The organism is Vibrio sp. 10N.247.311.47, from assembly GCF_041467535.1.
GTDB classification, from domain to species: domain Bacteria; phylum Pseudomonadota; class Gammaproteobacteria; order Enterobacterales; family Vibrionaceae; genus Vibrio; species Vibrio crassostreae_C.
In genome coordinates this window covers 1-115,343 of the sequence record NZ_JBFSUR010000002.1, presented here as the reverse complement: position 1 = coordinate 115,343, position 115,343 = coordinate 1, and the positions used below count along the sequence as shown (strand labels likewise).

The window sequence follows — 115,343 nt, the reverse complement described above, 5'->3', positions numbered from 1 at the left end:
ACTGAGATTCATCGTTCTTCATCCTGCCCCTGTCTTTTATCACGATAGCGCTCCATTGCCATCATTATTTTTCTAGTTTCAACTATACGCTCAACGCTTGTTTATACTCGAAACACGTTAATGCACCAAAATTCGTCAATGGTTCGAGCGATGCCATTATTGCAATAATCGTATCAAGGCATAGAAACACACCAACCCTTTCAGGTGCTGAATTAGATCAACATTGCTGTATATGACAAACGTATTAATCTTGTTTAACGCCACCAAATATCCATACAATAATTGTGCAATTTTGAGAGTTCCAGTCACAGTTACGACGAAAAAAGCAAAAACTTGACCTAAAACAATAGCGGAACTGGATAACTTATTTTATAATGCGAATTAATGTTTCAGAACACTATAAAATTTTATTTCTAGGGGCAAAATCAATGAGACTTATTCCATTAAGCAACAAAGCTAAAGTAGGTAAATGGGCTGCTCGTCATATCGCAGATTCAATCAACAAGTTCGCTCCAACGGCTGAGCGTCCATTTGTACTAGGTCTTCCTACTGGTAGCACACCTCTAACTACTTACGCTGAGCTAATTGAACTTTACAAAGCTGGCGAAGTTAGCTTCAAGCACGTTGTAACATTCAACATGGATGAGTACGTTGGCATCGACCCTAACCACCCAGAGTCTTACCGCACATTCATGCACGAGAACTTCTTCAACCACGTTGATATCCAAGCAGAAAACATCAACCTGCTAGACGGCAAAGCTGAAGATATCGATGCTCACTGTGCAGCATACGAAGAGAAAATCCGTTCATACGGCAAAATCAGCCTGTTCATGGGCGGCGTAGGCATCGACGGTCACATCGCATTCAACGAACCAGGTTCTTCTCTATCTTCACGCACTCGTATCAAAACGTTGACTGAAGACACTCGTATCGCGAACTCTCGTTTCTTCGATGGCGACATCAACCAAGTTCCTAAATACGCACTAACTATCGGTGTTGCGACTCTTCTAGATGCAGAAGAAGTGATGATCCTTTCTCTAGGCCACAACAAAGCTCAAGCGCTTCAAATGGCTATCGAAGGTTCTGTAAACCACATGTGGACTGTTACAGCTCTACAGATGCACCGTAAAGCTATCATCGTTGCTGATGAGCCAGCTCAACAAGAGCTAAAAGTTAAGACTCTACGCTACTTCCAAGAGCTAGAAGCTGAGAACATCCAAGACCTATAATTCCTATAGTCTTGAATAGCAGGGCGTTTTTATAAAGAGAGCGTCTTGAATAGAAAAAGCCACTGAATGTGGCTTTTTTTGTGCCTGCTGCTTTTGTATTTAATGGGAAGATATTTCGGATATTTTTTAGAAGCACAAAAACAAAAAAGCGATTTCTCAAACAAGAGAAACCGCAATGACGGTATATTCTAAGATGGATAAAACGAATTAAAGCTAGATAAGCTAAATAAACACTTTAGGTGTAAGCTCAAGCGAAAGCTTCAAGCTATGAACTCAATAGCAAAAACTAAGAACTCAGCGCGTTATCTCGGCACAAGGTGTTAATGATGTCTGTAATAGCCAAAACGATCGTGGATTTCACTTTCTGGTTATGTCGACCCAAGAACATTTCTAACATTGGACCAGACATGGTTTTCACCATCTCAGGGTCGTATTCAATAGGCATAATACGCTGAATAGCATGTACTTTGTTTAGCTCAAAGATGATATCCACTTCAGTAAAACTGGTGTCATCACCCTGTATTTTCGCCCATTCTTTTAAGGTCACGAAAATCTCTAAGTCGTCATAAAGCTCTTTACTGATCACGCCAAGCCCCAGAAGCAACTTTCCGCGTATCATTATTTCCCCTAGCGGCCCGCCACTATTGAGAAGAGGTTCTACAACGAACTTAATCGCAGTATCGTCTTTCTTGAAAATATTTTTTAAAACCGAATCTACCGTATCATCCAATGCATCATAAGCGGCCATCAGGCAAGCGCCAGCACTCTCAGCCTCGGAAAGTGCTTCGAGTAATTCTGTTTCATGATTAGTTTGTATTGGCATAACGGCTCGGCAATAAGAAAGTGCCACAGGAGTGGCACTTTGGTGGTTTATCATTTCAATGCTAGATAAGCTTGTTCCGCTAGTTTAACAACTTCTGAGTCACTATTCAGCTCAGAATAATATGCTAATGTCTCTGCAAAGCCTTTTTCTGCAAACATTGCTTGAAGTTCAACCGCTTGTGGGTCGTCTTCGTTCTTGTAATGGAACGCAGCAGCGATTGCTTTTACTAGGTGAGCATTCGGTAGGCCGTACTCTAATGTACCGTTTAGAGGCTTAACTAGGCGGTCTTGCGGGCTCAGTTTACGAATTGGCTGACGACCAACGCGGTCTACTTCATCACGTAAGAACGGGTTAGCAAAACGACCTAGAATCTTTTGGATGTAGGCAGCGTGTGCTTCTGGATCAAAGCCGTAACGCTTAATCAGAACCGCACCACTCTCTTCCATCGTCGCTGTTACTTCAGCGCGGATTACGTCATCTTCGATAGAGTCTTTAATAGTCTCATGACCTGCAAGCACACCAAGGTATGCCGTTACCAAGTGACCTGTGTTTAGCGTGAACAGTTTACGCTCAACGAAAGCCATTAGGTTATCAGTGCATTCCATTCCTGGGATGTTTGGAATCTCACCTTTGAATTGTGTTTGATCTACGATCCACTCGCTGAACGTTTCAACCGTTACCGCTAGAGGATCTGTTTCGCCCGCTTCTGCCGGTGGAACAATACGGTCAACCGCAGAATCAACAAAGCCAATGTGCTCTTCAGTGAACGCTTTCATTTCATCAGAAAGGTGCTCTAACACGGCTGCTTTTAATTGGCTAGTACCGCGAACCATGTTCTCTGCCGCGATGATGTTCATTGGTGCAGTGTTGTTTGCTGCTGCACGCTTTTCAATGCCTTGAGCGATAGACTTAGAGATGATTTTAAGAACCGTAGGGCCCACTGCAGTCGTCACAAGATCAGACTCAGCAATGCAATCTACTACTGCGCTTGTCGCTGAGTTTACTGCTGTCACGTTCTTAACAACTTCGACAACACACTCTTCGCCAACAATCTTAACTGGGTATTCTTGGCGTTCAATTAACGCATTTACAACCGTTTCATTTACGTCAGCAAACGTAACCTTCATACCAGCATCAGAAAGAAGCTTACCAATGAAACCACGACCGATATTACCTGCACCAAAATGTAACGCTTTCATAATTTTGACCTTATAAATATTTGAATCTAGATAGCTAACTGCTCAACAACATGCCTTGACGATGTGCCCTAGGCATTAAGCAGTAAGCTATTCAGACTGAATCTTGTTAGAAAGATTAAGACCGAAAATGAGGCCAGTAGGGGGATACCGGCCTCCTTCACTCAGGAGCTTGACTAGAGCTTTTTAGTTTCCGTTGAGAATACGTAGAACATCAGCAGGGTTTGTTGTGTTCTGTAGGCATTCCACAGCTTCTTCATCATCGAGTGAATTGGTAATCGCCATCAGCACCATGTTGTGCTCATCGCCTTGTGCGGCAATACCGATAACCATCTTCGCGATATCATCTTCATCTTCGCCCCACTGAATACCTTCAGGGTACTGACAGAAAACGATGCCGGTTTTTTGTACGTACTGTTTCGCTTCGATTGTGCCGTGTGGTACTGCGATAGACTCACCTAGGTAAGTAGACACAAGCTCTTCACGAGCAAACATGCCATCTACGTATTCTGGTGATACGTTGCCAAGTTTTACTAATTGTTCGCCAGCAAACTTGATTGCGTCTTCTTTTTGAGTCGCTTTAAGGCCAAGGAAGATGCTGTCGTCAGTGAGTGCAAGCTTGTTGCCTTCTTGCGCTGGAGCTGCTGCAGGAGCCGGAGCTTCTACTTTCGCTTCACCACTTTGAGCATCGACAAGCTCGGCAACTAGTTGGTCGTATACGCCGCCGTCTAGGAAGTTGCTTAGAGACATATGCATCGCACCTGGCACAGTGCTACGAGCACGGTCTGTTAGGTCTTTATGCGTAATAACGATTTGCGAATCAGCCGGTAGGTTGTTGATTGCGTAATTGGTTACTTCAATGTCTAGGCCAGCTGTTGCTACTTTCTTACGTAGTAGACCTGCACCCATTGCACTTGAACCCATACCCGCATCACACGCTACATAAACTGCTTTTACATCCGCTAGGTTTACGTTTGCTTCTGCTGCTGCACCTTTAGAAGACGCTTTCATGTCTTTCATTTGTGCAGAAGCTTTCTCTAGTGAATCTTCCTCATCATCTTGCGCTGATGTTTTAAGAAGGATTGACGCTACAACAAACGATACTGCCGTTGCTGCGATAACAGATAGAATCACGCCGATGTAAGAGCCTTTTGGCGTCATCAGTAAGACTGCGAAGATAGAACCTGGAGATGCTGGAGAGATAAGGCCAGAATCGAACATTACGTTAGTGAATACACCCGCCATACCACCTGCGATTACCGCAAGAATTAGACGTGGGTTCATTAGAACGTAAGGGAAGTAAATTTCGTGGATACCCCCTAGGAAGTGGATGATAGATGCACCAGCAGCAGATTGCTTCGCGCTACCTTTACCAAACACCATGTAAGCAAGTAGAAGACCAAAACCAGGACCTGGGTTTGCTTCGATTAGGAAGAAGATAGAGCGACCCATCTCTTCAGATTGCTGGATACCTAGTGGAGAGAAGATACCGTGGTTGATTGCGTTATTTAGGAATAGGATTTTCGCAGGTTCAACAAAGATAGATGCTAGAGGTAGTGCACCCGCTTCTACCATTGCGTTTACGCCAGCCGCAAGTCCGCCAGACAGAATCTTAACCGCAGGACCAATCACGATGAACGCGATGATCGCACAGATCATGCCGATGATACCCGCAGAGAAGTTGTTCACTAGCATTTCGAAACCACTCTTCACTTTACCGTGAACAGCTTCATCGAATTTCTTAATTGCGATACCACCTAGTGGACCCACAATCATTGCACCCATGAACATTGGGATATCAGTACCAACGATAACACCCATGGTCGTGATGGCACCCACTACCGCACCGCGGTCACCACCAACCATTTTACCACCGGTGTAACCAATCAATAGTGGCAGTAGGTATGTAATCATAGGGCCAACCATTGATGCTAACGTTTCGTTAGGCCACCAACCGGTTGGGATGAATAGTGCAGTAATGAAACCCCACGCAATAAATGCGCCGATGTTTGGCATTACCATATTGGATAAGAAACGACCAAAGTTTTGAACCTTAATCTTTGCTTCTGGTGATAACATAGGTAGAACCCCGTAATGTATTGGTTGGTCAAATGACCGAAAGTGTGTACTCAAAAGTCGATTAAAATGTATCACAACATTTCCAAAATGCACCTTAGCCCAACTTTCGTGATAGCCATCACACACGAAAAACACTTTCGGGTTAACAAGCACACCTTAGATCACAAAAACACCATGAATTTAAATTACAAAGCCAAATTAATGAGAATAGATATCATCAACACACGATCTAGATCACATTTTATTTTGTAATACTTAAAAATAAAATGTGATTAAAGTCACATTTAATAAAATATAGCATCTAAGATCTATATAAACCGTACAAAAGAACATCGTGTCACGTATATAAAATATGCACCCAGATGAGCAAAATCGCGATGCCTGTAATTTAATTACAGGTTGAGCTACATTTTGCTAAACATACAAAACGAGACCTAACGCTCTACTAAAAACATAGACCACTGAACTGCAGTTAGCATTGATAGATGTGATATGGTATTTACCAACGCTATCGCATCATATATATCTCCAACACCCATCAGCTGATCACTCCGCTATTTGAGAAAAGACTATGTCAGACAAAATTTCCACATCCGCACTCGCTAAACAAAAAGGCATAGAAGCTAAAGCTTTATTTAGCGATCTAAAAACAGCGGGCTATATAGTGCGTTCACAAGAGCGTTGGATTCTCACAGAACGGGGAGAAAGCTTTGGTGGGGAATATGTCGAACACAAGAAGTTTGGTGTCTTTATTGTCTGGCCAGAGAAACTGCTTATCGATTTGGACTCATTCTCAGGAAAAACACTCACCGCCACCCAGCTTGGCAGTGCCTTTCAACTCAGCGCAAAGAAAATCAACTTACTGCTCAACGAGCTTGGTTGGATAACAAAAGAAGAAGACGGTTGGCATGTCACCTCTACAGGCTTAAAAGCCGGAGGTGAACAAAGAGAAGACAAAGCGACTCAAAACTTATTCGTGGTATGGCACGACTCATTGGTTCGCAATAAACGTTTAAAGCAGTCTGTTGTTGAATTCCTAGGGCATGATGCTGAAAGCCACTCGACCGATGTGTCATTCTCCAGTTTTCGTCAGAAATTTGAGGCGAAGCACCGAAGCTTAGACGGGCATTATGTTCGATCAAAGGGAGAGCTGATCATTGATAACTGGCTTTATATGGCAGGAGTGGTCCATGCGTACGAGCGTCCGCTTCCGATATCAAAAGAAGTGATCAGCGATTTTTATCTACCAAGTGGCAAAGTATACATCCAGTTCTGGGGAACTGATTCTGCGCCAATCGCCGAAAATAAACGTGAAGCTACGAGAAAAATCTATGAAGAGCATGGTTTTGGTTTAATCGAAATCACGCCAGAAGATATCCCCAACCTAGACAGCGTACTTCCGCCATTATTGCGCCAATATGGTATCAAAGCGTACTAAGCTACTGAATCTAGAGATTCCACCTCCATTAAGATCACACTTATTGAATCATTATGGACATTATTAACCATAGTGATTTGATATGTTCGCTATTTTTCCCGAGTCATTCTTCTATTATCTTACACCCATCGACTTGAGCTACCGCAGATACTCGATTTATTGGGGCATGTTCGATAACTATTTAGACGTTCAATCTATTGAGATTCGTTTAAATTGGTTATCCGTTTATTGTTGACGTAACTGAACATAAAACCCTACAACATTTATTATTGATAGATATTAGGATTCAACATGACTCATCCAATCATTACTGATCTAAACACTCGTTACACAGCTAAAAAATACGATGCAGAAAAGCGCATCTCTGCGGAAGACATGGAAGTAATCAAAGAAGCACTTCGCTTGTCAGCTTCTTCTATCAACTCTCAGCCTTGGAAATTCATCATCATTGAGAGTGACGCAGCAAAACAACGCTTCCACAATACTTTCGAAAACATGTTCCAGTTTAACCAACCACATGCGAAAGAAGCGTCACACACGATCCTGTTTGCTCACGATCCTAAGTACACTAAAGAGAAATTCGCGAAGCGTGCTGATACAGAAGTAAGCTCTGGTCACTTACCAGCTGAAATGTACGAGCAATTCTTAGGTGCTTACGCATTCGCAGAAATGAACACAGACGAAACAGGTTTCAACGGTAACTGGACTAAGTCTCAAGTTTACATCGCACTAGGTAACACACTGCACACACTAGCTCGTCTAGGTATCGCTTCAACACCTATGGAAGGTGTAGATGCAGCTATGATCAGCGAAGAGTTTGCTGACGAACTAGAAGGTCACGTTGTTGATGTAGCTCTAGCTATCGGCTACCACAAAGACGGCGAAGACTACAACTACGGCAAACCAAAAGCGCGCCTAGCTCTTGATGAAGTCGTTACAACACTTTAGGGCGTGTTGACCTTTCGTGGTTAAATTTCGTTCGGATGGGGACGCCTAGTCAAAAGCGTTTTAATCGCGGTGAGGGAGAAGTAGCCTAGTCATTCTAAGCAAACCTCCCTCAACAAAGAGTAAAACGCTTTTTGCGGGGGCGCCCAGCTCGAACCCTTCGGGCAGCGTTTGCTGGTCATTTCTACTGCGTTATCGGCTTCTCATGTAGGCTAGCTACACATCGATGCCTCTGCCTTGTATAAATACCCAGCAACTCACTGCAAAAATCAGCTCGAAAGATCAACACGCCCTAGTTATTGATGTGACAGAGCCCTAACCGCAGGGGTATCAGGCAAGAAAACCTCGATAAACAAGAACAAAAAAAGCCAGTCAACAGACTGGCTTTCTTGTATTCATCTTAGTGCGATAAGCACATTGCGTTTAAGTAAAGGCGAACATTAACCGATAAACGAGATGTAACCCTGAAGGATAATCAGGTTAACGATATCGATAAAGAAGGCACCAACAATTGGCACCACCATGAACGCCTGTGGTGAAGGACCAAAACGGTTCACCAAAGAGCCCATGTTCATTACCGCTGTTGGTGTTGCACCTAGGCCGAAACCACAGTGACCACCTGCCATAACCGCTGCGTCGTAGTTAGAACCCATTACTTTGAACGTCACAAAGTAAGAGAAGATACCTAACACAACCGCCTGAACCGCCAGGATAACCAAGAACGGAATCGCAAGGTCAAATATGTTCCAAAGCTTAAGGCTCATTAGCGCCATTGCTAGGAACAGTGACAATGACACCGTACCAAGAATATCGACCGTTTCGCTGTCAGTCTTATGCAGCTTAGTCACTTCAAACACGTTAGTGATGAACACACCGATAAACAACGCGTAAACGAAGTCAGGAATCATCAACCAAGAAATTTCAAAAGTCGCCACCCACTGCTCTAGGTACTTCGCACCCGTGATACAGATAAGAAGGATGAACAACACTTCAATCACCTTCTTCGCCGTCACTTTGTCTTCTTCATACTCGTTGTAAGTAACAAGTTCAGGGAAGCGTTCATGTGTTTGCGTGCCAGTGCCGTACTCAGATTCAAGCTGGTTTTTATCAATCAGCTTTTGCGCCACTGGGCTACCGATAATACCACCGATGATCAAACCAAAGGTCGCTGAAGCCATCGCGATTTCTAGCGTATTTGCAATGCCAAACGTGTCTGCAAAAGTTTGAGACCAAGCCGCGCCTGTGCCGTGACCGCCCGAAAGGGTGATAGAGCCAGCAATCAAACCCATCAAGGGTTCAAGGCCTAGTGCCGTAGCTAAGGTTACGCCTACACCGTTTTGGATAATGATGTAAACCGACGCTACCCCTAAGAATAGGAATACCTTAGCACCACCTTTTATCAGCTGCGTGTAGTTCGCCGCAAGACCGACCGTTGCAAAGAACATCAACATAAACGTGTTCTGCAGGGGCAAGGAAAACTCAAGATCAAGGCCGTTAAAGTGCAGGGCTGTAATAGCAAAAGCGACAATCAAGCCGCCGACAATGGGCTCTGGAATGTTGTACTTTTTGAGAATCGGAAGCTTTGCATTGACGAAATGACCTAGAAACAAAACACTAATCGCGATTAGGAAGGATTCTAGTGGTCCAATTGAAATTAATTGATTCATATAACCTCTATTTTTTTACGTTCTCATCTTCCCTAATGAGTCTAGTTTTATCTGTAATTATTTGTGCTGCTCTACCTATATTTATACAAACTGGAGAGAAAGTGTGGATTCGAAAAGCGAACACATTACTGCGATCGCTTAGTACCATGTTAGTAGCACGTTAACTTTTATAGGAGATAAAAGGATTTGTGACAACAATCACCTCCTAAAAGTTGAAAACGGCGTGAGTATCTATGCCGCTGACTCTGCTTTCTTAATACCTAAAAAAGCAAAAAGGAGCTATTTCTAGCTCCTCTTTCATCACCATCGCTGGTAATTAGAATTTTTTCGGTGCGTAACCAGTCATAACCTCAATGCGAAGTTCTTTACCGATCTTCGTCATTGGGTGAACAATTACGAGTCCTTTAACAGACTTTTTAAGTTTACCCATATCCGCTTGCTCAGCCTTAGTGATCTCACGGCTAAATGGCATATCAACCAGAGACTTACGCTCTTGGTTCACATCATAGCTTTCTTTGTGTTTAAGCTGGGCAATTTTCTTAGTTAGCTTCTTAATCTCTTCCTCGAACTGACGAACAACAGGACGATCATTACGAGTTTTAGCAGCATCTAACTTGTGGCGACACTTGTCTAGACGGTTGTTAATTTGTTGAAGTTCGTTTTTAACACTCATAATAATTTCCTAAGATTAAACAAGCCAATTCGGATTGGGGCGCGGAGTATAGCACAAGGGTTGTGTTGAACCGAAATTTATCTGTTAATTACCAATAGAAACGAATCACATCGACACCGCTCATTCAGCTTACTTATTCTTTGTGGCGAATCTCTAAGCGGATTATTCATTGATAGGATAGCGCCTACTTCAAAAATTGCAGTCCTCGATGCATCAAAATTCCGTCTAAACTTATACTCTAACGCAATAACTAAATCAGGGTACACAGCTTGGAGTTGTTACCCCCAGCACGACTCTGAATCGCAACGTAATCACAAGGATAGCCGATGACATTATTGAAACGAACATTGACCTGCAGCCTAGCCCTGAGTGCAATGTTTGCCACAACTTATGCATCTAGTGAACAAGCCACCCAAAGTAACCTAATCGTCGAGTACTCTACACCGCAAAATACCGAAGAAGAGCAGCTCAAACGAGAGATTCAAAGCAGTGGCGTTAATGACACCGTGGTCGACCTATCAAACCAACTCTTCATGTTTGAGAAGCCATTAACCATTCAATATGGCGGGGAAGAAGGACCACTCTACGATCCACAAACCCATCAAGTACTGATCCCTTACAGTTTTTACGCTGAGTCACTCAATTACTTTGAGAAGAACCAATACGAAAAAGAGTATGGGAAATCTGCGCAAACCGGCGCTATTGATACCTTGCTGCACACCCTGCTACACGAGACTGGGCATGCGTATATCGAAGATCAGAACATTGCCATATTGGGTAAAGAAGAAGATGCGGTTGATAACCTAGCAACCATGCTACTGCTTAACTACGTAGAGCATGGGGCCGACGCTGCTATCAGCGCTGCAGACATGTTCGCTTTCGAGTCAGAAGACCGCCCAGAGTATTACGACTTGGGGGAATACATCGACGAGCACAGTTTCGACCTGCAGCGTTACTTCTCCACGTTATGCTTGGTGTATGGCAGCGATCCCGATGCCTATAAGAACTTGCTCGATGAAGTGGAAAACGACTATTTGAAAGACAGAAAAGAGTTCTGCGTTGAGCACTTTGACGTGATCAATGAAAATTGGCATCAGTATTTAAAAAAGAGTGACGATGCTTAGATGCTTAAAGGTTAGTGTCGAGAACTAGGAAAACGGCTTTGGCATCAAATTCCAAAGCCGTCACTCGATAGATTGGCTTAAGTCTTACGTGTTAAGAGTTAAGAGTTAAGAGTTAAGAGTTAAGAGTTAAGAGCTTAAACCCTAGACGTTCACTTTGTACTTCAGATCTTGTGCTTCATCGCCCGTCATCCCTCGAAAACCCCAACAATGTGAAGGCTGCTCTTTAATGGTGATTTCAATATCAATCGGAGAGATAGCTAACTGCTTCTCTATCTCAGAAAATATCTTCTTAATTAAGCGCTTTTTGGTGTTTACCGCTCGACCTTCCATCATATTTATCTCAATGACGGTATAGGCTTCTGTTCTTCCTTCCGGGTAAAAGAAGTCATCTCGTTCCAATGGCACAAACCGATGTGCTCGCTTGTCATCGGGTAAACCCATTTCACTGTTCAAGCACTGCTGCAACACATTAGAGAGCTGCAACTTAATTGGATTTAAGCACTCTTTGATACCATAAATAACAATCATGACCATTCCTTTGATGCGATGTTAGGTATAGAAGAACGTCAGATAGAAGCATCGTCTGGCAACTACCCATTCGCTTACTATTTGTTCATATATTACCTAATGACGCGTATGAGAAAAGGTAAAAACAATGAATTTATGAACAGGTGCAACAAAATATCTATCCCTTTGCGAACATAAGCCGAAGCGAATTGATCGAACACCACCCTCCCCGCGTATATCTTCTCAAATCACATTTGAACTAAGGAGTACTATGTGCCGAATTCACCTAGGAAGACCACGCGGACAGACGCCGAACCAGAAACACCCGTAGAGTCTTCTCTGGAGCTCGCTGTGTTTCCCCTCCCCATCTTCCTTTTACCGGGAGGCAGACAAAGACTGCGCATTTTTGAGCCAAAGTATCTCGCGATGGTCGCTCACGCAGCGCAGGGCGATGGTTTCATTATCGCCACTCAAGACAAATCTAACTCTGATCATCTCAGCTCTTGGGGAACAAAGGTGACCATCGTCGACTTCAATATGTCGGACGACCAGATATTAGAAATTGATGTCGAAGGCGAAAAGTTGGTGCAATTGCATGGGTCGTTTCGAGACGATGATGACCTGATTAAAAGTAAGTTCAGCTTGTTGCCTCACTGGCCTACCGATGAATATAAAGTGCCTAACGTGTTTACCGCTTTTTTGGTTCAGTTGTTTCGCGACCACGATTCGATAAGAACACTCTATCCCACTCCTGATTTTGAGAGCCCACAATGGATCTGTGCGCGATTGCTCGAAATGATGCCTATCCCACTGGAAAAGAAAACAGAATTTACTGAGCCAGCCAGTTTTCCGTCTCTAGTTCCTTTTTTGAATCAAATCATTACGGGGCAATAAGCACTTTTCTTCACTATAATTTTGTATAGTAGAAATTAATTTAAATTAAAGTGATCCCGACTTTCTCCTTTCACGTAGTGCCCATCAAATTCGCATGATGGTTAGTTACTATGCAAGTGGAAAGCAGAAGTTCAGGGAACGGCAAGGAGCATGTCATTATTCCCGATAACAAAGTACCTACAGACAACAAAGTACCGACAGAGCTCTCGAGCTGGCTGGTGTTGGTTGGTACAGACCGAGACAAGCAGGCGTTCACCAGTTTGTTCAAGTTCTTCGCTCCTAAGATCAAGCGTTTTGGTATCAGTAAGTTGGGTGGCGAAGCTGCTGCAAACGAGCTAGTTCAAGACACGATGACTAATGTTTGGAAGAAAGCACATCTCTACAATGTAGATAAAGGCGCTGCGACCACTTGGGTCTACACGGTAATGCGTAATGCAGCATTCGACATGTTGCGCAAAGTGAAAGCGAAAGCCGAACAAACGATAGCCGACGATATCTGGCCAATCGATGCGATGGTAGCCGAGTCTCAAAGCGAAGATTTGCCATTCGGTGACCATTTGATGAGCCGACACGTAATGACTCAAATAGAAAAGTTGCCTCTCGCTCAGAAAACCATCGTCAAAGGCGTTTACTTTCAAGAGCTCTCTCAAGAGCAACTCGCTCAGCAACTTGGCGTCCCACTTGGAACAGTGAAATCACGTCTGAGACTCGCTTTAGCCAAATTAAAAGTTCACATGGGGGAACAAGACCATGATTAAACATCACCCAAACGCGGCAATCTTGAAAGACTTCGTCGATGGCACGTTGGCTGATTCAGTTTCTTTGATTGTTTCTAGCCATGTAGAGCTGTGTGAACACTGCCAACAACAAGTCAAGCAGCTTACAGCTGTAGCAGCGAATAATGCTTTTGACGCAGAGCCAGTATTCTCAAATGAAGATCTAGACAGCTTCTCAATGGACGACATGGACTTTGATTTTGACGCGATAGAGCAAATCACAGCTGATACTTCTCAGTCTGTTGAAGTGACTCCAGAGGTTCAGAAAGTAACTGTTGCTGACACGACATTCACAATCCCTCGCGCTCTAAACTCAGTAGCGAGAAAGGACTGGATGAACCTAGGCAAAATTTCACGAGCAAGACTCGATTTTGCTGACGAAGCACACCACACCAGCTTGTTGCACATCGACAAAGATGGACAAGTGCCTTGCCACACCCACAAAGGCTTCGAGATCACGCTTCTTCTAGAGGGCAGTTTCGAAGACGAAATGGGCGTTTACAACAAAGGTGACTTCATCAGGTTGGATGGCAATCACACTCATCAACCGGCAACAAAAGAAGGTTGTGTCTGTTTAACCGTTTCAAGTGATGCGCTTTACTTCACAAAAGGTGTGAGCCAACTATTCAATCCACTTGGAAAATATATCTATTAACCCAGTTGCAGGCTATAAATATACAGGATGGCATAAAGCTATCCTGTATATCGTCAATACATCTGAATAAAAACAACTACGGTGTCAAAGTAAAAACACACCCAGCTCTGTAAATACGATTAGCAATGTTGAACTATAAGAAAAAGCTCAGAGCAAGAGCAAAGGAGTTGACCAATGGAAAAGAAAATCAAAATCGGTATCAGTGCATGTGTTGCTGGACACAAAGTACGTTTCGACACAGGTCATAAACGCTCTCGTTTTTGTACAGACGACCTAGCAGACTACGTGGAATTGGAACCTGTTTGCCCAGAGATGGCTGTTGGTCTTCCAACCCCTCGTCCAACCATTCGTCAAACAAGAATGCTAGATGACATCATCCATGTTTCTCGCCCTGATGGCTCAGGTGATGTGACCAACGAACTGATCGAGTTCGGTCAAAACTACTCAAAGAAAAACCAACACATTGCTGGCTTTATTGTGTGTCAAAAAAGCCCAACCTGCGGCATGGAGCGCGTGAAGGTGTACCACCACCATGGTCGCGGCTCTGAATCGACAGGCATAGGCATGTTCACCCAACAAATTATGGACGGCAACCCGTTACTTCCCGTTGAAGAAAACGGCCGCCTTAACGATCCCATTTTGCGTGAAAACTTCATGACTCGAGTGTTCACTTACCAAAAATGGCTCGATCTTGTGGATGAAGGTGTGACCAAGCACAAACTGATTCAGTTCCACAGCGCCCACAAATATCTAGTCATGTGTCACCACGTTGAGGGTTACAAAAGCTTAGGCAAACTGCTAGCGGGTAATGATTTAGATATCGACGAACTAGCGGCTCAATACATCGAAGGCTTGATGACGGCGTTGTCTCATCACGCGAATCGAGGCAGTCACGCCAATACGCTGCATCATTTGCAGGGTTACTTTAAAAAACAACTGAGTAGCGCTCACAAGCAAGAGCTGACCAACCAGATCGCATCATTCAGAGAGGGCGTTGTTCCACTGCTAGTGCCACTGACACTGATCAATCACTACCTGATGGAATACCCGAACGAATACCTAGAATCACAGGTTTACCTAAACCCGCACCCTCAAGAACTTAAACTGAGATACGGATATTGAGCGACATACTATGGATACGACGAGACCTGCGGATTCACGATAACCCAGCGCTCGTCGCGGCAGTTGAAAACGGCGTAACGACCGCCGTTTTCATTTCAACGCCTCAAACGTGGCGGCAACACCACCTTGCGCCGATCAAAGCTGATTTCATCTATCGTCATCTAAAACAACTCGATTCCCAGCTCGCTGAATTCGGGATCGATCTTCTGCACCTCAAAGCCACAGACTTTAACGATCAAGCCACTCAACTCATCAACTTGTGCAAACAGGTCAATGCGACATGTGTCTATGCCAATTCAGAGCCGGAAGTAGACGAGCAGTTACGTGACAAACGCTTAATCGCTAGCGGTATAAAACTGAAGATAACCGACTGCGATACGATTCTGCCATTAGGTAGCGTGCTGAATAAACAAGGCGAGATGTTCAAGGTTTTCACACCTTTCAAAAACGCATGGTTAAAAGAAGTGCAAGCGAAAGGCATCATTTGCAGCCACGCTCCAGTGCATTCAACAGGATCAGCGCAAGCAGGTTCATCTGAAACGGATTCGCTTCCGAATCCATCACAACTGAAACAATCGTTAAGTGGTTTTTCTGGCGAGTACGATTTCGACTTTCCGCGTGTTGATTCAAGCCGTTGGCCACTAAGCCAAGACGTCCTTGAGAGCGTGATCCCCAATTTCTTAGCCAATAAAGTTAACGATTATTCTCGCCTTAGAGACATTCCCTCGATAAAAGGCACGTCTGGACTATCCCCTTATTTGGCGATTGGCGCTGTGAGCCCACGTTGGTTAGCGATTCAGTTGATTCAGCAACAGCCGGACTTGTTATTTGATACTCAGTTACCAGCCTTTTCTTGGCTTAATGAATTGATTTGGCGAGATTTTTATAAGCATTTGATGTTCCATCATCCTAAACTGGTTAAAGGTGCGAACTTTCAGCAGAAATACAACGGCTTAGATTGGTATCACGACAACCCTAGCTTCAAGGCGTGGTGCGAAGGAAAAACAGGATATCCATTGGTTGATGCCGCAATGCGTCAACTGGTTGAAACGGGCTGGATGCACAACAGACTAAGAATGGTGGTGGCAAGCTTCCTAACCAAGCACCTGCTTATTGACTGGCGTTGGGGCGAGCGTTTCTTTATGTCGCACCTTATCGACGGAGACTTTAGCGCCAACAATGGTGGCTGGCAGTGGGCTTCAAGTACTGGCTGTGATGCTCAACCTTACTTCCGAATTTTCAATCCAATCACTCAGAGTGAAAAGTTTGATCCAAAAGGAATTTTTATTCGTAAGTACATACCAGAGCTGCAAAATATCCCAGATAAGCATGTACATTTCCCACATGACTTTATCGCTAAAAACGGAATAGACAGCGAATACTGGCAACCCATCGTTGAGCATAAAGAAGCACGATTGAGAGCCTTAGCCTTCTTCAAATAATTAGAGTGAATATTATGGATAACTCTCTATGGCTTGATAACTTTCTCAACATGTATCGAGAACTCGGAACCGACAATTTCGACGTGCTTAAGACGGTTTATCACCCTGATATTGAATTCCAAGATCCGCTGCATCATGTCAGCGGTATTTCGGCGCTTACGCACTACTTCGAGAACCTCTACACCCAAGTAACCAGCTGTTACTTTCATATCGAACACACTTTCGAAGCGAACGACGAAGCTTCCGTTTACTGGACGATGCAGTTTGCTCACAAGCAATTAAATGGGCAAAAGCCAATCGAAGTACAAGGGCACAGCCACCTTAAGATGCTCGACGGTCAAGTGGTCTACCACAGAGACTACCTCGACGTCGGCTCTATGTTGTACGAACACATTCCAGTACTGGGCTGCGCGATCAAATCCATCAAAAAGAGGGCGAGCCGATAATGCGTATTATGATTACAGGCGCGACCTCTGGTATCGGCCAATCCCTAGCTAAAGATTACGCTCAGCAAGGGCATCAGGTGATTGCTTGTGGCCGCAACTCAGACAAGCTGCAAGCCTTAGTTGACTCGCACGAGACAGACGTCGCGCATTCATCAATTTCACCGCTCTGTTTCGACTTGACTGATTACCACAACTTCCCAGAACTCGACCAAGACAAGCCGCTCGATCTGCTGATTTTAAATGCGGGTGATTGTGAGTACATCGACGACCCAGTGAATTTTGATGCCGAGCTTTTTGAGCGCGTCATCAACATAAACCTAATTTCAATTGGCTACGCCCTTAAAGCTTGGTTAAAAAACATCAAGCCCGGCGGCCGTTTGGTTTTAGTCAGCTCCAGCGCCAGCTTTTTACCTTTGCCAAGAGCCGAGGCTTATGGCGCTTCAAAGGCAGCCCTCACCTACTTAGGCAGAACACTTTCGGTTGATCTGGCAACGCACAACATTCATGTCTCAATTGTGCACCCTGGCTTTGTTGAAACGCCATTAACCGAGCGAAATACGTTCTCTATGCCTATGATTATTAGTAGTGAGGCCGCAACTCAGCGAATCGTAAATGGTATCGCTCAAGGAAAGAGTGAAATCGATTTCCCAAGACGATTCATCATGTTGATGAAGCTACTAAGAATGCTCCCAACTCCAGTTTGGCAAAAACTCGCTTCAAGGATGGTATAACAATGAAGAAAATCGCCATTATTGGTTCAGGTATCTCTGGACTCACTTGCGCGCATATATTAGATAAGCACCACGACGTAACAGTATTCGAAAAGAATGATTACGTTGGGGGGCACACCGCGACCGTTGATATTGAACATCAAGGCTCGGCGTTTTCGATAGATACAGGTTTCATCGTATTCAACGATCGAACCTACCCGAATTTCAATCAGCTTCTAGAACAACTCGATGTCGAAAGGCAACCGACTGAGATGAGCTTCAGCGTCCACAACACGACGACCAAGTTTGAATACAACGGCCACAGCATTAATTCGTTATTCGCGCAGAGGAGCAACATCTTCAAACCTCAGTTCTGGTCTTTAGTGTCTGACATTCTCAAGTTCAACAAACTGTGTAAGGCTCAGTTTGAAAGCAATGAATTCACACCAGACGTTACCCTCGGCAGCTTCCTACGCGATAATCAATTTTCCGACTTTTTCAGCCAGCACTATATCCTACCGATGGGCGCGGCGATTTGGTCGACAAGCTTGGAAGAGATGGAAGAGTTTGAGCTCAAGTTCTTCATCCAGTTTTTCTACAACCACGGATTGCTCGATATCGCGAACCGTCCTCAGTGGTATGTGATTCCAAAGGGATCGCGTTCTTATGTTGAAATCATCCTTTCACGCTTAAACAAACCCGTTGCACTCAATACATCGATTAAACAAGTGACTCGCAATGAAACAGGCGTCACGATTGAGTTTGAAGATAGCAGCACACAAGACTTCGACGAAGTAATCTTTGCTTGTCACTCAGACCAAGCCTTACGTCTGCTTGGTGATGCAACAGAACAAGAGCAACAGGTACTGGGCGAAATCCCATACAGCCGCAATGAAGTGGTTCTGCACACCGATACTCGCTTGTTACCAGACAGAAAACTGGCTTGGGCAAGCTGGAACTACATGTTGGATGGCGACAGTAAACGACCTGCTTGTGTCACGTACAACATGAACATTCTGCAAGGCATCGAAAGCCAAGACACCTTCTGTGTCACCTTGAATCAAAGCGAAGCCATCGACCCAGAAAAAATTATTCGCAGCTTTGTTTATCATCACCCGGTACTTAATTCGAACACGGTCGAAGCTCAGCACAAGCGTGAGCAAATCTGTGGCAAAAACCAGACGCACTTTGCTGGCGCTTATTGGTATAACGGCTTCCATGAAGACGGTGTCCACAGTGCACTCGATGTGACCAAACGCTTCGGTTTAGATTTGAGTACGAGTTCCGCGCTATGAACAGTCAAACCCTGACACCCGAGATGGGGATCGCATCCGAAAAGAGTGAAGAGCTCAGCGGTATCTATTGGGGTAACGTCAGACATCGCCGCTTTGGCGACATCACTCATGAGTTCAGCTATCAGCTGTATATGATGGGGTTAGATCTTGATGAGCTGCCCCAAACCACAGCGCGCAGTGCGCTGTTCGGAACTCGTTGGTACAACCCGATTCGCTTTGTCGAATCGGATTATCTCGCTGAAAAAAAAGAAAATGTCACCACGGATGAACCAAAATCACTTAAGCAACGTATAGCTTCCAAAGTGCAACAACTTGGTGGGGTTTGGTCTGATTCAAACCGTGTGACGATGCTGGCTCAGTGCCGCTGTTTAGGCATCTACTTCAGCCCAATCAACTGTTTCTTCTGTTATGACGAGACTGGAGATTGTAAGTACATGTTGGCTGAGGTGAGTAACACGCCTTGGCGAGAAAGACACTACTATCTCATCGACATGCACCAAGAATTGAAGGTAAAAAAAGAGTTTCACGTTTCGCCGTTCATGGATTTGAACATGACTTATTTTTGGAAGATTAAGCCACCAGCGAAACGCACGTTAGTTCACATCGAAAGCCGCCGAGACGACAAGCTTTTCGATGCGACACTAGCCCTGACGAAGCAGTCAGTAACCAAGACAAACATTAGACGAACGGTATTCAAGATTCCGGCGATGACGATAAAAGTCGTGATGGGAATTTATTATCAGGCTCTCAAATTATTCCTGAAAAAAGTACCGTTTGTGGCGCATCCAGACTCAACATCTTAAGCGCTTAAAACAGAAATCATTTCTAGCTTGGGTCGCTCCAATCAAGGAGCTGAACTCAGCTTAGTTGGCACAAAATATTAGAATGAGTTATCAGCGAGGTTTACATGGAACAGCTTGCCAAACAAAACAACAATATTGAACAACAAGCTAAAGCCGTTGCTGTTTCAAGCAACTGTAAATATCGAGCTTTAATCTTCAAGGTGTTAGAAAGCCTGCAATTCGCAACGCTTGAGATCATTGAGCGCGACCAGCATTCAGTATTTGGTGATCGAGAAGCTAAATTGAAAGGTCGAATCGTGATTCATGATGCGACCTTTTTTAGAGATGTGGTCATCAACGGCAGTATCGGCGCATCTGAAGCCTATATCGATGGTAAATGGACCAGCCCAAACCTCACGCGTGTGATTCAAATCATGGCTCGTAACCAAGCCCAATTGGATGAGCTTGATGACAAGACACAATGGATTTCTCGCATCAAAAACCTATTGCTGCGCCGTAAGAATGCCAACACCGAGCAAGGCTCTAAGCGAAATATTCTCGCCCACTACGACATTGGCAACGAACTGTATGAGCGCTTCTTAGATAGCTCGATGCAGTACTCTTCCGCAATCTACAGCGAAGACGCAGAAACCTTGTCGAAGGCTCAACAAAACAAAATGAAAACCATCTGTGAGCGACTAGAACTGTCTGAGAAAGATAGCGTGGTCGAGATAGGCACAGGGTGGGGCGGCTTAGCCATCTTCATGGCGCAACACTACGGTTGCCACGTCACCACTACCACGATCTCAGATGCCCAACATGCACTTGCTGAACAGAGAGTAAAAGCGCTTGGTTTAACCGACAAAATCACCCTGCTCAAAGAGGATTATCGCAATCTCACTGGTGAGTATGACAAGTTGGTTTCGATCGAGATGATAGAGGCGGTCGGACATGAGTATCTACAAACCTTCTTTGAAAAATGTTCCTCGCTACTTAAGCCCTCAGGCAAGATGCTGATTCAAGCAATTACTATTGCTGACAGCCGTTACGACAAATACCGCAAAGGTGTCGACTTTATTCAGAAGTACATCTTCCCCGGCGGTTGCCTACCTTCTGTTTCAGTGATGACCCAACACCTTGCGACCAGCACCGACCTTGTGGTTCAAGAAATTGATGACATTGGCCTGCACTACGCTCGAACGCTGAATGATTGGAACATCGCCTTTGAAAATAGTTGGGAAGAGCTAGAGTCTCTCGGCTATTCAGAAGAGTTTAAACGCTTATGGACCTTCTACTTCTGCTACTGTGAAGGCGCATTCAAAGAGCGCGTGATCAGCACTCACCATGTAGTCGCAAGAAAACCTCGTTACTTTGGAGAAAAAGATGAAGCGGTTTTGGATTATTAATCTCGTACTGTTTCAAGCGACCTGGGTTTGCAGTGCTTTCTTTACCGCGCAAGCCCCGTTCGTCACACCACTGATTGTAGTGGTTCACTTCCTTCTATCACCGACTCGCAGTAGAGATTTGAAGATACTCATTTTATTACCATTGGGGCTATTGCTTGATAGCCTCTTACTCCACTTCGGCGCGTTTGCCGTCGACTCTGAAATTGCGAATCAATCGTGGTTCCCGGTGTGGCTTGTCTGCCTGTGGATCATGTTCTTAATCAGTTTTAACCACAGCCTAAATTGGCTTTTAAAATGCTCGAAAGTGATCTTGTTTGTTATAGGGTTCGTAGCAGGTACTAGTAGTTATTGGGGAGGGATCAAAGCAGGTGCTCTTCTTACTACTTGGCCAGATGCATCGGTAGTTGCTGCCCTTGCAATAAGTTGGGGGATTTTGTTGCCCTTACTGGTGGCCGCCTACTCCAACTTAATACAACCTAAAATGGCAATAACGAGGTGACTTATGGCTTATCCACGCAACCCGACACAAACGTTCAAACCTGAGCGAGGTATTGTTCGCGCTCATCAGCAAGCAAAAAACACACTTCTAAGCTTTATTACTCTCCCGTTAATCTTTGCTGCGCTGTTATTTGCCGGACACGCTAGAGCCTCTGCTGTCGATGATCTGAACAAACGTGGTGAGGGTGAAATGAGTTACCTGTTTTGGACTCTCTACTCCGCAGAATTCTACGCGACTCCAACCAACTCCGAACGAGCTTTGAAGCTTGAGTATTACCGCTCTATCGATAGCAAAGACCTCGTAGACGCTACCGAAGATCAGTGGAACAAGCTTGGCTACTCTGACAGCAACATTCAACGATGGTTGAAACCCTTGTACGCGATGTGGCCGAACGTGGAAGAAGGAAGCACACTCACGATTCGTGTCGCTGAAGATAACGTGAGTCGCTTTTATTTCGATGAACAACCGATCGGCACCATCCAAGACAAGCAATTTGGTGAAGCCTTTCTAGCGATTTGGTTGTCTGAAAACACCTCTGAACCCGGTCTTCGTAAACAACTTTTAGGTTTGAACAAATGAATCCAAAAACAACAATAATAAAATTCGCTCTGGCATTTTTTTCACTCACTTGGCTAGTGGGCTGTGGCTCTGCAAGTTTAGAAGACCATGTCGACACTACGCCAGAGCTCAAGCTTGAAACCTTTTTTAATGGCGAATTAATGGCCTACGGCATGGTGCTCGACCGCTCTGGTAACCTACTGCGCCGCTTTGATGCCAAGCTTATCGCAACTTGGGACGGTGACAATGGAGAAATAAAAGAGTGGTTCTCTTTTGCTGATGGCGAGCGCTCAACTCGCGTTTGGAATCTCATAAAAACCGGCGAAAACACCTATTCTGGGACTGCCAACGATGTCGTCGGAACCGCTTATGGTGAGACCCAAGGTTCAGCGCTGTATTGGAAATATGATCTAGAAATTGAAGTAGACGGCAGCACCTATGAAGTGGTGCTCGATGATTGGATGTTCTTGATGGACGACAAGCGCTTATTCAACAAGACTGAGATGTCCAAGTTTGGCTTTAAAGTCGGAGAGGTCATCTTATACATCGAGAAGATTTGATGTAACTGCCGTTTCTGATTCTTAGTTTTAAAACGATGACTACATCTACAGTACGTAACAAAACAGCCCACAACGAAAATTGTGGGCTGTTTTGTTTGATCCCTCGAATAGCATACCTGCATGCTCAAGCCATTGTGCTAAGATGCGCCACCAGCATACAAATGGACTAGACTGACACTAAGCAGTCCCCATTTGTTTCGCTAAGCGTAGATTCCCTACCATGAATAATTGAAAAGGCTTTAAAGCATGAGCAAGTTGACCTCAGCGGAGCGTAAAGCTCGCGACAATGAACGTTTCTCACAACGCGTAAACGACCGCAGAGAAAAAGGTGAAGACGTAGTTGCTTACGCACTGACCAACAAAAAAGCTGTAAAATTCCTGACTAAGTCAGAGAAAAAACGTTTCAACGAAACGAGAGCGACTCTGCAAGAAGAGAAGCGAGTGAAAGAACAAGAAGAGCTTAACCGAATCGAAGACGCGTTCACGATCAAACAGTTCGACGACGAATAATCACTTATGATTACTCAAAAGCGCTGGCTCTATGCCGGCGCTTTTACTTGTTAGTTCGTTGTTTTTTAACGCTGTTATTTCTTGCTAAACCCGTCGATTCTTAACGGCTTTCCCCCACTTTCTTAGCTCAGCCTTACCGCTCGACCGATCACCCAAGCTATCAACCTATCAACCTATCAACCTATCAACCAGGCTATCGATCAACTTTAGCCATAGATCTCAGAAAATCTTAGCCTAGCCCCTTACTATCTCGAATCAACTCTACAAATTGAAGACAGTATGATTTTAATTACCGGATCAAGCAGCGGTTTAGGCGCAGCTCTCGCGAAACAATATGCTAACGCCGACGCTCAGCGCGTAGCCATTACAGGTCGCAATGCACAACGTTTAGCAGAAGTGGCGCAAGGCCTACCTGCGAATACCATTAGCCAAGCGTGTGATCTCTGTGACCCGCACTCAGTGAGCGAGTTATTGGATGCGTTACCTGAAATGCCGAAGCTGGTGATCCACAGCGCTGGCAGTGGGTACTTCGGTAAGATAGAACAGCAAGATCCAACCATCATCAGCGACATGCTGAAGAACAATATTGAGTCTTCGATCTTTTTGATTCGCGAGCTTGTACAGCGCTACAAAGATCAATCGGTCACCATCGCTGTGGTGATGTCGACGGCGGCACAAGGTGCTAAAGCGGAAGAGTCCACCTACTGCGCGGCAAAATGGGCCGTGAAAGGCTTTATCGAATCGGTAAGGTTAGAGCTAAAAGGTCACCCGATGAAAATCGTGGCGGTTTACCCTGGAGGAATGGCGACCGAGTTTTGGAATACAAGCGGTAAAGGCATGGATACCTCGAGCTTTATGACCGCGCAAGAAGCCGCTCAGATGCTACAACAGGCGTTGACCAGCACAGAGCATGGATTCGTGTCAGATATCACGATAAACCGCGGCTAGCAGGTAAACAGCTCGCTTAATCGGTAAATAGAGCGACACATTACCAAAGAAATGATTAGAGTAATTATTTGTGAGGGTGAGCATGAAAGTGTGCGACAATGCTCGGCGTAAATTCATATTCAAGGTTTATTATGAAACTTCTAGTTCGTAACCTATCGCGCTCTACCTCTGAGCAAGACATCCGTGTGCTATTTTCTGAGTTTGGCTCAGTAAAAGAGTGCAGCCTAGTTTTAGACCAAGAAACTGGCGACTCAAAAGGCTTCGCTTTTGTTGAAATGCCAGAGCAAGAAGAAGCTAAAGCGGCACTAAACAAGCTGAACTTGTCAAAGCTTGGCAAAAACACGATTCGTGTAAAAGTAGCGAACTCTTAATCGATTCAATGCATCATCAGCCGCATGGCTTAGCTTAACAGCAGCACAGATGATAAAGCCCGTAACGATATGACGTTTTCCAGCGCAATATCGTTACGGGCTTTTTGCTGCTCGCAATTCTCTTTTCACACGATTTGAATACGCCTACAGACCTTCATGTTCATCAATAGCACGTCTTGCTTCGGCCATTGAACATCCAGATTCCATCACCAGCTGAGCCACAGTCATTGAAGGTGTAGCGGCCAACAGAGATGCCAAACACACCACGGGTTTAGGCAGCACTTTGTCGATTGCAATTGCTATCCAACCGTCTTTTTCATGGGTTAACATCGTTTTAAATTCAACGAGTTGATACTCTTGAGCGACCAACAGCCAATTACGCGAACGACGAACTCGTTTCAACTGACATCCACATTCCGCAGCATTCACCATCACTTGGCTTTTATCACTCACACGATGTACAAAACTATTCAATGGGACGCTAAACATAACTCTCTGCTAATCAATCTATTCCTACCATTCAAGAGCTCTCTACCTATCTCTCAAAACTTTCTAACTGTCACTCAATTAAAACCGTACGTAGGATTACACAGACACAAAAAAACCGCCAGTGATGCACTAAGCAACCTCGCGGTTTTTGGATGTTAACGTGTGTGGTTTACGCTTTAGTTTCTACCACAATGTCCGTTTTTACCGAGTTCGCGATAAAGCAGTTTTTGTGCGCCAAGTGGTGCAGTTTGTCGAGCTGCTTGGCGGTGGGCTTTTTGGTACCTAAAAACACAATTTTAGGGCGCAGAGTCACCTTAGTGACCGATGAGCGGCCAGATTCATCTTCTTCCAGCACACCAATCGCATCATCGACATAGGAGTCGATCACGTACTTCTGCTTTGCGGCAATGCCCAAAAACGTCAGCATATGGCAGCTAGAAAGTGCCGCGATAAACGCTTCTTCTGGATCAACATTCGCTTCCACCGAAAACGGCAGTGGCACAACATGTGGAGAGGACGAAGCAGGCACAGTGACACCACCATCGAACTCCCACGTATGACCTCGACTGTATTGATTGTCGCTAAAGACTTCATCTTCCGCTTTTTGCCAGCGAATGACCGCTCCATATTCAGACATAAACCCTTCCTCTATCCATTAGTTATCAAATAATTGGTTCTCAAACGACGAGTTATTTAGCGATCAGCTGGGTGATTGACACCATCATTAGTCACCACATCGCCAATATCAAAAGGGTTCACCCCTTCCAAACAGCCGATGTTAAAACCGTATTCATTTGGACTTGAGCGGCGTTGGTGATGGGTATAGATACCGCAGTTTGAGCAGAAGTAATGCTTCGCGGTGTTGGTATTGAATTGATAAAGCTTGAGATGCTCAGCACCTTTGAGGATCTTGATGCCATCTAGCGCAACAGAGCCCACAATCGCTCCCCTGCGACGACAGATAGAACAATCACAGCGGCGTGGTTTTTCTATCCCGTTAGGTAAGCTAAGCTCTAATTCAACCGCACCGCAATGGCAGGTTGCCTTATGAAAAGGTTTGATAACCGTGTTACCGACAACTTTCATTTCTCTCTCCAATCACGTCCTTATGTTGCTCGTATCATAACCAGTTAAATGTTCTCTGTCCGTAGCCGGGTGCTGAGTTCGAGAGATCTGTCATGTGCGGCCGATTCGCCAATCTAACTAGACTTTTCAACCAAATCGCCAAACCGCTCAAACAGAAAATCCAAAAACAGTCGGATACGCTTCGGCTGATATTTCTTGCTGATGTACACCACATTCAAGTCGGCGCTCGACACCGACATCGCGGTATTGAAGTTTTTCATGTAGCCATTAAGCAGAGTCACAAGGCGTTGGTTATTGATGTCATCTTGCACATCCAACACCGATTTAAGCGCAATGCCCTCACCTTTTAATGCCCAGTAGCGAATCACTTCGCCATCGTCTGAAAATCGCTTCGGCACAACCGTCACCGACTTCTTCATATCATTGTCTTGGAAGTGCCATGTCTTGAGCTCTTCATTGCTACGCAGCATGGCTAAACAGTCGTGTTCGACCAAATCTTGTGGTGTTAACGGTGTTCCATGTTTAGCAAGATATTCAGGAGAAGCGCACAACACGCGTCGACTTGGCGATAAGCGTCTGGATATCAAACTGCTGTCGACCAATTCACCATAACGGACCACGATATCCATACCAGATTCAGCAATGTTCGAGAGGTTATCGTTCAAGTACAGGTAAGGAATAACGTCCGGATACTGCTGGCAAAACTCCGAAAGAATAGGAAGAATGTACTGCTTTCCGATGTCTTTTGGCGCGGCGATTTTTAGCGAGCCTTTGACTTCTTTTACGCCATTTTGAATCAGGTTTTCGGCCTCACTGACGTTGTCTAAAATCTCCAAACATGCCTTGTGATACAACTCCCCAGAGTCGGTCAAAGACACATGACGCGTGCTTCGATTCAACAACTTCACACCATATCGTTCTTCAAGCGCCTGCAGCCTTGCTGTCATAGTCGCAGGAGAAAGCCCTAACTCTCGCCCAGCCGCAGCTAACCCGTGATGCTTAACAATGCTCACGAACATCGCCATATCTGAAAACTTATCCATACGATTCTCGCTTCCACCTCTTCGTCTTACTTCTCGATCTTAATGCTCGATTTGAATACTCAGCCACACTATTCAGTTTAACCGAATAATGAATTTATATTTTAACCAATTATCAAATTTAGTCGAATAAATATAATGGCAAACATCAACAGAACAACGCAGGAATTCAGAGCATGACTAACGAATCGACTAATCAAGAGCAACGCACTTTCGTCATCATTGGTGGCACATCAGGTATCGGCAAAGCACTAGCGATGCAACTAAGAAACGAGAACAACACGGTACATATTGCCAGCCGACACACCGGCGTTGATGTCACGGATGAAAAGTCGATTTGTGAATACTTCGAATCGATTGGCGTGTTTGACCACTTAATCGTAACGGCTGGCTCATCCGCTCCCGCAGGAAAAGTAACAGACGTAGCAACCGCAGACGCTAAGACAGCTTTTGACACTAAGTTTTGGGGCAGCTTAAACGTAGCCAAACATGCCGCTCGTTACATGACACCAAACGGGTCTATCACGTTCACAACTGGCATGTTGTCACGCAAGGTTGTGGCAGGCACTTACGTAAAAACCGCCATCAACGCCGCACTAGAAAGCGTAACCAAAATACTAGCGAAAGAGCTATCCCCCATTCGAGTCAATGCCGTTAGCCCGGGTTTAACCATGACGGAAGCCTACAAAAACATGGACGATTCCGCTCGTACAAGCATGTACGACAACGCCAAAAACAACCTACCCGCAGGCAAGGTTGGCGAGCCTTCAGAGATAGCCATGGGTTACCTGTTCGCAATTAATAACCCATACGTCACAGGGTCAATCATCGACATCGATGGCGGCGCTCTACTCAGCTAACACTCCGCAAAGAAGCAAAGAAGCAAAGAAGCAAAGACATAAAGAACAATCGTTAGGGCGTGTATCTCACGTCCTAACAAACAAGAATTAACACAGGTACTTCACTATGAAATCAGAAGCGATCCATAAAGAAAAGATCCCATTCCAAGTTTGGATACTGACACTCGCAGCTTTTGCCATCGGCACCGCTGAGTTTGTTATTGCAGGCATCCTTCCACAAATTGCCACATCCCTTTCGATCACCGAAGGTCAAGCCGGATACCTAATCAGTGCTTACGCATTGGCTATCGTTATTGGTGGCCCGATCTTAACCATCTACCTCGCACGTTTTAACAAGAAGATGGTACTGATTGGCTTAATGGCACTGTTCATCATCGGTAATGTCTTATCAGCCCTTGCTCCTAGCTACCCACTTCTACTTGCCAGCCGTGTTATCGCAGGCTTAGTGCAAGGCCCTTTTTATGGTATCGGTGCGGTTGTTACAACCAACTTAGTGTCTGAAAAAATGGCAGGTCGTGCCGTTGGCCAAATGTTCGCAGGCTTAACACTCGCTAACGTTCTTGGCGTTCCAGCTGGTACATGGGTCAGCTTGCAATTCGGCTGGCACACTACTTTCTTTACCGTGGCAGCACTTGGCACTATCGCGATGCTTGCCATTTTGATATCGATTAAATCGACAGGCCACAGTGAAGCGAAAGACATCAAAACTCAGCTTCTAGCGTTCAAAAACCCAATGCTGCTGATCAGCTTGGCAATCACTGCTTTTGCTTGGTCTGGCTTCATGACGCTATACGGATACCTTGCGCCAATCGCTATGCACATCACCGGCTACGGTCAAGAGTCTGTTACTTGGATCTTAGTGATTGTGGGTGTCGGCTTAATCATCGGTAACACCTTGGGCGGACGCTCTTCAGATAAAAACCTAGGCAAAGCTTCAATGTTTTGGGCCGTTGCAATGATCGTGTCATTGGTTGTAGTTGGCCTTGTGGTAGACAACAAAATCCTCTTCGTTGCAGCTGCATTTGTCTTTGGTATTGCATCATTTGCGAACGTCCCTGCCATGCAACTTCGAGTAATGAACCACGGTGGCGAAGGCCAAGAGCTAGCAGCAACTGCGAATATCTCAGCGTTTAACTTAGCCAATGCCTTTGGTGGATTCCTTGGCGGCATGGTACTCGACAGCCAACTAGGCGCAGGCATGATTCCATTCGCAGCCGTTGTTGTCCCAGTGATTGGTTTGCTGCTTATCGCCAAAGCCAACCGAGCGGGCAAGCCACAAAGCAACTCTATTTTCAGCCCAGCAGAAAGCAAATAACGCGACTTCTCGCCCCAATACAAAACGAAAGATCACAGCATTAAAACAAGGTAGAAACCATGAACAAATTATTTGAAAAATCAGAACTGAAAGGCCTAGAACTGCAAAATCGCGTGGTTATGGCACCCATGACACGCGCTCGCACTAGCCAACCTGGAAACGTGCCCAACGACATGATGGCGACTTATTACCAACAACGAGCAAGTGCAGGACTTATCATCACTGAAGCCACACAAATTTCAGATGACTCTCAAGGTTACTCATTCACACCCGGCGTTTATACCGATGCGCAAATCGAAGGTTGGAAATCAGTCACCACAGCAGCAAAAGAGCAAGGTGCCGCGATCTTCTGCCAACTATGGCACGTAGGCCGAGTATCACACCCTACCTTTCAAAAAGGCGAGTTGCCGATTGCACCTTCAGCACTGGCACCCATAGAAACGCAGGTTTGGATCTCTGATGAGAATGGTAACGGCAACATGGTGGATTGCATCCAACCAAGAGAGATGACCCAAGCAGACATCGATCGTGTTGTTCAAGATTTTGCTAACTCAGCGAAAAAAGCAGTCGAGGCAGGGTTCAACGGAGTGGAAATACACGGTGGCAATGGCTACCTGATTGATCAGTTCCTAAGAACCAACTCAAACAAACGCACCGACAACTACGGCGGTAGCCGCGAGAACCGACTTCGCTTCCTAATCGAAGTGGTTGATGCTGTGATTGAAGAGATAGGTGCCGATAAAGTAGGTGTGCGCTTGGCGCCGTTCATCACCTTCAAAGACATGAACTGCCCAGATATCGTACCAACGATTTTAGAGGCATCGAAGGCACTTCAAGATCGAGACATCGCTTACCTGCACCTATCAGAAGCCGACTGGGATGATGCTCCAGTTATCCCTGAAAGCTTCCGTGTCGAACTAAGAGCCTTGTTCTCTAACACCATCATCGTTGCCGGCAGCTACACACCACAACGCGCCGAAGAAGTACTAAGCAAAGGCTACGCCGATCTCGTCGCATTTGGTCGCCCATTCGTTGCTAACCCAGATCTAGTTTCACGCCTACAAAACGGCAGCGAACTATCAGAACTTGATGGCGCCACTCTGTTCGGCGGCAACGAAAAAGGCTACATCGATTATCCAGTGTTGTAGTGAATCTTAAATTGATAGAACTGCCTTAGATTTTCCTTCAGGCAAAAGAAAGGCTCGCATGACTAGTGCGAGCCTAATGCAGTTTAGGGGGTAAACCACAATCTGATATTAATCTGGGACTAATTATTTAACTTATGAGCCATTATGCACTTGTGCGCATTGATATTCTATTTTTAAATGATTCACTGCAATTAATCAATCGATAAAAGTTAGCGTTTGGTCAATTTAAACCACATAGATAACAGTGGTTTAGTGAGTGATGTCTAGAAAACCATCATAAAACCCATAAAAATCAGATCTATAAGCTTCTCATTTGCCAGTAGCCTTCACCATTAGTGGCGAGTTGGCTGTGTAAATAATCGAGCGTATCTGCGACCGTTCCCGCAATGCCTTGTGGTGGATTGAACAACAGTAAACCACTACCGATCAGGCGATCATCACCCTTAGGATCTCGAAGGCGAAGCTCCGACTTAATCGGACTTGGCAGCAAACCATCTTTCACTGCGGTCACACAATGGTTCAAAATCAGTGAGCTCTTGTCATCCGTGTAGAGCGGGTACCAAATTAGTGCAGATACCTTCTCAGATTGCTGATACGCCTTAACCAAGGCATCAACCACCGCGAGATATTCTGAATCGGTTTCGTAAGGTGGGTCAATCACGATCAGGTGATGATTATCGTGTTTTGCTATGTCGTCAGGCAGTGCTTTCAAGCCATCGCCAGCGGTAATGGTGAGCTTACTTGAAACATCAAGATCGCGTTGCAGCTTCTCAATGTTGGTTTGTAATAAGTCGGCTTCATCTTGCTGAATGTCTGAAAAATAGAAGCTATCTTGGCTGCGGCCTTGTTGGTAGGTGATGGCTGCAGAACCCGGATAGAGAGAGATAAGTTGGTTCGGATTGTAGTATTCCAGCACCGACATAAAAGAAGCGAATGCCGGAGGAAGATAAGCCTTGTTTCGCCACAAGTACCCAACCCCTTCAGCAAACTCACCAGCATGATTACTTGGTGCAGTGTTGAGGTCATAACACCCTGTACCAGAGTGCGTGTCGATAACATTGAGGCGTGAATGTTGCTGCATTAATGACCGAACAAGTGCACTCAATACTGGATGCTTTAGCGCATCACCATGGTCGCCTACATGACATTGATGTCGATATTCCATTCCCTTGCCTCATTTCTACGAACGTCATCTAAACATACTTCATATCATGAGGGCTTGCCTGCTCAATCCATCGTTTTTTGAAATAGGCTCTCTTTTCTGTAACTGTTTGACTCTTATAAAAAATAAAGCCCCTCGTTTTACTATAAACGAAGGGCTTTGTTGACGTTACTGACTAAGTTGTACTGTTAACCAATAGATAACCTAAGGGTACTCACCCTCAACTTCTACCGGCGCTTTCACTTGGTAGTGACAAGGCTGTAGACCAAGTAACTTAGGCAGTGTGATACCTACTGAAACTGAAGACCACGTACCGCTGACAATACCTACAACCAGTGCAATCGCGAAACCTTGCAGCGCAGCGCCACCAAGTAGCCAAAGTGCAGATACGGTGATTAGCGTTGTACCTGAGGTCACCATGGTGCGTGAGAAGGTCGCTTTAACCGATTCGTTAAGCAGGTTGTCAGTGTCACCATTTGGATTACCACGCAGCATCTCACGGACACGGTCGGCAATGATGATCGAGTCATTCAATGAATAACCCAAAATCGCCAACACAGCCGCTAACACAGTCAGGTTGAACTCGAACTGAGTAAAAGCGAACAGACCCAAGATAAGCGTCACGTCATAGATGATTGCGGCTAGGGCGCCGAGTGCTAAACGCCATTCAAAACGTACACTCAGGTACAGCATGATCATTAGGAAACACACCAATACCGCTAAGCCACCTTGGTCAACCATGTCTTGACCGACTTGAGGGCCAACCACGCTGCTGTTAAGCACTTTTACTTGGTCGCTGACAGAAGACAAAGCATCCACTAAGTTTGGCTGTGGAGCATCTGTCAGTTGGCTGTAACGAATCGTCCAGCGATCTTGCTCTGCCATACCAACCACTTGAACGTCTTGTTGGAAAGCCGTATCAAGTTTGGTTTTTAACGCATCTTTGGTTACTTGATCAGAGAGCTGAACTTCAGCAACCACACCGCCAGTAAAGTCCAAGCCCCAGTTAAAACCTTTCACTGCCACCAGCATCACAGAGCTCATGAACAGCACAATAGAAATCACAGACATCACCTTACGAAGGCGAGTCATGCTGCTGTCTGAAATAGTCATTTTTGAAATACTCATGCTTAAATCCTTACATCGTGGCGTTGGTCACGCCCCCAAACCAAATTGATGATCGCTCGTGAAGCAAATATGCCCGTGAACATACTGGTTAGAAGACCTAAGCCCAGTGTCAGAGCGAAGCCCTGAATCGGTCCATTACCAATGGTATATAGAGCCACAGCAACGATCATGGTGGTGACGTTAGCATCGAAAATAGAAGAGAATGCGCTATCGAAACCACGGTCGATAGAGCTAGCAAAGCTGCGCCCTTCTTTCATCTTGTCTCGAATACGCTCGAAGATAAGCACGTTGGTGTCCACCGCCATACCAACGGTCAGTACTAGACCCGCAATACCCGGCAGAGTTAACACCGCACCCGGTAGCAGCGCAATCAAACCAAATAATGTGGTCATGTTAACCACCAATGCACAGTTCGCGACCCAACCAAGGCGGCGGTACCATAGCGCCATAAACGTTAGAGTAAGACCAAGGCCAAGAGCCAAAGCAGCAAAGCCATTCGTTACGTTTTCAGCCCCCAGAGATGGGCCAATGGTACGCTCTTCAATGATGGTAACAGGCGCTGTTAATGAACCTGCACGTAACAGTAGAGCAAGCTCTTGTGCTTCTGCCATGCTGCCTGCACCTGTGATTCTGAAACGGCTACCCAGTTGAGATTGGATGTTCGCCACACTGATCACTTCACTGGTTTTTTCGCTGTTACCGGCTCTATCACGGCTGTATTCGCTGTAAACGGTCGCCATTGGCTTGCCGATGTTATGGCGAGAAAACTCAGACATTTTCTTACCACCAGAAGAATCCAGCGTAATGTTTACTTCTGCACTGCCCATCTCACCAATGCCACTGCGTGCATCGATAATGTGTTCACCGCTTAATACCGCTTTGCGAGCAACCACGACACGATTACCATCTGAATCTTTCAGAGTTTGAGTATTGCGCGTTGCGTTGTCGTACACAGAGTAGAACGCAAGCGAAGCCGTAGCACCAATCACGTCTTTCGCAGCTGCAGGGTCTTGCACACCCGGAAGTTCGATACGGATACGGCTTTCACCTTGGCGTTGAATCGATGCCTCAGTGATGCCTAGCTCTTCAATACGGCTGCGCATGATTTGCAGGTTTTGTTGAACCGTTAGATTACGTAGCGTTCTTTGCTCTTCTTCAGACTGAGTTAACGTTAGCGATTTATCTGAACGGTCACGTTGCCATTGTGGGAACTCCTCGCGAATCAGTTTCTGTGCTTTCTCGAAATCGGCATCAGTACGGAAGTTAAACTCAACTTGGTTGTTCACCACTTTACCGCGTGCATAACGTACTTGGCTGGTGATCTCATCGACCACAGATTGCGCTTGTGCGTGGTAAACCGGTTCCATGTCCACTTCTAGCAGGAACTGCACACCACCACGTAAATCAAGGCCTAGCTGAATCGGCGCGAAGCCCATGTCAGTCAACCATTTTGGTGCTGCTGGCTCCATCGCTAGCGCAACGGTCGCGTTATCCAATAGACGCTCATTCAGCACCTCTTTGGCTTTCGCTTGTTGTTCAGCGTCTTCTAAGATCACGACTAAACGTTTGTCTTTTTGAAATGCAGATTTGGCTTGGATGCCTTCGCTCGCAAGGTATTGAGTAATTTGAGTCGCATCGATTGTCTGCTCAGAGCGATTGCTGATTTGAACCGATGCATTCTCGCCATACCAAGACGGTAAAGCACTCAGAACCATGATGATAATGGTGGCGATAAGCACCGCGTATTTCCACTTTGAATAGTGGTTAATTTGTTTTCTTGGAATGCGTTTTTTCACAGTCAAGATCTCTTCTTTTTACCAATCACCGTAAATACGTGCTCAAAAATAGCACCGAAAAAAAACAGTGAACGAGCGTTTTAACCAGCTAGGTTGACCAGTTATTTACTACGATTGGTATAACTAATGTTTTGCGAACACGATCGATAGCTGAAACCAGAACAAGCTGATTGAACGGTAGTGATGCTAAAGCTGATGTCGCTATGTTTGTCTTGGTTAATTGGCGAGCTCAATGGGCACAAGTGACCACCGATACGACCAATTTAGGGTCAAACGATTAGCTAAGAAGTTCTCGGAAATGCGAGTATTGGATGTTGCCCTCTTTCCACCCCGAAAGCCGGGAAGACGGAGAACTCACAATACTGGTCCAATGCTGCTTAGAGTCCAACAACGGTGTGTTGAAAAGCAGAGAAGCCAGTATTGAAGGGGGAGAGAAGTCAATCAGTAGATGATAAGCAGGCTCAAGATCGGCCACGCTTTCTTGCTCGTTACTGAGCATACGTCTGAAGTTTGCTGCTTGAAGGCTTGATTCGGTGTCGTGATAGTTAGAACTGTCACCAGAAGGCACGGTGCCAAACTGAGCCTTATCGCACTCTAAGTAGCTCGACGGATTATCCGTATCAGCTTGTTTACAAAGATCATTTTGTGAAGATTGCTCTTGAGCCGAGTATATTTGAAATGGCTTAGAAGGAAACGAATAGCCGTTAGAATTCACTAAGCCAAAGCTCAGTAAAAACAACATTAAGACTAATCGGGTACCCAGTTTAAGCAATCTAATATCCAAACAACATTCTCGTAGATCGTCAATCTACAATACAAATGAAACGCTGTCTTGATTTAAAACATTTTTTTAGAAAATGATACGATGCAACCGATTAAGCGATCTCAAAATTTAGATTTACATAGATCTAAAACGGCTTAACAACAGGTGAGGCATAGACGTTATGAATGGTGGGAAAACAAGAAAGCCAAGCGGTGCTCGCTTGGCTTTGAGTTGTCTCTTTCTGTTGGTTTCAAGCTTTAGGCTTTAGGCTTTAGGCTTTAGGACGCATGATGTTCTTAACCTTACGGCTATCTTCACCAAAGATGCGTTGGACAAGTTGATTCATGTCTTCCGCAGTAATCGACCTCGCCACTCGCTCAACTTGAGACAAAGCTTCGATATCGTAACCATGAAGTAAATAACGAGACAGGTACCATGCTTGGTCAATAGAGCTCATCTCGAGAGGCGTGAAGTCCGCTTCAAACTGTTTCACGACTGCGTGCATTTCCTTTTCAGAGACGCCTTGTAAAAGGTCTGCAATCACTTTATCGATCGCCACTTCAACTTGGTCAACGTTCTCCGGCGCTACCATCGCCCCGATAACCCACTCACCACTCAGCTCACTATCTGCGGATGCTGAATACGCATATGGCGAGTAATCTAAGCTCAACTCTTCACGAATATAGGTATCTAAACGAGTCGCCAGCAAGCGCTGCAGCAAGTCTTCCATGAAAACATCTTTTGCCGACATTTTAACTTCAACGCTAGGCTCAGAGATAACTCGTAGGATGTACTCTGCACTATTCACATTGTTGATCGCTAAATCAATGCGTGATTCAGATGGCTGCTTGTAAGCCACCTTAAATTCAGGAACCTCAGCTTTTTCTAATGGAATCGAAGCCAAGTATTGCTCAACCAAAGGCTTTAATTCACTTGGGTCGATGTCACCCACGATCACCAATTGGTTATGCCTCATTTGACCAAACAATTGCTGATGAAGATTAGCGACGTCTTCCACAGAAACCGCTTCAACACGTTCTTTATCAACAAAGAGGTGGCCACTGTCTTGACGATAGATATTCTGGTTTCTTGCGCGCTCAAACTGACCGACAGGGCTGCTCAAGAAAGATTCTTGACCTTGTACAAACTCCTGTTTCACTGCCTCTAACTGCTCGGGAACAATTTTAGGCGCAGTTATGAAGGTATAAAGCGCAGCAAACGTATCTTTAAGTCCGTCTTTATTGATATTAAATTCAATACCATGACGAGTATTACCAATGAAAGAATCGGCGCTAATATTTTCACGATCAAAGTACGCTAAAAGCTCAGAGCCCGTAAACTCACCGACACCACTTCGAGCGAAGGTAGGTAACGCAACCTCAACAGCTGGGTACAAGCTCGGATCCAAAGCGGCTTTTCCGCCGAGGCTCATGTACATCACCCCAACATCATCACCTGCCTCATAATCACGCAGGTACCACATGTCGATGCCATTGCTTAACGTCCACTTTTGGATGTATGGGTCAATAGACATTTGTTCAGCAAGTACAACCTCGCCTTGCGAGCTAGGTACAGCAAAAGCGCTGGCTGTTCCAATCGCAAGCGGCGCAACTCCCGCCTCGCTATACGTGGCTTTTAAACTATCGAGAGAGTTGATGATCGCGGTTCTGTCTTCGGAGTCATCCATCCCAATAACAATAAAGTAATCATCAGAAAGTAGATTCTTGATGTTGTCGTTAATCACTTCAAGGCTCAAGTTAGCGATGAAAGCTTCCAAGCTTGCTTGATAATCTTTCTGTGATTGGACTATTCGATCATTGACTAACGCACTCACTTTGTAATTCGCGTGTTCAACACTGTCCATTTTATCCCAGTTATGCTCGATGTTATCCAGCAAGTCTTGGTAGTAGTACAGTTCGCCAGCAATATCCGTTTCCGAAACACCAAAATCACGCAATGATGCCAATGTAGAAAGCAGATCTTGTTGGATAACTTCACGGTCTCCAGCCGGAAACCCAACACTTATTGACGAATAGTAAAAAGCGCCCATTCGATAACTATCAGATGCAATCCATTGAGTCGGGAACGCGGCATCATTGAACACCGCTTCTAATCGTCGTTGAATCAATTGCTGAGCGGTTTCATCTAACCTGCGTTGATTCTGCTGAGCATGATTTTCAACTATATTTGAACCGCGGTTAAACGTCAGAGTGATGCTTGGCGCTTCTCTTCCTGCGTACTCAACATAATCATCTTCATTGAATGAGGTCGTTTTCTGTTTCTCTGGTCTCGGCGTATCGCCACGCTCCCAGCTAGAAAACTTTTCTTCAATAAGTGGAATCACAGTTTTGATGTCCACATCACCAGAAACGACCAGCTCAACTATTTGAGGTTGATACCAAGTCTGATAAAAGTTGGTGATGCCTTGAGGAGTAGCATTCACGATCGACGATTTAGTCCCTAATGCATCTTGCGATTCGTACGGGCCGCCTTCAACGAAGTAATCATAATATATATCTCCGAATGACTTATCATCGAGGCGAGCCATACGGAACTCACCAAGAACCACGCCTTTTTCTTTTTCGACTTCTGAACTTGATAGATCCAGGCCATCACCAATGTCACGCATCCACGTCAAAGCAGACTGCAATTGGATGCTATCTGGCAAATCTAACTGGTAGACCGTCTCTTCATAAGAAGTGTAGGCATTAATATCAGCACCAAAGCTAGCGCCTGCGTCTTCGAATAGACGAATCACATCGTTCTGAGAGAAGTTTTTACTGCCATTGAATGCCATGTGTTCCAAGAAGTGCGCGTAGCCTTCTTGTTGAGAAGTCTCTTGAATCGAACCGGCGTGCACGACTAAACGAACAGATACGGATTCTTCATGATCTGGATAAACATGATAAGTAAGGCCATTTTCTAGTTGGCCTGAAGTCCATGCCGGATCCGGCTGGATTGGCGTTTCGGTAGTTTTTGATGTTGAGCTACAGCCAACTAAGGTGAGGCATAGAGCCGTCGCTAAATAATATGTTTTCATAACAACCTCTTAATGTCATTCATCAACAATATACAGATTGAGCTAACGATTATTATTTAATATTGAACCTGATGAGTATCTTTGTGATCTAGATCTTTATTTTATAAATCACCAATCGTTATGTAAGATCGCTGTGCTCATTTAAAGTGGTGTTTTGATAAGAGCCTAATACATCGATTTTAGACTCGCTTGTCAGTGCAATAAAAAAAAGCCAAATGCTTGAACATTTGGCTTGTAAGTGAATCCACATATAAAAAGTAGAAGCGGCTTTCAAGAAAACCACTCACCTAACTAGACCTAACCTTGTGGGCTTAACAAATTCTTCAGCTGATAGCTGTTATCACCAAAAATTTCTTTCGCATACTCTGTCATGTCTTGACTAGAAATTGAGTCTGCCGTCCCCTGCAGGTCGAACAACACCTCAAAACCATAGTCATGAATCAAATAACGAGAAATAAACCAAGCTTGTTCGGTAGGCTTATATTTAAGTGGAGTAAGGTCCGCTACAAGCTGCTTAGCGGCCGTCCGAGTCTCATCTTCAGAAATCCCTTTTGCCGCTTCAGCAATGACCTTATCAATCGCCTGTTCAATTTTATCTGAGTTTTCTGGAGCCGTTAAAGAGCCGATTAACCAGTCATAACTCGGCTCACTGTCTTGTGCAACCGAGTACACATAAGGCGCATAATCCAAACCTAACTCTTCACGAACATAAGCCGTTAAACGGCTCGACAACACGCGCTGAAGCATATCGTCCATAAACACATCTTTTGCGGTTTGATCCCGAGCTTGCTGGGAAATCACACGCAATAAATACTGACTGCTGTCTTCATTATTGACGGATATATCCATTCGTTCTTTCGAATCAGGACTATAAGCCACCTGATAATCAGGAGACACAGCGGCTTCTAATGGCAACGATGCAACGTATTGACGCACAAGAGGCTTAATTTCAGCGGGGTTAATATCAGCAACAATAACCAATGTATTGTCTCTTAATTTTTGAAAGAGTTGATGCTGTACGTCTAGTATATCTTGCGACGTGACAGCTTTAATATCGTCACTTTCAAGCATCATGTGACGGCTGCTTGTTTGATAGCTATTGCGATTAACCATCTGAATAAACTGACCAACTGGTGTTTCTAAATATGCTGTACGATCTTGAGCAAATTCAGACTTCACAGCCTCAAGCTGGGCACTGTCTATTTTAGGTTCGGTTACAATGGTATGGAGCGCAGCTAAACCCTCTGCAAGCGTCTTTTTCTTGGCGCTTATTTCTAAACCATGATGAGTAAAGTTGATAAAGGGGTAGATTTCAATGTCTTCGCGTCTCAAGTGAGCGGTGAACTCCGAACCACTAAATTTACCAACACCACTACGAATCGAAGCTGGCAGAGCAATCTCTACAGCAGGAAACAGCGAAGGACTCAGCGCCGCTTTTCCCCCCTCACTTGCATAGTAAACCCCAACACTATTACCAGCCTCAGAGTTACGGAGATACAAAACTTCAATGCCGTTGCTTAGTGTCCATTGCTTCAAATTAGGATCGTCACTCACCTGAACTTGTTTTACAATTTCACCTTGAGACGCTGGTACACTAAACGCCGAGCTTGCAGTAACGAGCAATGGTCTGTTACCTGTCTTTTTATAGGCTTTTCTGACATCTTTTAGCTCGTTATTCATTGCCTGCAAGTCTTCTTTAGACGATAAACCTAATCCCAAAATATATGGACTAGAAAGTAAATCATCTAAATTATCATTTACGGCTTCTAGATCCGTACTCGAAAGAAACTCTTTCAAGCTCGACTTATAATCAAGCTGTGATTGAACCGTTTGGTTAATCACCAGCGCCGTCGACTTACCGTCAGCATGAGCTACTGCGTCCATTCTCTCCCAGTTAGCTTGAATGTCATCAAGGTTAGCTTGGTATTGCTGTATCACACTCGTGAATTCATATTCGCTCACACCATAATCACGCAATGAGGCGAGAGTAGAAATAAACTGCTGCTGGCTTTGCTCTCGACTATCGATAGGAAAGCCAACCGTAGTAATGGAATACCTTTGGTACTCTAAGAAATAGGGAGTCGAAGCAACCCATTGCACTGGCAATGCAGCGTCAACAAAATCTGAATTCAACCTTTGTTGGATGAGTTGTTGAGCAATATCATCTAGCCAAAGCTGATGTTGTTGCTCATGGCTCTGTGTCACTCTTTGCCCACGCTCAATCACTATCCCGATGCTCGGTGGCTCGCTCCCAGCTCCATACGCCACAAAATCTTGAGTATTGTAATCCGCTGACGTGTTCTTCACGGGAACCGGTGTTGTGCCTCTTTGCCAATCAGAGAAAGTTTCTTCAATCAAAGGGATCACTTCTGCCAGAGTGATATCACCAGAGACAATCACCTCGGCTAACTGAGGTTGATACCAGGTTTGGTAATAGTTATTTAACTCTTGAACATTCGCATTAGAAACGGATTCTTTATTGCCAATGGGATCGTTGGTTTGGTAATTCGTGCCTTCAACCATATGATCGTAGAATTTAAATGAGAGAGGCTTATTTTCAACTCGTGTGTGTCGAAATTCTCCTAATATCACCCCTTTCTCTTTTTCGATTTCAGCGCCGGACAGCAGTAAACCATCGCCAATATCTCTAAACCATGCCAACGCTTTATCTAGATTCTTGTTGTCGGGTAGATCTAACTTATAGAGGGTTTCTTGATAAGAGGTATAAGCATTTAAGTCAGCGCCAAAGCTAGCACCAGATTGCTCAAATAACTCTACTACATCATTCCCTGAAAAATTGTTGCTGCCATTAAACGCCATGTGCTCAACAAAATGGGCATAACCTTTTTGTTGATCGCTCTCTTGAAAAGAGCCGGCATGCACAAGTAAGCGTACCGATACTGGTTGTTCTCGGTCAGGGTAAACGTGGTAGGTTAAACCGTTATCTAATTCACCTGTGACCCAATATGGATCGGATTTCAATAACGTTTGTTGATGAGGAGTAGAACTGCAACCTAGCAATGTGGAGCTCAATACGACGACTAAATAGTATGCTTTCATAACGATCTCTTTGAAGGGCTTTGCTTCAATATATCCGATCGCCAAAGTGTAATAATTCGCCATTAAATCAAACGACTAAAATTTTAGAGTCACTCGATATAAATATGAAAGTGTTTAATTTATAAATTACATGAATCAATTATAAAGGTGATATGTCGCGCCTTTTGCTCGTACGCTACATACCCTTAAACAACGCTTGCGAGGCACGGCTGATCGGTAGCTTTTCCCCTGACACATACGCCGACATCTGACCTGAGAGCCCTTTCTTCACCTTATCAATGGCGGAAACTTTCACTACCACTGAACGGTGGATTTGCCAAAACTCATCAGGATTGAGTTGCGCTATCAACTCTTTTAGTGACACGCGAAGAATATACTCCTCTAGCGATCCCCCTTGACCCTTCTTAAATATAGACACGTACTTGTCTTCTGCTTTGAAGTAAGCGACATCATCGACGGCGATTAGGTGAATGTCTTCCCCTACACTGGCTTTGAGCCATGTGAGATACTTTTTCTCCGATAGATAAGGAGGCTGCGTTTGCTGTGACGTCGACTGGGATAGTTGTTGAAGCTGAGCCATTAACGCCGTGATATCGGGCTGTTCTGGCGTGGTACCTGTTTGTGTTTGATTGCTCGACAGACGCGCTTGCACTTTCTGACATGTGGCCAGTAAACGCTCTTCATTGATTGGCTTAAGCAGGTAGTCCATCGCATTGTGATCAAAAGCTTTGACCGCGTATTCGTCATAAGCCGTGATAAACACAATCAATGGCGGTGAATCTAACTTGTTGAGTTGTTTCGCCAGAGAGATACCATCCAGTTCCGGCATACGAATATCGAGAAAAGCCACGTCGGGCTTAAGCTGCTGAATACTCTCCATCGCCTCCAAACCGTTTTGTGCTTTACTGACGATTTCTAACTCCGGCCAAACCTCAGCAAGGCTCTTGTCTAAGTGGTGCCTTAACAGTGCTTCATCGTCTGCGATTATCGCCGTTACGCTCGGCTGTACTGTTGGGTTGTTCATGGTTAGTCCTTTAAATTCACACTGTAAATCGTCTATTTTGCGTCACTGTTCGGTTTTTTCTGATCTGTAATTCTAGGCGGCTGCCTCAGTCAACGGTAACAAGATCGTCGAGACTACCCCGCCTTCAGCGTGTTCAGTAATCGTTAGGCTCGCCTTATCACCATACAGGGTTTCGATTCTTTGACGAATATTGCTTAACCCAACACCGTGACCCGTATTCGCAGAAGGCGTTTTCAACCCAGCGCCATTATCAGCCACTTCAATTTTTAGCTGCTGTGCTTGTTGAGTAATACGAATATTCACTTGGCCACCAGCGGCTTTGGGCTCGATGCCGTGCGTGAGTGCATTCTCGACCAAAGGTTGAATCAAGAACGGTGGAATCACCTGCAAATCGCTAATCTCGTGTATTTCAATCGAGAACGTTAAGCGCTCACCCAAGCGTATCTTTTGGATATTAAGATAAGCGTCTAACAAGTCGACCTCTTGTGCGATGGTCGATTGCTCGGTGCGGCTGTTTTTCAGAGTTACACGTAATAAGTCAGTCAGTTTTTCGAGCATCAACTTGGCTTTCGCGCTGTCACTCTCAATCAATACATTGATGGTCGCAAGCGTGTTGAACAGGAAATGCGGCTCAATTTGGCTTTGCAGCTGTTTTAACTGGCTAAGTACAACGACCTTTTCTTGATCAGATTGGCGACGCTTCGCCACTTCCAATTCGTTATCGGCACGTAACTGCTGCTCCCGAGTATAGAAATAGTAATAGCAAACCGAACAGAAGATCACACCGAGCAAGACTACAGATTTAAGGTCCGAGATATTAGCCCCGAAATACCCGTTCAACCAATAGTGTGCGTTCAAGGTACCAAAGGTCATCGCGATCACCATTGAGATACCCACCTCAAGCGTTCGAGATGTCCTCTTAAACAACTTCACCAAGATGAAAGAAGAACCCACGGCGCTGTAGCCAAAGCCAAAACTGATTGCCAGGTTAACCGTTAATCCGCCGCCCCAAATCGTATGGGTTGTAATCGCAATAAGAACACAAAATAGCGTGGTGAACGCGAAACTCTTAATCCATGAAAATCGACTGTTTGAAGAAGTGTCCATTAAAATCGTCCTTTGATATTTAAGAGAATCATATGACTATCGGGTAAGTTGGCGTAAGCAGAATCACTTTTACCACCTAGAAAGCGTGCAGCAAGTTCCAAATCCAACGATGAATTGCCATTATCTAAAGCCTGATAATTGAGCCACTGAGTCGCAATAAAACCGCCATCTTGAGGAGACAACATGACATCGAATGTTGGCGTGATATCTTCAAGCCAGCCATGTGTCGAATCCAGAGACCAATGAAACATGAGGTTGTGTTGAACCAAATTGGCGTGTTGATAGCCTTGAGCGTAAGAGCCCGCCAACGATATTGTCATGGGATTAAGAGACAAAGATTCCGCATTCTCTAAAGCGCTTTGCCACTCAGAATGACTCCAAGCACGGCTATCAAACCAGTATTCCAGCACCACATTATGGCCCGTGTCATTGGCCCATGTTAATCCTGCTAACGCTTGATAAGCCTCGCCCTGCTCTTCAAGATAAACCGGTTTAAGCAGTGAGTTAGGCTGGCTGTAACCCAAACTTTGTCGCTGATAAACCATCGAACCGTGAAACTCCCACGCGAGATTCAACACCGACACTAAACTCGCCCCAAGTAAGCCATGGCGTACATCGTCGTAATAAGCGACCCACTGATATTCGTGGTCGCCAACCAGATTGTAACGACGTATCCCAAAGCCTTGTTGCTGATTCTGCTTTTCGAATTCATTTACGTCTTGGGAAGTCCATGACGAATCGCTGTAAAGCAGTGTCCATTCGCCCGTCATATCGAACAGTGACGCTGAAGCCACACCGGCGCCCTCTTCTGCGACAATGCCAACAGGGTTTTGTCGGTAAGGCTTGATAATGTCTAACGGTCGGTAGCCATAACCAACACCCCAATCTAGGCGAACCTTACCGAGTGTCACATCAAGGTAGTGATCACCGAACGCTGAATTAGACAGTTCAACACCACCTTGCCAAAACAGCTCGCGCGCAATGAATTCCGATTCAAAGCTCGCGTCTTGGTCTTGAGGAGTATTAGTCAAAATATCATTGGCTTTCACGGCAAACAGGCCAAGCCAATTGCCATATCCAACTTCAAGATCCAACAAACCATTGAGTGACTGACGATTATCAGATGCAAAAGGGCTAAATGGCGACTCTCTCGATTCAACGGCTTCTGCACTCAGTTGCCAGTCCCACGCCAAGCTCAGGTCATCCGCTTGAATCGTGTTACTCACACAAGACAAGGCAAGTAAAGTAGCGATTGAAGACTTGATGTGGAATCGGCAATTGGAAGCTTTCATGACGCTCACCTACAGACCAGACACGCTGTTACGCGATAGGTAAGCAGGGTTGTAATATTTATCCGCCAAGCTTTGTTCACTCACTTCGCGGTACTCAATCACGGTTTTCTTTCTTGGTTGAATCTTATCGAGCAGGGTCATCGACATCACTGTTGGCAGTCCATCACGCACGCCTTCAGCAAACCACGCTTGTTTCGCCAGCTTTCCTGAACGCAGATACAGATCCGCTTTAATTGGAAACGCTCGGTCTGCCGTTAACCACAGATCTATCGATTGATAGCTGGCACCCTTGGTTTTCGCCGCGAGCTTTAGGTGATGGGTATCGAGTGTCTCGCCAGTCGGCATCTCAACCTGTTGCTCGGCAACCCATTCACCTTGGTAATCTTCGCTCCACGTCAGCGTTGAGATGTCCCCTACCGAAGCTTCACCCAAGAGTTTCTGCATTGGTGTGATTCGGATAGGTCGGCGCGATTTCGGCATCAGTAACCAATAGTTGTCCTCTATCATCAGCATCTTTTGACCCGCCTCGACCGCCGACTTGAACACGACCAGCGACTCTCGGTTTGGTCTTGTGTAGACGTTGTATTCGCGGGTTTTGTCTAGTTGCTCGTCTTGATATAGCGCGACCAGAGAAACCACTTTTGATGCCTGTTCGCTGTTCAAACGGTAGCTGTCTGCCTTAGCAATCATCTCGGTAACTTGCTGTGAATCGATAGCCCAGCTTGGTGCCGATGCTAGAGCCAACGCAGAACCTAAAATAGTGAGTGAACGAGTAAATTTATACATAAACCAGCGCCTCCGTGATTGGCTTATTTACGCCTTTGCGAGCAGAGAAATAAGCGGCTAGCAAACAGATCGTCAGTACACCCAAGGTGGCGTAACCAACCAATTCCAATGAGAAGTAAATATTGAGTGGGTAACCCTCGGTTCTGCCGGGAGGTGGTGGCATTTGGATATCAACCACTAGCAATAACACCGACACTAAGCCACTCACTAAAGCGCCAATCGCGCTGCCAATCACAGCCAACAATCCCGCCTCTTTTAAGAAGCCTGCCACGATTTCAGAGGGGTAACTGCCGAGTGCTGACAAGGTGCCAATTTCTCGAGTGCGTTCCGTCACCGACATGGTCATAGTATTAAACAGCGACACGAACACCACTAATGCCATAACTGCGCCCATGATGCCGAAGATCCGGTCGTAAAGATCTTTAACCTTGGTGTAGAAAAACGCGCGATCTTGCCACGGGGTGATCTCGATCTCTGTGCCTTGATCGCTTTGGCTCGCACTATTTCGATCTAAAGCTGTTTGGATACGCTGTTGAACGGTCGAGGTCTTGCTTGTCTCAAATAAGAACACCGACAAGGTACTGACTTTGTCTGAAGCCAAAAGCTCTTGAGCGGTGGTGATATGAACGTAAAGCTGACGCTTATCCAGCTCAGGCACTCCTGTCGAGTAAATACCCTGCACCTTAAAATCAAAAGCGTTCAATGCGCCGTCACTGGTAGTCGCGAGCAGTGTCACCCAATCACCAACCGCAACTTTGAGGTTGCGAGCAAGGTCAGTTCCCAGCATCACTTGTGGCTCTTGGCTGTCGTATCTGGGAGATTTCACATCTGAGAGAGTTTGACCGCTGCGCACGTCAAGGAAAGGTCCTTTCATGTCGAACTCGCGCTCATTAACGCCTGTTCCCATAAAGATGCTCGACTTGCTTCCGTTAGACACCAAACCACTAAAATAGACTCGCGGCTGCACCCCACGCACATTGCTGTCGCCAATAATGCTCTTGGTTAGGGCTTGAACATTGTCTAGACCATTGCTCAGCGGCATGTCTTCATCTTGCTCAAAATATCCCGGCGTACTCAAAGTAAGATGACCAGTATCGCGCGCGGTCGATTCACGCAGAGATTCATAGGTATAAAGCCCATAACCTCCAGCCGAGGTCAGCGCAAATACGGCAATTGCGATGATCAATACCGAAAGCAGACTACGGCGACCGTTTCTCAATAAATTAAGCCACGCCAAACGCACCGAGGTAGGAAGCAAAAAAGTGCTCATTCTTTGTGTTAACTTGCCCATGAGATTGCCTCCATTGCTGTGGCTTGTAGTGCCAGTTGACCATCGATAAGTTCAATGACTCGGTCACAACGCTGCGCCATTCTTGGGTCATGCGTTGCGACAATAAAGGTGGTGCCCATTTCATGGCCGAGCTCTTTCATAATGTCGATCACAAGGTTGGCGGTGTGACTGTCTAAGCTAGCGGTCGGCTCATCGGCAATGACTAAGCTTGGGTTGTGGATTAGCGCTCTGGCTATCGCGACACGTTGCTGCTGGCCGCCTGAAAGATTGTCTGGGCGATGATGTACATATTCGCCTAGCCCAACACGCTCCAACATCTCTTGTGCTCTGGTCTGCTGTTCTTGTTTCGAACACTGGTTCAACATCAATGGGTAGGCCACGTTCTCAAGTGCCGTCATCACTGGAACCAGATTGAAGCGCTGAAATACAAAACCCAACGACTGACGGCGAAAGCGTGCAGCGGCGATTTGCTCTGTCGGATACGGTTGGCCATCAATATTGATCTGTCCTCGATAGCTCATATCCAACAAACCAAGAATATTCAAAAGTGTGCTTTTTCCAGAACCCGACGGGCCACACAACGCCACCATTTCACCGCGCTGGATATGGCCATCGACCCCGTTTAATGCATCAACACGTTGACCGCCTGTGACATATGCTTTGCCGATATCTTTAAATTCAATCATCCCGTTTTCCTCTGATTACTAACCAACTGTTTAGCTTCCATGCCCTTTATTTCGCTTTCGCTATTAGGGCCTTCGCAGTCATCGTTTCGATGTTGTCGGCATCGGCCGTTTCCATTTGCTCTAGCCACGCTTGTGCTTGCGTTAGGTCTTCAGCACGAATCGATGCCTCAATCGCATAACGGTAAATCCACGATGTCACAGCGAAATGCTGTTGCTGGAAAGCATCTTCAGCCAATAGCGAGAGGAACAGGTCATAACCACGATCGAAATGATTAAACATGTCTGGTAGCGAGGTGTAAGTCACCGCGGCCATTGCGCGAGTTAAGTAAGAATCTGGCAGCCCTTGAACACGGGGTTGTTCATGAATTGGTTGGTCTTCGTCTTTCAGCAGCACCAGTGATTTATCAATGGTTGATAAGCCTCTCTCCACATACTTCATCTTGTTCCAAGGTAAGAACGCATCACGCCCCATCAGGGTTTCTGTGCTTCCTAAATAAACTAAAGTCAGTGGCGTAGCGCCGTCTTGTTGCAGCGTGTCATTAAGGCGTTCATAAGCCACCTCAACCAAGTCTTCATTGCCTTGCGCCGCTTGGTTGTAGATATCGAGCACGTCTGAACTCGGGTTCGCTAAAGCTAACGACGGTGCAAACGAAACAAGAGCAATCAGCAATGAACGCTTAAGCACAGAAGTTGTAGAGCCTGAATTAAATGAGTGTGAAGTAGTCATGATTTCTAATCCCTTTCAAATGTTGACGTTGAAAGGTTAACTAGAATTTGTCGTGCAGTTTTACCAATGCGACGAATGGTAATTATAAGGAGTGAATGGTTGAGAGGCGGTGTGAGTGGGGTCTCAACCTTATAGGAACTAGACGAACACTATTCGCATAATTAGCCATAGTTACCTCCCCCTCTAACTCCCCCTCAATCTGGGTTCATCAATATCTCTAGATCTTTAGCAGAGGGGGAGAACTTTCTTTAGCACTGAACATATATCGACACTTTTAACGATCGATGTTCTATTCCTCCCCTCTCCACGATCAGCAAGGGATCTACATATGAATCAAGGGGAGGCTAGGAGGGGATTTATTTTGGATTAACGCACTCGGCAGAGCTCAAACCAAAAAAATAGCCGCTAATCCGCGGCTATTTTTAGTTATCTAAACGAAGTTCCTATTACTTCGATCTTTCTACTTCTTTGTCTCTTCAACCACGGCTTTCATCAATACTGATGTATCCATGCGGCCTTGTCCTTCGGCAGACAGTGCCTTGTAGGCGTTGTTGGTCTTTTCAGTCAGTGGAAGCTGGATGCCTTGGCGCTCAGCTTCATCTAGACAGAAACCTAAGTCTTTGATCATCCAATCAATTGCAAAGCCAAAATCGAACTTGTCTTGTGCCATTGTGGTAGCACGGTTTTCCATCTGCCATGAGCCAGCAGCGCCGTTTTTAAGGCAATCAACCAGAGTTGGGATATCCAAACCTGATTTTTCAGCAAGCACTAAGCCTTCAGATAAGCCATTCAACACTCCTGCAATGCAGATCTGGTTAACCATTTTCGCGCGTTGGCCTTGGCCGACTTTACCCATAAGAACTGACGACTTACCGTAAGCTTCGAACACAGGTTGAAGGTCGTTGAAAAGCGCTTGTTCGCCACCACACATGATGGTTAGCACGCCATTTTCTGCGCCCGCTTGGCCACCAGATACAGGTGCATCCATAAAGCGAATACCGGCTTGCTTCGCTGCCACTTCAAGCTCTTCAGACAGAACTGCAGACGTTGTAGTGTGATCGACAAGAATCGCGTTTGGCTTCATCGCTGCCAATGCGCCTGTTTCGCTGGTTGTCATGCTGCGTACGTCGTCATCGTTGCCCACACAAACCAATACCACGTCAGCTTCCGCTACACATTCAGCCACAGATTCTGCCGCTTTACCTTGGTGTTTATCAGCCCAGTCTAGCGCTTTACTGTGAGTGCGGTTAAATACCGTTACTTCAAAACCGGCTTTGACTAGATGGCCTGCCATTGGGAAACCCATAACGCCTAGCCCGATAAAACTTACTTTCATTTCTTTCTCCTTTTATTTGACCAAACCATCGCTATGAAAAGATCGAACACTCTCAATCAGTGCATCAATAAGCAGGGTCAAAGCCTTTGGCTGATATTTTCTTTCTTTGTACACTAAATACGCTTGGCGATCACCCCGATGATACTCAGGGAGTACTTAAATCAGATTCATGTCGGGATAAGACGAACAATATAATGAAGTTCAGCGATAAATCGCGACCAGAGAACGCTTTGTCAGCCGTACATTATGGAACGATGATCAAGGAAAATCAGGTATAACGTTCATAAAAAAACCGAGCACTAGGCTCGGTTTTTTGTATTCTACATTTACTCACAAGAGCAAAGCTATCAATTATAGATTGATATTACAGCTCAGCGTTGTGGTAAACCTGCTGAACGTCATCACAGTCGTCAAGCATGTCTAAGAACTTCTGGAATTTCTCAGAATCTTCTTCAGCTACTGGCGTAGTTGTTTGAGGAACGAAAGTGATTTCCTCAACGTCTAGCGTTAGCTCTGGGAACGCAGTGTTTAGTGCAGTCTTCGTTTTGAAGAACTCAGTCGTTGGAGCGAATACAGTGATAACACCGTCTTCTAGCTCAACGTCAGTCACGTCTACGTCTTCCATCATAAGCGTTTCTAGGATGATCTCGTCATCTTCGCCTTTGAACTGGAATACAGCTTGGTGAGCGAACATGTGAGACACAGTACCTTCAACACCGATTTTCGCGCCAGTCTTAACGAAACATTGACGAACGTCTTGGAAAGTACGGTTGCCGTTATCAGTTAGACAGTCAACGATTACACTTGTGCCACCTGGGCCAAAACCTTCGTAACGAGCTGGTTGGAAGTCTTCACCGCCGCCGCCATTCGCTTTATCGATCGCTTTTTCGATAACGTGTGCTGGTACTTGGTCTTTCTTCGCTTTAGCAATCAGGTGCTTAAGAGGTAGGTTCATGTCTGGGTCAGAGCTGCCGTTCTTAGCCAGTACGTAAATCTCTTTACCGTATTTAGAATAAACTTTAATTTTTGCGCCTGCAGTTTTCGCCATTGAGGCCTTGCGCACTTCAAAACTTCTTCCCATCGGGATCTTCTCTCTGATTCAATTAACGGTGCAAATTCTAGCAAATTACTGTGTCATTTCAATTCTACAGCACTGCTGGGCAAGGTTTGTCTGCGTTTATGCGACACCCATTACCCGTTTGTATTTTTCTACAGACTGTTCAAACCACACCTTTTCATCTGGGTCACCTAGCTTCATTGCTTCTTCAACAATGGCTTCAGGGCCACATTTCGCTTGCTTCAGTTTCCATACAAGAAACGATGCTTGCTTATCCAGTTCGATTTTATTTTTCTCGCTGGGTGGAAGGAGTGAAAGGTTGATAGACATTGCTAGCCTTCGTCTGTAATACACTTGGCCGAGAAATATATCATAGAGCAGCCTCATAAAACCAATACTATGAGTAACAGAAAGGGTTTATGAGACAAGAAACCAAGCAAGTGCTGATGTAGGTCAAGCTAGTTTGGGAAAGTGCGTTTGGTGAAGAGCAACTAAAAAGTGAAAAGCAGAGTTTTGAAAGTTAGCTTACTAAACAACAAAAAGGCGTTAAGGATCGATCGATAATGATTGATAGAATAAAATTGGACCCTTAGATATCTTCTGATTTAGTTCAATAGCTCTTTTTATATCTAACCGCTTTCCATAAGCTAGCACTTCTCTTGTAGCCTCAACATACCCTTCTAATAACTCTAACGATGCTTCCATTCCGAGAATATGGAGATTCATTCTAGCCTTACGCAAAGTTAGATTACTATTGAATGAATTTAGGTAAGCTGTTTTCAAAGAGCCGTCATCGACTTGATCTCTTAGATAATTCGCTAATGTAGTCGTATAAATCGCCATTAAATGCTCAAATTCTGCTACATCATTTGCAGTTTTCATTAACAGATCATTCCGCAGCTTTTGAGCGTCTTTCTTTTCGTCATTGTCGTTATTCAACTTTGTTAAAAGATAAGTTGATGCTGCACCAACTAAACCACCACATAATGTCCCTAATACAGGAAACCCAGACTTAACTATATCGTTATATAATTGTATTTGCACATTTTAATAGTAGTAGAAAGAAGGAGCGAGATTTAACCTATAAGTTGGCTCGTTTAACAACCTTCTGTGGCTAAAGAACTGCCAACATTCTCAGCACCTTTAAGTATATAAATTGAAGTGAACCCTACTCAGGCAACAGATAGCGCGTGCTTCGACCGCCAGAACCAGATTTAACTAAGCAGCCATTCTCAGTCAAAGCGCTCAAATGACGTGTTGCTGTAGCACTACTCACATTCGCTACTTTTTTATATTGACTAGCATTGATACCTTCTGAAAAATCTCCATCGAGCATCCTATTCAGCACTTTAACTTGCTCTACAGTAAGCTTGGTTTGGTCGATGCTTCGCCAATAGTTGGTCTTATAAACGGTTTGATCGACCTCAGCGAAACCCCCTGTAAACGTCTCGTCTAACGTATCTAAGAACCACATCAACCATTCGCTAATATCGAGTCCCCCTTTCTGGGTTCGCTCCAATATCTCGTAGTAATGCTTGCGGTTAGCGAGAATTCCCACCGACATCGCATAGAAGCGTACCGACTGCTGCTCGGCCTGTGCTAACGCCAAGTCGGTCAACAATCGAGTAATACGACCATTACCATCATCTAACGGGTGTAAGGTGATAAACCAAAGGTGAGTGATTGCGGCTCGCAATAGAGGATCGAGTGTGGCGTCGGTAAGTGAATCATTAAACCATGTGATAAACGCATCTAGCTCAGCATCAAGAATGTCTCGGCTAGGCGCTTCAAAATGTACGGTCGGACGGTCAATTCTTCCCGATACCACTTGCATGGGAGTGTCGCCTCTTAGCTGACCTCCGACTACAGGGTTAAACATGGTGTAACCTTGAGGAAACAGTCTATCGTGCCAATGTAAAATCCGATCAAGCGCTAGTGGCTCTGTTAGGTTCTGCACCGCATCCAACATAATTTCAGCCAGGCCATCGGTTTGTTCTGTCGTAGGAAAAGGTCGCTCTTCACTGACACCGAGTTTGTTGGCTAAAGAAGATCGGACCGAGAAAGCATTAAGCTTTTCTCCCTCAATCGCACTGGAATGGACAATGTTCGCTAATAAAGTGTCGAGCATGGTTTGGGTTTGGTCTGTGGATTGAGAGGTTATCTTGCCCAATAGGATGCCTTGATTAAGACGTACCTCTCTTAACCTCACGCCTATTTTCTGATTATCCCAAACAAAGTTTGGCCAATTATCTTGCTGCCAAATCCACATATTACGCCCCATGAGGTGAAAGTATCACTTATTCAACTCATACTATGAGCCGTTTAAGGCAATTATTCAACTCACATTATGAGCCGAATAATGAGTTAATCGCATCACAGAGGTTGCAAGAGTAACTCCTAACCTACAAAACTATTCACTCACCGCGAACACATCGCAGCGTGAGGCGCAGATGAAGTCATTTTTGTGCAGGCCTTTGATTGAGTGGCTCCACCAAGTGACGGTGACTTTGCCCCACTCCAATAAGATCGAAGGATGGTGGAACTCTTCTTCTGCCAGTTCTGACACTATGTTGCTGAATGCCCATGCTTGCTTGTAGTTCTTAAACTTGAACACCTTCTCAAGCTGCGGGATGCCGTCTCTTTCGATGATCTGCCAGTCTGACAACTCCAACAGTAAAGATTGTTGTTCATCTTCACTTAGGGCAATCGCGTCGATACTGCAGGCTTCGCATTTTTGTTCATTCAACATGTGTTGGTTCCTTGGGTTCAAAAAGTGGTGGTAGTAACCCCGCATCGATGGCGAGATCAGCTTGCTGTAATAGGTTTTCCTGACTGATTTTAAAGAGCTCAGATAGCTCGTCGATCACGTAATATTTCGGCTGCATGATGTCGATACGATAAGGCGTTCTTAAAACCGTTTGCAGATCGAACCGCTCGCGAACGGCCAAATCCCCTCCCAACGCATACATAGTTTCCGCTGGAGACGAAAGAATGCCACCGCCATAGATTTTCAGTTGTTGGCCTTCTTTTACTAAACCGAACTCAACCGTAAACCAATACAAACGGGCAAGATAAGCGCGCTGTTTAGATGTGGCGGCTTGGCCTAGTTTTCCATAATGCTCAGTGAAAGCCGCGAAATCGGCATTAGTGAGCATGGCACAATGGCCGAAAATTTCATGAAAGAAATCAGGTTCTTGTAAGTAATCGAACTCGTCTCGCGTTCTCAGAAATGTCGCAACTGGGAATTTCTTATTGGCGAGCAAATCAAAGAATCGGTCGAAATCGATCAATGCAGGCACAGGCTGAACTTGCCAACCGGTTGTTTCCATTAGCACTTTATTTATCTCTGGCAGCTGGGGAACTCTGTCTAATGGTAGATCCAGCAAGGTCAAACCGTGCAAATAAGCATCGCATGCGCGGTCACTAATGACGTCCAGTTGCCTTTTCACCAAGTCGTGCCAAATGGCATCTTCTTCGAGGCTCCACTCAACCCATCCCTCTTGGCTCACGGGCTTAGAATGATATTGAGTCATTACACACCTCCTTTCGAATGTCTCACTTTAAGCCTATCTCCACTCCTTATAAGCGCCAATTTGCGCGATTTTTCGAAACAAGCGATCGTGTAACATTTTATTTACACAATTCCGCCAGACACTTATTTTGCTGAACTTTTGACTTTGTAAAACCTAAATACCAGACTGAAAACGTTAACTTTTTGTTAAAGGTAAAGGAATGCACGAAAGCAATAAGCCCATTTGGCAGCCAAGCGAGCAGCGTATCGCCAATGCCAACTTAACCCGATTCATCGATAGCCTTGAACAGTCTTGGTTAAACCTAGATAGGGACGTAAAAAACTATGCCGAACTCCACCAATGGTCTGTAGTTCAGCCGGAATCGTTTTGGCAAAACGTGTGGCAGTTTTGTGGAGTAGTCGGCTCACAAGACTCTATTAACAAGGCAGAAAGCGAGACCATCAAAGCTCAAGGTGGGAGCCGCTGGCAGCAGCCTAAATCGAACCGTGATGCGGTTTGGTTTCCCAATGCACAAGTAAACTACGCCGAGAACTTGCTGCGTTTGGCACACACCATGCCTGATGAGCTTGCGATTTGGTTTGAGAATGAACGTGGCGAACAACAGAGTTATACATGGGAAACCCTGTGTGAAGCTGTCTCTAGTGTTCAGCAATGGCTTGTCGATAGCGGAGTGAAACAAGGTGATATAGTTGCTGCGTATACTCCCTATCTGCCACAAACCGTGATAGCCATGCTAGCCGCCACCAGCTTAGGCGCGATTTGGACATCGACCTCGCCTGATTTTGGAGTAGAGAGTGTGATTGAGCGATTCGGACAGGTGAAACCTAAGGTGCTGTTCACCTGTGACGGTTACACCTTCAATGGCAAAACGTTCGATATGGCGGGCAAGAACCGTGAAATCATCGAACACTTAAACGAATTAAAACAGGTGTGTGAGATCGGTTATTTGAAACCGAGTAATGACTTAGAGAAGAGCGATTTAGAGAAGAAAAAAGTTGAACATGATGTGTCGATTCTAAGCTGGCACAGCATCATTAATCACTATCAGACAAAACCTCTTCGATTTACTCGTGTCGGCTTCAATGAACCGTTGTTTGTACTCTACTCTTCCGGCACCACAGGCAAACCCAAATGTATAGTGCATTCTGTCGGTGGCACTACCATCAACCACCTAAAAGAGCATCAGCTTCATTGCGATATTAAACCAAGAGATCGCGTGTTCTACTACACCACTTGTGGTTGGATGATGTGGAACTGGCACGTATCTGCGCTCGCCAGCGGTGCTTGTTTGGTTATCTTTGATGGTAGCCCGGTTTACCCGCAACCTAACGTTCTATGGGATTTAGCGCAGCGTGCTGACGTATCGACATTTGGCACCTCAGCCAAGTACATAGAAGCGATTGAGAAAGCCGAACTCTCACCAATCGACAGCCACTCTCTGCCTCAATTAAGAACACTGTGCTCGACGGGTTCTGTGCTTTACCCAGAGCAGTTCGATTACGTCTACAAGCACATCAAGCAAGACCTGCATTTAGCGTCGATTTCTGGCGGCACGGATATTTGTGGCTGCTTTGTTTTGGGTAACCCAATCTCGCCTGTGTATCGCGGTGAGTGCCAACAGGCCGGGCTCGGCGTCGACATCAAGGTGTTCAATTCGTCTGGTCAAAAGGTCAATCATGAACGTGGCGAATTAGTATGCACCAACTCCCTACCCAACTTCCCCGCTGGCTTTTGGAATGACACCGGAGAGCGCTATCACAGCACCTATTGGGATAGGTTCGATAATGTGTGGCATCACGGTGATGAAGTCGCACAGAGCGTGCATGGTGGCTACCTGTTCTACGGTCGAGGCGACACCACCCTCAACCCCGGTGGGGTAAGAATTGGGACTGCCGAGATCTACCAGCAAGTGAACACCATTGACGGCATCATCGATTCGATAGCAGTCGGTAAAAACATCGACCGCAATGAACAGGTATGGCTGTTTGTTCAGCTGCAGCAAGGTGTGAGTTTAGATGAAAAGTTACTGACAGCCATCAAAAGCAAACTCAAATCCTCTTGTTCGCCAAGACACGTGCCAAGCCAGATATTTGCGATCAGCGACGTGCCAAAAACACGCTCTGGCAAACTGGTGGAGTTGGCTGTGAAACAGGTGATCAATGGCAAAAATGTAGAAAACCTCGGGGCTATCGCTAACGCCGAGGTTTTGGAAGAGATAAAGAGTGTTGTTTCGCTTTAGTGTTCCTATCTCAAAAAATCCAAGCTAGAAGAAAGTAAAGTAACCAGTTATCTATGCGAAACCTGACGAATATCTGAGTTGATGTCATCAATAAGCTGTCTTGCTGATTCATCTCTTTGCTTCACTAATGCAATGAACAGCAAATCAGTAATAATGTTTTGAGCTGTTCGGGATGCTATCGATGAACTTCGGTATTGGCTTTCATCAGCAATCGTATCAAAGGATAAATCCGCGATGCTTCGAAGTTTACTTTTACGAGCGGAGGTAAGAGCGATGACCTTAACACCTTGCTCCTTTGCTGTTTCTGCGGCGATTAACACATCTTTTCTTTCCCCTGAAAACGAAATAACAACTTGGACATCTTGCGGGGTAAGCGTACGGGCTATCGCTATCTGAACGTGACTGTCTTGTTCTGCTAAAGCGGTAATGCCTAATTTCAGCAATTTAAAGCTAAACTCTTTTGCCGTGAGTGCTGAGCCTCCAATACCCACGACTTGCACTCTATTGGCACCATCTAACAGTCGAATAGCTTCCGTGCAGGTATCAAGTGACAGCGCATTGGTTGTCTGGATCATCGCATCGGTTTTTTCTTGCACAAGCTTTTGAGAAATAACGCTGAATGGGTCATCGGCCAGAATATTACTGTGCAGTGGGGTGGTTTGAATGGCGTGCTTTCGACCTATATCCTCCGTCAGCGCTAACTTGAATTCACTGTAGCCTTTAAAACCAATTCGCTGCGTAAATTTCACGATACTTGATTGACTCACGTTGGTCGCTTGCGCCAGTTCTTGGCTTGTCAATGAGGCTGCCTGTTCCACATTTGATGTTATCCAATCCGCAATTTTTCTCGCATTGGCAGAGAGCTGAGTACGACGGCTGACAATTTTATTCACGACTGACACATTTCACCTCGATTATTTTAGAATAAAATATTCCTAATGAAGAATAATGAATATTCAGTTCAAACCGCCACTTAAGTCGGAATGCCTGGGATTTAGTATAAATTTATCACAATTATTCCACCTAAATCACCACTTCAGAATAACTCTAACTGTGATATTTATCACTCAAACGGAATATTTTATTCTTTAGTATCGCCCTCAGTTTGTATTGGGTAAGAGAACAAGTAATGAAGATCGATTTGAACCGTTTGGTTACAGAGAGCCGCAATCCTGCAAGCGCAGACATTGATAAGCTATCAACAATTGACATGCTAGCCGTCATCAACAAAGAAGACCAACGTGTTGCGTTAGCCGTAGAAGAAGTCCTTCCTCACATTGCAAAAGCCGTTGACGCGATCACAAGTGCTTTTGCAAAAGGTGGCCGATTAATCTACATCGGCGCTGGCACTTCTGGGCGCTTAGGCATTTTAGATGCAAGCGAATGCCCACCGACTTATGGCACGAGCCCTGAACAAGTCATTGGCGTTATTGCTGGCGGGCACCAAGCCATCTTAAAAGCTGTAGAGAACGCGGAAGATGATCCTGCGCTCGCACAAGCAGATTTAAAATCGTTGGCGCTAACAGAGTCAGACGTAGTCGTCGGAATAGCGGCGAGCGGTCGAACTCCATATGTGTTGGGTGGCCTCACCTATGCTCGATTCATCGGAGCGACCACTGTGTCAATTTCATGTAACCCCGGATCTCCAATGGCAAATTCCGAAGACATTGCGATTACTCCAGTTGTCGGCCCTGAAGTGGTGACTGGGTCATCAAGAATGAAGGCCGGTACCGCTCAGAAATTGGTTCTCAATATGTTGACCAGCGGCGCCATGATCCGCAGTGGGAAAGTGTTTGGAAATTTGATGGTTGATGTAGAGGCGACCAACGCCAAACTCGTCCAACGTCAAATCAACATTGTTATTGAAGCAACCGGAGTTGACAGCAAACACGCTGAATATGCGCTTAACGCTTGTAATAACAACTGCAAAACCGCAATTCTCATGATTTTGGCTGGCATCAGCGCCGAAGAAGCCTGTGCACGACTCAATAAAAGCGGTGGTTTCATCCGAACTGCACTCGCCGACGAATAATTAAATTCAGTTATAAAAGGTAATTCAAATGGCAAAAATAACGCCTACCATGATTGAAGCTTTACTGTTGGCCGTTGGCGGCAGTGGCAACATTCGTAAATGTGGGAACTGCATGACCCGCTTACGTTTAGCCCTCGTAGACATCAATCAAGCGTCTCTGGATACCATCAAGAAAACCCCAGGCGTTCTGGGTGTGGTAGAGAGTGACGAACAACTTCAGATCATTCTTGGGCCAGGTAAAGCGCAACAAGCTTCTGAGCTGATGAACAGCTTGATGCTTGAGCAGCCTGAAGCGACCGTAAAACAAACTAATGCAGAGGAAGATTTGTCTACGGTTGCGGCTGAACAAAAAAAGCAAATGAAGAGCAAGCAAACCAGTGGAGTACAGCGATTTCTTAGTAAGTTCGCTACCATCTTTACCCCCTTAATCCCTGGCTTTATCGCGGCGGGTCTGTTGCTTGGTTTTGCAACCTTACTTGAGCAGACCTACATTATCGATCAAGAACCAAGCAAGTCGCTGTTAGACCTTGTTGCCTACATGAAAGTATTTGGTACCGGCCTTTTTGCCTTTTTGAGCATTCTGATTGGCTATAACGCCCAGCAAGCCTTTGGCGGCTCTGGCGTTAACGGGGCGATTCTGGCTTCACTGTTCGTCTTGGGATATGACCCAACCGCCACGTCCGGCGTCTACTCAGGGATGAATGAGTTTTTCGGATTCTCTATCGACCCGCGTGGCAACATCATTGGGGTATTACTCGCGGCAATCACCGGTGCTTACGTAGAGAAACTGGTTCGAAAATACATGCCCGATGACCTCGATATGATCCTAACGTCTGTCGTCACGCTTCTCATTATGGGCGCGGTCACCTACTTGTTGATCATGCCGATTGGTGGCGAGTTGTTCAAAGGCATGTCTTGGTTATTCCTTAACTTAAACGACAACCCATTTGGTGCCGCTTTACTGGCTGGCCTATTTCTTATCTCTGTCGTGTTTGGTATTCACCAAGGGTTTGTTCCTGTCTATTTTGCACTTATGGAAGCGCAAGGCTTTAACTCTCTGTTCCCAATCTTGGCGATGGCGGGTGGCGGTCAGGTCGGCGCGTCAATGGCGTTGTACTTCAAAGCCCAAAAAGACTCTCTTCTTCGCACTCAAGTCAAAGGGGCTATTGTGCCTGGTTTGTTGGGTATAGGTGAGCCGCTGATTTACGGCGTCACACTTCCACGAGTAAAACCGTTTGTTACCGCTTGTATTGGCGGTGCAGCAGGCGGGTTCTTTATTGGATTGGTCTCTTACTTAGGGATGCCAGTCGGTTTAAATACAGTGTTTGGCCCATCGGGTATCGTCGCTGTGCCATTAATGACTTCTAACAGCGGTATTTTTGCAGGGATGGCGGTGTTTGTTATTGGTCTTCTTATTTCGTATGTCGTGGGTTTCTTTGCTACGTACATGTTTGGTTCCAAAAACGTTGATTTAACTTAGGTAAAAGCAGTGATGAAATTGAATAAGATCATTTTGAGTACAGCAGTATTGTCTGTTGTGGGTTGTTCGAGTGGCATGAATAAATTCAGTAATCAAGACCTAGAGCAGTACCAGCAACAACCAGAAAAATACGCTGAAAGCGTCGTAAGTACGATGAATAACAGAGAGTTAATCGGTCAAACATTGATGATGGATTTTCGCTCGTGGGGCAAAGACCCATACACCGATGAAGAGATCCCTGTAACTCGAATTAACCATGACATAAGCTCGATGATCACCGACTACCATATCGGCGGTGTAATTCTATTTCGCCAAAATCTAGTGAATTCGAATCAAATCGTCGAGTTCACTGATGCCTTGCAAGAGGCGAGCAGTAACCTACCTCTTCTCATCGCGACTGACCAAGAAGGCGGTTACGTCACTCGATTGCAGAATGGCACAGAGATGCCAGGAAACATGGCGCTAGCTGCCTCTGGTGACGCGAACAATGCTTACGTTGCTGGCAAGATTCACGGCTCAGAGCTGTCCGCTTTAGGCATTAACTACAACTTCGGCCCTGTGGTTGATGTCAATGTGAACCAGAACAACCCGATCATTGGTGTGCGCTCGTACAGCAGCAATGTTGATGTGATCAATGAAATGTCTACCGCCTACATGGATGGTATTCATGAAGCTGGCGTGATCAGTGCACTGAAGCACTTTCCTGGGCATGGCAACGTGAGCGTCGATTCACACTACGATTTACCAGAAGTCAGCTACTCACGAGAAGAGTGGGAAGCGATCGACCTCGCTCCATTTAAGTACGCGATTGAGCACGGTACCGATTCCATAATGTCAGCGCACGTGACGCTACCAAGCGTGGATGACACTATGATCCAAGCGACCTTAAGTGACAAAGAAATGCTAATCCCTGCAACGTTCTCCAAACCTATTTTGACTGGGGTTTTACGTGACAAAATTGGCTTTGATGGGCTAATTGTGACCGATGCGCTCGATATGGGGGCCATCGCTGACAACTTTGGTCGCAACTACGCAGTTCACGCTTCACTTTACGCCGGTGCTGATATTGCTTTGATGCCGCTTCAAATTACCAACCGAGATGAAATCAAACAGTTGGAAAGCCTATTTGTCTACCTAGAAGACAAAATGGAAACCAATCCAGAGTTCCTTGAGCGTATGAAAGAAGCCGCAACTCGCGTTATAAAGAAAAAGCTTCAAATGGGTCTGGTTTACCAAACCACAGACAAACAGTTTGCCATCGACTCAGTAGGCTCTGAAGCGAACAAACTTGAAGAGAAAAAGGTCGCTGATGCATCAATCACGCTTATTGAAAACCAAAATAATGTATTGCCTGTCGATCCAAGTGAAGCCAGCAATATCCTAGTTATTTCTGATGAAGATAGCCGCAATGCACTTGTAACCAAGTACCTGAACGTTGTGAAACAAGAGACAGGTAATCACCCAATGTTCATTAGCGAGCAGAAAGCGGCATTAATGGAAGATAACTTAAATGAAAATGAGCTTCGTAGCACCATTGTAAAATCCGATCTGATTATCATGTCGACATACAACCTAATGGGCCACGCGGCAAATGCTCAGAAAATCGTAGATATCGCGAACGCTGAAGGCAAAAAACTGGTGATGATTTCAACGCGTAATCCTTACGACATTGCCCATGTAGACGGTGTACAAGCGAACATCGCTATTTACGGTATCACAGGGTTCGACGTGACCAACAATGACCGCAATTCACTTGAAGCAAACATTAGCTCTGGTATTCGCACCTTGTTTTTAAACCCTCAAACGGGACTGCCTCTGAACGCACCAACAGGAACTCTTCCAGTAGATATAAAAAATGACAACGGTGACGTTATTTACCCATTCGGCCATTCAGTGAACTACCAATAATTCGTCCTAGGAATAATAAAAATGATAAATAAAAAGTCTGGAGCTACCCTACTAGCACTGCTTCTACCTAGTCTCGCGCTTGCGACTGAAGACAACGCCGTAAAAGTTGAAACGGAAGAGCTAACCCAAAACTTTACCTCTGAGTGGAACGTTGCGTCGAACATTTACATGGAAATGGAAAAGTTTGAAGGGCACAGAGACCCTGATGGCAATGCAGTGATAGACAAACTCACCCCAGTCGCACAGCTATTCATTAATAGCCCTAACTCCAAATGGAGCTATTTTCTTGAACATAAAGTGGCGCGCCGTTCGATCACTGAGGATCTAAATAACACAGATAACTCGTTTCAACGAAACCGTACTCAGATTGGTGCGACTCGTAACTTAGTTCGCAACGATGATGTGGTCTTTAATCTGAACGCTACATACCGAAAAGAATCTAACGACTCTGCACCGGGAACAGATGCTCGTGGCAGCAACAACCTGTACTGGATAATGCCTAGTGGTGAGTTTAAGATCACCGATAAACTCTCATTCTCTTACTGGGATGCGTTTTACTACTATGATCGCTTCGTAGGAGAGAACGATTACGAGTGGGAAGCGGAGCATGGTTTTGCGTATAAACACAGTGATAGTTTCACAGCAAAAGTCTACCTATACACCGATTGGACTTGGGATAACGACCAAAACAAGAACTGGGAACAAAACCAGATTCGTGGGTACTTCCCAACTAAAATTAATGACAAATGGAGCGTGATGCCTTATTTCCGCTACTTCATCAACGAGAAAATCTATGATGCGTCAAACAACTACAACGTCGTCAATGAGACAGACGACGGGCTGCGTTTAGGTTTGAATATCGACTATAAACTGAGCCCTAAATCAACGTTGTGGGTAGGTATGGCTTACGAAGAAACCAAGTGGGATGAGTCTAAGTCTGCGGGCCTAACCAGTGGTTCAGACAACAGCCAGAAATTCTATCTAGCTCAAGCGGGTTGGAAGTATAAGTGGTAACAGCTTGATTATATTTTCGATGTAACAACATACCAACCGGAGGCGCGTTCTCCGGTTGGTATACTAATGATCATGACTTCTCCCGTTTCATTGATACTAATCTGCACCAATAAAACTGCACACTCAATCAAGCGACTTTCCAATACGTGAAGATATTCGTATATTGCTAAATGAGCAATCAGGCTAGAACAGAATAGTCCAAAAACGGTTTTGGTAGCGTAAGGGAAAAGTATTTGCGTTTACATCAGTGAATCTACATGGAATCATTCGCATCCGCTTGATTCTCTGGCATCGCCTCAATAAAAGCAGGTAACTGATTGGACGCTTCGACAATTGAGTTAATCAGCGGATAAGGCGACATATCAACGCCAAAGCGCAGCGCATTATACACCTGTGGCACCAAGCAAATATCGACAATGCATGGTGAATCGGTGAGGCTATAAACTGAATCAGCGTATGTTTGACGATGCTTAGAAAGCTTCTCTTCTAATGCCGAAAAACCTTGGCTCATCCAATAGTGAAGCCAGTCTATTTTCGCCTCTTGCTCACACGACAACTCTCGCTCCAAATACTGCAACACACGCAGGTTATTCAGAGGGTGAATTTCTATCGCAATATCCTGAGCCATTGCCAACGCTTGATAGCGCAATGGTGTTTGCTCTGGAATCAACAAGGAGTCTGGGCTGCTCTCACACAAATAGTTTTCGTCCAAATATTGCAGAATCGTCAGCGACTGATTGAGTTGAACGTCACCATCCACCAGCACTGGCACTAATTCACTGGCATTGAGCTCGCGATATTGTGGATCATGCTGCTCGCCGCCATTACGCACCAAATGCACCGATTTCGACTCATAGCTAAGTTGCTTTAGGTTCAAGCCAATACGCACCCGATAGGCTGCCGAAGAGCGCCAATAACCATAGAGTGTGATCTTCTTGTTCATAAAGAGCCCTCGTTCATAACGTTCCTCTCTGTCGCTTTACTCTTGTCGCTATCCCTAGCGTGGTCGATATTGACTCACTTTCTGGTCAATCGCGCCAAAGATCGAGTCACCAGCCTCATCAAACATCTCTAGGCGAATCGAGTCGCCAAACGACATGAATTGAGTCGAAGGTTTGCCATCGCGAATCGTCTCAATCATGCGCACCTCGGCAATGCATGAATAGCCCACGCCGCCCTCGGCAATTGAGGTGCCGTGGTCAGTGCCTTGCTTATTCGATACCGTGCCTGAACCGATAATAGCCCCCGCCGACAGTGGACGAGTCTTCGCAGCATGGACTACTAGTTCAGCAAAGTTGAAAGTCATATCGACGCCCGCATTCGGGCAACCAAAAGGCTGGTCGTTGTAGGTCGATATCAGCGGTAAATGCACCTTGCTGCCTTTCCACTGTTCACCAAGCTCGTCAGGTGTAACTGCGACCGGAGAGAACGCCGAAGAAGGCTTAGATTGGAAGAAGCCAAAGCCCTTGGCGAGCTCTGCCGGAATTAAGCCGCGCAGCGACACATCATTCACTAACATCAGCAGACGAATCGAATCATGCGCCTGCTTAGCACTAGCGCCCATAGGCACATCACCGGTGACAATCGCAACCTCACCTTCGAAATCGATGCCCCACTCGTCGCTGGCAAATTCGATATTGTCACGAGGGCCGATAAACGCATCTGAGCCTCCTTGATACATTAATGGATCAACCCAGAAGCTTTCTGGCATTTCAGCACCACGCGCCTTACGCACCAGTTCAACATGGTTTACATAAGCACTGCCATCAGCCCATTGATATGCGCGTGGCAGAGGTGATTCACAATACTGAGATGCAAACACTTCACTGCCAGTCACATGCCCGTTGTTTAACGAGGTGTATAACTCTTCTAACTGAGAAGCCACGCTGTCCCAGTTATCCAATGCTACCTGCATGGTTGGCGCTAGATGCATCGCATGGAAAATTTCGGTGGCAGCTACACATTGTTTAAGATCTTTACTTACGACCATCAATAGACCGTCGCGAGTGCCATTTTTCTTGGTTGCTAATTTCATCCTTGTCCCTTACTTCTTATCGTCAGCCATGGTTTGAGAACCTGTCTCTTGCAAACCCGTGTCTTGCCAACTGTAGACATATTCTTTGTTCTCAACGCTATCGAGTTCATCAGAGAACTGCAGTGCATGGCGAGTATCGATCATCACCGCGACTTCATCGGTAAACTTCTTCTTGTGCGCCTGACCCGCTTTGAAAGCCTTTGGATGAGGCCCATGCGTGAAACCCGCAGGGTGGAAAGTCACCATGCCCGCTTCAATATTGTCGCGACTGAAGAAGTCACCAGCGTGATAGAACAGCACTTCGTCGTAGTCGTCATTGTTATGGTAAAACGGCACTTTCAATGCGCCAGGATCGCTCTCAATTGGGCGCGGCACAAAAGTACACACCACAAAGCCTGCGCCAACAAACGTCGTATGCGCAGAAGGCGGCAAATGGTAGCGATGTGACATCAGCGGTCTGATATCGCGCCAATTCACTTTCACCACAGCCAAGTCGCCATGCCAACCAATTGCATCCAATGGATTGAACGGATAGGTGATCACGCTGACTTTGTCGTGACTTTTTACCTGAACCTGAGTCTGGTTTTCTGAATACTGAGCGCGAAATTGATCATTGATTGAAGGGATGTCGAGCACCGCCGGATCAAACACCGCGTGATTACCGACCATGCCTTTCTCTGGCAGGGAGTAAGCCGCGTCTGTGTTCTCAATCATTAAGATGAACATTGGCTCGCTTGGCTCCAAGCGCCAGTTGGTTGAGCGCGGGATCATCACGTAATCCCCTTCACTCACTTCTAAATGACCATAGTCGCAATAGAGATTTGCACTGCCTTGGTGAATAAACAACAGCTCATCACCATCGGAATTACGCACCAAGAAATCCATCTTCTCGTCCATGCGCCACACTCGGATTTTGCAGTCAGCGTTGTGCAAAAGATGAGGCACCGCCCAAGGGGTTATCTGGCTGGCTTTTTCCACCAGCGTAAAATCAAAAGCGCGAGGGCGCAGATCGCCCTCCCACTCCGACCAACCTGTTGGGGCATGTTGGTGATGAAAATGAGCGGCAGGGCCGAAGAATCCACTTCGGCCCGCCTCTCGCTCATAAATTGCCTCTTCGGGGAAGTCGGCATGCGCTTGTTTAGAGCACACCCCCTCCCGATGAGGAAACGAGATCCATTTATGCATCGTCTAATACTCCTCGACGAATCTGGTCCTCTTCAATCGATTCAAACAGCGCCTTGAAGTTGCCTTCGCCAAAGCCTTCGTTGCCTTTACGCTGAATGATTTCAAAGAACACAGGCCCGATTACTGTCTGCGTGAAAATTTGCAGCAAGATGCCGTCTTTGGTCGGCGCGCCATCAATCAGAACGCGTAGGTCGCGCAGCAGATCGGTATCTTCACCGTGGCCTTTCACACGATCATCAACTTTCTCATAGTAGGTATCTGGGGTTGGCATAAAGTCCATGCCGCGATCACGCAGGGTTTTCACCGTTTTGTAGATGTCATCCGTAGCAAGCGCGATGTGTTGGATACCTTCGCCGTTGTATTCACGAATGAACTCTTCAATTTGTGATTTGTCATCTGAAGACTCATTGATTGGAATACGGATCTTGCCACATGGTGAGGTCATGGCACGGCTCACAAGGCCTGTCAGCTTACCTTCAATGTCGAAGTAGCGAATCTCACGAAAGTTACCGATACGCTCATAAAAACTAGACCACAGATCCATATTGCCTTGTTTCACGTTGTGCGTGAGGTGATCGATCTCATAAAGGCCTACGTCGGCTTTCGCCATGCGCTCTTGCGCGTCATCATAGAATCGGAAATCAACGTCGTAGATGCTCTGCTTGCCGTAACGGTCTACGAAATAAAGCAAACTTTCACCAATACCGTAAATAGCAGGAATGCTCAGCTCCATTGGCCCGATTTCTGTCTTGTACTCTTCACCACCACCGCTAGACGCCTGCGTCATTGCCGTGGTTGCATCGTTAACACGAAACGCCATGCCACACACCGATGGGCCGTGAACTTTAGCGAACGCTTCCGCTTGGCTGTGTGGTTGTTCATTGACGATAAAATTGATATCACCTTGTCGATACAGCCAAGCTTCTTTTGAGCGGTGCTTGGCTATCTCAGCAAAACCAAGTGACACAAACAGCGCTTTAAGTTGCTCTATTCCCTTGTGGTCAACGGCCGTGTATTCAACAAACTCGAATCCATCCGTGCCAAGCGGGTTGTATGTATCCACCATGAACTTTCTCCTTGTACCTATTGGTTTTGTATTACGTGTTTTTTGTCCTTAATTAAATTTGGCCCACAAGCGGAAAGATTGGAATGCATCGAAGGAAATGGGCAATAACGCTAAAAACCCGTCAAATTGTAAAATATTTGTTACACACAAAACCTCACAACAACAAAGTGAGTGCTATCAAGGGATTGAAAGAGGGTGGTTTGATTTACAGCAGAGCAAGAGATGTTATTGAATTGTTACATGTGATTTTTTTGGCTAAAGCAGAAAGAGATAAGTGTATGTTGAACGTAAAAAGAGCATCACAAAACAGGTGATGCTCTTTTAAAAAGCTTCATATCCCAGCGGTATTCTTATGGGACGAAGTATCAAACCTAACCCATTACTTTAATGGTTGACGGTCAAATAGAGGTTGTTTCTCTCGTGAGCACGTCATCAATTTAGGCAATCACAGAACGAGATTTTTTCAAGCGAACTGAAAGCACGGACATCAAACTGATAAGCACCAATAACCCGGTACCGGCACCACTACGTTCAACATCTTCAGCGCTATCATCACTTCTTTCAGCAATGTCTTCACTTGTTGCTCCAGATATCGGGATAAGTTTCACAGCCACCACCCTCTCGTCACCTACTCCATCATTACAATATGCAAAGTGCGCGGTTGAATCATAAGCCATAGAAGAGGAGCTACTTTCACTCGCAAAACATTGTATTGCCGTCCCTGAGATAACACCCGCGTCATTAATGTCGGTTGCGTCCAATATTCTAAAGTGGTTGTTGGCATCACTGTCGTCACCACCGTTAGTTAGGTCGTCTAACCACCAAGCTTGATCATTATATCTTGCACGTCTATCAGCATCGGTACCAGTGTCGTTATAAGGGAAAATGAAGCCGCGATGCCTTCTTTCATGTCCGTCTACTTCAGCGTGAGTTTCGGCGTCAACATAGCCAACGATTTCATTGTAGCTGTTGATCTCACTTGCTTTTCCCTCTGCACTGTCAAAGAAAATGTCTTCACCTAAACTTGCGAAGAATGTGGCTGTTGGCGTTGTGTCATTCGCATCAGCGACGAACATACGATTATCAGACACACGATCCGACGGATAATCACCATCTCTTTTTGCATAACCAATAACCATCATGTTTTCATTAATGTCTGTTGCGACAGAATTACTGTGAATGTATGAATCACTCACTTCTACCGTCGCATTAGCGATAAATGTAGTCGTCCAAGCATTTTCCGAAACGCTGAAATTTGACGTACTGCTTGGCCTAAACACAGCAGCCTGCATAAGAAAGTTATCAGAATCATCTAGCTCTGTATTGTAACCAACTAAAACAGGATAAGAGCTATATGTCCCTCTAGACGAAATCGTTGCAGCCCTCACACTCGCCTGTGCTGAAGCTTCATCATCGTTGTAAGAGTAATAGGTCGAACTGGTTTCCCAATCAGATACTGAGAAACGGTTTCCATCATCATTGGGGCCATTCGCATCGGTTATATTCCAGACAAAAGCTCGATTAGCAAAAGCAAAGTTCTGACACTCTGGATATAAAGCAGGCTCAATATCTTCATCGATACAATTATCTAGATCCTCAGCATCACTGTCGGATGTGTACGGAGAGTCATAATCTTTGTATCCATCACTGTAATAAAAAGTCGCAACGGACGCGCTTCCGACCACATAGCTTTCCCCTCCATAACTGAAAGAGTCAAAAGCCATCGTTCTTCCCATTTGGGAGATTATATTCGCTTCGCCGTCAGCATCGCTGATCGTAATGCTGGTATCGGCTTCAGGTTGGAGAACCGTAAATTCAGTGCCTGTATCGTAGTAACCACGCTGCCTATACAACTGAATATATTGGTTGTTATAACTGTAGTAACCACTGCTGGTGTTACCAAGAACAAAACCATTCTCGTCAACTTTAGTGATGACCTTCTCCTCTGTTCCATCAACAAAGGAATAACTATAACTGCTCACATCAGGTGGGTTGCTGCCAACATCTGGGATCTCGCTTAGCGAAGAAGAATCATAAAAAGCCGTGGAATTGGTCTGATAGCTCAGCCCGTAATACGCATCACGCTCATTTTTCAAGCCTCCAATGCCCGCATCATCATCGCCATACCACAATAAAGAACTCCAAGCTTCACAAGTCGCGTAGCCAAGTTCGCTCGTGCAGTAGCTATAGATATCGTCATAATCCAAATAGTAGAACGTGTTATCGATACCAAAGGGGACCTCCTCTTTAAAGGAAAAACCTGGTTCTGCATTTTGAGCTTCCCCTGCGAATGCGTAGTCGGTGTCACCACAACTGGTACTAAAGCAATCCGTTGTACCAAGCTCTGGTTCAACTGCGACCCCATACACCGATTCAGTTTCTACTGGTGATTCCTCCAAAACCACCCTATAAAGCGCAGCGTTACTATAAGAAGCAACCAACAACGTAGAAGAGACAACGACTGATTTTTTTACCATTGCCTTCATTCTACGGCTCCTAAAAAATAATCCATTTCAATACCAACGATAGCTTTCTGCCTTTATTGCTAAAGGCATTAAATTCATGAGTTCAATAGTGGACTAGGATAAAAATAGAAAATGTGGAAACTATGTAGAAACAATGGAGGTTTAAACAACCTGACTTGATGGGCTGATGATCTGATGCCCTATTAAAGTTAAACGCTAACTTTCATCTCCTAGATTTATCCATTTTCTCTGCTAATTTGATCGCTAACCTATTTGCGTCAAAGAAATACACTTATATTTGGTTACGAATAGGAATTAAATGATGAACAAAATCACGACAGCATTACTTTTACTGACATCGACATTCGCGCTTCAAGCGTGTGCTGAAAGCCGTGAAGGCCCAAGAGAAATGCCAAGCTTTGAAGAAATGGATGCAAACGGTGATGGCGAATTACAATTAGAAGAGCTCAGAGGTCCACTCGCCGATGACTTTGATAAACTAGACGCAGATGGAAGCGGTGGTCTATCGGAAGAGGAAGTTCCGCCGCCACCACCAAGACGTCAATAATTGTTAGAGGGTTATCCTAAAATAGTGATAATTCAATGCGAGCTGATGGGATATAGCACCCTGTCAGCTCGCTATTCGTTTCTAACAAAAGAGTGCTTATACATGGCCTAAGATGAATAAAGAAATCAATGTCCATATTTCCCACACGATCGAGGGCTAATATTGGTTTATCTCATTTTATTGTCTTAACTCACTCTATCGTCTTAATTCACTTTAATTTCTGGAGAGAACGTGCGCATATCAATTTTCACCAAACTGTTTGTTTCAATACTAATGGTGTGCGTGACCATGCTCTTTGTACTGACCTATTTTATTAACTCCAGTTTTCAAAGAGGGCTCCAAGATTTCACAAATAATAATGAGATTGCCCTAGCTCAAGAACTCGCCAATAACTTAAAGCAATATTACTCACCTTCCGAAAAGTGGAGGCGGCTAGAGCGTGAACCACATTTAATCGCCAGTAGCATTAGCGGCCCCTCACGACCACATCCTCGTGACAGACACCCATCGCCACCACCATTAAGAGAGCCGGAAGCGCCAGGCCTTCAACCTATTTGGCAACGACTCAACATTTTAGATCAAGACGGGCGAGCCATAATTGGACCGCCTGAAAACCTACATCACCTTGAAGATGGTCAGCATCAAGCACTAGTCGAAATAACACGGGATGATCAAGTTATTGGGTATATCTCCATCGTCCAGATGGATGAAATATCAGGGCCTTTAGCAGAAAGCTTTTTCAAACAACAAACGACGCATGTAAGCACTATCGCATCGATTACCGTGTTGCTTTCATTCCTTATCTCTTTGTTTCTTGTTAGGCGATTTTTGAAACCATTGCGTGCTTTGTCGAAAGGTGCCAAATCTATCGAAAATGGCGATCTCGATTTCTACATTAAAAAAAGCGGCAATGATGAATTGTCCGATCTCATCGGAATATTCAACGGTGTTGTCGAGACACTAAGAAAACAGAAAACACTTAGAGAACAGTGGTTATCAGATATTTCACATGAACTTAGAACGCCTATCACCGTGCTTAGAAGTGAACTAGAAGCGCTACAAGACGGTATCCGATCTCCTGAACCAAAATACATCGACTCGTTACATCAACAAATCATCACACTAGGTCAACTCGTTGAGGATCTTCACCAACTCTCCCTGTATGACATCGGATTTAACCTCAATGTTAAAAACAACGTTGATATACATAAACTGATTGATTCTGTGATCGTTCAAAACTCGATCCGTTTAGAACAAAAAAACATCACATTAACAAAGCACTATGACCATTCGGCGCCACTGTTTACCTCGTGTGATGAGAGATTACTGACACAACTGTTTGTGAATCTGTTAGAAAATAGCGCGCGATACACTGGCGATAATGGGTATGTATCGATAGATGTTACCGACATTAGTGATAGTATTATTATCAACGTTGAAGACAGTGATCCAGGTGTACCTGATGCATCACTTCCGCGTTTGTTTGAGAGGCTTTACCGCGTTGATAAATCGCGCAGTCGATCAAGTGGCGGTTCTGGGCTTGGCTTATCTATCTGTAAAAATATCGTTGAAGCGCACCAAGGACACATTACTGCCGACCACTCAGAATTGGGTGGACTACGAATCATCATAGCGTTACCAAAGGAAATAAAATCGTGATTTTAGTCGTCGAAGATGAGCCTGCATTAGCAAGTGTACTGTGTGAGTACTTAGAGCACTCTGGCCTTGAAAGTCATCATATTATCGATGGTAACCTTGTCATTGACTGGGTAAAGCAAGCATCGCCTAAACTCATTATTCTCGACCTCATGCTACCCAATCGAGACGGGTTGGATATTTATCGAGAGCTGAGAACGTTCAGTGACATCCCAGTGGTTATGGCGACAGCCAAGGTCGAAGAGATTGATCGACTCGTTGGGCTTGAACTGGGTGCAGATGATTATATATGTAAGCCGTACAGCCCGAGAGAAGTGGTTGTGAGGGTGAAAAATATTTTGCGCCGTTCCAACAAGCCCCAAGCCACGTCACCAACGAACGCCATTGATATTGATGAATTGAGTATGACCGCTGTCCTATGTGGTATTAAGCTAAGTTTAACGCCAGCTGAGTTTCGGCTTTTGCACCTTCTCTATCAAAATGTTGGCCGCATTTATAGTCGCGATCAATTGATTGATAAAATCTACGACGATAGAAGAGTGGTCAGTGATCGCACTATCGATAGCCATATCAAAAACTTACGCAAAAAAATGGTCTCGATAAATGAAAAATGTGACTACATCAAATCCATTTACGGGATAGGTTACAAACTAGAAATAGAATAATACGAATCAAAAAGCCGCTTTCATCAGCGGCTTTTTTCGTTCTAAAGGGAACATAATTCAAAGATGGGATCAGCGTTAATCCCAGTTGAGAATCGACCAATTCGGTTGATCTGCTAACGCTTTCAAACGCGGACACGGGTTCACCAAATAAGCAAAATCAGCGTGTTCACACAAAGGTAAGTCGTTGATTGAATCCGTATAAAAGTGGATATCTGAGTAGTTGGTTTCTTGATTGTCTAACCACTCTTTTAAACGCGTTACTTTACCTTCACGGTAGCTTGGTACACCTGAGATCTGAGACGTGAAGCGGCCTTGGCTTTCAATCAAATCAATACCGAGTGCATTCTCGATACCAATCTTACGGCCGACCGCTTCTACTAAGAAAGTGACGCTGGCTGAGATGATCAACATGTCGATATCGTCACGCTCTAACTGCTCAATCAAAGGTTTCGACTGCTTGAACTGTTTAGGTAAAATATGCTGTTCAACACACTCTTCCACCAAGGCAGTCACTTGCTCTGTTGGCATATCGGCTAACGGCTGCATGGAAAACGTTAGGTAATCTTCCATGTTCAGTTTGCCTTCCGAATACAGTCCCATTAAGCGTTTATCTTCTTCAATAAAGTTGGGCGCAGTGGCAATGCCCTTTTCAACCAAGAACTCATTCCAAAGCATTGCTGCATCAGCATTGATCAGCGTTTCGTCCATATCAAATACATACAAAGGTTTGAACATATTAGGCTCTCACAGGTTGAATTTCGTTTAGGTTAAACAGGAGTTCAAGTTGGCTGCCATTTGCCAATAGTCGTTCAGAAGAACGGTTAAGTAGGTCGACCGTTAATTCACACTCATCAACGTCCACTTGGTAGCGAATCACGTTGCCCAAAAGCTGGTGGTTACGAATCGTGCCCGTTTTCGGCGCAGAGATATGTTCGCCATATTGTCGACCTTGCTCTTTCACGTAGATAGACTCAGGTCGAATCGCCACTTTCCACTCTGTTTCAATATTGAAAAGTTGCTTGGCTTTGTTCGCTTGCACCAGATTGTAGTGACCCATGAACCCAGCCACAAATTCATTGGATGGTTGAGTGTAGATCTCTTCGGGTGTACCTGCTTGTACGATCTCGCCTTTGTTCATCAAGAAGATACGGTCAGACATGATCATCGCTTCCTCCTGATCATGAGTCACGAAGATCGTGGTCAGATTCATCTCTTTTTGAATATCTCGGATCTGTTGGCGCAAGTGCTTTCGGATCTTCGCATCCAACGCCGAAAGCGGCTCATCCAACAACAAAATACGCGGCTTGACCACCAAAGCTCTTGCCAAGGCCACACGCTGGCGTTGACCGCCCGATAACTGATGCGGGTAGAACTTCTCTTTGCCCGTTAAATCCACCAGCCCAATCACTTTCGCGACTTCGTGCTTAATCTCGTCAGCAGCAAGCTTTTTCATCTTGAGGCCAAACGCAATGTTGCCTTCAACCGTCATGTTCGGGAACAGCGCATAAGATTGAAACACCATGCCGATGCCACGCTGTTGTAGCACTTGATGGGTGATCTCTTCGCCGTTGACCCAGATCTCGCCACCATCGACAGGGTTTAAGCCAGCCAAGCTGCGCAGCAGAGTCGATTTACCACAGCCACTTGGGCCAAGCAGAGTAATGAATTCACCCTTCTCAATTGAAAATTGAATGTCTTCAAACACTGTATTGTCACCAAAGCTCTTGGTGAGGTTTTTCGCATTTACATAACTCATTATTTTGTTCCCTGGCTGAAACGACTTGCCAACCAAGTCAGTAAGAAAATAAACAGGAAGTACGTCATCACTAGGGCTGACGTGAAGTGGCCGCTGGTTTGACGCATATTGTATAGGTAGATTTGCAGTGTCTCGTAGCGTGTTCCTACCAAGATGTTGGCGAACACGAACTCGCCCAATAGGAACGAGAACGACAAGAACAGTGACGCCATTAAGCCTTTCTTAAGGTTTGGCAAAATAATCAGCAAGAATGCCTTGGTGGTGCTTGCGCCGAGCAGGTGAGCCGCGTCCATCAAGTCGTGCAGGTTGATCGCTTCAAAGCTGTTGGCAATCGCGCGATACATAAATGGCAGCGCGATGGTGAAGTAAGTACCAATCAGAATCCATGGTGTGCCTATCAGTGAGATTTCGCTATCGGCATACAGCTGAAGCAAACCCACCGACGACACCACGGGTGGCACAGCGAATGGCAATAAGATCAGGATATTCATCACCTTGTCGAGTTTCGGGAAATAGTAAAACACCACGAAAATCGCAGGCAAGACCAACACCACACTCAATGACAGTGCTGCCACACAGATAAACAGTGAACGACCAAAAGCTTGTAAGAAGCGAGGATCGGTCAGCAGGTTGATATACCAATCTAACGTGAAGCCATCCGGCAGGATCGTTGCGCCCCAACGAGAAGAGATCGAGTAAATAAAGGTCGCTAAGATCGGGATCATCATGATGCCGACAATCGAATAGACAACCGTTTTATGAAAACGAGTATTGACGGTGTTCATTACTTTCTCTTCCCTGCGTAGCTTTTGCTGATCAGCCATTGGTTAATCACGGTGATGAAGGCCAGCATCGCCATCAGAATCACTGAAATTGCCGCAGCTAGGTTTGGTTCTAAGAACAAGTCGCCCGATACCAAGCTCGCGATACGAATCGTAATCACGTTGTAGTTGCCCGAGGTCAACGCATACACACTCGCATAGGCGCCAATCGCATTAGCAATCAAGATGATGAAGGTGCCGAACAAGGCAGGCGACAACACAGGCAGTGCTATTTTGGTCCAGTATTGCCAAGTTTTCGCGCCAAGCAGTGCCGAAGCGGCTTGCCAGTCGTCACTCAGAGCATCAAACGCTGGATAGAGCAACAACACCGCCAATGGGATCTGGAAGTAGATGTAAATCGCCAGCAAGCCCCACTTGCCGTAAAGGTCGAAATCACCCAGCAATCCATACTGCTTGAGCAACAAGGTAATCGCACCGTTGGTCCCAAGGATGATGATGAAAGCGAAAGACAACGGAACGCCAGAAAAATTACTGCTCATGTTGGTGAAAGCAATCACCGCATCGCGGATTTTAGAATCAACGCGGCGCAGTGAAGAAACGAGCAGAGTCGCAATCGCTAAGCCAACAATGCTCGACCAAATCGACAACCATAAACTGTTGCCAAAAGCCTGCATCATGAAGGCAGAATCGAAGACTTCAGAATAGTTTTCTAGAGAGAGCTCATCGTCATAGAAGAAGCTGTTGATCAGCACCCAAACCATAGGTGCCAGTTGGAACAGGTAGAAGAACAGCGCGAAAGGCGCAAGCCACAAAGCGGGCTTGAAGCGTTGAAACAAAGATTTGGTTTTGGGTTTAAGCGCAGAGCCATCGCTCTGCGTGATTACAGAACTGCTCATAGGGCCAACAATTCCTGAGTGTAAGATTTATCGTGTTCAAGGTTGAGTAACTGACAGACGCTGCCGCAGATATCGGTCTGTTTCACTGAACATTCTTGGTGTGTAAACTTATCGCCAATCACAAAGAAAGGCACTTCACGCTCTTCAGGCAGAATGCCACCATGAGACAAGTCATTGTTCATACCGTGGTCACTGGTGATGATCACCTGATAACCATCGTCTACCCATTTCTCAAGATAGTTTGATAGGTAGATATCCGCGCCACGTGCACTATTGCGGTATTGGCGAGAATCTAGCCCATGCTTGTGTCCCATATCGTCAATGTTCATTGGGTGAATCAATAAGAAATCAGGTTGATGAGTGACGCGCAGATGCTCTGCATCCAAGAACAAGGCTTCGTCTGGGTAGTGATCCCAGTGGTAGAAACAACCGTGTTGAATATTCATGGTTTCGTCGTTGGTAAAACGGTCACGCACAGCGTCAAACGGTGCTCGGTTATATAACTCGCTCACCCAATGGTAAGCCGCAGCTGCCGTCACTTTGTTCTGCGACTTCGCCAAGCTAAATACCGACTCGTGATTCGATAAACGCACGATTTGGTTGTTGACGATGCCACTCTCGACAGGGCGAACACCGGTCAGGATGCACTCATACAGTGGACGTGACATAGACGGCAGCTCACACTGCACAGGGTAAAGCGTGGCACGCAGCTTGTTTTTTTGCGTGTTTTGCGAAGTGCCCTGTTTACTGTACGAATCGCCCTGTTTTGTCTGCAAATCGCCCTGTTTCTCATACATATCACTTTGCTCTAGAAGACCGTTCAGGTAACCCATGCAATCACGGGCTACCTGATAATTCAGTCCATCTAGAACAACAAGGATAACCTTATTGCTCATGGTCTATTCTCTGTTGCTTGTTTCTATAAGCCACCCGTTACAGGTGGTGTGTTAAGCGGGATTACTGCTGGTGAATCAATACGCTTTCTTGCCATTGGCGCGGCAGACGACGTGCTGATTTTTCCCATGCTGAGAAGTCAGTGACGGGATGAACGTTGCTGTATTGCTCGTTCGAGATCAGCTTGTCTTGTACTGATTGAGGTAGCGTAACGTTGCTACGGATTGGACGTGCGTAACCTTCTGCTAGGTTGATTTGGCCTTGGTCGCTGAAGATGTATTCACGAGCCAACTTCGCCGCGTTCGGGTTTTGTGCGTATTTGTTAATGATGGTGGTGTAACCAGAAATCACTGAGCCATCTTGTGGAATGCTGACGGTAAAGCGCTCACGGTCAATCTTGTCGCGGTAATTCAGTGCGTTGAAATCCCACATGATTGCCACTTCCACTTCGCCTTTTTCAAGGTTAGCGATGCTTGGGTCGGTGTAAGACAGACGGCCTTGCTTCGCTAATTCACCAAAGAATTTAATCGCCGGTTTTAGGTTTGACTCGTCACCACCGTTAGCAAATGCAGCCGCTAGAATCGCGTTGTTGGCTTGCGCGGCTACGCCGACATCGCCCACTGTGACTTTGTAGTCACCTTCTAGTAAGTCACTCCAAGTTTTCGGTGCATCTTCAACAAGGTTGTTGTTGGAAATGAAAGAGATGGTGCCAGTGTAAGCCAGAGCCCAATGACCATCTTTGTCTTTTGCCCAGTCTGGAATATCATTCCAAGTGGTTGGTTTGTATGGCTGAGTGACGTTTTTCTTTACGGCCACACGTGCGAATGCGAAACCCACATCACCAATATCAGCGGTTGCGTTTTTCTTCTCTGCTTCAAATTTCGAGATCTCCTGAGCCGAGCTCATATCGGTATCCTGATGCTTCAAACCGTAGTTTGCTTTCAGGTCAGTCCATGTGCCTTTCCAGTTTGCCCAACTGTCTGGCATACCCACACTGTAAACTGCACCCTCTTTTTGAGCGGCTTCAATCAGTGACTCAAGATCAGCATCCTTCGCCATCGCTGGCATTGAAAGTGTTGCCGTTATTAGCGTTGCGCCGATTAATTTTGCAGGTGAACCGATTAATTTAGCTGGCGATACAGTTGAACGGCTAAGCAAAGTTTTCATTGTCTCTATCCTTCTGGACTAGGTCAGTAAGTTCGTTTTGTATGCTATAGCCGGAATGTGACGGTTTGCCGTAAGTTATTTGACAGTTCGAGTGCATTTACGTGGCAGTTATATTTCACTCATATGACAATAAGCCATTGTTTACTGTCACATTCCTGTTAACTCCATGGTTTACCTTATTAAGCACACGAACTTATGGACTAGATCAGTAATGAGAACATTGGGCACCGGGCAATCAGGGACACAGTTAGGAAGAATTAAGGCGAGTATTCGAGAGCAGCTTCAATCAGGTATCTTCATTGAAGGGCAAAAACTGCCATCAGAAAGAAACCTTAGCGAGCTGTTTTCCACCACACGAATCACGCTCAAAGATGCATTGGTGTCATTAGAAACCGAAGGTCTGATATACAGAGAAGAGCGGCGAGGCTGGTATGTGTCACCCGAACGAATTCGCTACAACCCGCTGTCTCGCTCTCACTTTCATCAAATGATTCGCGAACAACATCGTATTGCAGAAACAAGGCTGCTGAGCACCCGCACAGAGATGGCCGCGGGCGATTACGCCAAAGCATTAGAGATAGAACAGATAACGCCGATACACGTGATTGAGCGCTTGCGTTTTATTGATGGTAGAGCAGTGCTGTTTGTTGAAAATGTACTGAAAGCGCCCTTATTTGATGGTGTCTTGTCGGAAAACCTCACCATGTCACTAACAGGCATCTACCGAGAAAAATACGGCTACGAGACCCAACGCTCGCGTTTTGATGTAATTCCCACTTCAGCCCCAGCCTATGTCGCTAAGGCGCTAAATTTGGCTGAGGGTCAACCGGTGCTGAAGATCTGCCGTGTGAACTACAAGCAAGATGGCGAGTTGATGGACTGCGAACTGGAATACTGGCGACCAGACTCAGTAGTGATCCACATTGATAGCATTGGCTAGTACCACATCCTCTTAATGCGGTAGCAACACAAATACAAAAACTCCGACTGATTCAGTCGGAGTTTTTTAACAATCAAACATTAAGGTGCGCGAATCATCTAGCTCATGAATCAAGCTTGAGGAACTTCCTTACCCTTGTTGAATCTGGGTTAGTGAAGAACTTCTCAGGGTTGGATTTCTCAATCAAGATGCCCTTCTCAAGGAATACCACCTGATCCGATACCTGACGCGCAAACTCCATCTCATGTGTCACAACCACCATGGTGTAGCCCTCTTGCGACAGTTTCTTCATCACCAACAACACCTCTTCGACCAATTCAGGATCGAGTGCTGACGTTGGTTCATCAAACAGCAACACATCCGGCTCCATCGCGAGAGCTCTGGCAATAGCGACACGTTGCTTTTGCCCACCCGATAACATGCTTGGGTAGTTCTCTAGTTTGTGCGACATACCAACCTTATCGAGTTGCTTACGTGCCATCTCTTCGGCGTCTGATTTCGCTATCTTCTTAACGTGAACGAGCGCTTCCATAACGTTTTGCAACACGGTTAAATGCGGCCACAAGTTGAAGCTTTGGAAAACCATACCAAGGCGCTCTCTGAGTTTCGCCAGCTCTTTATATTTGAGTGGTTTACCCGTTTCAGAGTTGATACCAATACGCTCATCACCCATAAAAATCGTGCCGCGCTCTGGCTGTTCTAGCCAATTCATGCAACGTAATAGCGTCGATTTCCCCGACCCAGACGAACCGAGAATACTCACCACATCGCCTTTGTTGATGTTGAGGTTGATGTCTCGCAGTACTTCGATGCCATCAAACTGTTTCGACAGGTTTTCAACCTTAATTATCGTCTCTCGTTCTTCCAATAGTGGTTCGCACTCAATCACTTCCAAATTCACGCCCAAAGAAGGGTTAATCGGTGCTTCCGTTTCAATAATCTCTGATTGTTTAAGCATGGCTAAGCCCTCTAAGTTCAACTTTGGTTTGGATTCGTTTGGTGATGGTTTCAAGTGCAATACTCACGGCCCAGTAGAGCGCGATAGCAATGATGAACGCATTCAATGGGATGAAGTACGTTGATTGAATGCTGTTGGCGGCCGCGGTAATTTCTGCGACGGTGATGATGCTAAGAAACGCAGTGTCTTTTAAGCAGATGATGAGTTGGTTCGTGATCAGTGGAACCGACTTAAACAACACATTTGGGGTAATAACTCGGGTAAATGTTTTGAATTTAGAGAAGCCATAAGCGTGCGCCGCTTCGATGTAACCTGGCTCTAATCCTTTACGAACACCTCGGAAAATCTCACAAAAATAGGTACCGTGATAGAGACTTAGCGCGATGATTCCCGCTGTAATCGCATCGAGTCGAATACCAACCTGCGGCAACCCGTAATAGAGCAGGTACGCTAAGATAAGAAACGGCAAGGTGCGCATCATGCCTATCAAACTATTGATGGTGTACTTCACACCAAGTTTTGAGTTTTCGAGGCAATACAACAAACCGATGCCAATGATGAAACTCAAGATTGAAGACGAAACAAAAAGATAAAATGTGGTCACAAACCCTGAAGCAAACAGCTCTTTTTGTTGCCAGATAATATTCCATTCTTCCATATTTACTCCTTAAACTTACCCGCTCAATAACGCATCACAAGCAGGTAAATGGTGTTTCTGACCTAGTAGCCATGACGGCTAAACTGTGGTTGTTGTTGATAGCTGTGACTGAGGTAGATTACTGATAGCCACACTTACTACTGCAGATAAGTAGCTCGGTTTTCAGCCACCGCTTGCAACTTCACCAACACGCCAATAATCAACATGTAAATGGCACCGGCACATAGAATCGGCCCAAGTGGTTCATAGGTAACCGCAGAGATTCGATTGGTGACACGAGTTAGGTCGACGATGCCGATCACCGCAATCGCTGGGCTGCCTTTGATTAAGAACGACATCTCATTGACTAGCGCTGGTAGGCTCATGATCACCATTTGCGGGAACATGATGCGGCGAAAATAAGTGATACGTCTCATACCAATGGCTTCTGCCGCTTCCATTTGTCCTTTTGAAAAGTTAAGAAAGGCATTGCGCCAAATCTCTGCATTGAATGCCGATGTATTGAGTGTGAGAGCTAAAATAGCAGAAACGTGTTTATCTAAATTGATGCCAAATGACGGAAAAGAAAGGAAAATAAACAGAGCCAGTGTCACCAAAGGCGTTGCTCGTGCCCAGCTGACATAGATACCCAGCATTTGATCCACAAACGGGATTTTCATCATTCGAATTAAAGCAATGACTAGCCCGATGACGACACCTAATACAATCGAGACTGCCGATATCCATGCCGTAGCCCACGCGCCCTGTAGCAACTGTTCCCAAGCGTAATAATCCATAAACGACCTCTTTGATAAGCGACTTCTTTCGATAGGTTTTGCGCAAATGACTCATGGGTTAAACCGCTTTGAACCCATTGGCATGGACACAAACAGCCGTTAACTGTTTGTGTCAGCGCATGCTTATCCATCTATTGGACTGCTGTTAGCTTGTGATACTGCTCAACGGAAGTGATGGCCTCTGAAGGCAGTTGGTCGAACGACTCACCGAACCACTTCTTCTGCAACTCCGCCATTTTTCCTGTTTGCTCTAGGTGCAGGAAAAACTCCGTTAGGTATGCCAAAAGCTCAGGGTTCTCTTTAGGAACAGGCCAGCTCACGAAGCCAGGACCAGACACCGCCTCGCCTTTTTTGAACACCTTCGACTTGGATTTCACCACCTCGTTAACGGAAACGACGCTGTTGATCACGTAGTCTATTCGGCCGATTGCCAAGTCGGAATACGCTTCTGGGTAGGATTGATACTGCACCACTTTACCCAAAGACTTGCCTTGTGCTTCGAGCATCACTTCGAGCTCTGGAAGCCTTTCTAGCAAAGCACTGCCCGCTTGTAAGCCCACTGTTTTTCCATCTAAATCGGCTACCGTATTAATATCTTCCGCGTCAGCTCTGGTTAAGAAGTAATGCTGCGCTGAAGCGATAGGTGGAGTGAAATCAAAGGCCTTCAAGCGAGCATCGGTAATGATCGCGCCAGTTAACGCCACATCATATTGACCCGCAGATACCGAAGCGAGTAGTCCTGTCCAAGGTAAGATCTCTTGTTCGATATCGAACTTCGAATATTCACGTAACTCATCAAGCAAATCTTTGTTAATCCCCGCAGGCTTACCGCGGTCGATATAGTTGAATGGAGAGTAGTTATCTTCTGTCGCCACTTTCATGAAGCCTTGCTTTTCGATGGCTGCAAGCTCCGATGCTTGTGCGACTCCAAAACAACCCAGTACAACGGTCGCTGCCGCTGTTGAAACCCATGCCTTCATCGTCATTCCCTGTTTCATACGCTTTCCTTATCGAGATTATTTGCCTGCCTTTACTTTATGAACGGAATGCATCGAAGACGTAGAGCCAATTTAATTTTCAGGTTGGGACAGAGCGCTTTTCTAGTTTGGGACAACGTAATTTTCGGGGTTGAGAGAGAGCAAAAGCTGTCCCTAGAACATCAATATGAACTCTGGCGCATTTCTTGCTCTTTTATACAAATTGGACTGAGGTTCACTGAGAATAAGGACTGTATCTCATGGCGATAAATCACAATTGTTTCATCGAGTTTGATTCCAAAAGAAGCCTGCAAGAACAAGTACGTAGCTATTTGGTGACGGCGATATTGAATGGTATTTTTCCGGCTGAACAAGCGCTTCCGTCTTGTCGTAAGCTGTCTAGCCAATTGGGTGTTTCACGCAATACTGTCTCCTTGGTGTACGACAGTTTGCTCGACGATGGCTACCTCATCAGTAAGCCTCGCAGTGGTTATTACCTTTCAGAAAAGTATCAAAATCCGAGTGATACTATCGACGCGAGTTTGGATCATTTTGAATCAGCCGACAGCGACAATGCACCGGATTGGAGCAAACGCGTTAAGCTGCAATTGGGCCAATACCCACGCATCGTCAAACCCTCGCATTGGAGTTGTTACCAATACCCATTTATTTTTGGCCAACCCTCTATCAATGACTTCCCATTAGCTCAATGGCGAGAAGCGACAAGAAAGGTCACCTCTGATCCACATGACCATCGCTGGCTGTGTGACAAGGTCGATAAAGACGTCGACATGCTGGTCGAACAGATACGCACAAGGGTGCTCCCACAGCGCGGTATTCATGCCCAAAGTGATGAGATCCTCATAACCTTAGGTTCGCAGAATGCGCTGTATTTGATTTCGACTTTGCTCATGAACCATCAGAGTCGAGTCGGAGTCGAGAACCCCGGCTACAAAGAAGCGAATCACATCTTCAATCTCTCTGGCGCGCAGTTACACCCGCATCAAGTGGATGAACAAGGATTGAGATTCAATGAGCACTCTTCACTGTGTGATCACTTCTATGTCACGCCTAGCCATCAAGCTCCAACCGGCGTCACCATGAGTGACGAGCGTCGAACTCAGTTACTGGAAATGGCCAAAACCAATGATGCGGTAATTATCGAAGATGACTATGACGCCGAGTGTAACGTGGAGTGGAACCCTAAACCCGCGCTAAAAGCCAGTGACAAAGAAGGACGTGTCATCTACGTCAGCAGCTTCTCTAAGCTATTAGCACCCGGCTTGAGATTAGGCTACATCGTGGCACCTGAAGAGCTAATCTACGACCTTAGAATACTGCGTAGGTTGATGTATCGACACGCACCAAGCCGCGTTCAAATGGAAGTGGCTCACTTTATTGAACAAGGCTACTACGACAGCTTTGTGAGGCGTTTTAGAGAAAACACACGCCAACGCTGGAAGCTGATCAACGATGCGGTCTTAAAGTACTTACCAGACTGCAAGCGACTGGCTCAGAGTGAGCAAGCCAACTCTCTGTGGCTGCAAACACCGAGTCACATCAATAGCCAGCGCTTAGCGTCACGAGCTGCTCAAAAGGGGATTTTGATTGAGACAGGGTATTCTCACTTCATGACCGATCCCGAAACCAAGTTGAGCTATGAAACTTCATCTGAATTTGATCCCAATTTTTATTTCAGATTAGGTTTTCACGCCATCGATAAAGACTTGATCGCCCCCGGCATTAAAGAGCTATCAGAGGTAATGAAGAGCTAGCATCGCGTTATATGGACGCTGTTATTCAAGCAATAACGTAAAAAAGAGCATCAATCGATGCTCTTTCTCGTCTATTCCTAACCAATTTGAAGCTAGGCACTCCGGAAAAAATAAGCACTTTGAAAAGGACGGGGAATCCTTTACCAAAGTGCCTGTGTTTCTGTGTTAGCTATCTTTTGAAGAATTAAGAAGCGAGCTCAAGCAAAACTTCATCAATGATCTTCACGCCTTTCTTAATTTCACTTGGTTGAATAACCAGAGGTGGAGCGACGTGAATACGGTTATTCACAATGAAGGTTAACAAACCTCTCTTGGTTAGTTCCGCTTTCAATTGACCCATTTTATCATTGCTCAATGGAGACTTGCTTTCACGATCTTCCACCAGCTCAACCGCCCAAAACATCCCTTTACCACGCACATCACCAATCATAGGGTGCAACTCTTGAAGGCTCAGTAGAAGCGGCCCTAAAACGCTGTTACCGACGTTATCAGCGTGTGTGACAATGCCCTCTTGCTCCATCACATCGAGCGTTGCAACGATAGAAGCCATCGCCAAAGGGTGACCAGAGTACGTTAAGCCGCCCATAAAGAAGTTTGACTTAAAGTACTCAACGATCGGTTCGCTGACCACCACGCCACCAACCGGCACATAACCCGAGTTCACCCCTTTCGCGAAAGTAATCAGATCCGGCACTACATTAAAGTGCTCAAACGCAAACCACTTACCCGTGCGGCCAAAGCCGACCATGACTTCATCGAATATCAACTGAATGCCATGTTTGGTTGCCAGCTCACGCACGCCGATAAGGTAATCTTTGGGCGGAATGAGAAAACCAGCCGTTCCCGGAATCGTCTCTAGGATAATCGCCGCAATCGCCGTTGGTCCTTCGCATTCAATCACTCGCTCTAAATGCTGCAGGGCACGCTCACTCTCTTCTGCCTCAGTCGCCGCGTTGAATTCGCTTCGATAGAGAAATGGATTGAAGAAGTGAACGTGCCCACGGCTATACTCGTTTGGAATTCGACGAAAATCCCCCGTCGCAGCAATAGCAGTACCTGTATTGCCATGGTAAGAACGGTAAGCAGATAGCACCTTGTCGCGCCCTGTGAATTGTCGCGCCATGCGAATCGCATTTTCGTTGGCATCTGCCCCTGCATTGGTAAAGAACACCTTCTTAAACGAGCTTGGCGCTTTCGACAAGATACGCTTAGCCGCCAAACCACGAGTGAGGTTGGCGGTCGCAGGGGCAACGGTCACTAATGAATCAGCCTGATCTTTAATCGCTTTGATCACTTGTGGATGCTGATGACCAATGTTGGTGTTAACCAGTTGGCTACTAAAATCAAGGTATTCTTTACCTTCGTAGTCCCACATTTTGCATCCTTGCCCACCCGCAATGGCGATAGGCTCCGCTGCTTCTTGAATCGACCAAGAATGAAATACGCTCTTGTCGAGGTCGATAATATCTTGGTTCACAAGCTGTTCTGTTGATACTTCCATTTCATCGTCTCCATTAACAACACTAGATTCACAGCCGCTCGTGCTTGGCTCGTCTTCGAGAATGAAAGACACAAAACACGACATTGAAAAGGCTGCGCTATCGGATGGAATTATCTTCATCCCAAACAGGGCGGAGGTCATAGTGTCAGTTTCAACAAAACATTGGGCCAGTACATCAGCCCAAGTCTCATCCCCGATCCAACAAACAGCCTGACCCAATCCAATCGTCGATCTGGCTCTATTCAAAACTCTTAGGTGTGAATAGATTGAAAGGCAGACGAGACAGGTCTCATCGAACGCTAATTAACGCAGCAGCAATATCAAAAGCAAAGAGGTGAGCAAGAGTGGAATTAGGATTAGCGATGACATTGATTCTGTTTGCAGGAGTAGTTCGAGGCTATTCAGGATTTGGGTTTGCGATTATCGTAGCGCTTTCCCTCAGCTTTATTGTTCCACCATTGCAAGCGGTAACCATCGCTATCTTGTTGGACTTTTTAAGTGCCTTTCCTCTGCTCAAGCGAAGTAAAACCACCATCAATATCCGGCTTATTGCGCCGCTGTGTATTGGCATGTTGGTTGCGGTGCCTTTCTCGCTGTATTTCATTAGCACGATATCGGAATCAGGCTTGAAGGCCTTTATCGCGATGATGTCTTTGGTCGCTGGCACGCTGATTATTTTGGACTTACGCCTCACTTGGTTGCACCAACGACACGCGTTTTGGGCGGGAGCCATTTCGGGGTTTAGCATGACCACCGCTTCTTCAGGAGGTCCGCCATTAGTGACGTATTTGATGAACCTGACCATTAAAACCAGTGAACAGAGAGCCACCGCGATTGTGTTTTTTCTGCTGAGTTCAGCGATTTCACTGATCGGCTTCATATGGATTGGCGCATTTAACCAAGAATCGTTCATCACAGGTTTATGGCTATTACCGGCAGCTTTGATTGGCAATGTACTGGGGCAAAAACTGTATCTATCAGTACCGAACTTGTCTGCAAAAACAACGACCGCGCCGATTTTGATCGGCATGGCACTACTTATGTTAATTTCAAATTAGAAGGATGTATTTATGGATAAGATAGCGTTCATTACAGGGGCAACCTCTGGTTTCGGCAAAGCGGCAGCAAAACGTTTCGCAGAAGATAACTGGTCGTTAGTGCTGTCTGGTCGTCGAATCGAAAGGCTACTCGACCTAAAGGAAGAATTAACGGTGCCTGTGCATGTAATTCAACTCGACGTTCGAGACGCAGACGCCGTAAAACAAGCCATTGATTCATTACCCGCTGAATTTTCATCGATTACCGCATTGGTCAATAATGCTGGGTTAGCTTTGGCACCAGAAGGCGCGCCTGATGTGGACTTGAAAGACTGGCACACTATGATCGATACCAATGTCACAGGCTTGGTTAATGTTACTCATGCGCTGTTGCCTACGTTAATTAAAAAAGGCGCAGGAAGCTCAATCATCAATGTTGGGTCAATCGCCGGACAGTGGCCTTACCCAGGAAGCCATGTGTATGGTGCCAGCAAAGCGTTCGTAAAGCAGTTCAGTTACAACCTACGTTGTGACTTACAAGGCACAGGGGTACGAGTGACTGACCTCTCCCCTGGTATTGCAGAAACGGAATTTACTCTTGTAAGAACTAAAGGTAACCAGACGGCTTCAGACAACCTTTACCAAGGCACTACACCGTTGTCAGCAGAGGATATTGCCGAGCAGATGTTTTATATCGCAACCTTGCCAGATCACATCAACATTAACCGAGTCGAAGTGATGCCGACACGTCAAGCATGGTCTGCGTTCGCAATCGATAGAGATTAAGTTCAAACCGACACATACAAAAAAGGTGGTCTTTTCAGGCCACCTTTATCATTTCTTTCACACGATACTTCAAATATAACCAACGGCATAAAAGACTATGTCTAATTCGCCTCATTACTCTTTTAATGAAAGTAAGATTAGAGATACTCAACTAAACAATTTGCTGCTCATGTTCTTTGTTTGATTCCGTCTCTTTCGACAAGAAACTCGCTACGATCTCTCTCAGTTTGCCTTGGTTAACCGGTTTAGGTAAAAACTCATCCATGCCTACATCGAAGCACAAATGCTTGTCTCGCTGCACGACGTTGGCCGTCAGCGCAATGATTGGAATATGCTTTGCAGCCCCTTCTTCGAGCGCTCGGATCTGCTTGGTCGCTTCGAAGCCATCGAGAACCGGCATCTGACAATCCATAAAAATCATCTCGTATTCGTTGGCTTTGAATTTCTCGACACCAATTTCACCGTTGTCGGCAATATCAACCTCAAAGCCAAGCTTCTTGAGCATCATCTTGGCGACTTGTTGGTTTACTCGCGAGTCTTCAACAACTAAAACTGTACCACTAAATTCTCCGGCAACTGCGACAGGTTTTGACTCTGCTTGAATTGGAGCTTGTTTATCGGCTGGTGTGGCGTTTACAGAGACAATGGGAGCATCTTTAACAACCGCTGCAGGTTTACTTAACGGCACAGGTTCATTATCTTTAAACGCAACCTCTCCTCTGTTCGGATAGGTAAAGACTGAAGTATCAGCCGCTCTCGCGAGTACCTCACTGATGGTCCATTTAAGCTGATTATCTTGGTAAGGACGCGCAATGTAGGCAACAAAACCGACTTGTTTAGCACGAGCTTCATCTTGCTTTCTAGGGTCAGCAGAGATCATCACTAACTTGGGACACTCGCTACCAAAGCGTTCAACTAAGCTTCTCGCCAGTTGAAAGCCATCAACGGACGGCATTACTTTGTCTATCAGAACGAGATCATAAGGTGATGACTTAGCCACAGACTCTGAAACCAACTCTAACGCTTGGTTTGCCGTTTCACAGCACTCAGACTTAACGCCAAAGGATTGAAGCTGTGTAGACGTTATACGCATGTTCAGCTGGCTATCATCCACAAGCAGAACCGAAACCTTATTGAAATCGATATTGCTTTCATCGGCTTCTAAACACGGGTCAAAGTCAGCCGTAAAATAGAAGGTACTGCCTTTACCTTCAACACTGGTGAGTTCAAGCTTGCTGCCCATCAATGTCACTATCTTCTCGCATATTGTTAGACCAAGCCCTGTGCCTCCATAAATACGTGTGGTACTGCCGTCGGCTTGTTGAAACTTATCGAACACCGATTTCTGTTTGTCTTCTGCAATACCGATACCGCTGTCGACAACCTCGAACCTCACTCTGAGTTTTTGCTCAGGCTCAACCGCCTCTTCCAAACGAAGCGAGAGCGTGACGTGGCCATGCTCGGTAAATTTAATCGCGTTACCTACTAAGTTATTTAGGACTTGTCTTAGTTGAGTACCGTCGCCAATCACTATGGTTGGGATCTTAGGGTCGATCGCTAATTGGAATCGAAGCCCTTTCTGTTCAGCTTTCACTCGAAAGGTTGATTCAACGTCGGCCGCAATGCCCATCATTTTCATCGGCTCTTGCTGAAGCTCTAGTCGCCCCGCTTCGATCTTCGAGTAATCGAGAATGTCGTTGATTAAGTCGAGCAACGTAAGCGAAGAGGTGTTGAGCATGTTGATGTACTCTTTTTGCTCTTTCGGCATATCCATTTCAGAGAGCAAAGACGACAACCCGATAATCCCATTCATTGGTGTACGGATTTCGTGACTCATATTGGCAAGAAATTCACTTTTATTGCGGTTGGCCACCTCAGCAACATCTTTAGCTTTTTCCAGCTCTTGATATTGTTGACGAATACGTTCTACCGATCGGTTATAGCTACTCTCTAGAGTCGATATCTCATCTTTGTAAGTAGAGTGAGTTGGCGTTATAAAGCGCGGTTTGTTGTCTTCGACCTGTTGTTGGTTGATTTGGGAAGACATAGTCATCAAACGTTTTACGACAAGACGATAGACGATGGTTAAACATACGAGAGACAACAAGAAGATTTTAACGGCTTCGAAGGCGAGCAACAATAACACTCGTTCTTCAAAGTCATCTAGGATCATGCTCAAGTCTGATTGCACCGTGAGCGTCGCCAACGGGAAGTCTGTGCCGCCCATCTGGTGCACCATTTCCCAAGACTGAGAATAAGATTGGCCTTCGGTCTTTTGACCTAACTCTAGAATTTTTTCATCGGGACTTTCGATAAGAAGGTAACTGACCGAAGGGAGGCGAGAGATGCCTTCGGCTTGCACAAACAATTGCTCTCGATCTTCAACCCACAAACTTGCCGTTAAACCAGAAAGGTAGCCAGCCTTGACCTGCTCGATCTGAGAGCTGATAAAAGAAACTCGACTTTGGTACTCTACATACAACCCGAGACCTGTCACTATAACTGTGAATAAGGTACTGATCGCTATTATCATCCCGATCAACTGTCGGGAGAGTCCAACGTAGCGTTTTCCTTTTGTCACCATACACAAATTACCATTATTGTTATCCTAGCAAACTACAATTACTCAACTAGTATAATAGTAGTCATTCATCAAATAACTAGGGAAGGTTATGAAAAAACATCTTATCGTTGCATCCATAGTCAGTTTGTTTTCAAGCAGTTATGCTTCTGCAAACGAACCTCTTCACTACTACATTATTGCGAGCCAAGCGCAACCTTTTCAAATCGAAACTGACGGGTCATCTCACAGAGGAATTGTTTCAGATATTGTGGAAGCCGTGTTTGATGACAGCCAATATGAGATCAACTACCACACCTACCCTTTTAATCGAATGATCGACAAGCTCGATGCGAGAGAGAATCCAAACTGGGTTACCTATGGCAGCCCTAGTTGGGGGAATATTCAATCTGCGAACCTATCTGAAGACCCGATTTACAATGTAAAACACGTATTACTCAGCAGCGGTAAAAAGCCATTTGAGTTCAATACAATCGATGATCTCGATGGGAAAGCCGTGGTATTGCTGAAAGGATTTGAGTATCCGAACTTGGAATCTTATATCCAACAGGGCAAGCTCAACGAGATTCGAGTAAAAGATTACACTGCTGCGTTTCGTGTCCTGAACCGAGCACCTGGCGACACCGTGTTTGTGGAAATGGAATCACGAATCAAATACAACCTAAACGAGCAAAAACTGAGTATTGATGATTACCAGATGCATGAGTTTGGTTCTGTCATCAATAACTACCCTATCCATTTGGCGTTTGACCCTGAGATGGATCCTAAGCTGCAAAGCTTCATCAACCAACGCCTAGACCAAATGAAAGACGATGGACAGCTTGACGACATCGTACAGAGTTACTTATAGCACCAGCGTAACGTAGAACTTATCAACGCATAGCTTAGTCACGTACGTTAACTCTCGTTGATGCCTGACTCTCTAAAACCGAAAAGGCCGCCCTGCTTCATACTAGATAGCAGGGCGGCCTTTTAAATGCGTCTAAGGAGTAATGATAAGCATGCCGCTATCTGAATCGACGAATCAGTGCGAAGCAATTAAATGCAGTTGCTGAGTGCGAAGCTGGTGACGCACTGCCATCAGAATCTTACCCAAATGGTTCTCGCCGGTTCCATCGCCGCCATCGCCCCAGAAGTGGTCTTTGTGCGAATGTTCTTTGATCACCGAATCTCCGGTATTGGTAAGAAACAGCGCAAACTGTGGATTCTGTCTGAACTTCTCGGTGACGATGAACTGCATCACTTCAACACGAATGTCATACCAATCTTCGCGAACTTGGTCTTCGTAGTCACGACTTAAAGAGAACGCTTCAGCAGGTGTACTGGCTTCCAAAATGGTATTACGTAGCGCTTCGGAGGCAAACTTCATCGCTTGATAATAATGTTCGCTGGTTGCCCAAACTTGATCACCTACCTTGATAGGACAAGCGGCAAAATTTGACAGGTATCCGTTCAGATCTTCGGGTTCGTAAAACAGCACTTCTTTAGCTTGAGCCACAGAATTAGACATAGCCTTCTCCTTACCAACGACATCGCATATTTTTGCTTTAACTTTAAAATTAGTGGCGTTGAATATGACTGTCAAACAACTTAGTTCAAGAGTATGCCATGTGCGTGTTTTTCATCTGAAAAGCGTAATATCACAAGGGATAGGCTAAACGGAACAGTGAGCCAAAGAATCAATGAGTTGATTAAATTTGGATAGGAAACATGAAAAAACACTTATAAATCAAAGGGTGGCGTTGTGCCACCCTTCTAAATGCAATGAGGATTATTAGTGAATAAGACCTAGCTCCCTCGCTTCTTCCAGACTCAAACCGCTTTCTCTAATTTCTCTTAGAGTCTCGATACGACGACGAGCTTCAGCAGACTTCATTTTCTTTTCTGGTTTGAAAGATACTTCTTCTTCAGCATCCCACTTGTTTGCAATATTTGTCATTTCATCATGGTTGATAGAATTAATGGACATGTTTTCCTCCGAAAAGCACCATGTAATGGACAGGTAATCTGTAGCAAATGCTTTTTCGCTTGTTAAGAAATTCTGTACTGAAGTGTGATGATTCCGACGCTTCACAAAGCTAATTAATAAATGCCTCATTTAAACTTTGCCAAAGCCATTTTCTGCAATTATATTTAAAAGATTCCCCATAAGAAATGTGGTTTGATCCAACTCTCATTTTCCCCTCTTTCAATGCAATCAAATCCGTTAGCTTTCACATAGGCTAAGGCGAGATTTTCGGCTTAGCCGGAGAATAAGGCTGCGGGAAAAGCACCTGCGCACGATTGATGACCAAGGTTTACCCTGCGACAGAGGGAGAGATACTGTTCAAAGGCAGAGACATCTCTACTCTGAAAAGCCGTAAAGATATCTTGGATTATCGCAGCCGTGTGCAAATGGTTTTTCAAGACCCCTTTGGTTCACTCAATCCCACTCACACTATTGATCACCATTTGACGCGCCCACTTAAGATCCATAAACAGGTAGCCACTAAACAGGCTCTCACAGAGCGCCTCAAAGAGTTATTAACGCTGGTGGAGTTACCCATCGAAACGCTAGCCAAATACCCGCACGAGCTCAGTGGGGGCCAAAGACAGAGGGTTAACCTAGCCAGAGCACTGGCCGTTGGCGCTGAGGTAATTCTTGCTGACGAACCCACCTCGATGTTGGACGTTTCGATTCGACTTGGCGTGTTGAACTTGATGCAAAAAATGAACAAAGAGTTAGGCATAGGCTTTTTGTACATAACCCACGACCTTGCCACGGCACATTACATCGCTGAAGAGACGGCGGTGATGTACAAAGGACAGATCGTCGAATGGGGATCAACCCAGTCGATCTTGACCAATCCACGACACCCGTACACTAAGTTGTTGATCTCTGCGGTACCAGATCCCGATCTGCCATTTGGCGAACTCGTCAAAAATGAGCCAAACTATTCAATAGACGCTGATCGTATTCGAGAGCAGAGCAGTGAAATACAGCATGAAATCAAACAAGTTTCTGATAATCACTTTGTAAAACAGTGGGATAACGTTGCATGAATGAACTAGACACTTGGTTAGAGCGGATCGGAGATTGGTACAAAGACCGAAAGCATGATCAAGTGGACCGGTTAGAACCTTTGATCTTAACGCCTCCAGATGCGCTCTGGGGGCCATTGATCACGGATGAGCAGAGCAAAGGCATCGCATGTTGGCTAGACGGATGCCTGAGAATCTTTACTTTCTATCGCCACCTCGCGGATTCATCGAATCCGGACTTGGCTTCGCAGGAGGCCAACAGCTCAAGCCATCAAGATAAAGCCTACCAATACCTAATGTTTGCCTACAGTAAGCTGCAAGCGGTGTCATGTGACCCAAAATCAGAAGCAGGATTGCAAGAGTGGTGTACACAGCGGCTACAACACTTGTGTGTATTGGCTTTGGAGTTTACGAACCAACAGCAAGAACCACGTTGGAAAGCAGAGTCTGAAAAATTGATCGAGTCGCATGTACGCTTTATGGCAACCCATCCCCGAAACGATGATCAAGGAATTATTCAACGCCATCTCCACTGATCAAGCCCTTCTCGATCAAGCATCAAATCAGAATCTCACCAGAGCTAGATCCGTAGAAAGCATGATCGAGCCTTGATCATGCTTCGGCGTTTAACTCTGTAAGCTATTGAATTTTAGGCAAAAAAAAGCGAGTCCCTTGGGAACTCGCAAAAATCTATTCAGTATGATGTAACAAAATATGAGCCAATCTATTAATCACAAGAAAGGACAAAGGTTGTCTATTCGGGATAAATAATAATCAACTAGATGCGCTACTTTGTCATCACTTTGTCAGCGTTAGGTGCGATTTTAATCAGCACCTAATGTGTTCAAAACTATCCATTCAGCGACGGTAAAACAGGCTTATCGCGATAGGATAATGACTAGTGGCCAATCGCCATTTCATCGAGCGCAAGGAACACGTTTTCGTCTAAATGACCTTCATGAACTTGTTTACACACTTTACGACGCACCGCTAAACCAGAGATCAAACGTTCAATGGACAGATGTCGATTGCTGGTGCTATCTCGGTCGTTATATAGCTCAATCAAGCGACTCAGTGTTTCGTATGGGATAACGTCCTCCCCTACTCTCAACCAATCAAGCTTCTCAATGAGCTCTGAGCACTCTTCTTTGATTGAGGCATGTGAGTGCCCTGTCATAGCAGATAAAGCCGTTATGCTGCGTTCTAGAGCCTCTGCAGAGGTATATTTAGAGAGAGTAATCATGATCTCGTCAGCGTTGATCTCAACAGAGTGTTTACGCTGCTTAACTCGACGTCCCAATTTGCCTCTTGGCGACGGTGCTTTACGCTGAATGGGTTCAAACTCACCGTCGATAATCTCAGACAGCTCTTCCAGTTTCTGCTTAGACACCATTTCGTTACGAAGTGGGTTCGGCAGCGTTGGTGCCATATTACGCTTACCTGCGTTAGTGGTACGCGCTCTTGAGTAACGTAATACTTCTTCCACATTACATTTGATATCTACCTGATAATCGGTCGTTTTCCCTTTTTCGATCAACGCGGTGATCGTCAAGTGATAACCCCATAGATTAACCAGGAAGGTATCTTCTTGATCCCCGACTTCACCCAATTTTCTGAGCTCGCGGATCAGATCCATCGAGAAACGACGCCAATCGATGTTACGCGCCAATTTCTGGTTGAGCTCACTGAGCAACATGCTATCTGAATGGCGACGTGCCATGCGGCTTCTAAAGTACGAATACACTTGGAAAACCAAGGTATGTTGCTTCAGGATTTCTGGCGGAAATAGGAAGAAATAGTCACGCGTCAGCAGCTCTTCGTAGAACGAAGGCTCCCAAACCAGGATGTATAGGTTCGGTTTAATGCGAATTTCGCCGTCAGAGCCTTCTGTAGGCGCTTCTTCCGATGCGGTAATGGTTCTAGCTAAGAATCGGAAACGATCACTCTTAAAGCCTTCTGGCATGTTCTCACTAAGCCAACGACCTGTAAGCTCGTGCAGTTGGAAATCCGTGAATTCGATACGATCAATACTGTCGCGGATAGAATCACGTGCAGGGCCGCTGTCTTTCTTGCCACGTAAAGACAAAATATCAGTGATGTAGAGTGGTGTTTTGTTTGGCGTGTGTTTCGCGTCTAGATGGTAATCATCTTGGTGATGATCATGATATTGAACGGTGAGAGTGAATAACGCGAATAGCGTCATCAGATCGTCAACGGTCATGATATTTTTAGAAGATCGTGTCTCGATCACAGCGCGAGTGCCAGAGATCGAAACCATGGATTTCTGGTAGCTCTTACGAGTTCTAGGTGGCGCTAACGCTTGATCAATAATCCCCGCCCAATTGGTTGGCGAAACAATGAATTGATCCGCTTCATCTTTCATCGTTGGTGGGGTATTCAACCCATGTTCATTCAGTAAGCGCTTGTTTACTTTGGTTTGAGCTAGGGCTTTAGAGCGCTTTTGCTTTTCATTTTGCTTCACGCTTTCTGTCACTAAGCTGGTGGCACCCAGCACCGATATCAATTGGTTTGGGTTCACAAAGCGATGCAACATGGTTTTACCAGCAAGGCCTTCTTCAAAGCGAACGGGGATTTGTTTGAACAATCCGATATTAACTGCAGCTCTCAGCCTTTGCTGTAAGGCTGCGCGAGTGACTTGACCATCGGTTGATTCAATAATCTCAGTGGTGGAAACGTACCCGTCTTTACTGCTAAACCCACGAAGTGAAATTAGGTTAAGAAGCTCAACTATGCTTTTGGTGACACCTTTGAAGTGTTGATATTGTTCTATCCATTCAACGGCTGTTTCAGATACCTCAAATAAATGACCATCTTTGTGGCTTCGTGCCTTAATTAACAATTTCTCTTCTGGTTTCATTTTTGATCCGTATCACACTAACCGTAATTTCACTATAGTTCCTGAATGATAAAGAAAGAATGATCATAAATAAAGAGAATTTATTGGCTTTTAAATAACTGATCTTTTTGATTAATATGATCTTAAATGATTAAGTGATCTAATGATCTGGACGTAACCTTGCTTATAAGTGGCTGAATTTAAAGCATTAAAATAAATCGCCTTGGAAAGCATGATCATAAAGGTTCCGAAACTATGATCATTAAACTTAAGAAAGCATGATCACAGAACATCAGAACGATGATCATTAAGTCATTGTAAGTATGATCATTATTGGTTCGAAAGCATGATCATTATACTTATACAGCTTATCCACAGATCGGAATTCAACATCGGTTTCTAAGTCGCTTTTGACTTGTCTAAGTGGACACTTGTGGTGGCCAATCTATCGGAACAATGATCAAGAGAGCATACTTTTTTATCGTTCCTACCCTATTGAGTGCAAAATTTAGTCTGTATCCGCTGGAAATGGATTGCTTTGATGTATTTAGAGCGGGTGGGTCTTAACTAGGAAGCATGATCATGAAATTGTCATGTTTGTGTATTCTTGGTCTGTGTCGATTGAATTTTCAATCATTGAGCCCTTATAGGCGTTGAATCCCCATTCCAAAAGCATTTGTCCGTAACTTAGTTCATAAATTACATGCTTCCGGAACTATGTTTACTTGATCATTTTTCCGGAGGTTGATCATTTTCAATGTGCAGTTGCTCGGATCAATATTGCTCAGTTTACGCCTTGATCATGCTTCATAATTTGGCGTTATCAATTATCTTACACTGGATGTGCTCCATGATCATTCTTCCGGTTAGGTTCCAATCCTCTGTTGTTTTTTGACACCCCATCTTCTCTTCTGTTTTGAATTTTTTGGTCATTGAGTGTTTTTTAATTTTTATTGGATTGAAAATCTATAAATTCGAATGCAAATCACACCAACCGTAATCTACGGTTGTATTTCAATCGTTCCGAAGGTTTTTCGTTGAAATTCCATTTACATTGTAAATAAGTGATGCTGTAACATTTAAAATGTAGACTAGAAATAGCATGGTTATACATGATAGAAACAGTCATTTTTGTGTTTGTCTAAGGCGATGTTTCATCAAATTGTAAAAACGCGGTCTATTTTATGTGATTTTACTCATAAATGTATGTTCATGTTTTTGTTGTGTTTGTTGTTAATCGCTGTACAATTTGTACTTAGTTAATCATTACGGAAACTGGCAATGAAAAGAGAACAAACGATTGATAAGCTCTATCAGCTAGCCGAACAAACTCAACAAGTTCAGGCTGACCGAATTGAGATTATTTTGGAAGAGCGAAGTGATGAACATTTCCCTCCAATGTCTAAAGCTATGATGGAGACTCGTTCTGGTTTAACGCGTCGTAAGCTCGATGAAGCGATCACTAAACTTGAAGCTGATGGCCATCAGTTCACAAAGAACAACGCTAATCATTACTCGATTTCATTGACAGAAGCTCACATGTTGATGGACGCGGCAGAAGTGCCGAAGTTCCATGAACGTAAGCAGCACGCTGACAATAAGCCATGGATTATCAACGTACAAAACCAGAAGGGTGGTACGGGTAAATCAATGACAGCAGTTCACTTAGCCGCTTGTTTGTCTCTGAATTTGGATAAGCGCTACCGTATCTGTCTGATTGACTTGGACCCACAGGGCTCTTTGCGTCTGTTCCTAAATCCACAAATTAGTGGGGCAGAGCACGACAGCATCTATTCTGCCGTCGATATCATGTTGGACAATGTGCCTGAAGGCCAAGATGTCGATCTAGAGTTTCTTCGTAAGAACGTACTATTGCCAACTCAGTATCCAAACCTGAAGACAATTTCTGCTTTCCCAGAAGATGCGATGTTTAACGCTGAAGCGTGGCAAAGCCTTTCACAAGATCAGTCACTTGATATTGTTCGTCTGTTAAAAGAGAAGCTTATCGACAAAATCGCCGATGATTTCGATGTGATTATGATTGATACCGGCCCGCACGTTGACCCTCTAGTATGGAATGCAATGTACGCGTCGAACGCACTTCTGATTCCATGTGCAGCTAAGCGTTTGGATTGGGCTTCAACGGTTAACTTCTTCCAGCACTTACCAACGGTTTACGAAATGTTCCCGGATGATTGGAAAGGTCTCGAGTTTGTTCGTCTAATGCCAACCATGTTTGAAGACGACAACAAGAAACAGGTGTCAGTTCTGACCGAAATGAACTACCTGTTGAATGATCAAGTAATGATGGCAACCATTCCAAGAAGCCGTGCTTTTGAAACCTGTGCTGACACTTACAGCACGGTTTTCGATCTAACGGTAAGCGACTTTGAGGGCGGTAAGAAAACTCTAGCTGTTGCTCAAGACGCAGTACAAAAAAGTGCTCTAGAATTAGAGCGTGTATTACATAGCAACTGGCCTTCACTTAATCAGGGATAACAACAATGGCAATTAAAACATCTGACTTAAATGCAAAGCTATTTGGTAAAGCAAACAAACGTCGCGTAGCAACACCACAAGAAGCGCAAACAGCGGCAAAAGAACAGGCTCAAGTGATTGAGCTTTCTGTTGCTGGCGAAGATTTGGTTTCATTTGAATTGGTTCGAATTCCTGCGGCTGAAGTGGCAACTCGAACGGTTGTCTTTGAAGAGAATGCTCGTGAGCAATCTTTCTTAAACGAGCATGCGCTTTCTGATGTTCTTACAACATTGAAAGAACGTGGTCAGCAATACCCAGCAGTTGGTCGTAAGAACAAAGACGGTAAGATTGAAGTTCTTGATGGTAGCCGTCGTCGTATGTCATGTATTTTGGCTGACAAAGAGTTCCTAATCTATGTTGCTGAAAACATTAACGGCGAACACGCTAAATTCCTATCAGACGTAGCTAACGCTCATAAACCGCTTTCTCTTTACGAGAAGGGCAAAGAGATGCAAGCGAAGCTGGACAAAGGCGAAGCTGAAGACCAGAAAGCACTGGCAAAAATGTTCCAGTGCAGTGAAGCTTTGGTGAGTGGTGCATTGAAAGCAGCCGCTTTGCCACTTGAATTGCTACAAGCTTACCCAAATGTGAGCGACCTTGGTCGTCCAACTATTGTTAAACTGCACAAGCAGTTTGGTGGATTGACGAGTGAACAGCAGCAAACACTGCTGACTAAGTGTGATGCTTCTGAAGGTTTTGTATGGCAGCGTAGCGAAGCTCAAGGCGTAACTCGTCTAACCAAAGACGTGACCGAAACATTGGAAGGTTGGATTCTTGAATTGGCGCCAGCGCCAGCGAAGAAAGCTTCTCCAAAAGTTGAGCTTATTAAGGGCCGCGTATCATACAGCCGCAAGGGTTCAAACTTGGCGTTGAACCTTAAGAAAGTTGATGACGCAACAATGGAAGAAATCCTCGCCTTCGTACAATCGAAGCTCGACTAAGTCGACGACTTTTCATTACTCCTCTAAAGCCGCTTTATGCGGCTTTTTATTTGGCTGTGATAAACTGTGTTTAGATGAACCTGGACGCTAACTATGACAAACCCAACCAACACTTTTCTACATACACTTTCTAATATTGCTCAGCATAACGATCACCGTTACGGCGTGGTCTTTGATGGCGATTTTGATTGGCAAAACTCTGCTGTTTTTACCTTCCTTCAAGATTCAAACACTCCGAGCATCTTCCAGGTTGGCGGTACGCCATTTGAAGGTGTGATTCATGCTCCAGTAAAAAAAGGCCAACAACTGCTTGGTCGTGAGTGCCAAGTTCTTGTTTGTGATTTTAGAGAGCAGTTCGATGCGAATGGTTTTAGTGCCGCGTTGGGTTCGTTAGTTGGTGGTGGGTTGTTGTTGGTGTTGCCGCCAAAAGTTAATGCCTCTGAAGATAGTGAAAGCTTTGGCCAACGTTGGTTAAAACGTCATTTCGATAAACTGATTTCTGTTTCACAACATAATGAAGCCGGCGATGTAGTTCAAGCAACTCACGCTCTTCCTCAGATGCAAAGCGCCCAAAACGGATTGGATAAATTTGAACAGCAAAACACGGCTGTTGAATTAGTCAAAAAAGTGGTGTCTGGACATCGTAAACGTCCTTTGATTCTCACTGCGGATAGAGGGCGTGGTAAAAGCTCGACATTGGGTATTGCCGCAGCGCAGCTGTTAGTTGAGCGTCACGGTTTTAATATTATTGTTACTGCGCCTTCAGTGAAAGCGGTAGAGCCGGTATTTTCTCATGCTGGCCAAGGGTTAGAATCTTGCGAAGTGGTCAACGCTACTCACATTCGCCATCAAGGGGGAAGTTTGAGATTCGTCGCGCCAGATGAATTACTTAAATCCAAGCCCGATTGTGACCTTCTATTTGTTGACGAAGCGGCTACAATTCCAATTCCGATGCTTAAATCCATGGTCGACATCTATCACCGTATGGTTTTTTCGACCACGGTACACGGTTACGAAGGCAGTGGACGAGGGTTCGGTATTAAGTTTGAGTCTTGGCTTTCTGAGCATCGTCCGGGGTGGAAAGGCTTTAAGCTCGAACAACCGATTCGTTGGAATAGCAACGATCCGCTAGAAGCTTGGTTGTTTGATTGCTTCCTACTTGGTAATGACGCATCAGTCACTGAATCGGCGGTTGATGAAATCGAAGGCTTTTCTGCTGACGCAATCAACCAATTAAACTTGGGCGAGTTATCAAAATCAGAATGCTTGGCTAATCCTGAGCAGCTACAACAATGTTTTTCTCTTCTCGTGGATGCGCACTATCAGACCTCGCCAAATGACTTAATGCAATTTCTCAACAATCCAGCAATCCGTTTATACGCCGCTTGGCAGCAAGATAAATGTTTAGGTTGTATGTTAGTGACGGAAGAGGGTGGTTTGGACAGCGAGTTGATTACTCAAATTCAACTTGGAAAACGCAGGCCTCAAGGTCACCTTGCTCCAGTATTACTGGCAAACCAACTTGGCTGTACTCATGCGGCGAGCAGTCGTTGCCTTCGAGTGATGCGCATTGCTGTTTCAGCGCGTCATCAAGGTTTGGGTATTGGCCGTTGGATGTTGGCTCAGTTATCACAGCAAACCAGCCAAGCAGATTATCTGGCGACAAGTTTTGGCGCGACCAGCGAATTGATTTCTTTTTGGCGTGGTAGTGAATTTGAAGCTGTGCACATCGGCCACCAGCGAGATCAGGCCAGTGGCTGTCACTCGGTTCTGATGGTTAAGGCGCTTAACTCAAACTCTCAAGGCTGGATAAGCCAAGTTCAAAATCACTTCGAGCGTAGCTACTGTTTTCTTGTTTCAGGTTCTTTGGTTTCACTTGAAACCGATATGGTACGAGCGCTGCTGCCAAAGAGTGTTCACACTGTTAGCGAGTTTGAAACTCAGTTAGTTAGAAATCACGTGAACGGTGGCAACAGTTATGATGCGATCAGCTTCAGCGTACTGAACTTGATTCTACTCAGCAACGATCGAAACATAGGTATTTCTGACTTACTCATCGCAAAGGTTGTTCAGCAGAAAGAGTGGGGGACTTGTGTCGAACAGTTTAATCTTGTTGGTCGTAAACAAGCAGAGATTCAGTTTCGTAAAGATGTCGATGTTTTGCTAGCAAATTTACAGTGTAAATAGGCTAGCCATCATTTAAATAGACTGACCGCTACAAATTAGATTTACAGTGTAAATTAGAATCTTGGATTTACACTGTAAACTGAAGCTCCATATTCAAATCCGTTTTTACCCTGATTATCTGTTACATCACTTCTGTTTCATCTCTCCACTACAGCCTTTAATCTTCTAAAGCTATTCGCCTTTACTATCTAGCCCTACATCGAATCAACATTCAATCGCACGAAATATTCTGAAAAAATTTTCCTATGTATTTGTAAAGGCGAAGCAGATCATAAAATGTGTAAGTCTTATTTATGAGTCATGTTTGCAGAGTCGAAAGTAAGTGATGTGACGCTGATTATTCTAATAATGTGATACTCAGCGCAGAATGAATTATATAGACTGAATAACAACTGAGTCATTAGGGATACTCAATTCGAATGTGGGATAACATCGTTACATTGTCGGAAGACAAGCAACAAGTAATGGCATGTCTGCCAACCGGGACTGTGGTTGACGCAAGCTTTGATAACAAGACGCTGCCACCAACCTTGGAAGCTTTGAATGCATCAAACTATTTTCTTTTCGAAGAAGAGGTGTTGCGTTTCGTTACTCTTGCTAAAGAAGGTAAGGGTGAAGCTTATGAAGGAATCTTGATTGCCGAAGTTCGAAATGCCACTGTTGCGGTCGAACTGTCTGATGATGAGATGTTGGCGAGCCTCGTGGTCACTGGTCCCTACAATGGACACCCACTGCGTGGCAGCGACATCATTCATTGTTTATCTCAAGCTCAAATAACAAAAGGAATAAATAAGTTAGCGCTCAGAAAAGTTCTGATGATGAGTAGCAAACTTAAGCCCGGCGAAAAGTTTACTCAGCCAGCCGCTAAAGGGACACAACCAGTAAAAGGTAAAGACGCTAAGTTTGCCGCTTTGGTTGAAGATATTACTCGTCAAGTATTGAAGCCTCGCAGTAAAGACGAAGGCAAGATTGATATGCGAGACTTGGGACAAACCATTACCGTTGGTCAAAATGATCACTTAATGAAACGAACCCCCGCTACCAAAGGCATCGCTGGCTTTACCGTTCAAGGCCGAATTATCCCACCGCTTCCTGGACAAGACAGTTTAATCAAGCCTGGAAAGGGCACTTACATCTCCCCTGAAGATCCCAATTTACTACTCGCCTCACACCCTGGATTGCCCATCATTAAAGACCGAACCATCGAAGTGGATGACGCCTTATGTGTCAGCAACGTCGATGTCTCAACTGGGCACGTTAAATTTAAAGGTAATGTCTTTGTCTCTGGCAACATCGAGCCGGGGATGATCGTCAAGGCGACCGGAAGTGTTACGGTTGGTGGCTTTATCGAATCGGCCGAAGTGCAAGCTCAGGGGGATATCAAAGTCGCGAAAGGCATTATCGGCCACACGACCAAAGAGGGTGAGCCAAAAAGTTGTAAGGTATTCAGTAAAGGCTCTATCACAGCAAGCTACGCACAGAATGCCGAGCTACAAACGGCCAATGACCTTCGACTTGGTGTGCACAGTATGAGTAACGACATTCGCTGTGGTAACAACCTTATCGTGATGGACAGCTTGAAAAAACACGGCACGCTAAGCGGTGGTGAAGCCAAAGTTGGCGGAAAAGTAGAATGTGTCTTCTTAGGTGTTGAGGGAGACACCGCAACTAAGGTACATGGTTTTGCGCGCTACGATGGTTACCGCCAAAAGATAGCTGAGCTGAAGGAAACTTATAAATACACTCAAGAGCAAACCATGGGTGTGATTCGCCAAGAGTTAGAATTTAAGAAGCGCCCGAAAGCAGAGAGAAGCGAAGAGCAAGCCCTAGAAATAGAGCAGCAACGTGAGAAGAATAACCTCGCAATTGAAAACACAAAGTCGCAGTTAGATACACTCGAAGCAGAGTTTGAAACCAACCTTGCTGAATGCACGGTAGAGGTACACGAAAAAGTGTATACCCGAGTGACGATTCAATTTGGTGATGAGACAGTCACAACCAAGCGGACCCACGGCGGAAGTGTTTTCTCATTCAACCAATACGAGATCCAATGTTCGTTTAAGATGGAGCAAGAGGATATTGCTTTGTAGGCTTTGTGTTGAACATAAGTGATGTATGGTTAAGGTTACGATACTGACAAATCGAAAAAGGGGAGCTGATGCTCCCCTTTGGGTTTCTACTGATAATGATTTATTTAGGTGATTTGAGCGCTCTAACTAACGGCTCTCACTCGGCCTTGTTTAAGGTCTGAAAGAACCTGTGCTTTTGGACCATCTGCAATGATGCAGCCTTTCTCCATTACGATCACTCGATCGACAATGTCCAACATCGACGTTTTGTGTGTAATCAGAATCAACGTCTCGCTTGGTAGCAATTGGTTAAGTTGGTGTTTGATGTGCATCTCTGAACGGTTATCCATAGCACTGGTCGGCTCATCCATCAACAACACTGGCGGACGGCCAAGGAAGGCTCTAGCAATGGCAATTGACTGACGTTGTCCACCAGACAGCAAGGCACCACCTTCACCCACTTGGCGTTCCAAACCTGCAGGATCTTGTTGAGTAAACGCGGTTACCCCTGCACGGTTTGCTGCATCCATCACGTCACGGTCATCCACCAAAGGACGACCTAAAGTAATGTTGTCTCTTACTGAACCGTAGAACAGGTTACTGTCTTGCGGAACACAACCTATATTGCGTCGTACGTCGACATGATGCAGTTGCTCCATATCCGTGTCATCAATACGTACATGGCCTTCTGTGGGCTTGTACAGGCCCATAATCAGACGTTCTAGTGTGGTTTTACCTGAACCAATACGACCAATGATTGCTACTTTCTCACCAGGACTAATATTGAGGGTTAAGTCTCTAATTGAAGCCACTGGTGAATCTGGGTAGTGGAACGTCACTTTATCTAGCGCGATATGGCCCTGAATAATCGGACGGTGAATGTAGCGTTTACCTTCTTCTTGTTCATCAGGCATCGACATCACTTGCTCAATCAGAGTCATTGATGACTTTGCTTGATTGTAACGAGTCGAAAGCAAAGATAACTGAACAAGAGGACCAATCGCTCGGCCACTCAGCATGGTCGCAGCGATCAAGCCACCCATCGTAAGCTCACCTTCCGCAATCAGGTACACACCAAAGATGATCATACCTACGTTAGTACTCTGCTGAACAAAACCGGCGGTGTTTTGGATGCTGTCTGTGATGCGTCGGCTTTTGATATTCCAATTCGCCATGTGAGCCACGGCTTCTTCCCAACGGAATTGGAATTGGCTTTGCGCGCTGAATAGCTTAACGGTTTCTAGACCCGCCAAACTTTCAATCAAGTTTGCATACTTCTGCGAGGCAAGACGAGATCCTTCTTCAATGGTGCGGCGCAGTGGGCCTTGGATTAGCAATGCATAGACGATCAAAATGACCACGCCAGCAACGGGAACAAACACAAGGTTTCCAGCCATTAACCAAATTAGCGCTAAGAACATCAGTGCGAAGGGGAGGTCGATTAACGAGCCAATGGTTGCAGAGGTAAAGAATTCACGAATGGATTCGAACTCTTGCAAGTTTTTAGCGAAAGCACCGACAGAAGCAGGCTTCGCTTCCATACGAATCCCCAGTACTTTACTGAACAGTTTGGAGGAAATGAGAATATCGGATTTCTTACCGGCAACGTCAATGAAGTAGCTGCGCATCAATTTGAGCAGCAAATCGAATAGGAACACGACAAAGATACCACTTGCCAGCACCCACAAAGTTTCAAAGGCGAGGTTGGGAACTACCTTGTCGTACACCAAGCGTGTAAACATCGGCGCGGCTATCGCGAAGATGTTGATCAGAATGGAGGCAATCAACACATCTCGGTAGATGTTTTTCGATTCCCAAATCGTACTCCAAAACCAATGCCCTTTGCGTGTTTTTAGAACCTCTGGTGAACGTTCATCATAACGGAACTGTTTCTTGACCAAGAAGTAGCGACCGATGAATTGTTCTTTCAGCTCTTCGACGGGAATGATGATTGGCACCATTCCGCTTTCCGCTGTAATGATTTCCGCTTCTTGCTTCTCTAAATCGATACTGTTGAGAACGCACGCCTCACCTTGTTTAAGTAGTAAGACCGCAGGCAGTATCAGGTGAGGAATCTTTTCTAAGTCGGAACGGTTTTCTTTTGCCACTAATCCTGCTCGTTCAGCAGAGCGTGGGAATAGGAAAGGGGTTAGCTTTCCATCGGATAGTGGTAGCCCATTGATCAACGCTTCGGGCGAGTTAGCTAACCCGTAATACCGGCTAACGTAGATCAGTGAGTTCAATAGTGGATCTTGCATGTGATATAACCCTTACAACTATTTATCAACAATGAAGCCTTGGAACACTTCTACGTAGTTATCAGACAGAATATCTAGCTGAGTCTGAGTTTCTATTCGAGACGCGATGGTGGTGACGCCTAGGTTGTGAGCGGTTCTAGAGATCGACGTTAAGGTAAACTTCTGTTTTTCGTCATCAAGGTTATGTGTGAACAGGTAATCTAGCTTCACATAGCTTGGACGGTATTCGTTGATGTAATCCAGTGATTGGAAGTTACGTCCGTAGTTATCGACACCAAACACCGCTTCAGCGTTGCGAATGGTGTTACACAAAAGTGCCGTGTAGTGCGGAACGTTGATGAAGCAGTTTTCTGGAATCTCAAAGTGCAACAGGTGAGCGATTGAAGCATTCTGTTCAAGCGTCTTACCGATCCAACGGATGAAGCTTGGTTGAGATATACTGCTTGGCGAGAGATTAATAGCGACTGGGCTGGTTACTTCTTTTGCATTGAGCTTTTCAACCATCTTCTCAATAACGTATTGGTCGAGAATGTGGCTCATTTCAAGCTGTTCTAGCGCGTATAGATACTGGTTAGCACCGTAACGCACGCCATCTTTTTCAATCGCAGAGAACACCTCTTGGTGATACGTTTTACCAAAGGCATTGTTTGCAGCCTGCAAACGGAAGGTAATGAGGTCGTTGATGATCGCTTCTTCAACCAACATACGCCATTGTTGTTTGCCCATCACTGCGCCGTGATCGTCTGCGGTTACGTAGCCGTAAGCAAGTTCTCGATTCGCCTTGGCACTTGAGAGTGCGTTATCCACCAGCGACATGATTTCAGTACTGGTTTTACGCTTGTTGCTGTAGGTCACACCAAGAGCAATATGTGGATTCGCAGTGCCTGTTGGGTCTGAACCTAGGCTCTGGATACAGTTTACGATGCTGCTCGCGACAAGTTTCAGTTCGCTCTCATCAATGTTTGGCATGATGAAACCGAACTCGTCACTAGAAATACGAGCGATGGTGATATCTGGATATGAAATTGAAGCTTGCAGCTGTTCAGCCAGTTGATGAACCAAGGCATCACCTTCTTGATAGCCCTTTTCATCGTACTCTTCACTGATAAACTCCGCTTTAAGTACCGCTAAACCACCTAAGCTCGACTCCTCTAACCATTGAGTTAACTGAGACATGTAGTAAGCACGGTTACCTAGCTGAGATACAGGGTCGATATATGCTCTTTCACGTAACTTCTGAGCTTCTTTCGCTTGGTTTTTAAATGCCAGTTCAACTTGAGTCGACATGTGGTTGATACCATCGACAACCAAGGTGAGATCTTTTGTCTTTGGACGAGCCAGAGGTTCGCCAAACTGATTCTTGGCGATCTGATCCATCTTGGTAATGATCAACGAGAGCGGGCGTAAAGCGCGCTTAAGGATCCAAGAGATAGACACCAAACCGAGCAAGAAGATCGTGCCAAATATGCTCAGTAAGCGGATGAATGCTTGCCAAAGTTGATCGTAGGCAGGGCCTGGGTGACTTACTATCTCGACCTCGGCCAATTGCATCCAGCCACTGGTGATCACGCGGCGGTCATGAACAGGCTCGAACAGGTTTAGGTTGGTAAACCACTCTGGTACGCCAGTTGGCTTTACAGGGTATGAGCGGAGAATGTCTTCACCGCTATCGAGAAAGATCAATCGAACGACTGAGTAAGAACTGCCATCAAACAGGGCGTTGATAACAGACTCCACTGCCACCTTGTCCTTTTCTTCTAGGTAAGGGGCGAGAGCCAGTCCAACAGTATTAATGGTATTACTTACCTCAGAGCGTTGCTGCTCCTCTAAGTATCCACGGGTGGTATTGAATTCGATCATAAAAACTGACGTCATCAGCAGTATGAACACTGCAACCATCCCGACCACAAGCTGTTTATATAAAGTCATTGTACCTACTCATCGTAATTGATAATGGGTTTGTTTAATTTTAGAGAGCGCTCACGTGAACGTAAGTCGTTCCATAAGCTCAATCTTGAAGATTTCCCTGCCAACTTGCCGCTGCCTGCTGCCGACTTGATCAACCAAAGGTTTTTACCGTTAAAACTGTAAATTGGTCTTAGATCTGGGCGTTTGGAACCGCGTTTAATTTCAGGGTTTAAGTTGTCCAAAATTAGTGGTTCTGCACTCGGTGTTGAGTAGTACGCCAACACCATGTGGAACTGGTTTAGCTCCAGTGCTTTTACGTACACTAATCGTAATTTCTTATCTGGGACGCCCAGTTCAAGCAAAGAGAAGTATTTTGCGATTGTGAAGTCTTCACAATCACCGGCGTTGCTGCCTAAAAATTCCAGTGGTGTTGCCCAGTAATCATTCTTTCCCCACAGTATGTTGTCATCGACAAAGTACATCTGGTTGAAGAACTGGTTCACCGACCTGAGCTTCTCTTTTTCACTTAATCCGTCGTATGACGTCATATTTGAGCGCCATGTTGCCACTCGCTTTCCGGCTCTATCGCCGTAGGTTTTGGTCACTGCATCTATCCACCGTTGGTCGCTCTTGTTGAGCGCCACAGAGGTGAAAGAGGTGAGGACCAGCAGCAATAGCGAAATCCGAGACTTCATAGCCTCTGCTCTTGTCTATTTGCTGTGTATTGAAAGGCGTTATCAAACATCAAACGTCCTTACTCTTTTAGTGCATTGTTTTGAGCGCTTAATAGTGGCTTCAACATGTACTCAAGCACGGTTCTTTTACCCGTGATGATATCGACAGAGGCGGTCATACCTGGAATGATTGGCAACTCTTCGTTCTGTCCAAAATTGTGTTTTTCGGTGCGCACGCGCACGATATAGAAGCTATTGCCTTCTTCATCTTGAGTGGTATCGGCACTGATGTGCTCTAACACGCCTTCTAGACCACCGTACTTAGTGAAGTCATAAGCACTGAATTTAACGATGGCAGTCAATTCTGGGCGTAGGAACGCGATATCTTGCGGGGCGATTTTCGCTTCAACCAATAGAGAGTCTTCTGTTGGTACAATCTCAACGATGTCCATACCCGGTTGGATAACCCCGCCGACAGTATTAATACCCAATGTTTTAACGGTGCCTGTTACAGGAGAAACCACCACGGTACGGTTTACTCTGTCTTCTAGGCCAACGGCAGATTCGGTCATTGCAGAGAGCTTGTCTTGGGCTTGATTGAGTTTTTCTTGTTGTTCGGAGCGGAAGTTCAGTGCGGCGTCAATACGGCTGAGCATGGATTCTTTGATTGCTGAGCGTAAAAGAGGAATTTTTAGCTCGCTCGAAGTCATTTCTCGGCGAGTGTCGTTCACTTGTCTTTGCAGTTTAAGTAATTCAATTCGTGGTACCACCCCTTCATCGGCGAGAGGTTTGGTGATATCCAGTTCTTGGCGAGCAAACTGGTAGCTCTGTTTTAGGTTTCGAACACGCGCTTTAATCTCAACTAGGTCTTGCTGTTTCTGTTCAACTTGTTGATCAAAAACGGAAAGCTGGTTTCTCAGATTATTGAGATCTTGACGGTATTCTGCTTTTTGACGATTAACCAGTTGAGGTTGAAGTTCATAGAATTTAGGTGGGAACGCAAGCTTGCCATAATCGAGAGTGACACTTTTCTTCCATTCTTTTTCAGAGAATTCTTCGTTGATGACAACACTGGTCAGGGAAGCGGAAAGCATTAACACGTTGGCGGTCAAGTTCGCGACTTGTTGTTCACGTTCGCGGAAGTCAGAACGGAATCGTGTGTCATCGATTAACAGCAGTTGTTGACCTTTTTGAACGCGTTGGCCTTCTTTAACTAAGATCTCTTTAACCAAGCCACCTTCAAGGTTTTGTACCACTTGGATCTGAGAGGAGGGGATCACTTTGCCTTGGCCAACGGTAACTTTGTCGATCTCTGCCCATGCAGACCACCCAATAGCAGCAATAAAAAACAGAACGATCACCCACAACATAATTCGCGCACTGGTGGGCGTATTGAGGAGTAGTGCCGCTGTTTTATCATCGACATACTCAAGCTCGGTCTCGTTCAATTTGCTGAAATTTTTCTGACTCATAACAGTCCTTGTTCGCTAAATAAAAGTGCAAGCCTATTGAGTGTATTCTTACTTTTGATAAATGTTAAGATTTTGCTCCTTTAAATCTTTGAATTTATATATTTTTTAAGACTTATCGGCTCTTGAAATCTGTTTTATCGAGTTGGTGCTTTCTTAGTTTGTCATACAGTGTTTTTCGCGACACCTGCAGCTCTTGTTGTACCTCTTTTAAACGACCTTGATGGCGATGTAGCGCCTCAATCAAGATAATTTGTTCAAAGCTATCGGTGCGTTGGTTCAACGACTGTTGTTGCTCTTCAATGCTCATATCGAGTTCATTTTGCTCATCAGTATCGCTGTCGAGCGACGGCTGCTTAATTTGAGTCAGCACTCTGAGTTCAGCATGTTGGCGAAGCTGACGAATGTTCTCAGTCCAATGCGTTGCAATGAGTCGCTGAATCTCTTTTTCTGTAATGACGGGTGGCGGCAGTTGATAGCGACTGGCTGCACCACGAGCAAAGTGTTTGAACAAAGAGCCAATATCTTCCGTTCTTTGCGCCAAGGGTAGTAAATTAAATCGGCGCAGTTCACCTGTAATTGTAGTAGGAACTACTGTAGTTGCGATAATGATACAAGTTGCATTGGTCTTGCATGAGTTTTCACGAAGTAGAGTGGGTTTTAGGTTCGCTAACCACAGCCATTGATCCTGAGTTAGTGCTTCTGTCTCATGGATATAGAGTGTTCCACCTTGATGCTTCAAGAACAGTTGCAAAATAAACTGATGGAATGTCGCTTCGTCACTGCGTGGCAAATTAAACGCAGCGACAGGGCAAAGCTCCGCGGTTTGATGACTGTGTAAATCATGGGTGTATTGTGCTGTGACTCTTTTCCCCGTCCCTAAATCACCAACAAATAATAGAAGTGGGTTAGTTTTGGTATCTAGGGTGATCAATTCTCGGCGTAATGCCTGCATTGATGGTGATTGACCAATCAGTTTCGGGCCAACCTGATTTTGCATTGCCAACTCTTTACGCAGTAGGTTGTTCTCTTCAACCAGTGCGAGCTTATCCGCCGCTTTTTTAACGGCAGTGAGTAGGGCATCGACCACAAATGGCTTTTCCAGAAAATCGTAAGCGCCGGCTTTCATCGAGGACACCGCGGTTTGCACGTCACCATGTCCGGTAAGTACGATGACCTGAAAATGAGGATTTTGGCTCAGTAACTTTTGCGTCAATTGAATGCCATCCATCACCGGCATGTGAATATCGGTGACGACAATTCCGGCTTGCGTGGTATCTATTTTCTTTAATGCCTCAATAGCATTGGGAAAGCAGACAATATCGATGCCTTCAATGAGCATGGCTTGTTCTACGGAGTCTCGAATGGCGGGTTCATCGTCGACAAAATAGAGTTTAGGCATAGAGTGCAAAAGCCGATTCCTTAGCAGTAGGTTAGATTAGCAGTATGTGAGATTCGTTTTCTAATCAGCGATAACAACGGCGTGTTAGCCCTTATCGTTATATAACGGGATGTTTAGCGAGAATACCATGCCTGAAGGCTCTAACCGGTTCGCGCTGATCGTGCCGTGATACGCTTCAATAATCCGTTTCGATATTGAAAGCCCTAGCCCTAAACCTTCCGGTTTGGTGGTGAAAAACGGGTCGAACAGCTGTTCTAGTTTGTCATCTGGCATGCCAATTCCGTTATCCCAAATGATCAGCTGACAAGCGTTGTGATGAAGTTGCCATTCGATGCCTATCTGTGGGCTAGCCTGTTGGTCAACGCTTTCCAGGTTTTGTTGCTCCTGCAAGATTTTCTGTTCAAGAACTTGTTGTTGCAGCGCTTGAATCGCGTTGTGAATCAGGTTCACTAGTACTTGTTCGAGTTCGGTTGGATGAATCGCAATATTGATGTCATCTGGCACCGTGCTTAGCCTTAGCGTAATGCCTTGCTTGATCATCAGCGCACTGAGAATGCTAGTGGCGTTATTGACCGCTTGATGCAGGTTCGCCACATGATGTTCTTGTTTGGTGACCTTGCGAGTAAAGACTTTGAGTCGCGCGATGATGTCGGTAATGGTGTTGTTGAGGCCAATCATTTTCTCAAGATTGCTTTTCACTAAATCGGTTCGTTCCATTTCCAGTAGCTTTAAGCTGTTTTCACTGTAGGTTCGCAGTGCTGCAAGCGGTTGGTTGATTTCGTGGTTAATGCTGGCTGACAGCTCACCGAGTACCGCTAATTTTGCGGTTTGTGTCAGCTCTTGTTCTGTCTGTTTCAACTTGGATTGCGACTCTTGGTATTGAAAAAGGGTTTGTTGCAGCTGTTGATTGGATTGCTTCAAGTAGTGAGTGCGTTTATCAACGGTTTGCTCTAGGTTTTGGTTGAGTCGGGTCAACGCCACTTTCGCGAGATAAGTCTGGCGCCACGACCAAGCGATGAGCATCACCAAGCTGTAAATCACCACGAAGATGACATCGATCTGCAAGATTTTAATAAGTTCAGCTCTGGTCTCTTTTAGGGCAACAACTTGGTACTGATTGTTGCTGATGGTAGCGGGGTAAAGATTAAATGCACCAAGCTTGAATAACTGGTTGGCGGTGAGCTCTTTTCGGATTTCATTGGATTGAAGGTTGCTAGATTGATTGGCGTTGCTAGTTTCTGATTGAGAGCTTGAAGGACGAAAGGCTTCGATGATCGAAATTTCGCTTTGACCGTATTGGCGTTGAAGTGCGATATCCGTTTGTTGTTGCTGCGTTAATGGCAACAATGAATGGTAAAGCCACGGAGCTTGGCTTGATAGAAAGACCACTTGGTTAGAGTCGAGTACTACGATCTCAAAATCGTCGCTGGTCAGGATGTTTTCGAGATTTTCTAAGCTCACTTTTACGGTGATAACGCCAACAACTTCCTTGTCGATATACAGAGGTGAAGACAGAAAATAACCTCGTACGTTCGAGCGAGCGCCTAGCGCGACATATTGTGTGTTGTTACCTTGAATGGCAGAAGCAAAGTAGGGACGAAACGAGAAGTTCTCACCGACAAAGGTACGAGGCTTTTGGTAATTACTGGAAGCGACCACAGTACCGCTCGGGTCGTGAATATAGATGGTGTCGGCCTGGCTTTGATTCGACCATTCAAACAGCAATTGATTGAGCTGCGCGGCGGAAATCGATGAGTCAAAATAAGAGAGCAAGCGCGGGTCATGGCTGAGCAAATCTGGGATCTGTTTGAATTTATCCAGCTCAGAATCGATTTGTAGATTGGCTTTATTCGCCGCTTCATCGAGTTGCTGAGTGACGATTTTTTCTTGGAATTGTACTGCCATAAAGTGGGTTGCGGTCAGCCCTGCAGCTCCCAATAACAATGAGAATAAAACAAAGGGCGTCATTAGGTTAGGCAGTATTTTGGTCACTCGGATCTCAGCTTGTCATCGGTTTGTATAAAGATTATCAATATGATGGAGAGAGTACCGAGATCTTGTTAACACAGAGCACCTTCTGTGAGACAAAACCATGGCTTAGACTTGTGTTTCAAAGGATTACGGCGCAAAATCACAAAAAAATTAAAAGGAGCAACCAAATGGAACTGACAGATATTCGTCGCGAATACGCTAAGGGTGGATTGAGACGTAAAGACTTGGCCGCAGACCCGATTGAGCAATTCAACCTATGGCTAGAGCAAGCCATTGAAGCGAAGTTGACGGACCCTACTGCCATGACAGTTGCTACGGTTGATGAAAATGGTCAGCCATTCCAACGCATTGTTCTGCTGAAGAATGTTGATAAAGACGGGTTCGTTTTTTACACTAACCTAGGTAGCCGTAAAGCGCACCAGCTTGAGCACAACAGCAAAATCAGTTTGCACTTTCCTTGGCATCCACTTGAGCGACAAGTTCATATTACGGGCACGGCTGAAAAGCTAACGGCTATGGAAAATATGAAGTACTTCTCGTCACGTCCAAAAGAGAGCCAATTGGCCGCGATTGCAAGTAAGCAGAGTAGCCGCATCTCAGCGCGTGGGATTTTAGAAGGTAAGTATCTAGAGCTTAAACAGAAGTTTGCCAAAGGCGAGATTCCCGTGCCTTCTTTCTGGGGTGGTTTCCGTGTACGTGTAGATAGCATTGAGTTTTGGCAAGGTGGTGAACACCGCTTGCACGACCGTTTCTTGTTCTCTCGCCAAGACAACAGTTGGGATATTGATCGCCTAGCGCCTTAGGCTTTTTGATCGCTTAGCTGCTTAACAGATCTAAAAATGCCGTTGATTAGACTTATCAAATCAACGGCATTTTTTTGTCTGCATTTTCAGATGAACAGTCAATCAGTTACTGTGCAGAACAACGGAGATCTGTTTTTTGAGCAGAGTTTCTGGGATCACTGAGCCCAATCCTGAATCCAACGCATACTCAATCAATTGGCTTTTACTGCGTGCATCAAACTTCTGTTTCAATCTGGCGACATGACCTTCGACCGTTTTGATTGAAATGTTTAACGTCGACGCGATGTACTGTGGTTTCTTGCCGAAAAGCAGTAAGAACAGCACCTCTGATTCTCTCGAAGTCAGCCGCTTTTGCAGTTTAGACACACGCGGCTCTGACCCCGCAAGCGATGCCTGATTGCCTTTTGTTCCTGTGGCCTGACAAACCCAATGACCAACCTCTAAGATCGCGGTATCGGTAAGCTCTTGGCCATAGAAGATGGTGCCTTGGACGTTGTCGTCATCATCAAGCCAAGGGGTTTTGGTAAAGATATGGGCGTGCCAGCGTCCGTCTGGATAGGGGTGAATATCGAGAATCTTAAGGGTACTGCGTGTATCCATTACATGTTTGTCTTGAGCCCTGAAATCTTGTGCGCACTCAGTGGTTTGACTGGGCATGTCGAAGTCGGTCAAGCCAGTACAAGTCTCATTGGGTTTTAAGCCAATCAATTGGTTGTAAGCAAGGTTGGCATACACGAAGACCGAGTCAGTATCTTTGCAGCCCCAGCAGCCTGGAAGTTGTTCGAATAAAGAACGATGTATGGAGTTGAGTGGATCTGGCAAGGTTTTATCTCGTGTGTTGCGATGTTGCAATAATATCAGTTTCTTATAGCGCTGCAATGGCAATTAGAGTACGAAAAATAAGGGGTGACTGACAGTTAAACGGACTGTTGATTAACTGTGTCAATCACGGAGAATCGATGGGCATAAAGGGTGATAATCAGGCAAAAAAAAGGTTCATCGCGGATTAGCGGGAACTAAAAACAAAAACGGTAGTAAGTGATATG

At 45.3% G+C, this 115,343-nt stretch carries 101 protein-coding genes and 2 pseudogenes; 44 read left to right on the top strand and 59 right to left on the bottom strand.

The genetic code is table 11. The annotated features are described in order from the left end of the window. Positions 1-428 precede the first annotated feature (428 nt). Positions 429-1,229: a glucosamine-6-phosphate deaminase gene (nagB, locus tag AB6E51_RS02065; protein WP_372057718.1), complete on the top strand. Its 801-nt coding sequence runs from the start codon at positions 429-431 to the stop codon at positions 1,227-1,229. 286 nt (positions 1,230-1,515) lie between these two features. Here nagB and AB6E51_RS02060 read toward each other — a convergent pair whose 3' ends face one another. The 3 genes from AB6E51_RS02060 to AB6E51_RS02050 all read right to left on the bottom strand — a co-directional run bounded on the left by AB6E51_RS02060 (position 1,516) and on the right by AB6E51_RS02050 (position 5,327). Beyond that, a complete protein-coding gene (locus AB6E51_RS02060; protein ID WP_022571110.1) occupies positions 1,516-2,052 on the bottom strand; it encodes an MltR family transcriptional regulator in 537 nt (178 codons plus the stop codon). Positions 2,053-2,102: 50 nt separating this feature from the next. Then, the gene (locus tag AB6E51_RS02055; protein ID WP_372057717.1) at positions 2,103-3,251 is read right to left on the bottom strand and encodes a mannitol-1-phosphate 5-dehydrogenase; all 1,149 of its coding nucleotides are present in this window, start codon (positions 3,249-3,251) and stop codon (positions 2,103-2,105) included. A gap of 183 nt (positions 3,252-3,434) precedes the next feature. Further along, on the bottom strand, positions 3,435-5,327 hold the full coding sequence (locus AB6E51_RS02050) for a PTS mannitol transporter subunit IICBA (protein WP_017066361.1): 1,893 nt from the start codon (positions 5,325-5,327) through the stop codon (positions 3,435-3,437). A 571-nt stretch (positions 5,328-5,898) separates the two neighbouring features. Between AB6E51_RS02050 and AB6E51_RS02045 the strand changes: the two genes are divergently transcribed. After that, positions 5,899-6,765: a hypothetical protein gene (locus AB6E51_RS02045; RefSeq protein WP_017070219.1), complete on the top strand. Its 867-nt coding sequence runs from the start codon at positions 5,899-5,901 to the stop codon at positions 6,763-6,765. A gap of 291 nt (positions 6,766-7,056) precedes the next feature. Continuing rightward, positions 7,057-7,713, top strand: a complete 657-nt coding sequence (locus AB6E51_RS02040) for an NAD(P)H-dependent oxidoreductase (RefSeq protein ID WP_017061511.1) — start codon at positions 7,057-7,059, stop codon at positions 7,711-7,713. A gap of 437 nt (positions 7,714-8,150) precedes the next feature. Here AB6E51_RS02040 and gltS read toward each other — a convergent pair whose 3' ends face one another. Both gltS and AB6E51_RS02030 read right to left on the bottom strand, forming a co-directional pair. Further along, positions 8,151-9,377: a sodium/glutamate symporter gene (gene gltS, locus AB6E51_RS02035; protein WP_017060972.1), complete on the bottom strand. Its 1,227-nt coding sequence runs from the start codon at positions 9,375-9,377 to the stop codon at positions 8,151-8,153. Between the two features lie 316 nt (positions 9,378-9,693). Beyond that, positions 9,694-10,050 (bottom strand): YibL family ribosome-associated protein, encoded by a 357-nt coding sequence (locus AB6E51_RS02030; protein WP_017060971.1) that lies wholly within the window; start codon positions 10,048-10,050, stop codon positions 9,694-9,696. A gap of 326 nt (positions 10,051-10,376) precedes the next feature. On the opposite strand from AB6E51_RS02030, the gene AB6E51_RS02025 reads away from it, so the two are divergent. Then, positions 10,377-11,174: a DUF4344 domain-containing metallopeptidase gene (locus AB6E51_RS02025; RefSeq protein WP_102428128.1), complete on the top strand. Its 798-nt coding sequence runs from the start codon at positions 10,377-10,379 to the stop codon at positions 11,172-11,174. 141 nt (positions 11,175-11,315) lie between these two features. Here AB6E51_RS02025 and AB6E51_RS02020 read toward each other — a convergent pair whose 3' ends face one another. Next, positions 11,316-11,702, bottom strand: coding sequence for a tautomerase family protein (locus AB6E51_RS02020; RefSeq protein ID WP_102320407.1), 387 nt, complete (start codon positions 11,700-11,702; stop codon positions 11,316-11,318). A gap of 252 nt (positions 11,703-11,954) precedes the next feature. Here AB6E51_RS02020 and AB6E51_RS02015 point away from each other — a divergent pair, with 252 nt between their 5' ends. From AB6E51_RS02015 to AB6E51_RS01940, 16 genes are all read left to right on the top strand, one after another. Next, complete coding sequence (locus tag AB6E51_RS02015; RefSeq protein WP_017065084.1) at positions 11,955-12,575, top strand: LON peptidase substrate-binding domain-containing protein; 621 nt, start codon at positions 11,955-11,957, stop codon at positions 12,573-12,575. 110 nt (positions 12,576-12,685) lie between these two features. Next, positions 12,686-13,333 (top strand): sigma-70 family RNA polymerase sigma factor, encoded by a 648-nt coding sequence (locus AB6E51_RS02010; protein ID WP_372057716.1) that lies wholly within the window; start codon positions 12,686-12,688, stop codon positions 13,331-13,333. Further along, on the top strand, positions 13,326-14,006 hold the full coding sequence (locus AB6E51_RS02005; protein ID WP_372057715.1) for a ChrR family anti-sigma-E factor: 681 nt from the start codon (positions 13,326-13,328) through the stop codon (positions 14,004-14,006). The genes AB6E51_RS02010 and AB6E51_RS02005 overlap by 8 nt, the downstream gene beginning before the upstream one ends. Before the next feature lie 174 nt (positions 14,007-14,180). Beyond that, positions 14,181-15,128 carry a DUF523 and DUF1722 domain-containing protein gene (locus AB6E51_RS02000; RefSeq protein WP_017060965.1) on the top strand — a complete coding sequence of 316 codons (948 nt, stop codon included), beginning with the start codon at positions 14,181-14,183 and terminating at the stop codon, positions 15,126-15,128. Then, positions 15,125-16,570: a deoxyribodipyrimidine photo-lyase gene (gene phrB, locus AB6E51_RS01995; RefSeq protein ID WP_372057714.1), complete on the top strand. Its 1,446-nt coding sequence runs from the start codon at positions 15,125-15,127 to the stop codon at positions 16,568-16,570. Before AB6E51_RS02000 ends, phrB begins: the two co-directional genes overlap by 4 nt. 14 nt (positions 16,571-16,584) lie before the next feature. After that, complete coding sequence (locus AB6E51_RS01990) at positions 16,585-17,016, top strand: nuclear transport factor 2 family protein (protein ID WP_017061283.1); 432 nt, start codon at positions 16,585-16,587, stop codon at positions 17,014-17,016. Continuing rightward, entirely contained in the window at positions 17,016-17,747 is a 732-nt protein-coding gene (locus tag AB6E51_RS01985; RefSeq protein ID WP_017061282.1) for an SDR family NAD(P)-dependent oxidoreductase, read from the top strand. Before AB6E51_RS01990 ends, AB6E51_RS01985 begins: the two co-directional genes overlap by 1 nt. A 2-nt stretch (positions 17,748-17,749) precedes the next feature. Then, positions 17,750-19,021 (top strand): NAD(P)/FAD-dependent oxidoreductase, encoded by a 1,272-nt coding sequence (locus tag AB6E51_RS01980; RefSeq protein WP_372057713.1) that lies wholly within the window; start codon positions 17,750-17,752, stop codon positions 19,019-19,021. After that, the gene (locus AB6E51_RS01975) at positions 19,018-19,824 is read left to right on the top strand and encodes a DUF1365 domain-containing protein (RefSeq protein WP_017061280.1); all 807 of its coding nucleotides are present in this window, start codon (positions 19,018-19,020) and stop codon (positions 19,822-19,824) included. The genes AB6E51_RS01980 and AB6E51_RS01975 overlap by 4 nt, the downstream gene beginning before the upstream one ends. 104 nt (positions 19,825-19,928) lie before the next feature. Next, the gene (locus tag AB6E51_RS01970; RefSeq protein WP_372057712.1) at positions 19,929-21,209 is read left to right on the top strand and encodes a class I SAM-dependent methyltransferase; all 1,281 of its coding nucleotides are present in this window, start codon (positions 19,929-19,931) and stop codon (positions 21,207-21,209) included. Further along, positions 21,187-21,708 carry a DUF2878 domain-containing protein gene (locus AB6E51_RS01965; RefSeq protein ID WP_372057711.1) on the top strand — a complete coding sequence of 174 codons (522 nt, stop codon included), beginning with the start codon at positions 21,187-21,189 and terminating at the stop codon, positions 21,706-21,708. Before AB6E51_RS01970 ends, AB6E51_RS01965 begins: the two co-directional genes overlap by 23 nt. Before the next feature lie 3 nt (positions 21,709-21,711). After that, a complete protein-coding gene (locus AB6E51_RS01960) occupies positions 21,712-22,287 on the top strand; it encodes a chalcone isomerase family protein (RefSeq protein ID WP_017061277.1) in 576 nt (191 codons plus the stop codon). After that, entirely contained in the window at positions 22,284-22,826 is a 543-nt protein-coding gene (locus AB6E51_RS01955; RefSeq protein ID WP_017061276.1) for a DUF3833 domain-containing protein, read from the top strand. The genes AB6E51_RS01960 and AB6E51_RS01955 overlap by 4 nt, the downstream gene beginning before the upstream one ends. Positions 22,827-23,072: 246 nt before the next feature. Beyond that, positions 23,073-23,336 (top strand): hypothetical protein, encoded by a 264-nt coding sequence (locus AB6E51_RS01950; protein WP_017061275.1) that lies wholly within the window; start codon positions 23,073-23,075, stop codon positions 23,334-23,336. A 279-nt stretch (positions 23,337-23,615) separates the two neighbouring features. Further along, positions 23,616-24,284: an SDR family NAD(P)-dependent oxidoreductase gene (locus AB6E51_RS01945; protein WP_017065090.1), complete on the top strand. Its 669-nt coding sequence runs from the start codon at positions 23,616-23,618 to the stop codon at positions 24,282-24,284. Positions 24,285-24,415: 131 nt separating this feature from the next. Beyond that, on the top strand, positions 24,416-24,655 hold the full coding sequence (locus tag AB6E51_RS01940) for an RNA-binding protein (protein ID WP_017061273.1): 240 nt from the start codon (positions 24,416-24,418) through the stop codon (positions 24,653-24,655). 144 nt (positions 24,656-24,799) lie between these two features. Here the strand turns inward: AB6E51_RS01940 and AB6E51_RS01935 are convergent, their stop codons facing one another. The 4 genes from AB6E51_RS01935 to AB6E51_RS01920 form a co-directional block, all read right to left on the bottom strand. Then, positions 24,800-25,144: a ribosome recycling factor family protein gene (locus tag AB6E51_RS01935; protein ID WP_017061272.1), complete on the bottom strand. Its 345-nt coding sequence runs from the start codon at positions 25,142-25,144 to the stop codon at positions 24,800-24,802. Positions 25,145-25,313: 169 nt separating this feature from the next. Next, entirely contained in the window at positions 25,314-25,781 is a 468-nt protein-coding gene (locus tag AB6E51_RS01930) for an OsmC family protein (RefSeq protein WP_372057710.1), read from the bottom strand. Positions 25,782-25,837: 56 nt separating this feature from the next. Beyond that, positions 25,838-26,230 (bottom strand): GFA family protein, encoded by a 393-nt coding sequence (locus AB6E51_RS01925; RefSeq protein ID WP_029226011.1) that lies wholly within the window; start codon positions 26,228-26,230, stop codon positions 25,838-25,840. A gap of 113 nt (positions 26,231-26,343) precedes the next feature. Beyond that, positions 26,344-27,273, bottom strand: a complete 930-nt coding sequence (locus AB6E51_RS01920; protein WP_054541984.1) for a LysR family transcriptional regulator — start codon at positions 27,271-27,273, stop codon at positions 26,344-26,346. Positions 27,274-27,446: 173 nt separating this feature from the next. Between AB6E51_RS01920 and AB6E51_RS01915 the strand changes: the two genes are divergently transcribed. The 3 genes from AB6E51_RS01915 (at position 27,447) to AB6E51_RS01905 (ending at position 30,593) form a co-directional block, all read left to right on the top strand. After that, positions 27,447-28,130, top strand: a complete 684-nt coding sequence (locus AB6E51_RS01915; protein ID WP_372057709.1) for an SDR family oxidoreductase — start codon at positions 27,447-27,449, stop codon at positions 28,128-28,130. A 106-nt stretch (positions 28,131-28,236) separates the two neighbouring features. Beyond that, positions 28,237-29,445, top strand: coding sequence for an MFS transporter (locus tag AB6E51_RS01910; RefSeq protein WP_372057707.1), 1,209 nt, complete (start codon positions 28,237-28,239; stop codon positions 29,443-29,445). A gap of 59 nt (positions 29,446-29,504) precedes the next feature. Further along, positions 29,505-30,593: an alkene reductase gene (locus AB6E51_RS01905; RefSeq protein ID WP_372057706.1), complete on the top strand. Its 1,089-nt coding sequence runs from the start codon at positions 29,505-29,507 to the stop codon at positions 30,591-30,593. 298 nt (positions 30,594-30,891) lie between these two features. Here the strand turns inward: AB6E51_RS01905 and rlmJ are convergent, their stop codons facing one another. The 21 genes and pseudogenes from rlmJ to phhA form a co-directional block, all read right to left on the bottom strand. Next, positions 30,892-31,758: a 23S rRNA (adenine(2030)-N(6))-methyltransferase RlmJ gene (gene rlmJ, locus AB6E51_RS01900; protein WP_372057705.1), complete on the bottom strand. Its 867-nt coding sequence runs from the start codon at positions 31,756-31,758 to the stop codon at positions 30,892-30,894. Positions 31,759-31,959: 201 nt separating this feature from the next. Continuing rightward, positions 31,960-32,883 (bottom strand): protein translocase subunit SecF, encoded by a 924-nt coding sequence (gene secF / locus AB6E51_RS01895; RefSeq protein WP_102312208.1) that lies wholly within the window; start codon positions 32,881-32,883, stop codon positions 31,960-31,962. Positions 32,884-32,885: 2 nt separating this feature from the next. Continuing rightward, positions 32,886-34,685, bottom strand: a complete 1,800-nt coding sequence (gene secD, locus AB6E51_RS01890; RefSeq protein WP_372057704.1) for a protein translocase subunit SecD — start codon at positions 34,683-34,685, stop codon at positions 32,886-32,888. Positions 34,686-34,956: 271 nt separating this feature from the next. After that, positions 34,957-35,421 carry a hypothetical protein gene (locus AB6E51_RS01885; protein ID WP_017070201.1) on the bottom strand — a complete coding sequence of 155 codons (465 nt, stop codon included), beginning with the start codon at positions 35,419-35,421 and terminating at the stop codon, positions 34,957-34,959. Positions 35,422-35,713: 292 nt separating this feature from the next. Next, positions 35,714-38,482 (bottom strand): M16 family metallopeptidase, encoded by a 2,769-nt coding sequence (locus tag AB6E51_RS01880; RefSeq protein ID WP_372057703.1) that lies wholly within the window; start codon positions 38,480-38,482, stop codon positions 35,714-35,716. Between the two features lie 297 nt (positions 38,483-38,779). Next, the gene (locus AB6E51_RS01875; RefSeq protein ID WP_372057702.1) at positions 38,780-41,542 is read right to left on the bottom strand and encodes a M16 family metallopeptidase; all 2,763 of its coding nucleotides are present in this window, start codon (positions 41,540-41,542) and stop codon (positions 38,780-38,782) included. Between the two features lie 175 nt (positions 41,543-41,717). Next, positions 41,718-42,566 (bottom strand): LytTR family DNA-binding domain-containing protein, encoded by an 849-nt coding sequence (locus AB6E51_RS01870; protein WP_017066907.1) that lies wholly within the window; start codon positions 42,564-42,566, stop codon positions 41,718-41,720. 72 nt (positions 42,567-42,638) lie between these two features. Next, positions 42,639-43,673, bottom strand: coding sequence for a sensor histidine kinase (locus AB6E51_RS01865; protein WP_372057701.1), 1,035 nt, complete (start codon positions 43,671-43,673; stop codon positions 42,639-42,641). Next, on the bottom strand, positions 43,673-44,965 hold the full coding sequence (locus tag AB6E51_RS01860) for a hypothetical protein (RefSeq protein ID WP_372057699.1): 1,293 nt from the start codon (positions 44,963-44,965) through the stop codon (positions 43,673-43,675). Before AB6E51_RS01860 ends, AB6E51_RS01865 begins: the two co-directional genes overlap by 1 nt. 9 nt (positions 44,966-44,974) lie before the next feature. Further along, complete coding sequence (locus AB6E51_RS01855) at positions 44,975-45,751, bottom strand: outer membrane lipoprotein-sorting protein (protein WP_372057698.1); 777 nt, start codon at positions 45,749-45,751, stop codon at positions 44,975-44,977. Beyond that, the gene (locus AB6E51_RS01850; RefSeq protein ID WP_372057697.1) at positions 45,744-47,042 is read right to left on the bottom strand and encodes an ABC transporter permease; all 1,299 of its coding nucleotides are present in this window, start codon (positions 47,040-47,042) and stop codon (positions 45,744-45,746) included. Before AB6E51_RS01850 ends, AB6E51_RS01855 begins: the two co-directional genes overlap by 8 nt. After that, positions 47,030-47,728, bottom strand: coding sequence for an ABC transporter ATP-binding protein (locus tag AB6E51_RS01845; protein ID WP_017067011.1), 699 nt, complete (start codon positions 47,726-47,728; stop codon positions 47,030-47,032). The genes AB6E51_RS01850 and AB6E51_RS01845 overlap by 13 nt, the downstream gene beginning before the upstream one ends. A gap of 46 nt (positions 47,729-47,774) precedes the next feature. Beyond that, complete coding sequence (locus AB6E51_RS01840) at positions 47,775-48,455, bottom strand: hypothetical protein (RefSeq protein ID WP_017065104.1); 681 nt, start codon at positions 48,453-48,455, stop codon at positions 47,775-47,777. A 460-nt stretch (positions 48,456-48,915) separates the two neighbouring features. Beyond that, positions 48,916-49,791, bottom strand: coding sequence for an NAD(P)-dependent oxidoreductase (locus tag AB6E51_RS01835; RefSeq protein WP_017070192.1), 876 nt, complete (start codon positions 49,789-49,791; stop codon positions 48,916-48,918). A gap of 12 nt (positions 49,792-49,803) precedes the next feature. Then, a pseudogene (locus AB6E51_RS01830) lies at positions 49,804-49,968 on the bottom strand (LysR family transcriptional regulator); the annotation flags it as partial. Between the two features lie 187 nt (positions 49,969-50,155). Then, a complete protein-coding gene (locus AB6E51_RS01825) occupies positions 50,156-50,872 on the bottom strand; it encodes a YebC/PmpR family DNA-binding transcriptional regulator (protein ID WP_010432326.1) in 717 nt (238 codons plus the stop codon). Between the two features lie 96 nt (positions 50,873-50,968). Beyond that, positions 50,969-51,178 carry a DUF3283 family protein gene (locus AB6E51_RS01820; protein WP_008216860.1) on the bottom strand — a complete coding sequence of 70 codons (210 nt, stop codon included), beginning with the start codon at positions 51,176-51,178 and terminating at the stop codon, positions 50,969-50,971. Positions 51,179-51,394: 216 nt separating this feature from the next. After that, on the bottom strand, positions 51,395-51,892 hold the full coding sequence (locus tag AB6E51_RS01815) for a hypothetical protein (RefSeq protein ID WP_372057696.1): 498 nt from the start codon (positions 51,890-51,892) through the stop codon (positions 51,395-51,397). Positions 51,893-52,016: 124 nt separating this feature from the next. Next, positions 52,017-53,117 (bottom strand): Fic family protein, encoded by a 1,101-nt coding sequence (locus AB6E51_RS01810; RefSeq protein WP_372057695.1) that lies wholly within the window; start codon positions 53,115-53,117, stop codon positions 52,017-52,019. A gap of 141 nt (positions 53,118-53,258) precedes the next feature. Beyond that, positions 53,259-53,597 carry a 4a-hydroxytetrahydrobiopterin dehydratase gene (locus AB6E51_RS01805; protein ID WP_017065112.1) on the bottom strand — a complete coding sequence of 113 codons (339 nt, stop codon included), beginning with the start codon at positions 53,595-53,597 and terminating at the stop codon, positions 53,259-53,261. Continuing rightward, positions 53,587-54,381: a phenylalanine 4-monooxygenase gene (phhA, locus tag AB6E51_RS01800; RefSeq protein ID WP_017066732.1), complete on the bottom strand. Its 795-nt coding sequence runs from the start codon at positions 54,379-54,381 to the stop codon at positions 53,587-53,589. The genes AB6E51_RS01805 and phhA overlap by 11 nt, the downstream gene beginning before the upstream one ends. Positions 54,382-54,580: 199 nt before the next feature. Between phhA and AB6E51_RS01795 the strand changes: the two genes are divergently transcribed. After that, positions 54,581-56,620 (top strand): acetoacetate--CoA ligase, encoded by a 2,040-nt coding sequence (locus tag AB6E51_RS01795; protein ID WP_372057694.1) that lies wholly within the window; start codon positions 54,581-54,583, stop codon positions 56,618-56,620. 47 nt (positions 56,621-56,667) lie between these two features. Here the strand turns inward: AB6E51_RS01795 and AB6E51_RS01790 are convergent, their stop codons facing one another. Further along, a complete protein-coding gene (locus AB6E51_RS01790) occupies positions 56,668-57,522 on the bottom strand; it encodes an SIS domain-containing protein (protein ID WP_017065115.1) in 855 nt (284 codons plus the stop codon). A 227-nt stretch (positions 57,523-57,749) separates the two neighbouring features. Between AB6E51_RS01790 and murQ the strand changes: the two genes are divergently transcribed. The 4 genes from murQ to AB6E51_RS01770 are packed head-to-tail and all read left to right on the top strand — an operon-like array spanning position 57,750 to position 63,054. Beyond that, on the top strand, positions 57,750-58,652 hold the full coding sequence (gene murQ / locus AB6E51_RS01785; protein ID WP_017065116.1) for an N-acetylmuramic acid 6-phosphate etherase: 903 nt from the start codon (positions 57,750-57,752) through the stop codon (positions 58,650-58,652). A gap of 28 nt (positions 58,653-58,680) precedes the next feature. Continuing rightward, a complete protein-coding gene (murP, locus tag AB6E51_RS01780) occupies positions 58,681-60,132 on the top strand; it encodes a PTS N-acetylmuramic acid transporter subunit IIBC (RefSeq protein WP_017065117.1) in 1,452 nt (483 codons plus the stop codon). Positions 60,133-60,144: 12 nt separating this feature from the next. Continuing rightward, the gene (locus AB6E51_RS01775) at positions 60,145-62,040 is read left to right on the top strand and encodes a glycoside hydrolase family 3 protein (protein ID WP_372057769.1); all 1,896 of its coding nucleotides are present in this window, start codon (positions 60,145-60,147) and stop codon (positions 62,038-62,040) included. A gap of 21 nt (positions 62,041-62,061) precedes the next feature. Next, positions 62,062-63,054, top strand: coding sequence for an OmpG family monomeric porin (locus AB6E51_RS01770; protein WP_017065119.1), 993 nt, complete (start codon positions 62,062-62,064; stop codon positions 63,052-63,054). A 253-nt stretch (positions 63,055-63,307) separates the two neighbouring features. On the opposite strand, the gene maiA is transcribed toward AB6E51_RS01770, so the two are convergent. From maiA to hppD, 4 genes are read right to left on the bottom strand one after another with little or no spacing between them, the layout of a single operon-like run. Further along, the gene (maiA, locus tag AB6E51_RS01765; protein ID WP_372057693.1) at positions 63,308-63,997 is read right to left on the bottom strand and encodes a maleylacetoacetate isomerase; all 690 of its coding nucleotides are present in this window, start codon (positions 63,995-63,997) and stop codon (positions 63,308-63,310) included. A gap of 54 nt (positions 63,998-64,051) precedes the next feature. Next, positions 64,052-65,089, bottom strand: a complete 1,038-nt coding sequence (locus AB6E51_RS01760) for a fumarylacetoacetate hydrolase family protein (RefSeq protein WP_372057691.1) — start codon at positions 65,087-65,089, stop codon at positions 64,052-64,054. A 9-nt stretch (positions 65,090-65,098) separates the two neighbouring features. Then, positions 65,099-66,274 carry a homogentisate 1,2-dioxygenase gene (locus AB6E51_RS01755; RefSeq protein WP_372057690.1) on the bottom strand — a complete coding sequence of 392 codons (1,176 nt, stop codon included), beginning with the start codon at positions 66,272-66,274 and terminating at the stop codon, positions 65,099-65,101. After that, positions 66,267-67,340, bottom strand: a complete 1,074-nt coding sequence (hppD, locus tag AB6E51_RS01750) for a 4-hydroxyphenylpyruvate dioxygenase (RefSeq protein WP_372057689.1) — start codon at positions 67,338-67,340, stop codon at positions 66,267-66,269. The genes AB6E51_RS01755 and hppD overlap by 8 nt, the downstream gene beginning before the upstream one ends. A gap of 83 nt (positions 67,341-67,423) precedes the next feature. Here hppD and AB6E51_RS01745 point away from each other — a divergent pair, with 83 nt between their 5' ends. Further along, positions 67,424-67,654, top strand: coding sequence for a hypothetical protein (locus tag AB6E51_RS01745; protein ID WP_229647578.1), 231 nt, complete (start codon positions 67,424-67,426; stop codon positions 67,652-67,654). A 123-nt stretch (positions 67,655-67,777) separates the two neighbouring features. Here AB6E51_RS01745 and AB6E51_RS01740 read toward each other — a convergent pair whose 3' ends face one another. Next, positions 67,778-69,826, bottom strand: coding sequence for a DUF3466 family protein (locus AB6E51_RS01740; RefSeq protein ID WP_372057688.1), 2,049 nt, complete (start codon positions 69,824-69,826; stop codon positions 67,778-67,780). A gap of 301 nt (positions 69,827-70,127) precedes the next feature. Between AB6E51_RS01740 and AB6E51_RS01735 the strand changes: the two genes are divergently transcribed. The 3 genes from AB6E51_RS01735 (at position 70,128) to AB6E51_RS01725 (ending at position 72,694) form a co-directional block, all read left to right on the top strand. Continuing rightward, entirely contained in the window at positions 70,128-70,373 is a 246-nt protein-coding gene (locus AB6E51_RS01735) for a hypothetical protein (RefSeq protein WP_017072318.1), read from the top strand. Between the two features lie 288 nt (positions 70,374-70,661). Continuing rightward, positions 70,662-72,032 (top strand): ATP-binding protein, encoded by a 1,371-nt coding sequence (locus AB6E51_RS01730; protein ID WP_372057768.1) that lies wholly within the window; start codon positions 70,662-70,664, stop codon positions 72,030-72,032. Beyond that, positions 72,029-72,694 (top strand): response regulator, encoded by a 666-nt coding sequence (locus tag AB6E51_RS01725; protein ID WP_136974564.1) that lies wholly within the window; start codon positions 72,029-72,031, stop codon positions 72,692-72,694. The genes AB6E51_RS01730 and AB6E51_RS01725 overlap by 4 nt, the downstream gene beginning before the upstream one ends. A 75-nt stretch (positions 72,695-72,769) precedes the next feature. On the opposite strand, the gene AB6E51_RS01720 is transcribed toward AB6E51_RS01725, so the two are convergent. The 6 genes from AB6E51_RS01720 to AB6E51_RS01695 all read right to left on the bottom strand — a co-directional run bounded on the left by AB6E51_RS01720 (position 72,770) and on the right by AB6E51_RS01695 (position 78,189). Then, the gene (locus AB6E51_RS01720; RefSeq protein ID WP_372057687.1) at positions 72,770-73,429 is read right to left on the bottom strand and encodes an HAD family hydrolase; all 660 of its coding nucleotides are present in this window, start codon (positions 73,427-73,429) and stop codon (positions 72,770-72,772) included. A gap of 1 nt (position 73,430) precedes the next feature. Beyond that, positions 73,431-74,450 carry an ABC transporter ATP-binding protein gene (locus AB6E51_RS01715; protein ID WP_372057686.1) on the bottom strand — a complete coding sequence of 340 codons (1,020 nt, stop codon included), beginning with the start codon at positions 74,448-74,450 and terminating at the stop codon, positions 73,431-73,433. Continuing rightward, positions 74,450-75,235 carry an ABC transporter permease gene (locus tag AB6E51_RS01710; protein WP_004732591.1) on the bottom strand — a complete coding sequence of 262 codons (786 nt, stop codon included), beginning with the start codon at positions 75,233-75,235 and terminating at the stop codon, positions 74,450-74,452. The genes AB6E51_RS01715 and AB6E51_RS01710 overlap by 1 nt, the downstream gene beginning before the upstream one ends. Next, a complete protein-coding gene (locus AB6E51_RS01705) occupies positions 75,235-76,128 on the bottom strand; it encodes an ABC transporter permease subunit (protein ID WP_102463577.1) in 894 nt (297 codons plus the stop codon). The genes AB6E51_RS01710 and AB6E51_RS01705 overlap by 1 nt, the downstream gene beginning before the upstream one ends. Beyond that, positions 76,125-77,024 (bottom strand): alkaline phosphatase family protein, encoded by a 900-nt coding sequence (locus tag AB6E51_RS01700; RefSeq protein ID WP_372057685.1) that lies wholly within the window; start codon positions 77,022-77,024, stop codon positions 76,125-76,127. The genes AB6E51_RS01705 and AB6E51_RS01700 overlap by 4 nt, the downstream gene beginning before the upstream one ends. Positions 77,025-77,085: 61 nt before the next feature. Further along, positions 77,086-78,189: an ABC transporter substrate-binding protein gene (locus AB6E51_RS01695; RefSeq protein ID WP_372057684.1), complete on the bottom strand. Its 1,104-nt coding sequence runs from the start codon at positions 78,187-78,189 to the stop codon at positions 77,086-77,088. 211 nt (positions 78,190-78,400) lie between these two features. On the opposite strand from AB6E51_RS01695, the gene AB6E51_RS01690 reads away from it, so the two are divergent. Beyond that, positions 78,401-79,129: a UTRA domain-containing protein gene (locus AB6E51_RS01690; RefSeq protein WP_372057683.1), complete on the top strand. Its 729-nt coding sequence runs from the start codon at positions 78,401-78,403 to the stop codon at positions 79,127-79,129. Between the two features lie 103 nt (positions 79,130-79,232). On the opposite strand, the gene AB6E51_RS01685 is transcribed toward AB6E51_RS01690, so the two are convergent. From AB6E51_RS01685 to AB6E51_RS01670, 4 genes are all read right to left on the bottom strand, one after another. After that, positions 79,233-80,087: an amino acid ABC transporter ATP-binding protein gene (locus AB6E51_RS01685; RefSeq protein WP_372057682.1), complete on the bottom strand. Its 855-nt coding sequence runs from the start codon at positions 80,085-80,087 to the stop codon at positions 79,233-79,235. Then, positions 80,080-80,745, bottom strand: a complete 666-nt coding sequence (locus tag AB6E51_RS01680; protein WP_017061228.1) for an amino acid ABC transporter permease — start codon at positions 80,743-80,745, stop codon at positions 80,080-80,082. The genes AB6E51_RS01685 and AB6E51_RS01680 overlap by 8 nt, the downstream gene beginning before the upstream one ends. Before the next feature lie 137 nt (positions 80,746-80,882). Next, complete coding sequence (locus AB6E51_RS01675; protein WP_102332331.1) at positions 80,883-81,521, bottom strand: amino acid ABC transporter permease; 639 nt, start codon at positions 81,519-81,521, stop codon at positions 80,883-80,885. 131 nt (positions 81,522-81,652) lie between these two features. Then, a complete protein-coding gene (locus AB6E51_RS01670; protein WP_017061226.1) occupies positions 81,653-82,519 on the bottom strand; it encodes a transporter substrate-binding domain-containing protein in 867 nt (288 codons plus the stop codon). Between the two features lie 239 nt (positions 82,520-82,758). Between AB6E51_RS01670 and AB6E51_RS01665 the strand changes: the two genes are divergently transcribed. Continuing rightward, complete coding sequence (locus AB6E51_RS01665) at positions 82,759-84,273, top strand: PLP-dependent aminotransferase family protein (protein WP_372057680.1); 1,515 nt, start codon at positions 82,759-82,761, stop codon at positions 84,271-84,273. A 184-nt stretch (positions 84,274-84,457) separates the two neighbouring features. Here AB6E51_RS01665 and AB6E51_RS01660 read toward each other — a convergent pair whose 3' ends face one another. Beyond that, positions 84,458-85,774: an aspartate aminotransferase family protein gene (locus AB6E51_RS01660; protein ID WP_372057767.1), complete on the bottom strand. Its 1,317-nt coding sequence runs from the start codon at positions 85,772-85,774 to the stop codon at positions 84,458-84,460. Positions 85,775-86,136: 362 nt separating this feature from the next. Here AB6E51_RS01660 and AB6E51_RS01655 point away from each other — a divergent pair, with 362 nt between their 5' ends. Further along, the gene (locus tag AB6E51_RS01655; protein WP_017061223.1) at positions 86,137-86,832 is read left to right on the top strand and encodes a sulfite exporter TauE/SafE family protein; all 696 of its coding nucleotides are present in this window, start codon (positions 86,137-86,139) and stop codon (positions 86,830-86,832) included. Positions 86,833-86,844: 12 nt separating this feature from the next. Beyond that, entirely contained in the window at positions 86,845-87,597 is a 753-nt protein-coding gene (locus AB6E51_RS01650; protein WP_017061222.1) for an SDR family NAD(P)-dependent oxidoreductase, read from the top strand. A 151-nt stretch (positions 87,598-87,748) separates the two neighbouring features. On the opposite strand, the gene AB6E51_RS01645 is transcribed toward AB6E51_RS01650, so the two are convergent. Beyond that, the gene (locus AB6E51_RS01645; protein ID WP_372057679.1) at positions 87,749-90,181 is read right to left on the bottom strand and encodes a response regulator; all 2,433 of its coding nucleotides are present in this window, start codon (positions 90,179-90,181) and stop codon (positions 87,749-87,751) included. A gap of 88 nt (positions 90,182-90,269) precedes the next feature. On the opposite strand from AB6E51_RS01645, the gene AB6E51_RS01640 reads away from it, so the two are divergent. Further along, complete coding sequence (locus AB6E51_RS01640) at positions 90,270-91,028, top strand: ABC transporter substrate-binding protein (RefSeq protein ID WP_102332335.1); 759 nt, start codon at positions 90,270-90,272, stop codon at positions 91,026-91,028. Positions 91,029-91,202: 174 nt separating this feature from the next. Here AB6E51_RS01640 and AB6E51_RS01635 read toward each other — a convergent pair whose 3' ends face one another. After that, positions 91,203-91,763 carry an NADAR family protein gene (locus tag AB6E51_RS01635; protein ID WP_372057678.1) on the bottom strand — a complete coding sequence of 187 codons (561 nt, stop codon included), beginning with the start codon at positions 91,761-91,763 and terminating at the stop codon, positions 91,203-91,205. A gap of 189 nt (positions 91,764-91,952) precedes the next feature. After that, a complete protein-coding gene (locus tag AB6E51_RS01630) occupies positions 91,953-92,147 on the bottom strand; it encodes a hypothetical protein (protein WP_017061218.1) in 195 nt (64 codons plus the stop codon). 287 nt (positions 92,148-92,434) lie between these two features. Here AB6E51_RS01630 and AB6E51_RS01625 point away from each other — a divergent pair. Then, a pseudogene (locus AB6E51_RS01625) lies at positions 92,435-93,220 on the top strand (ABC transporter ATP-binding protein); the annotation flags it as partial. Continuing rightward, positions 93,217-93,735, top strand: a complete 519-nt coding sequence (locus AB6E51_RS01620) for a transcriptional regulator (RefSeq protein ID WP_102320933.1) — start codon at positions 93,217-93,219, stop codon at positions 93,733-93,735. The pseudogene AB6E51_RS01625 and the gene AB6E51_RS01620, both read left to right, overlap by 4 nt. Before the next feature lie 362 nt (positions 93,736-94,097). On the opposite strand, the gene AB6E51_RS01615 is transcribed toward AB6E51_RS01620, so the two are convergent. Next, positions 94,098-96,077, bottom strand: a complete 1,980-nt coding sequence (locus AB6E51_RS01615; protein ID WP_017061215.1) for a replication initiator protein RctB domain-containing protein — start codon at positions 96,075-96,077, stop codon at positions 94,098-94,100. 1,260 nt (positions 96,078-97,337) lie between these two features. Between AB6E51_RS01615 and AB6E51_RS01610 the strand changes: the two genes are divergently transcribed. From AB6E51_RS01610 to AB6E51_RS01595, 4 genes are all read left to right on the top strand, one after another. Beyond that, entirely contained in the window at positions 97,338-98,555 is a 1,218-nt protein-coding gene (locus AB6E51_RS01610) for a ParA family protein (RefSeq protein WP_017061213.1), read from the top strand. A 5-nt stretch (positions 98,556-98,560) separates the two neighbouring features. Next, positions 98,561-99,535 (top strand): ParB/RepB/Spo0J family partition protein, encoded by a 975-nt coding sequence (locus tag AB6E51_RS01605; RefSeq protein WP_017061212.1) that lies wholly within the window; start codon positions 98,561-98,563, stop codon positions 99,533-99,535. Positions 99,536-99,628: 93 nt separating this feature from the next. Beyond that, a complete protein-coding gene (locus AB6E51_RS01600) occupies positions 99,629-101,722 on the top strand; it encodes a GNAT family N-acetyltransferase (protein ID WP_102428097.1) in 2,094 nt (697 codons plus the stop codon). 419 nt (positions 101,723-102,141) lie between these two features. Further along, entirely contained in the window at positions 102,142-103,812 is a 1,671-nt protein-coding gene (locus tag AB6E51_RS01595; RefSeq protein ID WP_372055654.1) for a FapA family protein, read from the top strand. A gap of 122 nt (positions 103,813-103,934) precedes the next feature. Here the strand turns inward: AB6E51_RS01595 and AB6E51_RS01590 are convergent, their stop codons facing one another. From AB6E51_RS01590 to AB6E51_RS01565, 6 genes are all read right to left on the bottom strand, one after another. Next, positions 103,935-106,049: a type I secretion system permease/ATPase gene (locus AB6E51_RS01590; RefSeq protein WP_017061209.1), complete on the bottom strand. Its 2,115-nt coding sequence runs from the start codon at positions 106,047-106,049 to the stop codon at positions 103,935-103,937. 18 nt (positions 106,050-106,067) lie between these two features. Further along, positions 106,068-107,978 carry a LapD/MoxY N-terminal periplasmic domain-containing protein gene (locus tag AB6E51_RS01585; protein WP_017066342.1) on the bottom strand — a complete coding sequence of 637 codons (1,911 nt, stop codon included), beginning with the start codon at positions 107,976-107,978 and terminating at the stop codon, positions 106,068-106,070. Between the two features lie 5 nt (positions 107,979-107,983). Next, complete coding sequence (locus tag AB6E51_RS01580) at positions 107,984-108,652, bottom strand: transglutaminase-like cysteine peptidase (protein ID WP_019823329.1); 669 nt, start codon at positions 108,650-108,652, stop codon at positions 107,984-107,986. 59 nt (positions 108,653-108,711) lie between these two features. Further along, a complete protein-coding gene (locus tag AB6E51_RS01575; RefSeq protein WP_017061206.1) occupies positions 108,712-110,103 on the bottom strand; it encodes an HlyD family type I secretion periplasmic adaptor subunit in 1,392 nt (463 codons plus the stop codon). A 112-nt stretch (positions 110,104-110,215) separates the two neighbouring features. Further along, positions 110,216-111,502: a sigma-54-dependent transcriptional regulator gene (locus AB6E51_RS01570; RefSeq protein WP_372057766.1), complete on the bottom strand. Its 1,287-nt coding sequence runs from the start codon at positions 111,500-111,502 to the stop codon at positions 110,216-110,218. Between the two features lie 84 nt (positions 111,503-111,586). Next, positions 111,587-113,494 carry an ATP-binding protein gene (locus AB6E51_RS01565; protein ID WP_372057676.1) on the bottom strand — a complete coding sequence of 636 codons (1,908 nt, stop codon included), beginning with the start codon at positions 113,492-113,494 and terminating at the stop codon, positions 111,587-111,589. A gap of 167 nt (positions 113,495-113,661) precedes the next feature. Here AB6E51_RS01565 and pdxH point away from each other — a divergent pair, with 167 nt between their 5' ends. Continuing rightward, positions 113,662-114,297, top strand: coding sequence for a pyridoxamine 5'-phosphate oxidase (gene pdxH / locus AB6E51_RS01560; RefSeq protein ID WP_017061203.1), 636 nt, complete (start codon positions 113,662-113,664; stop codon positions 114,295-114,297). 102 nt (positions 114,298-114,399) lie between these two features. On the opposite strand, the gene AB6E51_RS01555 is transcribed toward pdxH, so the two are convergent. After that, a complete protein-coding gene (locus AB6E51_RS01555; RefSeq protein WP_032549012.1) occupies positions 114,400-115,182 on the bottom strand; it encodes a helix-turn-helix transcriptional regulator in 783 nt (260 codons plus the stop codon). Between the last annotated feature and the right edge of the window lie 161 nt (positions 115,183-115,343).

What these genes read in the sequence shown, in the direction of transcription:
- nagB (WP_372057718.1), top strand. Translation starts at nt 429, where the DNA reads ATGAGACTTATTCCATTAAGCAACAAAGCTAAAGTAGGTAAATGGGCT.
- AB6E51_RS02060 (WP_022571110.1), bottom strand. Translation starts at nt 2,052, where the DNA reads ATGCCAATACAAACTAATCATGAAACAGAATTACTCGAAGCACTTTCC.
- AB6E51_RS02055 (WP_372057717.1), bottom strand. Translation starts at nt 3,251, where the DNA reads ATGAAAGCGTTACATTTTGGTGCAGGTAATATCGGTCGTGGTTTCATT.
- AB6E51_RS02050 (WP_017066361.1), bottom strand. Translation starts at nt 5,327, where the DNA reads ATGTTATCACCAGAAGCAAAGATTAAGGTTCAAAACTTTGGTCGTTTC.
- AB6E51_RS02045 (WP_017070219.1), top strand. Translation starts at nt 5,899, where the DNA reads ATGTCAGACAAAATTTCCACATCCGCACTCGCTAAACAAAAAGGCATA.
- AB6E51_RS02040 (WP_017061511.1), top strand. Translation starts at nt 7,057, where the DNA reads ATGACTCATCCAATCATTACTGATCTAAACACTCGTTACACAGCTAAA.
- gltS (WP_017060972.1), bottom strand. Translation starts at nt 9,377, where the DNA reads ATGAATCAATTAATTTCAATTGGACCACTAGAATCCTTCCTAATCGCG.
- AB6E51_RS02030 (WP_017060971.1), bottom strand. Translation starts at nt 10,050, where the DNA reads ATGAGTGTTAAAAACGAACTTCAACAAATTAACAACCGTCTAGACAAG.
- AB6E51_RS02025 (WP_102428128.1), top strand. Translation starts at nt 10,377, where the DNA reads ATGACATTATTGAAACGAACATTGACCTGCAGCCTAGCCCTGAGTGCA.
- AB6E51_RS02020 (WP_102320407.1), bottom strand. Translation starts at nt 11,702, where the DNA reads ATGATTGTTATTTATGGTATCAAAGAGTGCTTAAATCCAATTAAGTTG.
- AB6E51_RS02010 (WP_372057716.1), top strand. Translation starts at nt 12,686, where the DNA reads ATGCAAGTGGAAAGCAGAAGTTCAGGGAACGGCAAGGAGCATGTCATT.
- AB6E51_RS02005 (WP_372057715.1), top strand. Translation starts at nt 13,326, where the DNA reads ATGATTAAACATCACCCAAACGCGGCAATCTTGAAAGACTTCGTCGAT.
- AB6E51_RS02000 (WP_017060965.1), top strand. Translation starts at nt 14,181, where the DNA reads ATGGAAAAGAAAATCAAAATCGGTATCAGTGCATGTGTTGCTGGACAC.
- AB6E51_RS01990 (WP_017061283.1), top strand. Translation starts at nt 16,585, where the DNA reads ATGGATAACTCTCTATGGCTTGATAACTTTCTCAACATGTATCGAGAA.
- AB6E51_RS01985 (WP_017061282.1), top strand. Translation starts at nt 17,016, where the DNA reads ATGCGTATTATGATTACAGGCGCGACCTCTGGTATCGGCCAATCCCTA.
- AB6E51_RS01980 (WP_372057713.1), top strand. Translation starts at nt 17,750, where the DNA reads ATGAAGAAAATCGCCATTATTGGTTCAGGTATCTCTGGACTCACTTGC.
- AB6E51_RS01975 (WP_017061280.1), top strand. Translation starts at nt 19,018, where the DNA reads ATGAACAGTCAAACCCTGACACCCGAGATGGGGATCGCATCCGAAAAG.
- AB6E51_RS01970 (WP_372057712.1), top strand. Translation starts at nt 19,929, where the DNA reads ATGGAACAGCTTGCCAAACAAAACAACAATATTGAACAACAAGCTAAA.
- AB6E51_RS01965 (WP_372057711.1), top strand. Translation starts at nt 21,187, where the DNA reads ATGAAGCGGTTTTGGATTATTAATCTCGTACTGTTTCAAGCGACCTGG.
- AB6E51_RS01960 (WP_017061277.1), top strand. Translation starts at nt 21,712, where the DNA reads ATGGCTTATCCACGCAACCCGACACAAACGTTCAAACCTGAGCGAGGT.
- AB6E51_RS01955 (WP_017061276.1), top strand. Translation starts at nt 22,284, where the DNA reads ATGAATCCAAAAACAACAATAATAAAATTCGCTCTGGCATTTTTTTCA.
- AB6E51_RS01950 (WP_017061275.1), top strand. Translation starts at nt 23,073, where the DNA reads ATGAGCAAGTTGACCTCAGCGGAGCGTAAAGCTCGCGACAATGAACGT.
- AB6E51_RS01945 (WP_017065090.1), top strand. Translation starts at nt 23,616, where the DNA reads ATGATTTTAATTACCGGATCAAGCAGCGGTTTAGGCGCAGCTCTCGCG.
- AB6E51_RS01940 (WP_017061273.1), top strand. Translation starts at nt 24,416, where the DNA reads ATGAAACTTCTAGTTCGTAACCTATCGCGCTCTACCTCTGAGCAAGAC.
- AB6E51_RS01935 (WP_017061272.1), bottom strand. Translation starts at nt 25,144, where the DNA reads ATGTTTAGCGTCCCATTGAATAGTTTTGTACATCGTGTGAGTGATAAA.
- AB6E51_RS01930 (WP_372057710.1), bottom strand. Translation starts at nt 25,781, where the DNA reads ATGTCTGAATATGGAGCGGTCATTCGCTGGCAAAAAGCGGAAGATGAA.
- AB6E51_RS01925 (WP_029226011.1), bottom strand. Translation starts at nt 26,230, where the DNA reads ATGAAAGTTGTCGGTAACACGGTTATCAAACCTTTTCATAAGGCAACC.
- AB6E51_RS01920 (WP_054541984.1), bottom strand. Translation starts at nt 27,273, where the DNA reads ATGGATAAGTTTTCAGATATGGCGATGTTCGTGAGCATTGTTAAGCAT.
- AB6E51_RS01915 (WP_372057709.1), top strand. Translation starts at nt 27,447, where the DNA reads ATGACTAACGAATCGACTAATCAAGAGCAACGCACTTTCGTCATCATT.
- AB6E51_RS01910 (WP_372057707.1), top strand. Translation starts at nt 28,237, where the DNA reads ATGAAATCAGAAGCGATCCATAAAGAAAAGATCCCATTCCAAGTTTGG.
- AB6E51_RS01905 (WP_372057706.1), top strand. Translation starts at nt 29,505, where the DNA reads ATGAACAAATTATTTGAAAAATCAGAACTGAAAGGCCTAGAACTGCAA.
- rlmJ (WP_372057705.1), bottom strand. Translation starts at nt 31,758, where the DNA reads ATGGAATATCGACATCAATGTCATGTAGGCGACCATGGTGATGCGCTA.
- secF (WP_102312208.1), bottom strand. Translation starts at nt 32,883, where the DNA reads ATGAGTATTTCAAAAATGACTATTTCAGACAGCAGCATGACTCGCCTT.
- AB6E51_RS01885 (WP_017070201.1), bottom strand. Translation starts at nt 35,421, where the DNA reads ATGTTGTTTTTACTGAGCTTTGGCTTAGTGAATTCTAACGGCTATTCG.
- AB6E51_RS01880 (WP_372057703.1), bottom strand. Translation starts at nt 38,482, where the DNA reads ATGAAAACATATTATTTAGCGACGGCTCTATGCCTCACCTTAGTTGGC.
- AB6E51_RS01875 (WP_372057702.1), bottom strand. Translation starts at nt 41,542, where the DNA reads ATGAAAGCATACTATTTAGTCGTCGTATTGAGCTCCACATTGCTAGGT.
- AB6E51_RS01870 (WP_017066907.1), bottom strand. Translation starts at nt 42,566, where the DNA reads ATGAACAACCCAACAGTACAGCCGAGCGTAACGGCGATAATCGCAGAC.
- AB6E51_RS01865 (WP_372057701.1), bottom strand. Translation starts at nt 43,673, where the DNA reads ATGGACACTTCTTCAAACAGTCGATTTTCATGGATTAAGAGTTTCGCG.
- AB6E51_RS01860 (WP_372057699.1), bottom strand. Translation starts at nt 44,965, where the DNA reads ATGAAAGCTTCCAATTGCCGATTCCACATCAAGTCTTCAATCGCTACT.
- AB6E51_RS01855 (WP_372057698.1), bottom strand. Translation starts at nt 45,751, where the DNA reads ATGTATAAATTTACTCGTTCACTCACTATTTTAGGTTCTGCGTTGGCT.
- AB6E51_RS01850 (WP_372057697.1), bottom strand. Translation starts at nt 47,042, where the DNA reads ATGGGCAAGTTAACACAAAGAATGAGCACTTTTTTGCTTCCTACCTCG.
- AB6E51_RS01845 (WP_017067011.1), bottom strand. Translation starts at nt 47,728, where the DNA reads ATGATTGAATTTAAAGATATCGGCAAAGCATATGTCACAGGCGGTCAA.
- AB6E51_RS01840 (WP_017065104.1), bottom strand. Translation starts at nt 48,455, where the DNA reads ATGACTACTTCACACTCATTTAATTCAGGCTCTACAACTTCTGTGCTT.
- AB6E51_RS01835 (WP_017070192.1), bottom strand. Translation starts at nt 49,791, where the DNA reads ATGAAAGTAAGTTTTATCGGGCTAGGCGTTATGGGTTTCCCAATGGCA.
- AB6E51_RS01825 (WP_010432326.1), bottom strand. Translation starts at nt 50,872, where the DNA reads ATGGGAAGAAGTTTTGAAGTGCGCAAGGCCTCAATGGCGAAAACTGCA.
- AB6E51_RS01820 (WP_008216860.1), bottom strand. Translation starts at nt 51,178, where the DNA reads ATGTCTATCAACCTTTCACTCCTTCCACCCAGCGAGAAAAATAAAATC.
- AB6E51_RS01810 (WP_372057695.1), bottom strand. Translation starts at nt 53,117, where the DNA reads ATGTGGATTTGGCAGCAAGATAATTGGCCAAACTTTGTTTGGGATAAT.
- AB6E51_RS01805 (WP_017065112.1), bottom strand. Translation starts at nt 53,597, where the DNA reads ATGTTGAATGAACAAAAATGCGAAGCCTGCAGTATCGACGCGATTGCC.
- phhA (WP_017066732.1), bottom strand. Translation starts at nt 54,381, where the DNA reads ATGACTCAATATCATTCTAAGCCCGTGAGCCAAGAGGGATGGGTTGAG.
- AB6E51_RS01795 (WP_372057694.1), top strand. Translation starts at nt 54,581, where the DNA reads ATGCACGAAAGCAATAAGCCCATTTGGCAGCCAAGCGAGCAGCGTATC.
- murQ (WP_017065116.1), top strand. Translation starts at nt 57,750, where the DNA reads ATGAAGATCGATTTGAACCGTTTGGTTACAGAGAGCCGCAATCCTGCA.
- murP (WP_017065117.1), top strand. Translation starts at nt 58,681, where the DNA reads ATGGCAAAAATAACGCCTACCATGATTGAAGCTTTACTGTTGGCCGTT.
- AB6E51_RS01775 (WP_372057769.1), top strand. Translation starts at nt 60,145, where the DNA reads ATGAAATTGAATAAGATCATTTTGAGTACAGCAGTATTGTCTGTTGTG.
- AB6E51_RS01770 (WP_017065119.1), top strand. Translation starts at nt 62,062, where the DNA reads ATGATAAATAAAAAGTCTGGAGCTACCCTACTAGCACTGCTTCTACCT.
- maiA (WP_372057693.1), bottom strand. Translation starts at nt 63,997, where the DNA reads ATGAACAAGAAGATCACACTCTATGGTTATTGGCGCTCTTCGGCAGCC.
- AB6E51_RS01760 (WP_372057691.1), bottom strand. Translation starts at nt 65,089, where the DNA reads ATGAAATTAGCAACCAAGAAAAATGGCACTCGCGACGGTCTATTGATG.
- AB6E51_RS01755 (WP_372057690.1), bottom strand. Translation starts at nt 66,274, where the DNA reads ATGCATAAATGGATCTCGTTTCCTCATCGGGAGGGGGTGTGCTCTAAA.
- hppD (WP_372057689.1), bottom strand. Translation starts at nt 67,340, where the DNA reads ATGGTGGATACATACAACCCGCTTGGCACGGATGGATTCGAGTTTGTT.
- AB6E51_RS01745 (WP_229647578.1), top strand. Translation starts at nt 67,424, where the DNA reads ATGCATCGAAGGAAATGGGCAATAACGCTAAAAACCCGTCAAATTGTA.
- AB6E51_RS01740 (WP_372057688.1), bottom strand. Translation starts at nt 69,826, where the DNA reads ATGAAGGCAATGGTAAAAAAATCAGTCGTTGTCTCTTCTACGTTGTTG.
- AB6E51_RS01735 (WP_017072318.1), top strand. Translation starts at nt 70,128, where the DNA reads ATGAACAAAATCACGACAGCATTACTTTTACTGACATCGACATTCGCG.
- AB6E51_RS01730 (WP_372057768.1), top strand. Translation starts at nt 70,662, where the DNA reads ATGCTCTTTGTACTGACCTATTTTATTAACTCCAGTTTTCAAAGAGGG.
- AB6E51_RS01720 (WP_372057687.1), bottom strand. Translation starts at nt 73,429, where the DNA reads ATGTTCAAACCTTTGTATGTATTTGATATGGACGAAACGCTGATCAAT.
- AB6E51_RS01715 (WP_372057686.1), bottom strand. Translation starts at nt 74,450, where the DNA reads ATGAGTTATGTAAATGCGAAAAACCTCACCAAGAGCTTTGGTGACAAT.
- AB6E51_RS01710 (WP_004732591.1), bottom strand. Translation starts at nt 75,235, where the DNA reads ATGAACACCGTCAATACTCGTTTTCATAAAACGGTTGTCTATTCGATT.
- AB6E51_RS01705 (WP_102463577.1), bottom strand. Translation starts at nt 76,128, where the DNA reads ATGAGCAGTTCTGTAATCACGCAGAGCGATGGCTCTGCGCTTAAACCC.
- AB6E51_RS01700 (WP_372057685.1), bottom strand. Translation starts at nt 77,024, where the DNA reads ATGAGCAATAAGGTTATCCTTGTTGTTCTAGATGGACTGAATTATCAG.
- AB6E51_RS01695 (WP_372057684.1), bottom strand. Translation starts at nt 78,189, where the DNA reads ATGAAAACTTTGCTTAGCCGTTCAACTGTATCGCCAGCTAAATTAATC.
- AB6E51_RS01690 (WP_372057683.1), top strand. Translation starts at nt 78,401, where the DNA reads ATGAGAACATTGGGCACCGGGCAATCAGGGACACAGTTAGGAAGAATT.
- AB6E51_RS01685 (WP_372057682.1), bottom strand. Translation starts at nt 80,087, where the DNA reads ATGCTTAAACAATCAGAGATTATTGAAACGGAAGCACCGATTAACCCT.
- AB6E51_RS01680 (WP_017061228.1), bottom strand. Translation starts at nt 80,745, where the DNA reads ATGGAAGAATGGAATATTATCTGGCAACAAAAAGAGCTGTTTGCTTCA.
- AB6E51_RS01675 (WP_102332331.1), bottom strand. Translation starts at nt 81,521, where the DNA reads ATGGATTATTACGCTTGGGAACAGTTGCTACAGGGCGCGTGGGCTACG.
- AB6E51_RS01670 (WP_017061226.1), bottom strand. Translation starts at nt 82,519, where the DNA reads ATGAAACAGGGAATGACGATGAAGGCATGGGTTTCAACAGCGGCAGCG.
- AB6E51_RS01665 (WP_372057680.1), top strand. Translation starts at nt 82,759, where the DNA reads ATGGCGATAAATCACAATTGTTTCATCGAGTTTGATTCCAAAAGAAGC.
- AB6E51_RS01660 (WP_372057767.1), bottom strand. Translation starts at nt 85,774, where the DNA reads ATGGAAGTATCAACAGAACAGCTTGTGAACCAAGATATTATCGACCTC.
- AB6E51_RS01655 (WP_017061223.1), top strand. Translation starts at nt 86,137, where the DNA reads ATGACATTGATTCTGTTTGCAGGAGTAGTTCGAGGCTATTCAGGATTT.
- AB6E51_RS01650 (WP_017061222.1), top strand. Translation starts at nt 86,845, where the DNA reads ATGGATAAGATAGCGTTCATTACAGGGGCAACCTCTGGTTTCGGCAAA.
- AB6E51_RS01645 (WP_372057679.1), bottom strand. Translation starts at nt 90,181, where the DNA reads ATGGTGACAAAAGGAAAACGCTACGTTGGACTCTCCCGACAGTTGATC.
- AB6E51_RS01640 (WP_102332335.1), top strand. Translation starts at nt 90,270, where the DNA reads ATGAAAAAACATCTTATCGTTGCATCCATAGTCAGTTTGTTTTCAAGC.
- AB6E51_RS01630 (WP_017061218.1), bottom strand. Translation starts at nt 92,147, where the DNA reads ATGTCCATTAATTCTATCAACCATGATGAAATGACAAATATTGCAAAC.
- AB6E51_RS01620 (WP_102320933.1), top strand. Translation starts at nt 93,217, where the DNA reads ATGAATGAACTAGACACTTGGTTAGAGCGGATCGGAGATTGGTACAAA.
- AB6E51_RS01615 (WP_017061215.1), bottom strand. Translation starts at nt 96,077, where the DNA reads ATGAAACCAGAAGAGAAATTGTTAATTAAGGCACGAAGCCACAAAGAT.
- AB6E51_RS01610 (WP_017061213.1), top strand. Translation starts at nt 97,338, where the DNA reads ATGAAAAGAGAACAAACGATTGATAAGCTCTATCAGCTAGCCGAACAA.
- AB6E51_RS01605 (WP_017061212.1), top strand. Translation starts at nt 98,561, where the DNA reads ATGGCAATTAAAACATCTGACTTAAATGCAAAGCTATTTGGTAAAGCA.
- AB6E51_RS01600 (WP_102428097.1), top strand. Translation starts at nt 99,629, where the DNA reads ATGACAAACCCAACCAACACTTTTCTACATACACTTTCTAATATTGCT.
- AB6E51_RS01595 (WP_372055654.1), top strand. Translation starts at nt 102,142, where the DNA reads ATGTGGGATAACATCGTTACATTGTCGGAAGACAAGCAACAAGTAATG.
- AB6E51_RS01590 (WP_017061209.1), bottom strand. Translation starts at nt 106,049, where the DNA reads ATGCAAGATCCACTATTGAACTCACTGATCTACGTTAGCCGGTATTAC.
- AB6E51_RS01585 (WP_017066342.1), bottom strand. Translation starts at nt 107,978, where the DNA reads ATGACTTTATATAAACAGCTTGTGGTCGGGATGGTTGCAGTGTTCATA.
- AB6E51_RS01580 (WP_019823329.1), bottom strand. Translation starts at nt 108,652, where the DNA reads ATGAAGTCTCGGATTTCGCTATTGCTGCTGGTCCTCACCTCTTTCACC.
- AB6E51_RS01575 (WP_017061206.1), bottom strand. Translation starts at nt 110,103, where the DNA reads ATGAGTCAGAAAAATTTCAGCAAATTGAACGAGACCGAGCTTGAGTAT.
- AB6E51_RS01570 (WP_372057766.1), bottom strand. Translation starts at nt 111,502, where the DNA reads ATGCCTAAACTCTATTTTGTCGACGATGAACCCGCCATTCGAGACTCC.
- pdxH (WP_017061203.1), top strand. Translation starts at nt 113,662, where the DNA reads ATGGAACTGACAGATATTCGTCGCGAATACGCTAAGGGTGGATTGAGA.